Source organism: Leifsonia virtsii, assembly GCF_030433675.1.
Lineage (GTDB): Bacteria > Actinomycetota > Actinomycetes > Actinomycetales > Microbacteriaceae > Leifsonia > Leifsonia virtsii.
The window spans coordinates 1126417-1237267 of sequence record NZ_JAROCB010000001.1; the positions used below are offsets into that span (position 1 = coordinate 1126417).

Sequence of the window (110851 nt, forward strand, 5' to 3'; positions counted from 1 at the left end):
CCGGCGGAGGCCGCCCCTGCACCCGCCGCGCACACGTTCGCCCACGCGGCGAAGGCCGAGATTCCGCCCGGGTTCTTCCGCGGCTGGGTGCGGACCGTCATCCGCTTCCCCATCGTCACCGTGGTCGCCGTGATCGTGGCGCTCGGCATCGCCGCCCTTCCCACGCTGCAGCTGCGCCTCGCGCTGCCCGACGCGGGCTCCCAGCCGCAAGGCGCGCCCGCCAGGGTCGCCTACGACCTCGTCTCCGAGCACTTCGGCCCCGGCTACAACGGCCCGCTCATCGTCACCGGATCGATCATCTCCAGCACGGACCCGGTCGGCCTGATGACCAAGATCGGCGACGAGATCGCGCAGCTGCCCGGCGTCGCCTCCGTTCCGCTGGCGACACCCAACCAGACGGCGGACACCGGGATCGTCCAGGTCGTCCCGACCACCGGTCCCGACGACCAGAAGACGGCCAACCTCGTCTCCGAGATCCGCTCGAAGCACCAGTACTTCCTCGACGAGTACGGCGTCGATCTCAAGGTCACCGGCAACACCGCGGCTCAGATCGACGTCTCCTCGAGGCTCGCCGGCGCGCTGCTGCCGTTCGGGATCCTCGTCGTCGGGCTGTCGCTGATCCTGCTCACCATGGTCTTCCGCTCCATCGCGGTGCCGATCAAGGCCGCCCTCGGCTATCTGCTGTCGGTCGGCGCGGCGTTCGGCGCCGTCACCGTCGTGTTCGAGTGGGGCTGGCTCGCCGACGCCCTGCACGTCGACAAGACGGGGCCGATCATCTCGTTCATGCCGATCATCCTGATGGGAGTGCTGTTCGGCCTCGCGATGGACTACGAGGTGTTCCTCGTCAGCCGCATCCGCGAGGACTACGTGCACGGCGGCGACGCCCGCCGCGCCATCCAGAGCGGGTTCGTCGGGTCGGCCAAGGTGGTCACCGCAGCCGCCATCATCATGATCTCGGTGTTCGCGGCCTTCGTTCCGGAGGGCGACACCTCGATCAAACCGATCGCCCTGGGGCTCGCGGTCGGCGTGTTCGTCGATGCCTTCCTCGTCCGGATGACGCTCGTGCCCGCCGTGCTGCAGCTGCTGGGCGACAAGGCCTGGTGGATGCCGCGCTGGCTCGACCGTATCCTGCCGTCGTTCGATGTGGAGGGCGACGGCCTGCAGAAGGAACTGGAGCTCGCCGACTGGCCCGAGGACGGCCAGGGCATCGTCGCCGCGGCCGATGGCCTGGGCGTCAGCACCCGTCGGCAGCGCCTCGTCGGCGACGTGTCGTTCCGCCTCCGCGACGGCGAGGTGCTGGTCGTGCACGGCGACGACCACACCGCCGCGCTCGCGCTGCTCATGGCAGTCACCGGGCACACGAAGGTCGACGCCGGCACGGTGAAGGTCGCCGGCTTCGTCCTGCCCACCCGCGGCGCGGCCGTGCGGTCGCGCACCGCCATCGTGCGGCTCGGCTCGGCCGAGACGCCCGTCGACGACGTGCGGCACGCCCTCGCCGGCCGGCCGCAGCTGTTGGCGCTCGACGCGGCGGACGCCGTGACCGACCCGGTCGAGCGGCGCCGCATCCACGCAGAGCTCACGGCGGCGCTCAGCCGCGCCCGCGTCGAGCAGCGGCCGTTCGCGCTCGTCGTCAGCTGCGTCGACCCGGCCGGACTCGACGATCTGCTCCCGGATGCGGCCGAGCCCACCGAGGTCGACCTCGCCGCCGCTCCCCCGGCGACGACCACGCTCCCCGAACTCCCCGAACCCGACCGCGCCGAGCACGGCGCCCACCTCGAGAAGGCCGACGCCCGATGACCACCCCCACCTCCCCGCTCCGCCGCCCCGGCTCGCTCTTCTCGCTGGAGCGGATGCGTTCGGACAAGCGCGTCACCTGGCTGACCATCGTCGGCATCCTGCTGGTGCCGATCGTCGTCGGCGGCCTGCTGGTGTGGGCGCTCTGGAACCCGACCGAGCGTCTCGGCGAGGTCAAGGCCGCCGTCGTGAACCTCGACCAGCCGGTGAAGGTGAACGGCCAGACCGTGCCCCTCGGCCGCCAGCTCAGCGCAGGCCTCCTCGACAGCAAGCACGACAACTTCACCTGGGTGCTCACCGACCAGAAGGACGCGTCGAAGGGGCTGGCGAGCGGCGAGTACGTCTCGGTCGTGACCATCCCGGAGAACTTCTCGAAGGCGGCGACCTCGACCGCTGGGGCACCATCGGACGCGACGCAGGCGACGATCGACGTGCGCACGAGCAACGAGTCGAAGCTCGTCGACCCCGCGATCAGTCAAGCCGTCACGACCACGGCGACCTCGGTGCTCAACAAGCAGCTCACCTCGACGTACATCGAGAACGTCTACGTCGGCTTCAACACGCTCGGCGAGCAGCTCGGGAAGGCCGCGACCGGCGCCGACCAGCTGGCGAGCGGGCTCACCCAGCTCGCGAGCGGCACGCACCAACTCGCCGACGGGGCCGCGCCCCTCGCGAGCGGTGCGTCGTCGCTGGCGACCGGGGTGTCGCAGCTGTCGACCGGGGCGTCGCAGCTCTCGGACGCGCTGCAGCAGCTCTCCGGCGGGGCTTCCTCACTCTCGGGAGGGCTGCAGCAGCTCCAGCAGCAGACGGCCGACCTGCCGGCGCAGACCCAGGGCCTCGCCGCGGGCTCCGCCGGGGTGTCGAAGGGAGTGCAGCAGACCGCCGACGCGCTCGGCGGCCTCTACACCGAGTGCGTCGCCGCCCACACGGCGCAGGACCCGATCTGTGCGCAGATCAAGGGCATCCAGGCGGGCATGACCACTCCCCAGGGCGGCAACCCCAGCCTGACCGGGCTCGCGGCCACCGTCGCCGACGGGAACGCGAAGCTCGCCGCGGGCATGCCCGCACTCACCCAGGGCATCGCGCAGGCGGCCGGCGGCGCAGCCCAGGTCTCCAGCGGCGCCGCGCAGTCGGCGTCCGGGGCGTCCGCTTTGGCCTCCGGCGCGTCGCAGTCCGCGGACGGCGCGCAGCAGCTGGCGACGGGCGTGCAGCAGCTGAGCGACGGCATCCCGACACTCGCCTCCGGCGCCGACCAGTCGGCCGCCGGCGCCGCGTCGCTCGCCACCGGGCTCCACACGGCGGTCAAGCAGCTGCCGGCGTACGACAAGGGCGAGCGCACCAGCCTGGCCTCCGTCGCCGCCGAGCCCGTCACGCAGAAGACCTCGGGCGATCAGGCGTTCGGCACCTCCAGCATCCCGCTGTTCGCCTCCGTCGCCCTGTGGCTGGGAGCACTGGCCACCTTCCTGGTCCTGCAGGCGCTCTCGCGCCGGGCCCTGCTGACTTCGCGTGCCGCCGGACGGATCGCGCTCGACGGCTTCGTGCCGGCCGCGGCGCTCGGCGTGGTGCAGGGCGTGCTGGTCGCGGCCGTGATGACCCCGGCGCTCGGGCTCGACGTCGGCCACTGGTTCGGGTTCGCCGGGCTGGCGGCCGCGGCCGGGGTGGCGTTCGCCGCGGTCAATCACGGTCTCGTCGCCCTGCTCGGCGGGATCGGGCGGTTCGTCTCGATGCTCGTCGTGGTGGTGACCCTCGCCTCCGGCATCGTGTCCACCGCGCCGACGTTCTTCGACGCGGCGCTGCCGTGGCTGCCCACCTCCCCCGCGATCACCGCCATGCAGGGCGCCGTCGACGGGACGACGGACGCCTGGCGCGGACTCGGCGGGCTGCTGCTGTGGGCGGCGTTCGGCTTCGCCCTGGCGCTGATCGCGGTGGCGCGTCGACGCGTGATCAACGCGGCGCAGCTGCTCCCCGCCGAATAGCCGGATCGAGCCGAATAGCCGGTCAGCCCAGGTAGGCGAGGGCGAGCGTCGCCAGCACCACGGTGACCGGAGCGACGATCAGTCCGAGGAGCATGTAGCGGCTCCAGCGGATCTCGACGTCGAAGCTGGTCAGCCGCTGGTGCCAGAGCAGCGTCGCCAGCGACGCCCACGGCGTGATCAGCGGCCCGGCGTTGACGCCGATCAGTAGCGCCGCGAGCCGCACCGGGCTCTGGGCGACCGGCTCCAACGCGAGGTAGGCGGGCAGGTTGTCGATGGCGTTCGCGCCGACGAGTCCGGTGAGCGACAGCCGCAGCAGCGCGAGCGGCGACTCCCCGGTCCCGGAGACGCTGGCCAGCAGCGTCCCGAGGCCGGCCGCGTGCAGCGCCTCGATGAACAGGAACAGGCCGGAGGCGAGCAGCACCAGCTGCCACGGCAGCAGACCGAAGCGCACGACGCTGCGGCGACGGACCAGGAACAGCACGGCGAGCACGACCGCCGCGACGGTCGTCGGCAGCCACACCGGCAGGCCGGAGACGAGGAGCGGCACGAGCACGACGACGACCGCCCCCGACACCCAGAACAGCACGGGATCCTCGATCCCGTCCTCCTCCCCGGTCTCGTAGCGGACCAGCAGCGAACGCCGGGAGATGACGAAGACGACGACCATCGGCACCACCATCGCCACGATCGCCGGCGCCAGCATGAGCGCGGCGAAGGCGGCGGGCGACGGGTCGCCCATCGAGTGCTGGGCCAGCAGATTCGTCAGGTTGGACACCGGGAGCAGCAGGGAGCCGGCGTTCGCCATCCACACGGTGGTCAGGGCGAACGGCAGCGGGTTCAGCCCGGCGTGCCGCGCCAGCACGATGACGACGGGCGTGAGCAGCACCGCCGTGGTGTCGAGCGAGAGGAAGATCGTGCTGAGCGCCGCGACCAGCACCACCAGCAGCCAGAGCACCCACGCGCGGCCGCGGCCCCAGCGCGCGGTCTGCTGGGCCAGCACCGTGAAGACGCCGGCCTCGGCGGCGAGCTCGGTCACGACGGTGATCGCGATGACGAAGAGCAGGATCGGCCAGACGCGGTCCCACAGCTCGACCACCTCGGGGACGGGCAGCAGCCCGGTCGCGACGGCGACTCCTCCTAAGACGAGCAGCACGGCGCCCACGATCGCGGTGCGCATCCCACTCCTCCCGGTCCCGACTTAGGAAGCGTACGCTACGGGACGACACCGAAAGGAACGGGATGCGCAAGTACCTCTTCAACGGCGCCATCATCAGCGCGGTCATCGGCCTGTGGACGACGGTCCAGTCGTCGAAGAACGGCCCGCGGGACTGGCGGATCCCGCTCATGTGGATCAACGCCGGGATCTCCCTCGTCCTGGCCGTCGGAGCCGTCCTCGAGGAGTCGAAGGAGGCGTCCGACCGCGACGAGCACGCGCTCGGCGCGCGAAAGGGCCGCTGACCCGCGGATTTCCGCAACTTTCCCGGCGTGTCCAGCAGGAACACGCGGCGAACGTCCAGGACACTGGTATTCAGGTGAACCTGGAAGGGGTGCGCGATGTTTGGTCGTAGGCGGCACGTTGCCGTGGTTCCGGCGGCGCCGGTGCCCCAGCTGACGGATGCCCAGATCCTCGAGCTCGTGCACGGCAAGGTCGCCGAGCTGATCGGAGAGGACGGCGAGTGGACGGTCGTCCGCCGCGCCCAGGACGACACTGACACGATCTTCCACTCGATCCTCGCGCAGTCCGTCTCGGTGGGCATCGCCGCCGCCATCGCGGAGGCACGTCGCCGCCTCGAGTCCGGCGAGTCGCTCTCCGAGCCGCAGCACCTCGCGGCCGCGGTCGAGGACGCGCCGATCTCCCCTGCGCAGGAGCAGCCTGCCGCGCACGTCGCCGTCGAGACACCGGCGGTCGCCACGGTCGCAGCCGCCGAGGCCCCCGCGGCCGCCGTCGAGACCGCACCCGCGGCGGAGGCCGAGCCCGCCGCCTTCGGCTGGGAGCCCGCGCCGATCACCCAGTGGACCGACCTCCGCAAGCCGGTGACCGGCGAGTTCCCGCTGGTCTCGCACCGCTCGGCGGCCTAGAGCCTCCCCGAACGGGCGCCGGCAGCGAGCCTCAGCCGAGCTGCTTCCAGTCCTTCGGACCTTCCGACCCCGCCGGGTACTCCTCCAACGGCACGCGTCCTTCGCGCCATGCCGTCAGCACCGGCTCCACGATCCGCCAGCACTCCACCGCCGTGTCGGCGCGCACCGACAGCGACGGGTCGCCGTCGAGGATGCCCTCCAGCACCTCGCCGTAGGCCAGCAGGGCGCCGGGGCCGAAGTCGGCCGTGAGCGACGCGCGCTCCAGCTCGAACGGGTCGTCGCTGCCGTTGATGTTGATCTCGAGCGACATCGAGTCCGGCGCGAACAGCAGCCGCAGCTTGGCCGGTTCCATCGTGCCCTTCAGCCCGGTCGGGATGTGCTCCGCCGGCGTGAAGGTGATCACCATCTCCCGTCGCCTGCCGCCGAGGGCCTTGCCCGATCGCAGCGTGAACGGCACGCCCTTCCAGCGCCAGGTGTCGATCTGCAGTGTGACCTCGGCGAGCGTCTCCGTCTCGCGCGAGGGATCGACGCCCTTCTCGTCGGCGTAGGCGGGAAGCTTCTTGCCGTCGATCTCCCCCGCGGCGTAGCGCGCGCGACGGCTCGCGGTCACCGGGTCGTCGCCCCACACACGGGTCGCCCGCAGCACGATCTCCTTCGCATCGCGGAGGTCGGCCTCCCCAAGGGTCGACGGCGGCTCCATCGCGAGCACCGCCATCACCTGCAGCAGGTGGCTCTGGATCATGTCCATCAGCGCTCCGGCGCCGTCGTAGTAGCGGGCGCGGCCCTCCAGCGCCAGCGTCTCGTCGTAGATCACGTCGACGCGTTCGATGTGGAGGCCGTCCCACAGCGGTTCCAGGATGCTGTTGGCGAACCGCACGCCGAGGATGTTGAACACGCTGGACCGGCCGAGGAAGTGATCCACCCGGTGGATCTGATCCTCCGGCACGAGCTTGGCCAGCGTCGCGTTCAGGCGGATGGCGCTCTCGCGGTCGGTGCCGAAGGGCTTCTCCAGCGCGAGCGTCAGCCCCTCGGGCAGGTCGAACGTCCCGAGCGCCTCGCACGCCTTCGCGGCGACGGCCGGCGGCAGCGCGAAGTAGAGCGCGGGCACACCCTTGGCGTCGCCGAGCAGACCCTTCAGGTCGTCCGCGCTCGTGGCGTCCGCCTTCACGTAGCGGGTCTCCTTCAGAAGCTTGTCGACCGTCGGCCCCTTCGCGTCCACCGTCGAGAACGACGTCGCGACGATCTTCCGCCAGGCGTCGTCGTCGAGGTCGTCGCTGCTCGACCCGATCAGCGTGAAGGTGCGCTTGGGCTGATCGGTGAGCAGCTGTCCGATGGCAGGGAGGAGGAGCCTCGACGTGAGATCGCCGGATGCTCCGAGAATCACCAGAGTGTCCACGGACTGCGTCATGTCGATCACAGTACGTCCATACTGGGAATATGTCGCTCCCCATCGAGGATTACGCCCTGATCAGTGACTGCTTCACCGGGGCACTCGTCGGCAGGGACGGCAGCATCGACTGGCTCTGCCTCCCGCGCTACGATTCGCGCTCGATGTTCGGCTCCCTGCTCGGCACCGAGGACCACGGCCGCTGGCTGGTCGCGCCCGCCGACCCGTCCGCCACGAGCACCCGCCGGTACGAGAAGGACACGATGATCCTCGTGACCCGCTGGCGCACGGCCGACGGTGAGGTGGAGGTCACCGACCTGATGCCGATGGGCGACCACCGGGCCGATGTCATCCGGCGCGTGCGCGGAGTGCGCGGCACCGTGCGGATGCATCAGGACCTGCGCATCCGGTTCGGGTACGCCACCGCCATCCCGTGGGTGCGGCAGGAGAAGTCGGAGCGGCCGCACGCGCTGGTCGCCGTCGCAGGCCCTGACGCGATCGTGGTGCGCGGCGCCGAGCTGCACCCGGCCGACCACACGCACGAGGGCGACTTCACCGTCCGTGCCGGGCAGACCGTCGACCTGACGCTCACCTGGTACCCGTCGCACCGCGAACCGCCGGAGCACCTGGATGTGGAGGCCGCCCTGCAGCACACCCGCGAGTGGTGGACCGACTGGGCCAGCCGCGCGAGCCACCAGGGGCCCTACCGCGACGAGGTGGTGCGCTCGCTGCTCCTGCTGCGCGCGCTGTCGCACCTGGAGACCGGCGGCATCGTCGCCGCGGCCACGACCTCCCTGCCGGAGTCGTTCGGCGGGGAGCGCAACTGGGACTACCGCTACGTCTGGCTGCGGGACGCCTCCCTCACCATCAGCGTGCTGCTCGCCCACGGCTACGACGACTACGTCGACCACTGGCGCGACTGGCTGCTCCGCGCGATCGCGGGCGACCCGGGCGAGGTGCAGATCATGTACGGGCTGGCGGGCGAGCGCGACCTGTCCGAGCGGATCATCGACAGCCTGCCCGGCTACCAGGGCGCGAGTCCGGTGCGGCTCGGCAACGACGCATCCAACCAGTTCCAGGCCGACGTGATCGGCGAGGTCATGCTCGGGCTCGACCGGGGCCGCCGCGCGGGTGTCGCCGAGACGCGCTTCTCGTGGGCGCTGCAGCGCGCCCTGATGGGCTACCTGGAGCAGCACTGGCGCGACCCGGACCACGGCATCTGGGAGATCCGCGACAAGCCGCAGCAGTTCACGCACTCCCGCGCCCTGGTGTGGGCGGCCTTCGACTGCGCCGTGCGCGCGGTCGAGGAGTACGGGCTCGACGGTCCCGCCGAGCGGTGGAAGCGGGAGCGCGACGCCATCCGCGCCGACATCGAGACGAACGGCTGGGACGAGCACCGCGGCACCTACGTGCAGCACTACGGCACGACGGAGGTGGACGCCTCCCTGCTGCAGCTGGCGCAGTGCGGCTACGTCTCGGCCGACGACCCGCGGATGCTGGGCACCGTGCGGGCGCTGGAGGAGGACCTGCTCCGCGACGGTCTGCTGCTGCGCTACCGGACGGAGAGCGGGGTGGACGGCCTGCCGCCCGGTGAGCATCCCTTCCTCGCCTGCTCGTTCTGGCTGGCCGAGCAGTACGCCGCCTCCGGACGGATGGAGGACGCCAGGCGGCTGATGGACCGGCTGGTCGGGCTGGCCAACGACGTCGGCATGCTCTCCGAGGAATACGACGTCGACGGCCGGTCGCACGCCGGCAACACCCCGCAGGCGCTGACCCACCTGGCGCTGGTGCGCGCCGCGGACGCGATCGGCGGCGTGCCGCTGTGACCGGCACCTCGACGGCCACCGGCACGCTCGAGGAGACCGGCACGGACGAGCTGCTGCAGCTCGGGTCGCCGTGGGTCACGATCGTGTGGAACGACCCGGTCAACCTGATGAGCTACGTCACGTACGTCTTCCAGACATACTTCGGGTTCCCGCGCAAGGAGGCCGAACGGCTGATGATGCTCGTGCACACCGAGGGCCGTGCGGTCGTCGCGACGGGCACGCGCGAGGAGATGGAGCGGCACGTGGAGGCGATGCACGACTACGGCCTGTGGGCGACGCTGACGAAGGCGGACGCGTGATCCCCTTCCGCCGCCGCAGGGACGGCCGGGTCTCGGCGCGCTTCGAGCCGGGCGAGGCACAGCTGCTGCTGTCGCTCGCCGAGGAGGCCGTCGAGCTGGCCCGCGCGGCCGCGTCTCCGGAGAACGCGATCGCCGACCCCGCGCTCGGGCGGCTGCTGCCGGACGCCTACCCGGACGACCCGGAGGCGTCGGCGGAGTTCCGCCGGTTCACCGCGCCGGGGCTGGCCGACCGCAAGGAGGCCGCAGCGCTGACGGTGGTGGACACGCTGGCGGGCGTCGGCGGCGACTCCCGCGTCGAGGTGGTGCTGGACGAGGTGCAGGCGACCGCGTGGCTGCGGACCATCACCGACGTTCGCCTGGTGCTGGCGGCGCGGCTCGGGATCCGGCAGGACGGCGACGAGGGCGACATCCACGACGAGGAGTCGGCGATGCAGCGGGCCGTGTACGACTGGCTGGCCGCCGTCCAGGAGTTCCTGGTGCTGGCGCTGCGGCCCCGCCGCTGACCTCCGTCCGACCCGACCGCCCTCAGACGGGGAAGCGCACGGCGGCCGCGGCCGCCCCGCCGCCCGGCACATCGTCGGCGCGCAGCGCGTAGACCTTCGCCTTGGAACCCAGCGCGCGGCGCAGGATCTCGTCGACCACGCCGTAGTCGCCCGGCTCGTCCTCCGGCGCGAGCGTGATCGCTCCCGTCGTCTCGTCCACCGACCCCGGCACCCGGCGGTCGATGTCGATGATGAGCGACTCCACGGCGCCGAACGTCGCCGCGCGGGCGATGTCGCTCAGATCGACGAGCGCTGTTCCGGACGCGATGCGGCTCTCGTACGTCTCGCGCAGCTCGGCGACCTTGCCCGCGTAGAGCCGGTCGAGCACGCCGCGCGCGGCCGTCGCGAGCTCTTCGTCGGTCTTGTCCTCCGGATTGCCGGCGATGACCTCCGGCACGAGCCGCGGGTGCTCCCCCGCCCCGCGGAAGATGCCCACGAGCGGCTCGGCGGCGGCCAGGATGAGCGGTTCCGTGGAGTTCGCCAGCAGCGGGTGCAGCGCGCGCTCGATCGCCTGCACGTACTCCAGCATCCGCACCTTCTGGCCCTCCGAGCCCTGGATGCGCCCGTCCGGCGACCGTCCGCTCACCGAGGTCAGCCCCACCGCCGCGGCGACGTCCTTCGGCATGCCCGGCACGTCGACCCGCTCCGGCGGCCGGTCGGGCGTCAGGTGCAGCAGCCGCACCGAGTTGCCGGCCAACGCCAGGATCAGCGCGGTCTGCGGGAACGTCAGCGCCCGCAGCAGCGGCTTCACGTAGAACCGGTCGGCGACCTCGCAGGAGGTCCCGAGGCGGTTCGGCAGGCGGAACGTCTCCGCCAGCTCGCCGTCGAGGAAGACCGCGAGCGAGCGGGACTGATAGCGCCAGAAGTCCCGGTCGTCGAGGATGCGCTCGGCCTCCGCATGCACGGCCTGGATGCGGGCCCGCGGAACCTCCAGGGCCTCCAGCGCCCGGACGGCCGACGCGAGATGGTTCTTGAGCTCGATCCTGGCCCGATCGGCCTCCGGAGGCGTCGTGCCGGTCGGCAGGTAGATGCTCACGCATCCGGGCTGACGGAAGGCGGCGATGCGCTCCACGTCGGCTTTGGTGGGAACGTCTTTGTACTCCACGGGAGCTCCTCTCACCCGGCGATGACGGGGTCGCGTGCGGCCAGTCTGGTCTGACGGCGAAGTCTCCACAAGACCGACGTTGACATTCGGCCCGACCGCGTCTACGGTCTCTTAAACCGGTTTAGATGACAGGGGACGCGACGATGCGCAACCGACGACTCACGACGAAGAAGGCCGCCCTCGGCCTCGCCCTCGGCGCCGCACTGGCGATCACGGCGGCAGGCGCTCCGGCTCTGGCAGCACCGCAGCAGGCGGCCTCCGCGGCCGACTCCGGCACCTCCGCTCCCGCGAAGCTAACCAATCTCGCGCACCTCGACTTCCTGCTCGACGACGTCCCGCTCCTCTCAGGGATAGCCGGGCACACCACCTACCGCGCAGCCGAGGAGCCGGTCGCTCGCGCACCCTGGGTCTACGCCGACCGGCAGGCCGACGGCAGCTTCCGCCGGGTCGGCGGCGGGCCCGTCACCGACGCCACCCGCGGCTGGTACGCCCAGGGCGCCTACGACGCCGACGACATCTCCCGCGCCGCCGTCGTCTACCTGCGCGACTGGAAGCAGAACGGCACTGCCACCAGCCGCACGAGCGCCTACGAGCTGCTCCGCTCGCTCACCTACCTGCAGACCGCCGACGGGCCGAACGCCGGCAACGTGGTGCTCTGGCAGCAGCACGACGGCACGCTCAACCCGTCCGCCATCCCGAAGGAGCTGCCCGACCCGTCCGACTCCGCCGAGTCGTTCTGGCTCGCGCGCACGGTGTGGGCGCTCGGCGAGGGCTATGCCGGATTCCGCAGCTCCGACCCGGCCTTCGCGTCCTTCCTCGCCGCCCGGATGCAGCTCGCCGTCGGCGCGCTGCAGCGGCAGTCCCTCGCCCGCTATCCGCAGACCGATGTCGCGAACGGCGTGACCGTTCCCGGCTGGCTCATCGTCGGAAGCGCCGGAGCCACAGCTGAGGCCGTGCTCGGCCTCAGCGCCTACGTGGCCGCGCAGCCTTCCGACTCCGCGGCGCGCACGGCGCTCGCCCGCTACGCCGAGGGCATCGCGAAGCTGCAGAGCGGCGGGTCCGGGCAGTGGCCGTTCGGCGCACTGCTGCCGGAGGCGAACTCCCCCACCTTCTGGCACGCCTGGGCCGGGATGCAGCCCGCCGCCCTCACGGCCGCGGCGACGGTGCTGCACGACGGCGGCCTCCAGCAGTCCGCGACGAAGGACCTGGCCTCGTTCACCGCCCAGCTGCTCGCCTCCGGCGGACCGGACAACGGCTGGACCCCCACCCCCGCCGACCGCACGCAGATCGCCTACGGCGTCGACTCGCGGCTCGAAGGGCTCGTCGCCGCGTCCGACGCGACCGGCGCCTCCGGACTCGCGGCCCTCGCCGGCGCACAGGCCGCCTGGTACTTCGGCGCGAACCGCGCGGGCGTCGCCGCCTACGACCCGGCGACCGGCGTGTGCGTCGACGGCATCGCGGGTGACGGCACGGTGAACCGCAACTGCGGCGCCGAGTCCGTCATCCACACCGAGCTCAGCATGCTGGCACTGGATGCGCACCCGTCGATCGCACGCGCCGCCACGGCCCTCACCCGCACCACCGCGACGGACGGGCTGACCGTGGTCGAGGCCGAGAGCGGCACGGCCACCGGCCCCGTCAGCACGGTGACGCCGCCGTCCGCCTGGACCGGTTCCGCGAACTGGTCGGGCGGGTCGTACCTCCAGGCCGGTTCCGGCTCGACCGTGACCCTCGCCCTTCCGGCCAGCCACCCGACGGCGCGCATCCTCCCGATCGCCGACCTCGGTCCGGGCGGATCAGGCACGACCGCCTGGACCACCGCGGCCGGCCGCCTCACCCTCCCGCTCGGCCGCACCGACAATGTGCGCGCCGGGGAGCAGGGGATCGCGCCCAGCCCGGTCTTCCTGCTCCCGCAGACGCTGCCCGTCCCGGTCCCCGCGGCCGCCACCTCGGTCACCGCCCGCGTAACCGGGACCGCCCGGCTGGATGCGCTGCTCGTGCAGCCGGTCGTCTCCCACCTCGCCCTCGCCGGCAGCGCAACGCTCGACGTCTATGCGAACGCGACGGCCCTCCCTGTGCCGCAGAAGCTCGACGCCGGCGCACCCGTGACGGTGACCAGCTACGACGCCTCCGGCCGTCAGGTCGGCCGCGCGAAGACGGCAGGGGCCCACGCCACGGTGCTCGTGCTGCCCGGCGGGTTCACCACGGTGACCGCCCGATGAGCCCGGCCAGCGTCACGATCAACGACGTCGCGCGCGCGGCGGGCGTCAGCAAGTCCCTGGTCTCGCTGACCCTCAACGAGCGGCCCGGGGTCAAGGAGGAGACCAGGGAGCGCATCCTCCAGGTCGCACGCGAGCTCGGCTGGACGCCGCATCCCGGTGCCCGAGGCCTCAGCCTGCGCCGCGCCTACGCGCTCGGGCTGGTGCTGCGCCGCTCGCCGCGCACGATCGAGGTCGACCCGTTCTTCGCGTCCTTCATCGCCGGTGTCGAGACGGTGCTCGCCGAGCGCGGCAACGTCCTCGTGCTCACCGTCGTGCCCGACCGGGCGGCCGAGGAGCGCGCCTACGAGCGGCTCGCAGCCGACAAGCGCGTCGACGGCTTCCTGCTGACCGACCTCCTGGCCGACGACGAGCGCATCCCGCTCCTCGAACGGCTCGGCTCGTTCGCCGTCTCGCTCGGGGAGCCGCTCGGCGGCAGTCCCTTCCCCGCGGTCACCCGCGACTACGACGCGGGCATCGACGAGCTCGTCCAGCACCTCGTCGGGCTCGGCCACCGGCGCATCGCCCACGTCTCCGGCGACGAGCGGATGCTGCACGGCCGCCGTCGGCGCGAGCGTTTCGAGACCGCGGCGCGAGCGGCGGGCATCGATCCGCTCGTCGTCCCCACCGACTTCTCCCCCGAGCAGGGCGCGGAGGCCACGAAGGCCCTGCTCGACCGGGAGGACCGCCCGACCGCGATCGTCTACGGGAACGACCCGATGGCGATCGCCGGGATGGGCGTCGCGCACGAGAGAGGGCTCGACCTCCCCGCTGACCTCTCCATCACCGGGCTGGACGGCTCCCAGATCGGGTCGTTCGTCTATCCCTCCCTCACCACCCTCGACAACGACCCGGCCGGGTTCGGCCTCGCCGCCGCCACCGCACTGCTGCGGCTGGTGGAGGACGGCGAGGCCGGCGACGTCGCCCTGCCGCCCGCACGACTGGTCGTGCGGGCGTCCACCGCGGCGCCGTCCGGCCGCTGACCCACACCCCACCCCCAGAAAGGCAACACCATGCGACACGACAGACTGCGACGGGGCAGACTCGCCGCTTCCCTCCTCACCGCCGGCCTCGTGGCCGGCACCCTCGCCGCCTGCGGCTCCAGCGGCGGCGGCTCCGGCGACGCCATGAAGGCGCACGGACCGATCACCATCTGGTACTCGAACAACGAGCAGGAGGTGCAGTGGGGCAAGGCCATGGTCTCGGCCTGGAACTCCGCGCACCCCAAGGAGCAGATCAAGGCCCAGGAGGTGCCGGCCGGCAAGAGCACCGAGGAGGTCATCGGCGCCGCCATCACCGCCGGGACGACGCCGTGCCTGGTGTTCAACAACCTCCCGGCCGCCACCGGCCAGTGGCAGAAGCAGGGCGGCCTCGTCGACCTGTCCAAGTTCTCCGACGGCGCGAAGTACATCGAGGCCCGCAGCGGCGACGCCGCGAAGCAGTACAAGTCGGCCGACGGCGACTACTACCAGATGCCGTGGAAGCAGAACCCCGTGATGATCTTCTACAACAAGGCCATCTTCCAGAAGGCCGGCCTCGACCCCGCGAACCCGAAGCTGTCGACCTACGCCGACTTCCTCGCCGCCGCGCAGAAGATCAAGAGCTCGGGAGCCGCGCCGTACGCGATCTACCCGGCGCCGACCAGCGAGTTCTTCCAGGTGAACTTCGACTACCTGCCGCTGCTCGCGGCCCAGTCCGGCGGCAAGACGTTCATCGAGGACGGCAAGGCGACCGTCACCGGTCAGGACTCGCTCGACGTCGCGAACTTCTGGAAGCAGATCTACAGCGACAGCCTCGCCGGCAAGGAGCAGTACCAGGGCGACGCGTTCGCCGACGGCAAGTCGGCCATGGCGATCGTCGGCCCCTGGGCCATCGCCTACTACGGCGGCGACAAGGTGCAGTGGGGCTCCGTCCCGGTCCCGACCAAGGACGGCAAGTCTGCGGACGAGACCTACACCTTCCCCGACGCGAAGAACATCGGCATGTACACCTCGTGCAAGAACCAGGGCACGGCGTGGGATGTGATCAAGTTCGCGACCAGCAAGGAGCAGGACGGCAAGCTGCTCGACACGACCGGCCAGATGCCGATCCGCACCGACGTCGCCACGACCTACAAGGACTACTTCGACGCGCACCCCGCGTACAAGGAGTTCGGAGCCCAGAGCGCCCACACCGTCGACGACCCCACCGGCACCAACACGATCGCGCAGATGCAGGCACTCCGTGACGCCTACACCAAGGCGGTCGTGAACGGCAGCGGGTCCGTCGAGGACGCCTTCAAGGCCGCCGCCGACAAGATCGACAAGCTCCAGGCGCAGAAGTAGCCATGACCACCACCTCCGCTCCCCCGGCGGCGGGCACCGCGCCCGCCGCCGGGAACGGCCGGCGCCACCGCGCGCCGCTCGTGCAGCGCATCCTGGGGAAGAACCCGCTCGGCTGGCTCTTCGGCGCGCCGTACATCGTGTACGTGCTCGTGATCTTCGCGTTCCCGCTGTGCTTCGCCGTGTACATGTCGTTCTTCGACTACTTCTTCGCGGCGCCCGGTGCGAACGTCGACCGGCCGTTCGTCGGCCTGGACAACTACATCCAGGCCCTCACCGATCCGGCCGTGCTGCAGTCGTTCGGCAACGTCGGCATCTTCCTCATCATCAACGTGCCGCTGACCGTCGTGCTGTCGCTGCTGCTCGCCTCCGGGCTGAACAGCATCACCCGGTTCCGCACCTTCCTGCGCACCAGCTACTACGTCCCGTACGTCACCGCGAGCGTCGCGATCATCGGGGTGTGGCTGTTCCTGTTCGGGCAGAACGGCCTGGTGAACCACATCCTCGGTCCGCTCGCGCCCAGCCCGAGCTGGCTGTCGAGCCCGACGCTCGCCATGCCGACCATCGCGATCTACGTCACGTGGAAGGGCCTCGGGTTCTACATCCTGCTCTACCTGGCTGCGCTGCAGAACGTGCCGACGGAGCTCTACGAGTCGGCGGCGACCGACGGTGCCGGCAAGGTGCGGCAGTTCTTCTCGGTCACGGTCCCGGGCGTCCGTCCCGCGACCGTGCTCGTGCTGCTGCTGTCCACGATCACCGGGGCCAACCTGTTCACGGAGCCGTACCTGCTGACCGGGGGCGGCGGCCCGGACGGGCACTCCACCAGCCCGGTGCTGCTCATCTACCAGCAGGGCATCCAGCAGGGCCACCCCGGCTACGCGGCTGCGATCGGCGTCATCCTCGTCATCGGGGTGCTGATCCTCGGCTGGCTCCAGAACCGGTTCGTCGGAGGAAGAGACTGATGACGCAAACCACACCGGGGACCGGCGTGCGGCCGGCCTCTCGCCCCTCCCGTCGCCGGCGACGCGACCTGTCGGCGCCGCGGCGCCTCACGCGCGGCCAGGCCATCGTGCAGGGCATCGTGCTCACGCTGGGCGCGATCGCGTTCCTGTTCCCCTTCTACTACATGCTGGTGGGCTCGCTGCAGGCCGAACCCGACACGTCGGTCGCGGGAGCCTTCCCGAACCCGGCCAACCTGACGCTGCAGAACTACGGCGAGATCAACTCCCGGATCAACCTGTTCCAGGGGCTGGTCAACTCCGGGATCTTCACCGGAGGTGTGCTGCTCGGGACGGTCGTGTTCGGCGTGCTCGCCGGCTACGCGCTTGCCATCCTGCAGTGGCGTGGACGCGGCGTGACCTTCGCGCTCGCCCTGCTGGTGCAGACCATCCCGTTCCAGCTGCTGATGATCCCGCTCTACGTGCTCATCGCGCGCAACTACGGGCTCGCCGACAACTACCTCGGGATGATCCTGCCGTTCGTGATCAACTCGGCCGCGGTTCTCATCTTCCGGCAGTACTTCCTGCAGCTGCCGCGCGAGCTGTTCGACGCGGCGCGGGTCGACGGTGCGGGCGAGTTCCGGCTGCTGTGGCGCATCGCCCTGCCGCTGGTGCGCCCGGCGCTGGTCACCGCGCTGCTGCTGACCTTCATCGGCCCGTGGAACGAGTTCCTCTGGCCGTTCCTGATCACCAAGGAGGCGAGTCTGCAGCCGCTGGCGGTCTCGCTGGCCAACTACATCTCGACCGTCGCGGGCTCCACCTCCAACCCGTACGGCGCCATCCTCGCCGGCGCCGTCGTGCTGGCGGCGCCTGTCGTCGTGCTGTTCATCGTGTTCCAGCGCTACTTCACCTCCTCCGACCTGGGCTCGTCCGTCAAGGGCTGAGTCCGAGATAAGGAACCATGGACGACCTCCTCACCCCAGGTCTCGCTGACCACGGCGCCCTGCTCGCGTCGTACCGCGAGGCCCTCGCCCACACGAACGCCCTGACCGACCGCATCTCCACGGACCAGTTCTCGGCCTTCTACCCCGAGCGCCCCGAGTGGGCGATCGGCCCGTTCGCCAGGAACGACGCGCTCACCTTCCGCCTCGACGGCCAGTGGAACGACCCGACCGGGATCGGCTGGACCAGCGACTCCATCTTCAACCCCACGCTGATCGAGCGCGGCGACGAGCTGCACCTGTTCTACCGCGCCTCCCCGCGCAAGGAGTCGACGGCGAGCCGGATCGGGCACGCCGTCCGCCGCGACGGCGCGTGGCACGACTCCCCCGCCAACCCGATCGTGTACCCGACGTTCGAGAACGAGACGCTCGGCTGCGAGGACCCGAAGGTCTACGCGCTCGACGACGGCTACGTGCTGTTCTACAACGGCATCTGGCGGCGGGAGGACGGCTCGGTGGCCGTCGACATCCTGCACGCCGTCTCCGACGACCTGGAGCACTGGGACAAGCGCGGCCTGGTCGTGCCGTACGAGGTCTCGGAGTACTGGGCGAAGGGCGCCGTCCTCCCGCGCGACGAGCGCGGCCGAGCTGCGCGGGTGGGCGACGACTACCTCATGTTCCTCTCGGAGGGCTGCGGCGGCCGGCCGACCGTCGGGCGCTCCCGGAACGGACTCGACTGGAGCTTCGAGGTGCAGCCGTACCTCGACCTCGGCCCGCTGGGCGGCTCGCTGTTCGAGGTCGCCTGCGCCGCGGTCACGGGCGACCACCTCGTGCTCGACTTCTTCTACGCGGACGCCGACGGCGACTTCGCGGCCGCCCAGGCCCTGTACCGGCTCGACGAGCCGTTCACCCAGCTGGCGCTGAACCGCGGCGGGTCGCTCTCCTGGGGCGGCCTCCAGAAGCTCGGGGGCCGCTGGTCGTTCGCCCAGGGCTGGGACGCCCCGGCCGGTACCCGTGAACTGTACTTCTACCAGGAGGTGGACGCATGACCCCGTTCCCGTATCGGCTGACGCGCGCCGGTGTCGTGATGACCCCGGTCGCCGGCGACCCGCTGGAGGCGGAGGGCGTGCTGAACCCGGCGTCCGGCCGTGGCCCCGACGGCGAGCTCTACCTGCTGCCGCGGCTGGTCGCCGAGGGCAACGTCTCCCGGGTCGGCCTCGCGCGGGTCGTGGTGGAGGACGGCGTGCCGGTCGCCGTGGAGCGGCAGGGGGTCGTGCTCGAGCCCGACCGGCCGTTCGAGCGCGGCCGTGACAACGCGGGCGTCGAGGATCCGCGCATCACCTTCATCCCGGCGCTCGGCCTGCACGTGATGACCTACGTCGCCTACGGGCCACTGGGCCCGCACACTGCCGTCGCCGTCTCCGACGACCTGCGCGCCTGGCGCCGCCTCGGTCCGGTCTCGTTCGAGTACGACGACGAGCTCGGCATCGACCTGGCCCTGTTCCACAACAAGGACACGGTGTTCTTCCCCGAGCCGGTGACCGCGCCCGACGGCACGCCGAGCTTCGCGGTGCTGCACCGCCCGGTGTGGGACCTCGGCGGCATCCGTCCGGGCGAGGGAGAGCACCCGCCCGCGGGCGAGACGCGCCCGAGCATCTGGATCGCGTTCATCCCGGTGGAGGCGGTCGAGCGCGACCTCGCGGAGCTCGCCCGCTGGCGCCAGAACCGGTTCCTCGCCGGTCCCGAGTTCCCGTTCGAGGAGCTGAAGATCGGCGCGGGACCGGCTCCTCGCCGCGTCCCCGAGGGCTGGCTGCTGCTCCACCACGGCGTCACCGGACGGCTCGAGCCCGGCGTCGACCAGCAGAAGAACGTCAACTACGCGGCCGGCGCGATGATCCTCGACGCGGACGAACCGTGGCGCGTGATCGACCGGACCACCGAGCCGCTGCTGTCGGCGGAGACGGCGGACGAACGCAGCGGGATCGTGCCGAACGTGGTCTTCCCGACCGCGATCGAGACGGTCGACGGGCGCGACTGGGTCTTCTACGGGATGGCCGACTCCAAGATCGGTGTGGCGTCGCTGGAGCGTGACGTGTCGAAATAGGGGCGGCCCGTTCGTATAGACGGTGAGAGCGCCCCTTCCCATCGACCCGGGCGCTCGGGAAGGATCACCATCATGACCCAGTACCTCCTCAGCGTCATCGAGCCCGACGGACCCGTCCCCGAGCCGGAGGTGATGGCGCGGATCGACCGTGACGTCACCGCCGTGGACTCCGACATGCGCACCTCCGGCGTGTGGGTGTTCTCGAACGGGCTGCTGCCGCCGTCGTCCGCGACCGTCCTGCGCCCGGGCGACGGCGAGGTGCTCGTCACCGACGGCCCGTTCGCCGAAGGCAAGGAGCACCTCGGCGGGTTCTCGATCGTCGACGTGCCCGACCTAGATGCGGCGCTCGAGTGGGGCCGCCGCCTCGCCCTGGCGACCACCCTCCCCATCGAAGTGCGGCCCTTCCGCGGCTGAACCCCGATGGACGACGATGCCCGCATCGCGCGGATCTTCCGCGCGGACTACGGTCGCGCCGTCTCCGTGCTGTACCGCGTCCTCGGCGATCTCGACCGCGCCGAGGACGCGGTGCAGGAGGCGTTCGCGGTCGCGGTCGAGCGCTGGCCGCGCGACGGCGTCCCGCCCGCGCCCGCCGGCTGGATCATCACCACCGCCCGGCGGCGCGCGATCGACCGGCTGCGCCGGGAGGGGGTCGGGCGGTCACGGGAGGCCGAGGCCGTACAGCTCGCCGCACTGAGCGAACCGACCGTAGCGTCGGACGACATCCCCGACGACCGGCTGCAGCTGATCTTCACCTGCTGCCACCCGGCCCTGTCGCCCGAGGCGCGCGTCGCCCTCACCCTCCGGCTGCTCGGAGGACTCACCACGGCGGAGATCGCGCGTGCGTTCCTCGTGCCGGAGCCGACCATGGCACAGCGCCTGTCGCGGGCGAAGGCGAAGATCCGGGATGCCCGCATCCCGTACCGCGTCCCATCGTCCGCCGACCTGGCGCGGCGGCTGCGGTCGGTGCTGTCGGTGCTGTACCTCATCTTCAGCGAGGGCTACGCGGCGAGCGCCGGCGACCGGCTGGTGCGCGAGGAGCTGTGCGACGAGGCGGTCCGGCTCGCGCGCGTTCTGCGGTCGCTGCTGCCGCACGAGGAGGAGGTGCGGGGCTTGCTCGCCCTGCTGCTGCTCGTGGATGCGCGGCGCGCGGCCCGGGTCGACGCAGCCGGCCTGATGGTCCCGCTGCCGGAGCAGGACCACTCGCTCTGGGACGCCGCGCTGATCGCGGAGGGGCACGACATCGTGCGGGAGTGCCTGCGGCGCGGCCGCCCGGGGCCGTACCAGTTGCAGGCGGCCATCCAGGCGGTGCACGACGACGCGCCCTCGGCCGACGCGACCGACTGGCGGCAGATCGTGCTGCTGTACGACCAGCTGCTGCGCGTCGCCCCCACGCCGGTCGTCGCCCTGAATCGCGCGGTGGCGGTCGCCGAGGTGGAGGGTCCGGTCGTCGCCCTGGACGCGGTCGAGCCGCTGCGCGAACAGCTCGCGAGCTTCTACCTGCTGCACGGCATCCGCGCCGGACTGCTCGCCCGCGCCGGTCGCCTCGAGGAGGCGGCCGACGAGTACGAGACCGCTGCCGCTCTCTGCACCGGCGAGGCGGAGCGCACCTTTTTGCTGGGTCGCCGCGCGGCGCTCACCGGCTGAGCCTGCGCCCCTTCCCCCGGTGTCCGGACAGGCGCAGAGTGGGGTCATGGACATCGCCTTCCTCGGACTCGGCCGCATGGGCCGCGAACTCGTGCCGCATCTGATCGACGCCGGCCATCGCGTGACCGCCTGGAACCGCTCCCCGGGTCCCACGGAGACCATCGGCCGGCGCGGTGCCCGCATCGCCTCGTCCGCGGCCGAGGCCGTGGAGGGGGCCGAGGTCGTCGTCACCGTCCTGTTCGGCCCGGACGCCGTCCGCGAGACCGTGCTCGAACCGTCGCTGCCGATCCCCTCCGGCGCACTGTGGATCGATGTGACCACCGTCGCCCCGGCCGACGCCACCGACTTCGCGGGGTGGGCCGAGCGGGCGGGGGTGCGCTACGTCCACTCGCCCGTCGTCGGGTCGCTCGCGCCCGCTCGGGCCGGCGGCCTGGCCGTGCTCATCGGCGGCGAGCACGACGCCGCCCGCGAGGCCCGCTCGGTGGTCAGCCTGTGGGCCGACCCGGATAAGATCCGCACCTTCGACGCACCGGAGAAGGCCGCGTCGGCGAAGCTCGTCGCGAACCTCGCGCTCGCCATCTCGATGGAGGCGCTGAGCGAGACGCTGCGGCTGGGTGCCGCGGGCGGCCTGTCCACCGACGAGGTGCTGTCGCTGCTGCCGCTCACCACCATCGCCCCGATCGCCTCGATGAAGGGCCCGGTGGTGGCCTCGGGCGACTTCGTGGACACGCAGTTCTCGGCCGCCCTTCTCGCCAAGGACCTGCGCCTCATGCTGGCGACGGCCGAAACCCCGCTACCCGCCGCCGCCCTCGTGGCCGCAGAACTGCAGCGCGCCGTCGACGCCGGCCACGGCGAGGAGGACTTCTCGGTGATCGCGCGGGACCGCTGACGGCTCGTTCAGGGGGCAACGCTTCATCGATGGGCCGCAACACGCCGTGAACGACAGACGGTTCGCGGCGTGTTGCGCCCCATGGATACGCGAAGAGCCGAGCCAGGCACACGCGAGCGAGAACTGACCACGGACAAGCGAAAGACGCCCGCACCTGTCGGCTGAGCGCCGTCCTCCGCTCACGGCAGAATCCTCTGTATGAACGGTGAACTCGCTGCCCTGATCGCACAGTGCCTGCACGGAAACGAATGGCTCGCGTCCGGGACAGGTCCCGCGCCGACACTCGACACGTCCAACTCCACCTTTCAGTACGTCAGCCGGCTGCATTCCACGTGCCCGCAACGGCGCTTCCTCGGGCGGAAAACGTGGGAGGCCGACGGCGTCGCGCCGTGGCTCGAGTTCCTGCGCGACTCGGGCACCCGTCGGCTGTCGCTCGTCGTCGCCGGCTCCTCCGATTCCGGGCTTCCGGATCACCTCGCGGTGTCGTTCGCGGGCGGCGGCCGGTGGGCGCTCGCGAGCGATGGCCCGCTCCCGCGTCTGTGGCGGTCGAGGTGGGCGGTTCAGGACCGGGACAGGCCGGACCGGCGAATCTGGACGGTTGAGCAGGCGGGCACCCCGGTGGCGGATCCGTGGCCCGCACGGGATGTGGAGGGCTCGGCGCGCGAAGACCTGAGACGGGCTCTGGAGGGGATCCGCGAGTACGCCGACCGCGCGGGCCTGGACGAGTGGGCCCGGTGGTTCGCCGAGGCCCTCCGCCTCCTCGACTCCCCGGATCCGGTCATCCCCTACAACCCGGACCTCGCGCCGGCCTCGCTGCCCCCTGGCGGCGCGACAGCTGCTGGCCGGGACGGTCAAGGCCTGGGTGTTCTGCGGGATGGGATCGTGGAACGACATCGCGCTCGCCGACGACGCCCTGGCGCAGGAGTACGAACGGCGGACTGCCGATCTCTACTCCGCCGTCCTCGCTGCCGTGGTCGCGGTGACCGACGGCGTGGCCTGAGAGGATCGTCAGGGCGCTTCTGGCGACTGCTGGTCCGGTTCCGGCCGCAGCTCCGAGGCCGGCACCCGCGTCGCCTGCCGGACCCACCACGCGCCAGGCCCGGCGGCGACCGCGCCGAAGACCAGGACGCCCAGGCCACCGAAGACGTTGCCCGCGATCAGACCGAGCACGCCGAGTGCCGCCGCAGCTGAGCCCCCCACCAGGAGGACGATCCAGTTGTGCTGGTTCGTCTGGGTGGCTCGAACGATCAACGGCGCTCGTTCGGTCGGACTGGCAGGACTCTCCCCCGGCACCATGGGGAGATCATCGCACGCGGAGTGGTTCGAGCGCATGCCGCCCGGGCATCCAAGCCGCGCGGAGAAGACCCCGGATAAGCGAAAGACCCCCGCCGCTGTCTCCAGCTGCAGGGGCCTTTCCGGTGGTGCGCCCCCAGGGACTTGAACCCTGAACCCATTGATTAAGAGTCAATTGCTCTGCCGATTGAGCTAGAGGCGCATCCGGTTCGGTGACCCGAACCGAGGCTCAACACTAGCATCCGTTTCGGGCATCCCGCCAATCGAGGATCGCTCGCGTCAGCGGAGCTCCTTTCTCGGCATCACGATCTCCTTGATGATCAGGATGATGCCCGCCGAGATCGGGATGGCGACGAGGGCGCCCGGCAGACCGAACAGGGTCGATCCGGCCAGCGCCGAGATGAGCACGACCGATCCGGGCACCTGCACGGCCTTCCCCATCACGCGCGGCGTCAGGATGTACGCCTCCACCTGCATGTAGACGAGCATCAGCACCAGCACGACCACGCCGCTCACCGGCGAGTGGATGAACGCCAGCACCGTCATGACGGCGGTCGTCAGCACGGTTCCGATGAGCGGGATGAGGGTGATGAAGAAGGCGGCGAGCGCGATCAGGAAGGCGCCGGGGACGCCGGTGGCGAGCAGCAGGATGAGGCTGTAGACGGCGTTGCAGAAGGCGAGGATCACCATCCCGCTCAGGTACTTGCCGAAGTTCTGCAGGATGCGCTCGGCGTAGCTCTCGAAGCGGGCGCGATTGGAGCGGCGCACGAGCCGATAGGCGGCCTGCTTGGTGCTGTCGTAGGACGCGATGAAGTAGATGGTCAGGATGGCGATGAAGAAGCCGGTCGTGACGGCGTTGAGCACCGAAAGGCCGAAACCCACCAGACCGTTGCCGATCGTCGCCCACGTGTTCGGGTCCTTCACCTGGTCCGAGATCCAGGTGAAGACCTGGCCGAGGACACCGTTGGTCGCCTCATTGGCGGAATCGAACCAGCCCTCCGCGCGGAGGGTGTTGATCTCCTTCGGCACCTGCGTGGCCAGGTTCGAGATCTGCTGAACGATCAGCGGCACCACCACCCAGACGATGGCGATCAGCAGGGCGACGATGAGCAGGATGACGGTCACGATCGCCCAGACGCGCTTCATCCCCCGGCGCTGGAACCAGCGGATCAGCGGGTCGAGGCCGACCGTGGCGAACATGGCCAGGAACACCGAGAAGATGATCGAGCGCAGACCGTAGAGCATGAAGCCGGTGGCGACGGCCCCGATCGCGCCGAGCGAGACGAGGTAGCCGAAGAGCAGCGGGCTGCGGCGGATGAGTGGCTCACCTGCGGCCCGGCGCGAGGGCACGCCGCCGCCGTAGCTGCTTCGGCTGACGGGCCGACGGATGAAACGCATGCTGCCTCCGCTCGACGCCCAGACGGGCTATCTGGACCCTATTGGCAATCCGCCCGGCGGGGCTATCTTTCCGCGAGGGTCGGGCGAAGACTGGAGAGCCCCACGCCGAAACCGAGGAGGTCGAGCATGGGCTCCATGACCTACGACGGCATCGTCATCCACTTCGAGGACCGGCACCTCGCCCACCTGCAGATCGTCATCGTCAACAAGCTGCGGCGGCAGGAGTCGTTCGCGATGTCGTGGCGCGACTCCACCGACGTGGGCGACGGGCGCAGCGCCATCTGGCTGGACCCGAGCATCCCCCTCTACTTCAAGTTCGAGGGGTCGCGCGTCCCGTCCATCAACAAGGACTGGGTGGACCGGCTCGCCGAGTCGGCGAGCGGACCGCAGGGCCTCGTCGTCACCGGGGAGGACGGCGAGCTCGACGAGCGGCCCGGCCGGCTGGGTCCGGTGACGGGCTCGCTGCCCGCGATAGTGCCGCCGAACGGCTGAGGCACCGGTCGGACGACGCCGGACCGGTCAGCCGAGGTCGTCGAACGTCTGCGGCGCCTCCGTCCCGGTTCCCGTCGGCTCCGCCGCCGGCTTGCGCGGCGCGAGCTCCGCGGTCTTCGCCCCGAGACTGCCCACCAGCCCGGCGTCCTCGATCTCGGCACTGTCGAGGTCGACCGGCTCGCTGACGATCTGGCTTGCCGGCCCGAGCAGGAGCTCGATGCGGTCGCGGTCGCCCTGCAGGGTCCGGCCGGGGACGAACACCGTGTCGGCGATGCCGTGCCTGGCGAGCGCCCGGGCGTACTCCATGACCGCCTCCGCCAACGCGTCGCCGGTGTAGAACGCCGTCCCCGCATACACGATCCGTCGCATACCTCCACAGTTACGCTCGGCGACCCCGGCTGCCAACCCCGCACCCCGCTAGGCTCGTCGCTGTGACGAACACCGCCGACCCCCGCCCGCTCGACGGCGACCTCGCGCTGGCCCTGCGGCTGGCCGACACCGCCGATGCGATCTCGCTCCGCCGGTTCCGCGACCTCGACCTGCACGTCGAGACCAAGCCCGACCGCTCCCCCGTCACCGAGGCCGATCTCGCGGTCGAGCGCGCGATCCGCGAAGCCATCAAGGCCGAGCGCCCGGGCGACGGCATCCTGGGCGAGGAGTACGGCACCGAGGGCGACAGCACCCGGCAGTGGATCGTCGACCCGATCGACGGCACCGCGAATTACCTGCGCGGCGTCCCGGTGTGGGGCACGCTCATCGCGCTCGCCATCGACGTCACGCCCCGCGTCGGCGTCGTCAGCTCCCCCGCGCTCGGCCGCCGCTGGTGGGCGACGACGGGTGGCGGGGCGTGGACGACGGATGCGCCCGGCGCCCAGCCGCGACCCCTCCACGTCTCCGGCGTCACCGACCTGGAGCACGCGTCGCTCAGCTTCCAGAGCATCGCCCAGTGGGACCAGGCCGGCTACCTCGACCGGCTCATCGACCTCACCCGGCGCGTCTGGCGCGACCGGGCGTACGGCGACATGTGGTCGTACATGCTGCTGGCGGAGGGCGTGCTGGACGCGGTGGCCGAGTTCGACGTGAAGACCTACGACCTTGCCGCACTCATCCCGATCGTGGAGGAGGCGGGCGGCACCTTCACGTCGGTCGACGGGACGCCGGGGCCGGGCAACGGCTCCTCCCTCGCGTCCAACGGGCTGCTTCACCCCGCCCTGCTGGACGCGCTTTCCTGACCGGACCGACGGGTCCGTCGCCGGCGGTCGGTGCGCTGCGCCGCCGGTTGGCCGCTGCTCGACCACTTTCGGACCGGGCTGGGGCACCGGTTCCCCATGCTCCCTCTTCTTGTACGCACATTTGGTATTTTCTGCTGCGCGCGACATCGCGCGCACGACGATGTGTTCTCCGTCTGAGAACGCAAGCCAAGAAAGAGAAGAAATGAAGACGAAGCTGATGCGTTCGAGAATCGCGGGTATCGCGGCGACCGCTGCCGTCGCCGCCGGAATCGGACTGTTCTCCGCCGTCCCCGCGCAGGCAACGCCGATCGAGTACGGCATCACCAACTACTGTCCGATTCCGAGCGGCAACTTCACGTTCAAGAATGCCTGGACGGGGTTCTACATGTCGGCTCGCCTCGACAACGCAGGAACCCCCGTGATCGCCGGCAACAATCAGACGTTCGCCAGCACGTGGGAGGAGTTCACCCTCTCGCTGGTCGGCAGCAATACCTACAAGACCAGCAGCACGGAATGCACCTATGCGCTGAAGGCGTCCAACGGCAAGTACGTGTCAGCGGCGCCCGACGGCAGCCGCCTCGTCGCCGACCGCACGGCGGCCAGCACGTGGGAGCTCTTCTCCCTCGTCAACAACGGCGGCCAGTCCCGGAGCCTCCTGGCGAAGTCCAACGGGAAACTCGTCCAGGTCCAGCCCGACGGCAACACCCTCGCAGCCACCGGAACCAACACGGGGTCGCCCAGCGCGCAGTTCAGCCTCGGGGGGAAGGCCGCCTGGTACACGCCCTATTGAGGTGAACGGGGATCAGCCCGCATGACCCCTGTCCTGCCTGCCGACTCGTCGGCGGGCAGGACGGGCATCGCTCCCACTTCGCGCGGCGTCGGCCGTGCCCCTAGGCTGGCCGGGTGAGCGCACCGACACCCACGACGACGACGGAGCCGCTGGTCCACATCGCCAACTTCCGGATGGACTTCGGCCGCACCACCGTGATCCGCGACCTCTCCTTCGACATCCGGCGGGGCGAGACGTTCGGGTTCCTGGGCAGCAACGGCTCGGGCAAGACGACGACGATCCGCGCCCTGCTCGGCATCTACCAGCCGACCGCAGGGGTGCTCCACATCGACGGTCGCCCGTTCAGCCCGGAGGCAGGGGAACGGCTCGGCTACCTCCCGGAGGAGCGCGGGCTGTACAAGAAGGAGTCCGTGATCGACGTCATGGTCTACTTCGGCCGGCTGAAGGGGCTCGGCGCCGAGCAGGCGCGGCGCTGGTCTCGCGCCTACCTGGAGCGCGTCGGCATCGGCGACAAGGAGAAGGTGCGGCTCGACAAGCTCTCCGGCGGCCAGCAGCAGAAGGTGCAGCTGGGCGTGACCATCATGAACGACCCCGAGCTCCTCATCCTCGACGAGCCGACCAAGGGCTTCGACCCGGTCAACCGGCGCCTGCTCATGGACATCATCGACGACCAGAAGCGCGCCGGCTCCACAGTCATGATGGTGACCCACCAGATGGAGGAGGTGGAGCGCCTCTGCGACCGCGTCATCCTGCTGAAGGACGGCACGGCGCGCGCCTACGGCACCGTCGAGGAGGTGCAGGACCAGTTCGGCGGCACGATCGTGCACGTCGACCACGCCGGCGCCATCCCCGACTCCCCTGCGTACCGGCTGCTCTCGGACGTGGACGGTCACGCCCAGCTGGAGGTGGTCGACGGCGCCGACGCCGCCGCTATCCTGCAGGGACTCGTGGATGCGGGCGTCCGCGTCTCGCGCTTCGCCCCCACCCGGAAGTCGCTCGACGACATCTTCGTCGAGGTCTACGGCGCAGAGAGCCAGGAGGACTGACACATGGCCCGCCACAACCTGGGCACCGTCATCGCGTTCGAGTTCCGCCGCACCGTCACCAAGCGGCGGTTCTGGGCGATCACGCTCATCCTCCCGATCCTCGTGTTCGGGCTGGGCGGCCTCATCATCGCCTCCAACGTGTCCACGGCGAACACGGCCGACCAGCAGAAGAACGCGCGCTTCGAGTTCTTGTACACCGACGCCTCCGGCCTCGTCGACGCCGGCATCGCCAAGCAGTACGGCGGCACGGAGATCGCCTCGGAGGCGGAGGGCGTCGAGGAGGTGCAGATCGGCGGGACGCCGGCGTACTTCTCCTACCCGGCCGACCCGGCGAAGCAGACCGTCAAGGTGTGGGGCGAGGACGCGGGGGTGTTCCAGAACAGCAGGTACTCCGCCGTCGCGCAGTCGCTGCTGGCGGCGAGCGTGGAGAAGAAGGTCGGCGATCCGACCGATGTGGCGGTGCTGCGCGGAGACGTCAGCACCTCGACCACCACGTTCAAGGACGGGAAGGTCGCACCCGGTTTCGAGGCCATCCTGCCCGCCCTGGTCTTCCTCGCCGCGTTCTTCATCGTGATCGTGTTCCTCGGCAACCAGATGCTGAACTCCACGCTGGAGGAGAAGGAGAACCGCGTCACGGAGATGATCCTGACGACGATCAACCCGACGAACCTGCTGATCGGCAAGGTGATCTCGCTGTTCGCCATCGGGATCATCCAATTGGCCGTCTTCGCGCTGCCGATGCTGATCGGGTACCTGTTCTTCCGCGACCAGCTGCAGCTGCCGAACTTCGACCTCAGCGGACTGGTGTTCGACCCGCAGAAGATGATCGTCGGCGCGCTCATCCTCATCGGCGGGTTCGCGCTGTTCACCGGCACGCTGGTGGCCGTCGGCGCCGTCATGCCCACGGCGAAGGATGCGGCGCCGGTGTTCTCCGTCGTGATCTTCGCCGTCGTCATCCCGCTGTACGCGTCGGGCTTCGCGATCAGCTCCCCGCAGGCGCCGATCGTGCAGCTGCTCGCCTACTTCCCCTACACCGCGCCGATCACGGCCCTGATCCTGAACGCCTTCGGCTCACTGCCGCTGTGGCAGGCGATCGTCATCATCGTCGAGCTGTTCGCGTTGTCGGTGGTGGTGCTGCGCATCGCGGTGCGGCTGTTCCGCTACGGGTCGATCGAGTACACCAGCAAGGTGCGCATCCGGGATGTGCTCGGCCGCCGGCCCGAGCGGGCGCAGCCGACGCAGCGGACGGGCGCCTGATGCGCGCCGTCGTCGTGACGCAGCCGGGCGGGCCGGAGGTGCTTGCGCTCGAGGAGCGGCCCGATCCGGTTCCCGGCGAGCACGAGCTCCGTATCCGCGTCGCCGCGGCCGGGCTCAACGGGGCCGACCTCAGCCAGCGCCGCGGCTTCTATCCGGCGCCGCCTGGCGCCCCCGAGTGGCCGGGGCTCGAGGTCTCCGGCACGGTCGACGCGGTGGGTCCCGGGGTCGACGGCTGGAGCGTCGGCGACCGGGTGTGTGCGCTGCTGCCGGGCGGCGGCTACGCCGAGCTCGTCACGGTCGATGCCGGGCTCGCCCTCCCGGTGCCGGAGTCGGTGGACCTGGTCGAGGCGGCCGGTCTCCCCGAAGTGGCGGCCACGGTCTGGTCGAACGTCTTCCGCATCGGGCGGCTGGTAGCCGGCGAGACGCTGCTGGTGCACGGCGGGTCGAGCGGCATCGGCAGCATGGCCATCCAGCTGGGCGTCGCGTTCGGCGCCGAGGTCATCGCGACCGCGGGCAGCGCCGACAAGGCGGCGTTCTGCCGCGAACTCGGCGCTCAGGCAGCGGTGGACTACCGCACGCAGGACTTCGTGGAGGCGGCGCGCGCGTTCACCGACGGCCGCGGCTTGGACGTCGTCCTCGACATCGTCGGCGGGTCGTACATCGCCCGGGACCTGGAGGCCCTCGCAGTGGGCGGTCGCATCCTGTCGATCGCTGTGCGCGACCGGGAGCCTGCTGCGGTCGACATGGGGTTGCTCATGCGCAAGCGCGCGAGCATCCACGGCACCACGCTGCGCGCCCGGCCCCTCGCCGAGCGCACGGCCGTCATCGCCGGGGTGCGCGCGGCGGTGTGGCCGCTGCTCGCCGAGGGCCGTGTCCGGCCGGTCATCGACTCGGTGTTCCCTCTGGAGGATGCGGCGGCCGCGCACCGGAGGATGGAGAGCTCGGCGCACCGCGGGAAGATCCTGCTGCGCGTCGGCTGACCCCGTCCACCAGGGCCGCAGCGACCGCGCCGAGCAGGTAGGCGAGCAGGTCCGACCATTGGAACGTGGTGCCCAGCACCAGCGCGGCAACCGGCACGGTCTGCGCGAGCGCGGCCGGGACGCCGGTGAGCTGGAAGACCTCGACCGCCGCGCAGATCGCGGTCGCGACGGTGGCGACCACGGCGGGCCGAGCCCGCACGGCGACGGCCGCGAAGATCGTGTAGATGAGAACGGCGTACAGCGCGTCGCCCACAAAGGTCCAGGCGGCACTGTCGGTCCACCGGGCGACGGCGAGGCCCGCGGCGACGGTCAGCAGCGCGGCCGCGGCGAGGACAACGCGACGGGAGCGGGCGGGAGGCATGGCTCAACGCTACGGTCGCTCCGGCAGCCGCGCGTCCATCGGGCGGCGCAGACGGGTCCGTCGGTGGGAGGATCGTAGACATGACCGACGCCCTCACCGACGACGCCCTGTCCGCCCTCCCGAAGGCCGAGCTGCATCTCCACATCGAGGGGACCCTGGAGCCGGAGCTGGCGTTCGAGCTCGCGACACGCAACGGGGTGGAACTGCCGTACGCGGATGTCGCTGAGCTGGCCGCGCAGTACGACTTCGACGACCTGCAGTCGTTCCTCGACCTCTATTACGCGACGATGGCGGTGCTGCGCACCCGAGAGGATTTCGCCGAGCTGACCCGCCGCTACCTGCGCCGCGCTCATGTGCAGGGCGTGCGGCACGCGGAGCTGTTCTTCGACCCTCAAGCACATACGGCCCGCGGCGTCGCGTTCGACGACGTGGTCGACGGGATCGGCGACGCGCTCGACGAGGCGGAGCGCGAGCTCGGGATGTCGGGCGGCCTCATCCTGTGCTTCCTCCGCGACCAGCCGGTCGAGTCGGCCGAGGAGGCGCTCACCGCGGGCCTCGCCCGCACCGACCGCATCATCGGCGTCGGACTCGACTCCGCCGAGGTCGGCTACCCGCCGTCGCTGTTCGAAGGCGTCTACGCCCGGGCGCGCGCGGCCGGCCTACACGTCGTGGCCCACGCCGGCGAGGAGGGACCGCCCGCGTATGTGTGGGAGGCGCTCGACCTGCTGAAGGTGGAGCGCATCGATCACGGCATCCGCTCGATCGAGGACGACGAGCTGGTCGCGCGTCTGGCGTCCGAGCGCATCCCGCTCACGGTGTGCCCGCTGTCGAACGTGCGGCTGCAGGCCACGCCCGACCTGCGCGACCATCCGCTGCTCCGGCTGGATGCGGCGGGCGTCCGGGTGACCGTCAACTCGGACGACCCGGCGTACTTCGGCGGCTACGTGGGCCGCAACTTCGAGGCGGTCCGGGATGCGCTGGGCGTCACGGCGGACCAGGCGCGACAGTTCGCCCGCACCTCGATCGAGGCGTCGTTCGCATCGGACCAGCGCAAGGCGCAGCTGCTCGACGAGCTGGAGGCATGGCGGCCATGAGCGACCCCCGATCCTTCGTCACCGCCGACGGCCGCGCCGTCCGGTACTTCGACACCGGCGGCGACCCCGCCGCGCCTGTGCTCATCTGGCACCACGGGACGCCGCAGACCGGCGCGGTGATCGCACCCGTCGCCGCCGAGGCCGCCGCGCGCGGCTTCCGGGTCGTCTCGGCGGCGCGGCCCGGCTATCCGGGGTCGGACGCCCTGCCCGGCCGCTCCATCGCCGACGCTGCGGCGGACGTGCTGGCGATCGCGGACGCGCTCGGCGTCGAGCGCTTCGTCACCGTGGGTGCGTCCGGAGGCGGACCGCACGCCCTCGCACTCGCCGCCCTCGCGGGCGAGCGGGTGACGGCGACGGTCACGCTCGCCGGGCTCGCCCCCTTCGACCACTCCCCCGACTGGTTCTCCGGGATGGCGTCGCCCGACGCGCTGCGCGCCGCGCTGGCCGGGCGCGACGCCCGGCTCGCCTTCGCGGAGACGGCGGAGTTCGACCCGGAGTCGTTCACCTCGCGCGACTACGAGACGCTGAACGGGGCCTGGGGTGCGCTCGGGGCGGACGCCGGCGCCGGCGCGGCGGAGGGTCCGGTGGGCGAGGCCGACGACGACCTGGCCTACGTCGCGCCGTGGGGCGTCGAGCTGCGTGCGGTGCGCACGCCCGTGCTCCTGATCCAGGGCGGCGCCGACCGCGTCGTCCCCGCACCGCACGCCGCGGCGATGCTGGAGCGGCTCCCGGACGCCGAGCTCTGGATCCGTCCTCGCGAGGGGCACGTCTCCGTGCTCACGGCGCTCGGCGTCGCGCTCGACTGGACCCTCGCGATTCGTGCCGAATGAGCGCAATTCGTGACGAATAGCGCTCATTCGGCACGAATCGTGGGCTCTCAGGAGGCGGCCGGGCCGAGCACCAGGTCGACGAGGCGCTCGGCGTAACCCGGGTCCGAGGGCGTACGGGCGAGCGCACGGAAGACGAGGGCGCCGATGATGGTCTCGCTCACGTCCTCGATCGGGAGGTCGGCGCGGAGGTCGCCGGATTCGCGGGCCTCGCGCAGCCGGGACGCGAAGAGCCGCGGATCGGCGAGGCTCTCGCGCAGCCGGCGGCCGACGTCCTCGTTCTCCGTCGCCGCGGCGATCAGCGAGCGGAACAGGCCCACGCCGGTCGGACTCTCGATGATGCCCTCGGCCGTCTTCAGCCAGGAAGTCATGTCGGCGCGCAGGTCGCCGGTGTCCGGGAAGTCGAGGGTGCCGGGCAGCAGCATCCCCTCGAGCAGGCAGTCGGCGATCAGGGCGCTCTTGCCCGACCACCAGCGGTAGACGGTCTGCTTGCCGACGCCGGCGCGCGCCGCGATGCCCTCGATGCTCAGGTGGTCGTAGCCGCGCTCGGCGAACAGGGCCGCGGTGGCGTCGAGGATCGCCACGCGCGCGGCCTCGCTGCGCGGAGCACCCCGTCGTCCGGCCATGGCTCCCAGCCTATCGTCACTTTACGAGACGGACCGTTGCGTATTATGAACCGACCCACGCCACACGAAGGGACGTCATGGCCGAGCTGCTGTACCGGATCGGGAAGTTCTCCGCGCGCCGCGGCGGGAAGGTGATCGTCGCGTGGCTGCTCGTACTCGGCATCGCGGTCGGCGGGTTCCTGATCGGTTTCAAGGGGCTCGCGACCAGCTTCGACGTGCCGAACACCGCCTCGGGCAAGGTCGTCGACGAGCTCACCGAGAAGCTCCCGGACTATGCGGGCGCGTCGGGCACCGTCGTCTTCCAGACCAAGGACGGTTCTGTGCTCGACGCCGACCAGCGGGCCGCGATCAGCGCGCTCGTCAAGGATGCGGACAGCCTCCCCGACGTCTCCAAGGTCGTCGACCCCTTCGCCACCGAGGCGCAGCGCGCGCAGGCCAGGCAGCAGGTCGCCGATGGCCGGACCCAGCTGGATGCCGCGGCGGCGCAGCTCGACGCCGGCCAGGCGCAGCTGGATGCCGCGAAGGCCCAGCTGCAGGCTGCGGGAGCCCCCACCACGGCACTCGACGTGCAGCAGCAGACCATCGACCAGGGCCGCGCCCAGCTCACCGAGAAGCGCACGGAGCTCGAGCAGGGCTCCGAGCTGCTGTCGCTCTCGGACGGCATCCGCGTCGTCTCGAAGGACGGCTCGACCGCGCTCGTCAACATCGCCTTCACCAAGCCCCGGCTGGAGCTGTCGGAGGACGCGAAGCAGGCCGCCATCCACCACTTCGAGTCGAAGCCCGTCGACGGCGTGCGGGTCTCGTTCTCGACCGACATCGCGCAGGGCGTTCCGCAGATCGTCGGCGTCGGCGAGGCGGTCGGCGTCGTGTTCGCCGCGATCGTGCTCGTCGTCGTGCTCGGCTCGATCGTCGCCGCGGCGCTGCCGCTCGTGACCGCTCTGTTCGGCGTCGCCGTCGCCGCGCTCGGGTCCCTCGCCTTCTCCGGCGTGGTCGACATGGCCTCGGTCACCCCGGTTCTGGCGATCATGCTCGGGCTCGCGGTCGGCATTGACTACTCCCTCTTCATCGTGAACCGGCATCGCCGTCAGCTGCTCGAAGGCGCCGAGGTGCGCGAATCCATCGGCCTCGCCAACGGCACCTCCGGCAACGCGGTCGTCTTCGCCGGCACGACCGTCGTCGTGGCCCTGCTCGCGCTCAACGTGACCGGGGTGCCGTTCCTCGGGCTGATGGGAACGGTCGGCGCGGTGGCCGTCATCCTCGCGGTGCTCATCGCAGTGACCCTCACGCCGGCCCTGCTCGGACTGCTCGGGACGCGGTTGCTGAGCCGGCGGGCCCGCGCCAGGATCGGCACGGAGCAGCACTCCGACCCGAACGTCCGCCCGATGCGCACGTGGCGCGCCGTGCTCACGGTGGTCGTCACCGCCGTGGTGCTGCTGATCGTCGCCATCCCCGCGCTGTCGATGCGGGTCGGTCTGCCCGACGGATCGTCCGAGCCGGTCGGCTCGACCACGTACGACGCGTTCACCGAGACCGCCGACGCGTTCGGCGCCGGGTCCACCGGTCCCCTGCTCGTGACCGCGACCGTCGCGGGCGGCGTCGCCGAGGCGGACGTGACCGCCATGCAGCTGCGGGTGGCGAAGACCCTCGCCGACCAGCACGACGTCTCCGCGGTCGCACCGATCGCGGTCTCGAAGGACCGCGAGCTGCTCGCCTTCCAGGTCGTGCCCGAGGAGGGGCCGAACGCGGTCTCCACCGAGAAGCTCGTGAACGCGTTGCGCGACCTCGGCCCGCTCGACGGCGGCATCCGGCTCGGCGTCTCCGGGCAGACGGCGATCAACCAGGACATCTCCGCAAACCTCGCCGCCGTGCTGCCGCTCTACCTGCTCGTCGTGGTGGGACTGTCGCTGATCATCATGATCCTGGTCTTCCGCTCGCTCCTGGTGCCGCTGATCGCGACGGGAGGCTTCATCCTGTCGCTGTTCGCCACCTACGGCGCCGTCACGGCCCTGTTCCAGTGGGGCTGGGGCGCCGACGCGCTCGGGATCCACACCGGTCCGGTGCTCAGCTTCCTGCCGGTGATCCTCGTCGGGATCCTGTTCGGCCTCGCCATGGACTACCAGCTCTTCCTGGCCTCCGGGATGCGCGAGGCCTACGTCCACGGGGCGCCCGCACGGCTGGCGGTCGCCCGCGGGTTCCGCGCCGGCCGGACCGTGGTCGTGGCCGCCGCGCTCATCATGGTCTCCGTCTTCGGCGGGTTCGTCTTCAGCGACTCCACCATGATCCGCTCGTTCGGGTTCGGCCTGGCGTTCGGCGTGCTCGTTGACGCGTTCGCGGTGCGGATGCTGCTCATGCCCGCGCTCATGCACCTGCTGGGTCGTTCGGCCTGGTGGATCCCGCGCTGGCTCGACCGCATCCTGCCGAACGTGGATGTCGAGGGCGCGGCTCTGGAACGCCGTCACCACGCCTGACGGAGCCGCCCAGCCGATTCATCAGTGCAAGTTCTGCGCTTTCCGTATACATCATGCGCAAAAGGGAGGAAGGGGAGGAACGCAACCCGGGTGACGGGAGGTGACCGTGGGTTCGTTGACGTACGCGGGAGTGGCGGTGGAGTTCGACGACCGCCTGCTGTCGCATCTCGAGATCGTGATCGTGAACAAGCTGCGGCGGCGCCAGGGGTTCGTGCTGTCGTGGCGTGACAGCCCCGACATGGGAGACGGCCGGAGTGCGATCTGGCTCGACCCCCCCATCCCCCTCTACTTCAAATTCGAGGGTTCCCGTCTGCCGGCGATCGACCGCGACTGGCTTCAGCGCCTCGCGGACTCCGCCGACAGTTCGACCGGCCTCGTCGTCATGAATGAATCGGGACATCCCATGACGGCGGGGCACCGGTTCACGGTGCGGCGGACCAGGCCCGCCGAGCACGTCCTTCAGCACGTGTAGCCCCGGGCCCCCGACGCAGCCTCAGCGCCGCAGCGTCCGGCTCGGGTTCTCGCCGAAGGCCTCACGGTACGCCTGTGCGAACCGTGCCGCGTGGACGAACCCCCAGCGTGCGGCGATCTCCGCCACCGAGGCGCTCTCCGCGTCGGAGCGTTCCAGCTCCGCCCGCGCGCCATCGAGCCGTACGGCCCGCAGGTACCGTGTCGGGGTCGTGCCGAGGGAGCGGCGGAACAGGTCTTGCAGTCCGCGCGGGCTCAACCGCGCCGCGCCCGCGATCTCCTCCACCCCGATCGGCCGGGACGCGTTGTCGTCGATGAACCGCAGCGCCCGGCGCAGGGTGGCCGGCCGGTCGGCCGTGCCGCTCGGCGTTCCCTCCGGCACCTCGACGGCGAAGCAGGCGAGCGCGTGGGCTATGAGCACGTCCCCGACCGTGCGCCGCACGAGATCCTCGCCGAGCAGCGCGGGGTTCTCGAAGGTCTCGGCCGCGAACCGGCGGGCCGCATCCCACTGCCGCTGCATCGCCGCGTCGATGGGGTGGAGTGCGACCACGCGCAGTCGCACGACGTCGAACTCCGGACCGGCGACCGCGGCGGCCAGCGCCCGCAGGTCGAGGTACACCGTGGCGAGGTCGAGCCCGCGCGACCACGAGCGGGCCTGACCGGGAGGGAGGAGGAAGGCGCCCGACGGGTCGACGCCCTCCCCGTTCGCCTCGGCCCGGTAGGCGCCTGAGAGGAGAGAACCGACGGCGAGCACCCCGTCCACATCCACCGCGAATTCGGCAGGCGACGGGATGCGGTACCGCGCGAGCTGGACACGGTCGTCGCCGCGCACCGATTGCTCGAAGCGGAACGGCTCGCGGGTCTCGAGGACGTTCGCGCGGCGGTACGTCCCGGCGAGCACGCGTTCCGCCTCCTCGATGTCCGAGGTCCGGACGTCCTCCGTGATCAGCATCGCCGCCCCCGTTCGTGTGTGACGGTCATGCCTCACCCTAGGCCCGCGCGCCGAGGCTACGGAACCCGGTGCCCGATCGTGGTCAGCTCTGCCCGGCGAGCGCCTTCGCCTTCAGCGTGTCGAACTCGGCCGGGGTGATGGCCCCGCTGTCGAGCAGCCGCTTCGCGGACTCGATCTCATCCGCCGCCGAACCGGACCCCGCGACCGACCGGATGTACTGGTCGTTGGCCTGCTGCGCCTCCACGGCGCCCGCCATGCTCCGCTGCGCCATCTTCCTACCGCGGGCGATCAGGTAGATGAGCGCCGCGAGGAATGGCACCACGACGATGAACAGTACCCACAGCGCCTTCGCCCACCCGTTCAGCTCGGGGTCGCGGAAGATGTCGATGAGGATGCGGATGAAGATCGTGATGCACACGATCACGATGTAGAACCAGAACGCCCAGACGAGGAAATCCCAGAAAGTCATGACGGCTCCCTTCCTTCCGCCAAGCGCCCATCGCTTCGCGTGGCCAGAAGGTACGTCTGGCGGTGCCGTCGTGGCTAGACGGCAACTGCTCACCAGGTGGCGGGATACACGAAGTCGGCCGCGGGCCGGCCCAGCCACTGCGTCAGCCGCATGGTAAGCTCCATGTCCGCAAGACGTGCGGTGCGCAGGTTGGTGAGGCGGCTCGCGGTGCAATCCAGCTGTTCGGCGAGGGCCGCCCACGTCAGACCGCGTCGGCGTCTCTCCTGGTTCACGGCGTCATGGAGTTCGGGAAGGTCGAGGCGGAGTCGGGCATCCTTCCCGACGGCGGGCAGACGCGTGTCCCCGACCTCGCGTCCCTCGCCGAACAGGAAGTCTTCGGGAGAACGGTCCAGCCATTGCAGCAGCATCAGCGCGTACTGGCAGGACATCGAACCGCGTCGCACCGTGCGGACGAGCGCCCCCGAGCACACAGCATGGTCGCCCAGCGCGGCTCTCAGCTCGCCCGACTGCTGCGTCAGCTCCTCAGCCAGAGCCGGCCAGCCCAGCCCAGACCGGAGCCGGCAGGCGTCCAGCTCGGCGACCAAGGCGCCCCCGTTGAAGACCGGAGCTATCGGCATGCGAGCAGTCAATCACGCGGGGCGGATCGCCGGAAGAGCCCTGGATTCGAACAACGCGTGACAGCGACCGTAAGTGGAGATGGGGGGAATCGAACCCCCGTCCACTGCTGTGGTCATGTGCCTTCTACGGGCGTAGCCAGTGAAATCGCTTTCTCGGCCCCGGAGCTTGTCGCTGGCACCTGCTCCGACGGGCCCAGTATCAGTGGAAGTCCCTCTGCACCCTGATGCTCAATGCAGAAGCAAGTCCCCTAGCTGACGCCAGGATCCGGGTAGGGAACAGTTCCCGGTCTGACGGTCTCTCAAATGGCGGAGGTGAACTTACGCCGCGAGGGCGAAGTCGGCCTTGGCCGAGACAGTGCTCTTGTTATTGGCACTTATTTTTTCGCATGGATCGTTAACGAGATAACCATGCATCCTCGACCCGCTTCTCACAGTCACGCAGACAATGTCGAAACCGATCATCCCCGTGAACGGCCGTGAGGCCGGGTCGCTGTCACGCGCTGTTGAGTTGTCCAGATGCAGTGCCCGCCGTCATCCGGCGAGCTTCTCATCATACAACACCGACGGCCGCCGCATTATGCCAGCATCGATGGATGGCCGACACGATCATCACCGTCCAAGGCGAGTACGAACTGCGGCACCCGGCGGAGCGGGGAGCGCTCCGGCTCCGGGTGTCGTACGAGGGTCCCTCGCGGGAGGAGGTGCTGTCGCTCACGACGCAGCGCCAGATGTCCCTCACGTCCGAGCTGCGGGAGCTGCACAGCCCGCAGGCGGGCCCGGTGACGCAGTGGTCGTCCGATCAGCTCCGCGTCTGGGGCGAGCGGCCCTGGGGTCCGGACGGGCAGCGTCTCGAGGTCGTGCACCACGCGGAGGTCGGCATCGACGCCCTGTTCAGCGACCTGGCCGCGCTCTCCGACTGGGTGGGCGTCGTCTCCCTGCTCGACGGCGTCACGGTCGACGGGGTCACCTGGTCGCTGACCGAGGCGCGCCGCCAGTCGCTCACCCGGGAGGCGCGCCGGCGTGCGGTGGAGAACGCCGTGGCCAAGGCCACCGTTTACGCGACGAGCCTCGGGCTGACGACGGTGAAGCCGCTCGCGCTCAGCGACCCGGGGATGCTCGGCGACGGGTCGGCTCCCGGTCAGCCAACGCAGCCGCTGTTCGCGCGCTCCGTCTCGGCCGACAGCGGTGGGGCGACGCTCGCGCTCAAGCCGGAGCAGCTGACGATCGCGGTCCAGGTGCACGCCCGGTTCGCGGCCAGCTGACCGGCCGCAGGCGCCCTACGTTCAGGAGCCCGGCGTGGCGGGACCCGGCGTCGACGGCGGCCGGGTCGGGAAGCCGGTGAGCTTGAGCACACGGGTCGCGGTCACCGTCCCGCCGGAGCGGGTCCCGATCACGACGACCTCGTCGCCGCTCGCGAAGTCCGACTTCGAGGCCGACTGGCCCGGGACGCCGAACACGGTCGACGAGTCCACTTTCACCTTCACCGAGGCGCCTCCGTCGCGATCGATGGTCCAGGTGTCGCCGGAGATGGAGGCGATCGTCCCGCGGACCATAACGTGGCCCATCTGGCCGTTCCCGTCGCCCTTGCCGCCGTTGCCGTTCTCATCGCCGTCGCCCGGCCGGCCGGGCATGCCCGGCATCCCGGGCACCCCCGGCTGCTGACCCTGCGGAAGCACCCGCGAGATCGCCCGCTCCCCCACGTGCGTGACCACGTTCGCGACCGCGAAGGCCCCGGCGGTGAACAGCCCGAGCAGGATGACGACCGAGAGCACCAGGGTCGAGATCGCGAAGGCGAGACCGTGCCGCTTGTAGAACGGCTCCGGCGGAGCGCCTGCCGGCGCGGTGCCTGCGGGCGCCGGCCCCGCAGCAGGCGGAGGCGTCGCGTTCTCCGGCCGTGGCGGAAGCGGCTCAGTGGGCTGGGTGTCGCTCATGCTCACATGAAAGCAGCGTTCCCCCCGAATCGCGCTGGGAACCGGTTATGGGTCCGATGAGAATGTCGGCCGCTCAGGCCGGCTCGACGAGCACGGAACGGAGTTTCGCGAGCTCCAGCTCGTCCAGCCCCGCGTCGAGCAGGTAGGCACGCACGCTGCCGGCGCGCTCCTCGATGCGGTCGATCGTCGTCTCCAGCGCCTCGCGGGGGCTGCCGCCGAGGATCACCCGCAGGTCGGGCGTCACCTCGACGCCGTAGCCGCGGACGAGCTCCAGCATGCCCTCCAGCCATGGTCCCTCGAGGTTGGCCTCGGTGAGCGCGTAGTCGGCGACGACCGTCTCCCGGTCGACCCCGACGGCGAGCAGCGCGAGCGCGACGACGATGCCGGTGCGGTCCTTGCCTGCCGTGCAGTGCACGACCACGGGCTCGTCGCGGGTGTCGGCGATCTCGCGCAGCGCGGACACGATCACGTCGGTGTGCTGGAAGACGATCTTGTCGTAGAGGTGCACGATCGTCGCGCCGATGCTCGACGCGGATGCACCCGAGCCTTCGAAGACCGGCAGCCGGAGCACCTCGATGTCGAGGCCGTCCAGGTCGTCGGGCAGCGCCTCCACCTCGAAGTCGTCGCGCAGGTCGATCACGACCCGGACGCCCAGCTCACGCAACGCCTCGCGGCCCGACTCCCCCAGCCGGCCGAGCGCGTCGGCGCGGTACAGCTTGCCCACCCGCGTGGTGCCGCCCGCCGCCGGATAGCCCCCGACGTCGCGGAAGTTGTAGGTGCCGTCGATCGGGAGGCGCTGAGCGGTGGAGTCCATGAGGCTAGTCTCGCACCGCCGGTCACTCGCCCAGGTGGTTGCGGTTCGACATCGCCCGCTCCGCCTCGCGCTTGTCCTGGCGCTCGCGCAGCGCCTGGCGCTTGTCGTACTCGCGCTTGCCCTTCGCGACCGCGATCTCGACCTTCGCCCGGCCGTCGTTGAAGTAGATCGAGAGCGGCACGATGGTGTAACCGCCCTGCTTCACCTTGCTCTCGATCTTGAGGATCTGCGCCTTGTGCAGCAGCAGCTTGCGCTTGCGCCGAGGCGCGTGGTTGTTCCAGGTGCCGTCGGCGTACTCCGGGATGTGCACGGCGTCGAGCCACGCCTCACCGCCGTCGACGAAGCCGTAGCCGTCGACCAGCGACGCCCGGCCCAGCCGCAGCGACTTGACCTCGGTGCCGGTCAGCACGAGTCCGGCCTCGAAGGTGTCCTCGATCAGGTAGTCGTGGCGCGCACGGCGATTGGTGGCCACGACCTTCTGGCCACGTTCCTTCGGCACGGCTCACTCCTCACGTCGACACCGGATCCGCCCGCGGGTTCGCGGGGGCAGCGGACCAGTCTAGCGCAAGGCGCCCCCTAGACCTTCAGATAGCGCTTGATCGCGAAGTTCGCGGACGCGGCGGCGAGCACGACGCCGATCACCACCAGGATGGGGATGACGAGCCACGCCTGCTCCATCCCGACGAAGTTGATCGACTGGATGCGCTCGCTCAGGTACCCGCGGACGAAGAACTGAACGCCGAGGCCGATCACCACCGACGCCAGGATCGAGCCGACGAGCGCCGCGATCACGCCCTCGATGATGAACGGGGTCTGGATGAAGCGGTTCGACGCCCCGACCAGCCGCATGATCCCGATCTCCCTCCGGCGCGAGAAGGCGGAGAGCCGGATCGTGGTCGCGATCAGCAGCACGGCCGCGACCAGCATCAGCGCGGCGACGCCGATGGCGGTGTAGCTGGCGGCGTTCAGGATGCTGAAGATCTGATCCAGGTAGCTGCGCTGGTCGACGACGCTCTGCACGCCGGCCGACCCGGAGAGGGTCTCGGTGAGGACCGCGGACTGGTTCGGGTCCTTGAGGTTCACCCAGAACGTCTGCGGGATCATGTCCGGCGTGACGAAGTCGGCGATCTGGTTGCCCTTGAACTGCTCCTTGAACTGCTCGTAGCCCTGCTTCTGATCCTGGAAGTAGAACTTCTGGATGTAGGGCGAGAGCTCGGGCGACTCCAGCTGCTTCTTGACCGCCTCGACGGTCTGGTCGCTCGCCGGGCCGCTGGCGCAGTTGTCGGTCGGGGTGCAGAGATACACGGCGACCTGGGCGCGGTCGTACCAGTACGTCTTCATCTGGCCGATCTGGAGCTGCAGCAGCACGGCCGTGCCCACGAAGGTCAGCGAGATGAACGTCACCAGCACGACGGAGACGACCATGGAGAGGTTGCGGCGGAGGCCGTTGCCGACCTCCGACCAGATGAGTCCGAATCTCATTTCGTCGGCCCCACATTCTGGTCGCCGTCACGGTCGGAGCCCTCGCGGAGACCGCTGAGGTCGAGGTTGGCCGTGAAGTTGAGGTGGTCGGGCAGCTCCTCCGAGGAGGGCGCCGGGGGGACGGGCGCTGTCGCGAACTGCTGCGGCGGCGGGTAGGCCGACGACTGCTGCGGCTGGGCCGGCTGCTGCTGCACGGGCTGCTGCTGCACCGGCTCCGCGTACGGCTGTTCGTACGGCTGCTGCGGCTGCACCGGCTGCGCGTACGGCTGCTGCTGCACCGGCTGCACGGGCGCCGTCTGCTGCGGCACCGCCACGGGCGCCGTCGGCGTCGACGTCGGTGCGTTCGGACGGGTCATCGGCCCCTCGGCGTGGGCCGCGGCGCCTGCCACGTGCGATCCAGCCGCAGCCCCGGCGAACACGGGGGTCGCCGCCGAGACGGGCTCGTCGCGCTCCAGCGGCTGGGCGACCGGGATCGCGGCGGTGAAGCCGTACCCGCCGTGCCGCTCGTCGCGCACGATCTGGCCGCCGACGAGCTCGATCACGCGGCGCTTCATCTGGTCGACGATCGCGGCCTCGTGGGTCGCCATGAGCACCGTGGTGCCTCCGGCGTTGATGCGCTCGAGCACGGCCATGATGCCGGCGCTCGTCGCGGGGTCCAGGTTTCCGGTCGGCTCGTCGGCGAGCAGCACCTGCGGCTTGTTGACCACCGCGCGGGCGATCGCGACACGCTGCTGCTCACCGCCGGAGAGCTCGTGCGGCAGACGCTGGGCCTTGCCGTCGAGTCCGACCATCTTCAGCACGTCCGGTACGGCCTCCTGGATGAAGCCGCGCGACTTGCCGATCACCTGCAGCGTGAACGCGACGTTCTGGAAGACCGTCTTGTTCGGAAGCAGGCGGAAGTCCTGGAAGACGACGCCGATGTTGCGGCGGAAGTAGGGGACCTTGCGGGAGGAGATCGTGCCGAGGTCCTGCCCCAGCACGTGGATCCTGCCCTTGGTCGGCTTCTCCTCTTTCAGGATGAGGCGGAGGCAGCTGGACTTGCCCGACCCCGATGCGCCGACGAGGAAGACGAACTCTCCGCGCAGCACTTCGAGGTTGATGCCGTTCAGCGCCGGGCGCGCTGTGCCCGGGTACTGCTTGGATACGTGTTCGAACCGGATCATGACTGTTCGAGACTATGCAGTCGCGCCGCGATCCGCAGTAACGACATGCCCGGCGGCGGCAAGCCTGACAGCGAGCCGGACGGCCGCCGCACGTCGCCTTTGCGCGGATCAGGAGTCGGCGTCGGCCTTGTTGCCCGCGCGCCAGCGGATGCCCGCCGCGATGAACCCGTCGAGGTCGCCGTCGAAGACGGAGCTCGGGTTGCCCGACTCGTAGCCGGTGCGGAGGTCCTTCACCAGCTGCTGGCCGTAGAGGAAGTAGGAGCGCATCTGGTCGCCCCAGCTCGCCGTGATGGTGCCGGCGAGCTCCTTCTTCTTCGCGGCCTCCTCCTCGCGCTGCAGCAGGAGCAGGCGGGTCTGCAGGACGCGCATTGCGGCAGCGCGGTTCTGGATCTGCGACTTCTCGTTCTGCATCGAGACGACGAGTCCGGTCGGGAGGTGGGTGATGCGCACGGCGGAGTCGGTCGTGTTGACCGACTGGCCGCCGGGACCGGAGGACCGGAACACGTCCACGCGGATGTCGCCCTCGGGGATCTCGACCTCGGTCGCCTCCTCCATGAGCGGGATGACCTCGACCGCGGCGAACGAGGTCTGCCGCTTGTCGGCCGAGCCGAACGGGCTGATGCGCGCGAGCCGGTGCGTGCCGGCCTCCACCGACAGCGTGCCGAAGGCGTAGGGCGCGTCCACCTCGAAGGTCGCCGACTTGATGCCCGCACCCTCGGCGTAGGAGGTGTCCATCACCTTGACCGGGTACTTGTGCTGCTCCGCCCAGCGCAGGTACATGCGCATGAGCATCTCGGCGAAGTCGGTGGCGTCGTCGCCGCCCGCGCCGGAGCGGATGGTCACGATCGCCGCGCGCTCGTCGTACTCCCCGCTCAGCAGGGTCTGCACCTCGAGGTCGCCGAGCGCGGTCTGCAGCGACTGCAGCTCCGCGCGGGCCTCGGCGGCGGACTCCTCGTCCTCCGCCTCGTTCGCCAGCTCGACCAGCACCTCCAGGTCGTCGAGCCGCTGCTCGATGGCGGTGATGCGCGACAGCTCGGCCTGGCGGTGGCTGAGCGCGCTGGTCACCTTCTGTGCGTTGGCGGTGTCGTCCCAGAGGTCGGGCGCCCCGGCCTGCTCGCTGAGCTCGGCGATCTCGGCGCGCAGCTTGGGCACGTCGACGACCGCGGTGATGTCGGAGAAGGTGGAGCGCAGGTCCGCGATCTGGGAGGAGAGGTCGAGTTCGATCATGTCGGCATCCAGCCTACCGGCCCGGACCTCGTCGCCGGGCGGGAGACCCCTGCCGAAAGTTGTACGGTGTTAACGACATGACTTCCGACGAGCGCCCGTTCAGCTTCCGCTCCGTCGCCCTCGCCGCCTTCCTCCCGACGCTGCTGTTCTCGATCGGGGAGGGCGCGATCATCCCGATCATCCCCGTCGCCGCCGGCAACCTCGGTGCGAGCCTGGCGATGGCCGGCTTCATCGCGTCCATGGTGATGCTCGGCGAGCTGGCCGGCGACATCCCGAGCGGCTGGGTGGTCTCCCGCGTCGGCGAGCGCACCTCGATGATCGGCGCGGCCGTCGTCGCCATCGCCGGCGTCGCGGTCTGCCTGGTCGCGCCGAACTACTGGGTGCTGATGGGCGGCATTTTCCTGGTCGGGATCGCCACCGCCGTGTTCGCGCTCGCCCGGCACGCCTTCATGACCTCGTACGTTCCCGTGCAGTACCGGGCGCGGGCGCTGTCGACGCTGGGCGGCATCTTCCGCGCGGGATGGTTCGTCGGGCCGCTGATCGCCTCCCTCGTCATCAGCGCGACGGGGTCGACGCAGTCGGTGTTCTGGATCTTCATCGTCAGCTGCCTCGGCTCGGTGGTCGTGCTGATCGCGCTGCCCGACCCGGAGAAGATGTTCGGGCCGTCCGCCCACGTCACCGACGACCGCGGTGAGCGCGTGACCGAGGGCGAGGAGGACGCCGAGGAGCGCGCGCACGGCCTGTTCCGCACGATCTGGTCGTTCCGAGAGGTGCTGCTGCGGATGGGCGCCGGCGTCTCCCTGGTGGCGGCGATCCGCTCGGCCCGCACGGTGCTGCTGCCGCTCTGGGCCGTGTCCATCGGGCTGAGCGAGTCGAACACGGCGCTCATCATCGGCATCGCCGGCGCGGTCGACTTCGCCCTGTTCTACGCCAGCGGGCAGATCATGGACCGGTTCGGCCGGATGTGGAGCGCCATCCCGTCGATGCTCGGGCTCGGGACGGGGTTCATCGTCCTCGCGTTCTCGCACGACCTGCCGTCGAACGTCGCGTGGTACATCGGCGTCTCGCTGTTCCTGTCGGTCGCGAACGGCATCGGCTCCGGGATCGTGATGACCCTGGGCGCCGACCTCGCGCCGAAGGACCACCCGGCGCCGTTCCTCGGCGCGTGGCGGTTCTCGGCCGATGCCGGTCAGGCCGCGGCTCCCCTGTTCGTGTCGCTGCTGACCGCGCTCGTCTCGATCTCGTTCGCCAGCGGGGTGATGGGCGTGCTCGGGCTGGTGGGCGCCGGGATGCTGGCGCGCTACATCCCGCGCTACGTCCCGCGGAGGGCGCGGCCGGCCTGAACGGGAATAGCCTCGGGACGCGTGGCGCTAGCATCCATGCAGACGCATGAATCGAGGGGACGACATGGCCGGGACACTGGAACTCGGGATCGACACGTTCGGCGACGTGACGCTGGACTCCGAGGGGGCCCCGCTGCCCCAGGCGCAGGTGCTGCGCAACGTGGTCGCGGAGGGGGTGCTGGCCGACCGCGTCGGCCTCGACTTCTTCGGCATCGGGGAGCACCACCGCTCCGACTTCGCCGTGTCCGCGCCCGAGGTCGTGCTGGCGGCGATCGCCGGGCAGACCGAGCGCATCCACCTCGGCTCGGCCGTCACCGTGCTGAGCTCCGACGACCCGGTGCGCGTCTTCCAGCGGTTCGCCACGCTCGACGGGGTCTCGGGAGGCCGCGCAGAGGTGATCCTCGGCCGCGGCTCGTTCATCGAGTCGTTCCCGCTGTTCGGCCTCGACCTGGCGAAGTACGAGGAGCTGTTCGAGGAGAAGCTCGCTCTGTTCGCCGAGGTGCGCAAGCAGCAGCCGGTGACCTGGACCGGCGAGCTGCGCGCCCCGCTCACCGAGCAGTCCGTCTACCCGCACGTCGAACACGGCCTGCTGAAGACCTGGGTCGGCGTCGGCGGCAGCCCGGAGTCGGTCGTCCGCGCTGCCCACTACGGCTTCCCGCTCGTGCTCGCGATCATCGGCGGAGGCCCGATGCGCTTCCAGCCGCTGGCGGAGCTGTACCGCAAGGCGCTGGAGCAGTTCGGCCAGGACACGACGCTGCCGATCGGCGTCCACTCCCCCGGCTTCATCGCCGAGACCGACCAGGAGGCGAAGGACATCCTCTGGCCGCACTACGAGGTGATGACGAACCGCATCGGCCGCGAGCGCGGCTGGCCGCCCGCGTCCCGCGCCCGGTTCGAGCACGAGGCCGGGCCGGACGGCGCGCTCGTCGTCGGCTCGCCGGAGACCGTCGCCCAGAAGATCGCGTACGCGGCGAAGGGGCTCGGCGCCTCCCGGTTCGACATCAAGATGAGCAACGGGACGCTGCCGCACGAGGACCTCATGCGCTCCATCGAGCTGTACGGCACAGAGGTGGCCCCGCGCGTGCATGAGCTAATGTCGTAGCCGCGCGCTGACGCGTCGCGGGAGTGGTGAAACTGGCAGACACGCAGGATTTAGGTTCCTGTGCTTCACGGCGTGAGGGTTCGAGTCCCTTCTCCCGCACCGGTGGGTCACGCCCGTACTCCCGCGTGATTCTGCGGACGCTGTGGCGCGTCGCGGCCCGCCGACCGTCGATCCGGGCGACTCTCGCGATTCCTCGCCCCGTCGCGTCATGAAGCAATCGGCGTTGTCGTCTTAGCAGGTGACGGGATGACATTCCGTCACGGTCGGGGACGGTCAATCCTTCCGCTTGCGGGTGAGGAACATGTCCACGCGTTCGATGAGGAACACGAGAGGTCCACCATGATCCATCGCATTACACGCGCCTCTGTCCGGTCCGCGATCAGCCTCGCCATCGTTACGTTCGTGTCCTCGACCGGCGTCGCGGTCGCGAACGCGGCCGACGCACCCGCCGACAACGAGGCGACCTTCCAGGAGTTCGTGGAGGGCATGGGCGTCGATTCGGCGAGCGCGACGGTGTTGACCGCGAAGTTCGACGAGCTGCCCGCGGCAGAGCAGGAGCGCCTCGCTGACGTGATCGAGACCGACCCGTTGTCGGTGCTCGACTTCCAGGACGACGGCGCCGCCCCGACGATCGCCCCGGCGGGCGGCGGCCTCAGCGTCCAGGCATACGCGACCGCGAGTAAGTACACGGCCACGTACCCGGTCAACGCCACGCTGTTCGGTATCACCACCGGCACGTTCAATCTGAGGTACACCTTCGAGGCGACCTCCAACGCCGTGACGCGAAATCTGGAGTGCACCGGATGGTTCACGGGTACGGCAGGCGTCTGGACGGTCGACTCCCGGTCGAGCCAATACATCTCCAGCGGCGTCGGAACATGCACGGTGACGCACAAGATGTCGCTGCTGTACAAGGGCTCGTCGTTCACCGCCAACAAGCAGCAGCAGCTCAACTACCGCGGGACCACCCTGGTCAGCGGTGGCCTGAAGAACATCTGATCGTGGACTTCACCGACCCGGTTCCCCGCCGGGCGAGCCCCGATGGGTGGCTGCTGGCCGCAGCGATAGTGGTCGCGGGCGCTGCGGTCCTGCTGCCCGTGGCGCTGATCGGAGTCGTCGCGCTTCTAGTCTGGGCGTCGGTGCGCCTCGCCCGCCGCCGACCAGGTGCGGTTGCTCTTCTGACGGCCACGGTCATTGTGCTCGCCTCCTCCCTCCTCGCGGCGATCGCGGTCGGTATCGTTACGGCGACCGCAGCGTCCACGAGTCCGGAGGGAGTGACCCTCATCCGAGGATGACCCCGTCTCGAAACGCCCTCAGCTCCGAGTCCCTTCTCCCGCACCGGTGGGTCAGACCACGGGATGATCTTTTCTCCTGGGCCCGGAATTCGCACGCTTCGTGCAGCTTCCGGACATGGGCCGACGCTAAACTCGGGCTCAGCTTTCCCACCGATCCCTCATGGAGAACAGTGATCCATCACGCCGGCCTCATCCCGTGGCTCGACCCGCACACCATCATCTCGGCGGCGGGTCCGTGGGCGCTGCTCGTGGTCGCGGCGATCGTCTTCTCGGAGACCGGCCTGCTGGTCGGCTTCCTGCTGCCGGGCGATACGCTGCTCATCATCTCGGGTCTGCTGACCCACACCTCGCTGGTCTTCGGCGTCGACATCTGGTGGGTCTGCCTGGCGATCGCGTTCGCCGCGTTCCTCGGCGGAGAAGTCGGCTACCTGATCGGCCATAAGGCCGGTCCCCGGATCTTCGAGCGAAAGGAGTCCGGCCTGTTCTCGATGGAGAACGTGCGCCGGACGAACCACTTCTTCGAGCGCTTCGGCGCCCTCGCGATCATCGTGGCGCGCTTCGTGCCGATCGTGCGCACCTTCGCGCCGGTCGCGGCGGGCGTCGGCCACATGAGCTACAAGAAGTACTCGCTGTACAACGCGATCGGCGCACTGCTGTGGGGCGCGGGCCTGACATTCTTCGGGTACCTGATCGGGTACATCCCGCCCGTCGCGAACTTCGTCTCGAGCTACATCGACGTCATCCTGATCGGCGCGGTGCTCATCACCCTCATCCCGACGCTGTTCCACTACTTCCAGTCGGTGCGCAAGGCGAAGCGCAAGGCCGCCGACGACGTGACCGCGCCGCCCGTCGTCGACGAGCCCGCACCCTCCCGCCCCGAGGCCTGACCGCCGCAGCTCGTGACGAATCGGCGCGGTTCGTCACGAATCGGCGCGATTCGTGACGAGTGACGGCCGGGTCAGCGGTGGAACTCGTCCTCGTGGGCTGCGTGCTCGGCGGGCTCCAGCTGGAAGGTGGAGTGCTCCACGTCGAAGTGCTTCGACAGGCACCCCGAGAGCTCGTCCAGCAGGACGCCGGTGCGTCCCGAGCGGAACACCTCCGGCTCGCACACCACGTGCGCCGTGAACACGGGCGCGCCCGACGTGATCGCCCAGACGTGGACGTCGTGCACGGCCACCACCCCGGCCGTGCCGAGGATGTGGTCGCGAATCTGCGCGACGTCCGTGTCGGCCGGAGCCGCCTCGCTGAGCACGCGCACCACGTCCCGCAGCAGCGTGAACGCCCGCGGCACGATCAGCACCGCGATCAGCAGCGATGCGATCGCGTCGGCGGGCATGAACCCGGTGGTCAGGATGATGACGGCCGCGATGATCACGGTCGCCGACCCGATCAGGTCGCCGAGCACCTCCAGGTACGCACCGCGCATGTTGATCGAGTGCCCGGCCGCCGGGCGCAGCAGCAGCAGCGCGCCGAAGTTGGCCACCAGGCCGATCGAGGCGACGATCAGCATCGGGACGCTGTGCACCTCGGTCTCACCGCCCACCAGCCGCCCGATCGCCCCGACGGTGACGCTCACCGCGACGACGACCAGGATGAGGCCGTTGATGAGCGCCCCGAACACCTCGGCCCGGCGGAACCCGAACGTCTGCCGGTCCGTCGCAGGCCGGGCGGCGACGATCGTCGCGAGGAGCGCGACGATCAGGCCGGCGAGGTCGCTCAGCATGTGCCCGGCGTCGGCGAGCAGCGACAGCGACCCGCTCAGCCAGGCGCCGACGACCTCCACCACGAGCACCGTCGCCACGATGGCGATGGCGATCGACAGGCGGTTGCGGTTGGCCGTGTGGCCGTGGTCGTGACTCATCGCTTCTACGGTAGGGAGAACTCGCCGCGCCCGCCAGGGCCGCGGCCTAGTTGGGAATGAGTGCCGTTCTCAGCCGAGGTCGCGCAGTGCCGGGGCGATGGCCGCGAGGGCGCGGGCGCGGTGGCTGTCGGCGTTCTTCTGCTCCGCCGACAGCTCGGCCGCGGTCGCCTCGCCGCCGTCGGGAACGAAGATCGGGTCGTAGCCGTGGCCGTTCCCACCGCGCGCCTCGCGTGCGATCCGGCCCGGCCAGATGCCCTGCACCACGGTCGGCTCCCCGCCGGGGGCGACCAGCGCCAGCGTCGCGGTGAAGTGCGCGCCGCGGTCGGTGTCCGGGATGTCGGCGAGCTGGTCGAGCAGCAGCCGCAGGTTCGCCTGGGCGTCGCCGTGCGCACCGGCCCATCGGGCGGAGAAGATGCCGGGGGCGCCACCCATCACGTCCACGCAGATGCCGGAGTCGTCGGCGAGCGCCGGGAGGCCGGTGTGCTCCGCCGCGGCGCGCGCCTTGATCAGCGCGTTCTCCTCGAAGCTGGTGCCGTCCTCCACCGGCTCGGGGCCGTCGTAGGTGACGATCTCGAGCCCGGGAACGGCGGCGCCTAGCAGCTGCTGGAACTCCCGTGCCTTGTGCGGGTTGTGCGTGGCGAGGACGACGCGGACCACGCTCAGCCCTCCGCGGGGGCCGCCGCCGCAGGGGCGAGCGCGGCGGCCTGGATGCCGGCGAGCTCGGTCGTGCCGCCGAGCGCCAGGTCGAGCAGCGCGTTCAGCTCGTTCCGGTCGAACGGCGCGCCCTCGGCGGTGCCCTGCACCTCGACGAACAGGCCGCGGCCGGTGACGACGACGTTCATGTCGGTCTCGGCGCGCACGTCCTCCACGTAGGCGAGGTCGAGCATGGGCGTTCCGTCGATGATGCCGACCGAGACGGCGGAGACCGAGTCGATCAGCGGCGTCGCCTTCTGGCCGATGAAGCGGTGCTCCCGGCCCCACTCCAGCGCCTCGGCGAGCGCGAGATAGGCGCCGGTGATCGCCGCGGTGCGGGTGCCGCCGTCGGCCTGGAGCACGTCGCAGTCGAGAACGATCGTGTTCTCGCCGAGGGCCTTCATGTCGACGACCGCGCGCAGGCTGCGGCCGACGAGACGGCTGATCTCGTGGGTGCGGCCGCCGACGCGTCCCTTGACCGACTCGCGGTCCATGCGCTCGTTGGTGGAGCGCGGGAGCATGGCGTACTCGGCGGTGACCCAGCCGCGGCCCTTGCCCGACATCCAGCGCGGGACGCCGTTGGTGAACGACGCGGTGCACAGCACCTTGGTGTTGCCGAAGGAGATGAGGGCCGACCCCTCCGCCTGCGTGCTCCAGCCGCGCTCGATGGTCACCGGTCGGAGCTGGTCGGGGGTGCGCCCGTCGGCGCGGGTGATGTCGGTCACTTCGGACTCCTCGATGGGGATGGACGGGGTGGCGGGATGGACGATGCGGCTCAGAAGGGCAGCTCGATGACGCCGGTCTGCACCAGGTCGACGCGCGAGACCTCCGGGCCGATGAACCGGTGCGCCAGACGCAGGAAGTAGTCGGCGTCGGTACCGGTGGCCTCGTAGCGGATGGTCGGCGGCAGCGGGGAACGGCGCTCCAGCCCCTGGCCGACGAGGGTGCGGTAGACGTCTTTGGCGGTTTCGGTGTCGCTCGAGACGAGCGAGACCCCCTCGCCCATCACATAGGAGATCGCACCCTTGAGGAACGGGTAGTGCGTGCAGCCGAGCACGAGCGTGTCGATGTCGGCGTCGCGCAGCGGGCGCAGGTACTCGGCGGTCACCCGCAGCACCTCGTCGCCGCTGGTGATCCCGGCCTCGACGAATTCGACGAAGCGCGGGCACGCCTGGGTGAACAGGTCGAGCGTCGGGGCGGCGGCGAAGGCGTCCTCGTAGGCGCGCGAGGCGATGGTGCCGACCGTGCCGATGACGCCGACACGGCCGGTGCGCGTCGCCGCGACGGCCCGGCGAACGGCCGGCTGGATGACCTCGATGACGGGCACGTCGTACCGCTCGCGCGCATCCCGCAGCACGGCGGAGGACGCGGTGTTGCAGGCGATCACGAGCAGCTTCACGCCCTGCTCGACCAGGAAGTCGAGCACCTCGAGCGAGTACTGGCGCACCTCGGCGATTGGCTTGGGGCCGTATGGCGAGTGCGCCGTGTCGCCGACGTAGAGCAGGGACTCGTTCGGCAGCTGATCGCGGATCGCGCGGGCGACGGTGAGCCCGCCGACTCCCGAGTCGAAGATCCCAATCGGCGCATCCGTCACAGCAGACCAGCCTACCCGCCCGGGCCGGGACGGCGCTGTGCACGCGTGAGTAGGCTGAACGGCGTGACCGAGACCAGCGCGTCCTCCGCCCTCCTGACCGATCGCTACGAGCTCACGATGCTCGACGCGGCACTGCTCGCCGGCACGCACGAGCGCGAATGCGTGTTCGAGGCGTTCACCCGCCGGCTTCCGGCCGGCCGGCGCTACGGCGTGCTCGCCGGAACGGGACGCCTACTGGAGCTGATCGAGCAGTTCCGCTTCGGCGACGCCGAGCTGCAGTTCCTGCGCGACAACGACGTCGTGCGCGACGAGACGCTCGACTGGCTCGCCGACTACCGCTTCTCCGGCACGATCCGCGGCTACCGGGAGGGCGAGCTGTTCTTCCCCGGGTCGCCGTTCCTGGTCGTGGATGCTCCCTTCGCCGAGGGCGTCATCCTGGAGACCCTACTGCTCAGCGTCTTCAACTACGACTCGGCGGTCGCATCGGCGGCCGCGCGCATGGTGTCGGCGGCGGTGGGCCGCCCGCTGGCCGAGATGGGGTCGCGACGCGCCAGCGAACGGTCGGCGGTCGCGGCGGCGCGCGCGGCGTTCATCGCGGGTTTCTCCGCCACGTCGAACCTGGAGGCGGGGCGCACCTGGGGCGTCCCGACCATGGGCACCGCGGCGCACGCGTTCACCCTGCTGCACGACACCGAGGAGGCCGCCTTCCGCGCGCAGGTGGACGCGCTCGGCCCCGGCACGACGCTCCTGGTGGACACGTTCGACGTCGAGAAGGCGATCGAGACGGCCGTGAAGGTGGCGGGCCCAGAGCTCGGCGCCGTCAGGCTCGACTCGGGCGACCTCCCGAAGCTCGTCAAGCAGGTGCGCGAGCAGCTCGACTCGCTCGGCGCGACGAAGACCCGCATCACCGTCACGAACGACCTCGACGAGTTCACGATCGCGGCCCTGGCCGCCTCCCCCGTCGACTCCTACGGCGTCGGCACGTCGGTCGTCACCGGCTCCGGCTACCCGGCCTCCGGGATGGTGTACAAGCTGGTGGCGCACCGCCGCGCCGACGGCGAGGGCGAGTGGATCCCGGTGGCCAAGAAGTCGGAGCACAAGGCGAGCGTCGGCGGCCGCAAGCACCCGATCCGCCGCCTCGACGCGTCCGGCACCGCGGTCGCCGAGGTCGTGCACATCGTCGAGAAGGGCGACACCCCCGACGACACCGGGCGCGACCTGCTCGTGCCGCTCATCACCGACGGCGAGGTGCATCGCGAGCACCTGGGCGCGGAGGGGACGCGGCGGGCGCGCGAGCACCGCGAGCTCGCGATGCGGGAGCTTCCGGACGAGGCGTTCCGGCTCGGCCGGGGAGACCCCGTGCTGCCGACGATCTTCGAGTGAGGGCTACTCGTCCTTCAGCTTCTCGTAGATCTCGCGGCAGGTGGGGCAGACCGGGAACCGCTCCGGATCGCGGTTCGGCGTCCACATCTTGCCGCACAGCGCCTTGACCGGCTTGCCGGTGACCGCAGACTCGAGGATCTGCTCCTTCTTCACGTAGTGCGAGAAGCGCTCGTGGTCGCCCGGCTCCTGGTTCTGCAGCAGCTCTTCGAGCTCACGGTCGAGCGTCGTCGTCCCACCGCCGGAGGGAAGCCCGTCGGGCCCGCCCGGCTCGGTGATGCTCGCGTCGTTCATGCCTCCAGTGTAGACGCGCGGGACGTCAGTCGTTCCGGTTGGCGAACGCCATCAGCTCCGGCCCGCGGCGGTCGAACACGCGACCGCCGAGCCACAGGCCGAGGAACAGCGTCCCGAACCCGATCAGCACCGCGACGACCGGCGCGATCGCCAGCCAGAAGGCGTTGACCGTGAGCCCGAGCACCAGGAACACGAGCACCGGCGAGGCGAGGATCACGATGGCGAAGAAGCTGAGCGCCTGCACCGTCGCAGCCGACGCGCCGGAGGTCTGCGGCTGCGTGAACGCGCTGTCGCCGGGCTTCGTGGCCGGGTACGGGAGGAGCACCGAGGTGATGCTGGAGAGCCCGAGGCCGATCACGAGGATCGCCCCGCTCAGGGCCGCGACGGAGGGCAGGACCGCCCAGTCGCCGAACGCGATCGTGGTCGCGATCGAGCCGACGACGAGCACCGGGATGCCGACGACGACCGGCGGGAACATGCGCCCCGCGCGGTCGGCGATGCCCCGGGTGCCGGAGACCAGGTGCAGCCAGATCGCGGTGCTGTCGAACGCCAGGTCGTTGTGGATGCTCCAGCCGAGGAACAGGCACACCAGCGGAAGCGGCACGAGCGCGACGTAGTGCGCCGGCAGGCCGGCGAGGATCAGCACGACGATCACGCAGATCGGGATGACGGGGATGAGCACGATCGACACCCAGTACCGGGCGTCACGGCCCCAGTAGGTCATCGAGCGCGCGGCGATGGCGGCGGTCGGACCGCCGGGCAGCCGGTCGAACCAGCCGAGGCCGCGGTACGCCTTCGAGTGCCCCTCGCGCTCCGGTGTCGCGACGACCCGGCCCACGAGGCCGACCCAGGCGAGCCACAGCAGGCCGACGGTGGCGAGGGCGATCAGCAGCTGCAGCAGCGCGGCGCCCCACTCCCCCTGCGCCGCCGCGCCGGGGGCGGACCAGGCCGCGCCGAGCGGCGTCCACGACAGCCAGCCGGCGGCGCCGGTCAGCGCGCCGAACCCGTCCCGCGCCCAGTCGACGGTCAGCAGGAGCAGCACCACCGAGCCGATGATCAGGAGCACCAGGATGCCGACGACACCTCCCGCCTCGCGCGAGCGGCGCGTGGCGAACAGCACGTGCGCGATCGCTGTCGTCACCCGCGAGGCCACCACGCAGGTGAGCACCCCGGCGGCGGCGGCGATCAGAGCGACCAGCACGGTCGCCGGGTTCTGCGACCAGGTGACGACCGTCGCGGCGGCGCACACGATGAGCACGAGCGACGGGATGCCGATCAGCCCGGCGAGCAGCAGCCCGGTGGCGAGCGTCCGGTTCGGGATGCCGAACAGTGCGAACTCGCGCGGGTCGAGCGTGTCGTCGACTCCGAACAGCAGCGGGAGCAGCGCGAACCCGAGCACCGCGACGGCGCCGATCACGACGACGACGCTGTGGGTCGCCGACACGTCGGTGACCAGGCGCGCGGTCACGAGCGACCCGACGACGAGCACGGTGATGAACGCCCCGTAGAGCAGCCCGATCACGAGGCCGAAGACCTGCCACGGGCTTCGCCGGAAGGCGTTGCCCATGATCCGCAGCTTCACTCCGAGAAACTGTGCAACCACTCCATGCCTTCCGCTGCCTTCCGACCGCCGGCGAGGTCGACGAAGCGCTCCTCGAGCGTCTGCTCGCCGCGCACCTCGTCGATCGTGCCGGCGGCGAGCACCTGACCGCGGACGATGATGGCGACGCTGTCGCAGACGCGCTGGATCATGTCCATTCCGTGACTGGAGACGACCACCGTGCCGCCCGCGGCCGTGTAACGCTGCAGGATGTCGATGATGTTGGCGGCGGAGACCGGGTCGACCGACTCGAACGGCTCGTCGAGCACCAGCAGGCGCGGCGAGTGGATCATGGCCGCGGCCAGCGCGATCTTCTTGGTCATGCCGGCGGAGTAGTCGGCGACGAGCCGGTCGAGCGCGTCGTCGATGCCGAAGGCGGCCGCGAGGTCGTCGGTCCTGGCCCGCACGGTCTTGGCGCTCAGTCCGCGCAGCGTGCCCGCGTAGCGCAGGAACTGCGCGCCGCTCAGCCGGTCGAACAGGCGCAGCTTGTCCGGGAGCACGCCGACGATGTGCTTGGCGCGCACGGGCTCGGCCCAGACATCGACGCCGTGCACGACGACGCGGCCGGCGTCCGGGCGGAGCAGTCCCGTGACGATGGACAGCGTGGTCGTCTTTCCCGCGCCGTTCGGCCCCACGATCCCGTAGAACGAGCCCTCTTTGATGTCGAGGGTCACGCCGTCGACGGCGACGGTGTCGCCGTAGCGCTTGCGCAGGCCGTCGATCGTCAGCACCGTCGGGCGCGTGTCGACCGGAGGTGCCGGAGCGGCCGGCGCGGTCGTCTCCGCGGTGCGCGCCTGCGCCGTCTTGCGCGTGCGCGGCTTCGCCGTCGTGGTCCGCGCGCGAGGCGCGCGGGTGCTCGGAGCGGCGGCCGCGGCCGCCGTCTTCGCCGGTGCTCTCTTCTTCGCCGGGCGCGCGGTCGTGCCCGCGTCGGTCTCCGTCGCCTCGGCTTCTCCCGCCCGGGTCTGCGCCGCCGTCGTGGCCTCGGCGTCCCCCGAGACCGCCGTCTCGGCCGTCTCCGCCATGGTCTCCCCCCTCTGCGGCCCCGCCGCCGCGTCCAGCGCCCCGTCCTCGACGGTCTGGGGCTCGGTACGCGCACGCTCGGAACTCACCCCGCTAACGTACCAATTCACACCAGGCTGCGTAGCCCCCGCGCGTAAGGAAGAGGCCGCTTTCCGCACCTCTTAAAACCCTGTGAGGAACATAACGACCCCCTAACGACATCCGTCAACCCCTGCCCCCGCACGGGGGCCGTCGGTATTCTGGCGGAGGCATGAAGGGGTGTCGAAACGCGTAAGCGCGGATGAATCCTGGGTGAACCTCTCCCGGGCGCAGGCCGACGGCGACCGAAGAGGCGCCGCCACCGGTCTGGTTCGCGTCGACTCAAGGAGATTGATTGTGACGACCCAGGTAGTGATTCTCGCCGCCGGCATGGGCAGCCGGCTCGGACGGAGCCTCCCGAAGCCGCTGACCGAGCTGAGCGACGGCCGCACGATCATGCAGCAGCAGTTCGACAACATCCACGCGGCCTTCGGCAAGGACGTCCAGGTCACGATCGTCGTCGGCTACAAGCTCGAGCACATCATCGAGGCGTTCCCCGACGCCGAGTTCGTCTACAACGAGCAGTACGACCAGACCAACACCTCCAAGAGCCTCATGCGCGCCCTGCAGGCCTCGGGCCCCGGCGGCGTGCTGTGGATGAACGGCGACGTCGTCTTCGACCCGGCCGTGCTCGTCCGCGGCGCCGCGAACGTGGCTCGCGACCAGACCTTCGTCACCGTCAACACCTCGTCGGTCGCCGACGAGGAGGTCAAGTACACCACCGGCACCGAGGGCTTCATCCAGGAGCTCTCCAAGACCGTGAAGAACGGTCTCGGCGAGGCCGTCGGCATCAACTACGTCTCCTCGAAGGACAAGGCCACCCTGCTGCGCCAGCTGCAGCGCGTCGGCGACCAGGATTACTTCGAGCGCGGCATCGAGCTCGCCATCGAGCAGGACCGCATGCTGGTCGAGCCGGTCGACATCTCCGACCTGTACGCGGTCGAGGTCGACTTCCAGGAGGACCTGGAGCGCGCGAATCTTTTCGTATAGTCGAAGCCGCGTGAGCACTCACGCAGTTTCGATCAATACGATGGGTTGCCGTGACCAGTATCCCGACTGAGGTGCGCCCTGCGCAGCGTTCCCGCTTCACGCGGTACCGGCACTCCCTGTGGCTGCTGACCAAGCGCGACCTGAGCGTCCGCTACTCCACCAGCGCCCTCGGCTACCTGTGGTCGATCCTCGACCCGCTGGTGATGAGCCTGATCTACTGGTTCGTCTTCACGGTCATCTTCCACCGGTCGGTCGGCGAGAACCCCTACATCGTCTTCCTGCTTGCGGCCCTGCTGCCGTGGATGTGGTTCAACGGGGCGGTGTCGGACAGCACCCGCGCGTACATCCGCGAGGCGAAGCTGATCCGCTCGACGATGATCCCGCGCACCATCTGGGTGAACCGGATCGTCGCGTCGAAGGGCATCGAGTTCCTGCTCTCGCTCCCGGTGCTCGCCGTGTTCGCGATCTTCACCGGGGCGCGGGTGAACGTCGACATCCTGCTGTTCCCGCTGGCGATCCTGATCCAGACGGTGCTGACCGTCGGCGTCGGGCTCATCGTGGCACCGCTCGTCGTGTTCTTCCGCGACCTGGAGCGCGCGGTGAAGCTGGCGCTGCGGTTCCTCTTCTACGCCTCCCCGATCATCTACAGCGCCCGCGACCTGCCGGGCGGCTGTGGCGGAGGCGTCGCGGCGAAGCACTGCGCGGCCTATGTGGCGACGCACCCCGGCGCGCAGACGGACGTGCTGTTCTCGCTGCATTTCTGGTCGGCGTTCAACCCCCTGACGGGCATCTTCAGCCTGTACCGGGCGGCGTTCTTCCCGGAGGAGCTGGACTGGTTCCTGGTCGGCGTGAGCGCGGCGATGTCGCTCGTCCTGCTCGGGATCGGCTGGGCCGTGTTCAAGCGCTTCGAGCGCGACGTGCTGAAGGAGATCTGAGTGGCACCGGTCATCGCGGTCGACGGCCTCGGCGTGCGCTTCCGCCGCAACCGCGGCGCTCGGCGCTCGTTCAAGGACCTGTTCTCGTCCCGGCAGCGCCGGTCGCGCCCGGACGACTTCTGGGCGCTCCGCGACGTCAGCTTCGATGTGCAGCCCGGTGAGGCGATCGGCGTGGTCGGCCGCAACGGCCAGGGCAAGTCGACGCTGCTGAAGCTCGTGGCGGGCGTGATGCTCCCCGACGAGGGCTCCGTGAAGGTCACCGAGGGCGTCGCTCCCCTGATCGAGATCACCGGCGGGTTCGTCGACGACCTCACCGTGCGCGACAACGTCTACCTGACGGCGGGCCTGCACGGGATGTCGCGGTCGGAGATCGACGGGCGCTTCGACGACATCATCGACTTCGCCGAGATCGGCGACTTCGTCGACACCCCGTACAAGCACCTCTCCAGCGGCATGAAGGTGCGCATCGCGTTCTCCGTGATCGCGCAGCTGGAGGAGCCGGTGCTGCTGGTGGACGAGGTGCTCGCGGTCGGCGACCGCGGCTTCCGGGAGAAGTGCTATCGCCGGATCGAGGAGCTGCTGGCGGGCGGGCGGACCCTGTTCTTCGTCTCGCACAACGAGAAGGACCTGCGCCGGTTCTGCCAGCGCGGGCTCTACCTCGACAAGGGGTCGCTGGTGCTCGACGGGCCGATCGACGACGTGCTGTCGCTTTACAACGCCGACTACGGCAGCTGAGTCGCCCCCGCGGGCCGTGCCTTCTCCACAGCGCCGAAAGGTGTCCACAGAAGAGATTTCGGCGAGTTATCCCCGGAAGTGGCATATGTGCCCGATTCCGGGCCGAGAGCGTCGGAGGGGCTGGTTAGCGTCATCGCATGAATCGACTCCGCTTTCTCCGCAGCCCTTCGCCCGCACCCCGTCCGCGCCGTTTCGCGTACCCCGTCCCCTGGCGCGTCGACCGTTCGACGGCGCCCCATCTCCGGCTCGTGAACGCCGGCCGTGAGCCGCTCAGCGGCGTCACCGTGAGCGTCTCCGGCGGCTCCCGGCTGCGTGTGAGCGGCCCGAGCTCCGTCCGGCCCGGCGAGGCGGTGCGCGCCAGCATCTCCGGCCCTGACCCCGAGCGCGACACCGTCCTGGTCGTGCGGTGGTTCCCGCCGGACGGCCGCGAGTACCTCTGGCAGATCAGCCTCTGACGGCGTTCCTCGGGCCGCCGGTCCCGGCCGCCCGAGGACGCCCCAATTGCCTGCAACGCTGGCATTTCCGGTCGGTGATGCGCGAGGTCCGCGACGCGTGGCCCAGCCGCTCTGGAGTCCCGTCCAGGCCGGCCCTTGACTGGGAGCATGAACAACACGGCCGAACCGGCGGCCAAGCTGCTCGGCGAGCGCATCAGACACGTTCGCATCCAGCTGGGCCTCAGCCAGGAGGCGATCGCCAGCCTCGCCGCCATTCACGTCACCAACTACGGGAAGATCGAGCGCGGCAACGCCAACCCGAGCCTGCTCACGATCGTGCGGATCGCCGCGGTGCTCGGCACCGACGTCGCGACGCTGACCAAGGACATCACGCGGGAGCACCTGCCCGAGGGCGTCCGTGTGCTCGCGGCGCAGGAGTTCCTCGCCGAGCGCCGGCGTCGGTCCCGCCGCTCCAAGACCTGACAGAGGCTGGGTGCTCCCCGCGAGCCCGCCGGGCGGCCGTCGACACCGCGGCAGAGCGGCCTACACTCTGTGGGGATGGCCAAGAAACAGCAACCGATCATCTCCGTCACCGGAGGCCCGGCGAAGGGCGGGGACACCCCGCGCGCCCTGGATGCGACGCTCGACCGCGTCCTCGCCATCCAGCGGCCCGTGGTGCTCGCGCACCTGCGCAGCATCCGCCGCCGGAACCCCGACGCCACCGCGGAGGAGCTCGCACGCATCCTGGAGCGGCGCTACATCGCCGCGGTGACCAGCGGCGGCGCGGCGGTCGGTGCGACGGCCGTCATCCCGGCCATCGGGACCGGCGTGACGCTCGCGCTCTCCGGGGTCGAGACCGCCGGCTTCCTGGAGGCGACCGCGCTGTACGCCCAGTCCATGAGCGAGCTGCACGGCATCGCGGTCGACGACCCGGAGCGCGCGCGGGCGCTCGTGCTCACCATGATGCTCGGCCGAGAGGGCTCCGACCTGGTGCGCCAGCTCGCCGGGCAGTTCGGCGGCGGCGGCGTGACGCGCACGGCGTACTGGGGCGAGCTGGTGACCTCCAGCCTCCCCGCCATGGTGGTCGGGCCGCTGGTCGACAAGCTGAAGAGCACCTTCATCCGCCACTCCGCGGTGCGCGGCGGTGCGAGCATGCTGGCCCGCGCGATCCCGTTCGGGGTGGGCGCGGTCATCGGCGGCGCCGGGAACAACATCCTGGGCCGCCGCGTCGTGCAGAACGCCCGGCTCGGCTTCGGACCGGCGCCGCTGGTCATCCCGGAGTCGCTGACTCCCGTCGAGGGCCCCGGAGCGGTCCGTCGTCTCGGCTCGGCGACGGGCGGCGGCGTGGTGCGCCTCGGCCGTGCGACCGGCGAGCGCGCCGCGCGCGTGGGAAAGGCGCTGGGCTCGGCCGTGCCCCGGCGGACCAAGCGCGGCGCGGAGACGGAGGAAGCGCCGCGCGGGCCGCTCGCGCTCCCGCCGGCCTCGAGCGCCCCGGAGGACCCGGACACCGCGCTCCGCGCCGCCAGCGGCGAGTGAGCGCGTGTCGGGTCAGATGACCGGCGGCCGCCCGGCTGCGGTCATCCGGGCGACGGTGCGCCAGCGCAGCGGGCGACGCTCGCCCGGATCGGCGCGCCAGCCCTCGGCCCAGCCGCCGAACCAGGCTCGCAGCACCGCGGGCTTGCGGAACCACCGCAGCAGCTGGATGCCGGTCCACGACCCGACGTAGAGCGGGACGAGCACGGCAGGCAGGTTGCGGCGGGCGAGCCAGACCCGGTTCCGCGCGTTGAGCCGGTAATAGTACGAGTGCCGCGTCGGCGACACGGACGGGTGCTCCGCCACCAGGTCGCCCGCGTACCAGACGCGCTTGCCCTGGTCCCACACCTTCCAGGCCAGGTCGATGCCCTCGTGCGCGTAGAAGAACGGGTCCGCCCAGCCGCCCGCGCGTTCGAACACCTCCCGCGGGAGCACCACGGCCGCCTCCAGCACGGCGAACACGTTGCTGGAGCGCTCCGGGTCGCCCTTGCGGATGCGCGGGATCCAGCGCCGCGGCGACGGCGAGCCGTCGGGCACGCGCAGGCGGGGCTGCAGCATCCCGATGCCCGGATCCGCCTGCAGCTTGGCGACGGCGTCGGCCAGGAACGTGGGCGACGGGATGTCGGCGTCGTCGTCGAGGAAGAACAGCCACTCCCCCGTGACGAGCGGGACGCCCGCGTTGCGTCCGGCCGGGATGCCGACGTTCTCCGGCAGCGCCAGGGTGCGCACGCCCTCCGGGAGTGCCGGGTCGGCCGTCGCCGGATCCCAGCCGTTGCCCACCACGACGATGTCGGTGGTGACGCCGTGCTGGGCGAGCACCGAGTCCACGCCGCGGCGCAGCTCGGCCGGCCGGGCGCCCTGTGTGAGCACCACGACCGCGACGGCCGGCTGGTCAGCCACGGACCCGCCGCGACGCCATGATGGTCACGAAGTGGCCGATCAGCGCGAGGATCGACAGCGGCACGAGAGCGGACAGCAGGATGCGGTCGGCCAGCGTGGACCCGATGAACAGCCCGACGATCGAGAACACGAAGATCAGGATCGTCAGCTCGACCGAGTGGTACAGCCGGTGGAACGGCAGGAAGCGCGCAGCGCGGCGCAGCGTGGCGACGACGCCGTGGGTCGGCGCGTACTCCGACTGCGTGTCGGCGAGCTTCGGCAGGCCCGCGTTCGCCCGGGCGACCCGCACCATGTCGTTGAGCGCCTTATTGAGCACGATCACGAGCGCCAGCAGGGTGCCGAGGTTCGTCCAGAGGAAGTCCTCCGGCGCCTGGAACGGGTAGCCGGCTGCGCGGATGCCGAGCACGATCGCGATCAGCGTCTCGGTCGAGTAGTGGCCGACGTTGTCGAGGAAGATGCCGGCGGGAGACGAGGTGCCGCGCCAGCGGGCCACCTCGCCGTCGCAGCAGTCGACCAGCATCTGCAGCTGGCCGAGCACCAGCGCGAGGGCGGCGCCCGCGATGCCGGGGATCAGCAGGGAGGCGGCGGTCGCCCATCCCGTCAGGATCATCAGGCCGGTGACGCCGTTCGCCGAGATCGAGGTCTTCAGCAGGAACCAGGTCAGGTACGGCGAGAGGTTGCGCAGGTACAGCGACGCGGTCCAGTGCTCGGCGTTGCGGCGTCCGCGCACCTCCGGCGGCTGGGCGACGGCCCGGAGCTCGGCGATGGAGGTGGGGCGGGCGCCGTGTGCGGCTGCTCCGGGTGCGGACATGCCTACCTTCCCGTGTGGGCTGTGATGTTGCGGGTGAGCGACAGGTATCCGAGGACGAAGCCGATCCCCCAGCTGAAGTGGATGCACGGCAAGACTACGAGAAACCAGAGGAACGGGCGAAAGCCGTCGCGCCGGCCCCAGACCAGGGCGGAGACGACCACGATGACGAGGTACAGCAGCGGCGCGGCGAAACCCCAGAGCAGCCACGGGGTCGCCCCGAGAGCCGCCTGCACGATCCCGGCGATGCCGAGCAGCGTGCCGACGGTGACGCCGATCACCATGACCGGAGGCGCGAAGTAGCGGAGGCCGTTCGAGGCGGGGAAGCGGCGGGCGAGCTCGCCGCGCCAGATGCCGGTGGAGAAGAACTGGCGCGCCAGGCGGTACAGGTTCGGCCGGGGACGGTAGGTCACCTTCAGCCGCGGCGTGAACCAGACGGTGCCGCCGGCAGTGCGGATGCGGCGGTTCAGCTCCCAGTCCTGCCCGCGTTTGATCTCCTCGTCGAACAGGCCGACCTCGAGTAGCCGGTCACGGCGGAAGACGCCGAGGTACACGGTCTCGGCAGGCCCCGCCTCGCCGCCGACGTGCAGCTTGGTGCCGCCGAGGCCGACCCTGCTGCCGTAGGCGCGCGCGACGGCGCGCTCGAAGTCGGTGGTGCCCTGCGCGTCCATCAGTCCGCCGACGTTGTCGGCGCCGGTCTCGAGCATGGTCTCGACCGCGATGCGGGCGTACTCGGGCGGGAGGACGCTGTGGGCGTCGACGCGGATCACGATCGGGTACTGCGACTCCCGGATGGCCAGGTTGAGCCCCGCGGGCGTGGAGCCGACGACGTTGTCCACGACGCGGATGCGGTCGTCGACGGCCGCCAGCTCCTCGACCAGTTCGGTGGTGCCGTCCATGCTCGGGCCGAGGGCGATGGTCACCTCGAAAGGCCCCGCGTAGTCCTGCGCCAGGAGGCTGTCGACGGCGGCGCGCACGTGGGTGACCTCGTTGAGCACGGGCATCACGTATGAGACACCGGGGAGGGTGTTCATGGCGGGGTCCGGCATCTGGTCCTTCGGTCGTACGGGTCGGCGTCGAGCCTATCAGCCGCCCCTGCGACGAGCCCGGGAGGAACGGCGGAGGGCCGCCCCGCGTGTGCGGGACGGCCCTCCGGGCGCTTCCGGGCCGCCCCGCGTGTGCGGGACGGCCCTCCGGGCGCTTCCGGGTCACTCCGCCGGGAGCGATCCCAGCGTCACCGAGGCGGTCTTGGTCTGGCCGTCGCGGATGTAGGTGACATCCACCTTGGCGCCCGCGGCCTGTGCCCGCACCTGGGCGGTCAGGTCGGTCGCGTCGGTGATCGGCGTGTTGCCGAAGTTGACCACGACGTCGCCGGCCTTCAGGCCCGCGCTCGCGGCGGCGCCGCCCGACGTGACGTTCTTGATCAGGGCGCCGACCGTCGTCGCGTTGCTGTCGCTGCTCGCGTCGGCGACCGACGCGCCGAGCAGACCGTGGCTGGCCGACCCGTTCTTGATGATCTCGTCGGAGATGCGCTTGGCGAGGTTGGACGGGATCGCGAAGCCGACGCCGATGCTGCCCGACTGGGAGCCGTCGGAGCTGGAGCCGCCCGCGCTGGCGATGGCGACGTTGACGCCGATCAGCTGGCCCTTGTCGTTCAGCAGCGCGCCGCCGGAGTTGCCGGGGTTGATGGACGCGTCGGTCTGGATGACCGGCAGCGAGATCGTGCCCTGCGACTGCTGCTGCTGTTGCTGCTGCTGGCCGCCCTGTCCGGGGAAGTCGAAGTTGAACGGGTTCTGGCTGCCGCCGTTGCCGTTGCCGTCGCTGTTGGAGTCGCCCTTCGGGGCGGCCGACGAGGCGATGCTGATGCTCCGGTTGAGGGCGGAGACGATGCCGTCGGTGACGGTGCCGGAGAGGCCGAGCGGGGCGCCGATGGCGACCGTCGTGCTCCCGACGTTCAGCTTGCTGGAGTCGCCCCAGGTCATCGGGGTCATGCCGGACGCCTTGTCGAGCTTGATCACCGCGAGGTCGGTCGTCGGGTCGGTGCCGACGAGCTTGGCGGTGTAGATCTTGCCGTCGTTGTCGGTCACCGTGATGCTGACGTTCGACGCCTGGCCGTCGAGCGTGACGACGTGCGTGTTGGTGAGCACGTAGCCGTCGCTGGTCAGGACGATGCCGGAGCCGGTGCCGCCGGAGCTCGACGCGCTCACCGAGATGGTCACGACGCTGGGCGACGCCTTGGCGGCGACGGCCGTGACGGTCGTGGCGTTGTTCGCGTCGTTCACCGTGATGTTCTGCGGGCCGGACACGGTCTTGATCGTGGCGTTGCCGCCGTCGGTGGCAGCGTAGAGGCCGACCCCGGCGCCGGCGCCGGCGATGCCGCCGACGAGTGCGCCGATCGCGAGCGTCGCGATGATGAGGCCGGTGTTGCCGCGCTTGGCCGGCTTCTGGGCCGGCGCGGCGCCCGGGGTGCCGGGAGCGCCCGGGGTGCCGGGAGCGGTGGCGTAGGGCTGCTGGTGGCCGTTCGGGGCGTAGGGCTGCTGGCCGTAACCGGCGGGCTGGCCGAAGGAGCCGTTGCCGTAGTTCGGCTGCTGCTGACCGTACGGCTGGCCGTAGGGCTGCGGGTGCACGGGCTGCGTCGGCTGAGTGTGCTGCGCGGCCGGCTGCACCGGCGCGGGCTGCGGGACGGTCGGCTGCTGCGCCGTCGGCTGGTAGTCGGCGGGCTGCTGCGCGGCCGGCTGGTGCTCGATCGGCTGCTGCGGGACCGTCGGCTGCACCGCGGTCGGCTGCGACGCGGTGTCCTGGGCGGCGGGCGCGGCGGGCGCGGGGGTCTCGAGGTTCTCGACCGGGGCGGCGGCCTCGGTGTGCTGAGGGGCCGTCGTCTCGGCGGCGGGGGCCTGCTCGGTGCCTGCAGCATCCACGACCGCGTCGGTGTCGGCGTCGTGCTGGGGCTTCGCGGGCTCCGGGGTGTTCGGGGTGTCGGTCATGGTGTTGCTCCTTCCAAGCACGAACAGCTTGGGATGCCAACCTGAGCGTTCTCTTTCCCGATGCTGTGGACGACCTTCTGCAAGTCGATGACTCTCCACAACGTAACCGATGGGTGCGATGGGAGTAAGGCCGTACGGTGGATCCATGACGATTCCCGGAGCCTGGCGCCGCGCCGCCGAGGGCGCGGGGCTGCTCGGCGCCGACGGCTCCGTGCGGCCCACCATCTTCGCCGAGATGAGCGCGCTGGCCGTGCGCACGGGCGCGATCAACCTCGGCCAGGGCTTCCCCGACGAGGACGGCCCCGCCGAGGTGCTGGACGCCGCGGTCGCGGCCATCCGCGGCGGCGAGAACCAGTACCCGCCCGGGATGGGCATCCGCGATCTGCGCCTGGCCGTCGCCGAGCACCAGCGGCGGTTCTACGGCCACGAGGTCGACCCCGACCGGGAGGTGCTCATCACCGCCGGCGCCACGGAAGCCATCGCGGCGACCCTGCTCGCTCTCCTGGAGCCCGGCGACGAGGTCGTCACGTTCGAGCCGTACTACGACGAGTACGGCGCCGTCATCGCCCTCGCCGGCGGGGAGCATCGCACCGTCCCGCTCGAGCCGCCCACGTTCCGGCCCGACCTCGACCGGCTGCGCGACACCGTGACCGACCGGACGCGGGTCATCCTGGTGAACACCCCGCACAATCCCACCGGCGCGGTGCTCGACCGCGAGACCCTCTCCGTGATCGTGGAGCTGGCCGAGCGGCACGACGCCGTCATCGTCACCGACTCGGTGTACGAGCACCTGACCTTCGGGCCGGAGCACATCCCGCTCGAGTCGCTGCCCGGAGCACGGGAGCGCACGGTCGCCATCTCGTCCGGCGGCAAGACCTTCAACACGACGGGCTGGAAGGTCGGCTGGCTCACCGCGCCGCCTGCGCTCGTGACAGCCGTGCTCGCCGTGAAGCAGTTCCTGACCTACGTGAACGGCGCGCCCTTCCAGCCGGCGATCGCCGCAGGGCTCCGGCTGCCCGACGCCTACTTCCGCGGCATCGCCGAGACGCTCGCGCACAAGCGCGACATCCTCTCCGACGGCCTGCGGGCGGCAGGCTTCGGCGTGTTCCCGAGCGACGGGACCTACTTCGTGGTCGCCGACGCCGCGCCGCTAGGGTTCCCGGACGCCGTGGAGCTGTGCCGGACGCTGCCCGAGCTCACCGGGGTGGTCGCCGTGCCGCTCGGCGCGTTCAGCCGCGGCGAGTACGCCGCGCGCACCGCATCCCTGGTCCGGTTCGCGTTCTGCAAGCGCGCCGAGGTGCTGGAGGAGGCCGCCCGCCGCCTGTCGGCGCTGCCGCGCTGAGCATCGAGGGGACGCGACACGCCGTGAACGCGCCGGCATAGCGGCGTGTCGCGTCCCACGGCTGCGGCGTCAGCGCGCGACGACGCGGTAACGGCGCAGCGCCAGCGCGGGGTTCCGCTCGCGCACCTCGCGGATGCGGGCGGTCGAAACCTCCGCCACGGCGACTCCGGTCGTCTCGCCGAGGCCGGCGACCGTGACGCCCATCGGGTCCACGATCGCGCTCGAGCCGACGCCGATCGACGGCGGGTGGTCCGCCGCGGCGACGTACAGCGTGTTCTCGATCGCGCGCGCGGCGAGCAGGGTCGTCCAGTGGAACTCCTTGAGCGGCCCGCGCACCCATTCCGCCGGCACCGCGACGAGGTCGGCTCCCGCGTCCGCGAGGCGGCGCGTGACCTCCGGGAAGCGCAGGTCGAAGCAGGTCTGCAGGCCCACGGTCACGCCGTCGACCGCGAACATCTGCGGCTCCTCGACCGGGCCGGGCACGACCCACTCCGACTCCCGAGCGCCGAACGCGTCGTAGAGGTGCTGCTTCCGGTAGGTCGCCAGCACATCGCCCGAGTCCCCCACCGCGACGAGCGTGTTGGAGAACTTGCGCGCCTCATCCGTGCGCTCCACGAGCCCTGCCACCACCGTGACGCCGTGCTCGCGGGCCGCTGCGGCGAGCCCGCCGACGAACTCGCCGTCGAGCGGCTCCGCGTTGCGGGCGAACGACGGCCCGAGCGGGTCGGTGAAGTACGACGCGTACTCCGGCAGCACGGCCAGCCGGGCGCCGCGGGAGGCGGCCACCGCGATCAGGCCGGCCACCACATCCCGGTTGTGAACGCGGTCCTCCCCCGGCGCGAACTGCACGACCGCGACGCCGATGCTCCGCCCCTCGACGGTCAGCTCGGCCGGCCGGTCGCTCACGGCGCCACGCTCGCTCACGGCGCCACCTCGGCGCGCGGGATGGCCGCCGTGACCGGCTCCGGCGTCTCCACCGGCAGGACGATGCTGATCGACGTGCCGACGCCCTCCTCGCTCGCGATGTCGAGCCGGCCGCCGTGCGCCGTGACGATCGCCTTGGTGATGGTGAGGCCGAGACCCACCCCGGGCACCGCGTTGCGCGTGGCGGTGGACGCGCGGAAGAAGCGCTGCGAGAGCCGGCTGAGCTCCACCGCAGGGATGCCGATGCCGGTGTCGGAGACGGCGATCACCGCCGTCTCGCCCTCAGCCCGGAGCGCGACCGTGACGGTGCCGCCCGACGGCGTGAACTTGATCGCGTTGGAGACGAGGTTGTCGACCGCCTGCCCGAGCCGCACCGCATCGCCACGGACCGTGAGCGGCCCGTCCGGCAGGTCGCCGACGATCGTCACGCCCGCGTTGGCCGCGACCGGACGTGCGGACTCGATGGACGCCGACACCACGCTCCCGAGCTCCACATCCTTGATGTCGAGCGGGAACCGGCCCGACTCCACCTGAGCGGTGAACAGCAGGTCGCCGACCAGGCGCAGCAGCCGATGCGCGTTGCGCTCCGCGACGCCGAGGTACTGCAGCTGCTCCTCCGAGAGCGGCGCCTCCTCATCGTCGCGCATGAGCTCCAGGTAGCCGAGGATCGACGACAGCGGCGTGCGCAGCTCGTGCGAGATCAGGCCGACGAACTCGTCCTTGAGGCGCGCGAACTCCCTCGCCTGCGTCATGTCGGTCGCCACGAAGATGAAGCCGACGCGGTGCCCGTTCTCGTCGAGCCGCGGCGTCGCGGCCACCTGCACCGCCACGCGCTTGCCGTCGGGACGCACGTAGGTCCAGTCGCGCACGTCGGCGGAGCCGGCCCGCACGGTGTCGACCAGGGCGGAGAACTCGTCCACGCTCGACACCGTGGTGACGCGGGCGTCCATGTCCTCCAGGCGCTGCTCGATCTCCTGGGTGTCGTGAAAGTCGATGATGTGGTGCTTGCCGTCGAGCACCTGCTTCTCGGTCAGGCCGAGCATCTTCGCCGCGCCCGGGTTCCAGACGTCGATGAGCCCGTCGAGGTCGGTGCCGATGACAGACTGCTCGGTGACCGCGTTCCAGATGCTCTGGATGAGACGGTTCGCGGTCTTCAGCCGCGCCTCGTTGAGCACCAGCTCGTCCTGCGCGGTGACCGCCTGAGCCAGCAACTGCTGCTGCTGCTCGACCGCCTCGCGCGCGACCTTGAGCTGCACGCGCATCCGGTGGGCGATCTCGTTGATGACGACGGCCACGATCAGGTAGAGCACCGGCGAGAAGAACGCGCGGACGACGTCGGCCGGCGATCCTCCTCCGCCATCGATCACGAGCGGGGCCAGCAGCACGATGAAGGTGCCGGCCGCCGCGATCAGGATGTTGATCCGCCCCTCCTCGGAGGCGATCCACACGAACGGCAGCAGGGTCAGCACCACGAACGGCGACGCAGAAGACCCGGTGCCGAGACGCATCAGCCCGACGGCGAAGAGGGACAGCACCGGGACGATGACCGCCCACTCCGCGGCCAACCGTCGCCAGGGCACGACGAGGGACAGCACCGTGGCGACCAGGACGAGCACGATGCTGGCGACGAACTCCGGCCAGTCCGTGACCGGCACGCCGTTGGGCATCAGCGCGATGAGAGCGACGATGCCGAAGCCGATGAGCGTCGGCACCTGCTTCATGAAGGCGGACGGCGAGTCGATGGGGATGCGGCTGAGCCAGCGGTCGAGGGTCATGCCTTCTCCTCCAGCGCGAGCATCTCGCGGATGCGGGTCGACAGCAGCCGCGGGCTGAACGGCTTCACGATGAAGCTGTCGGAGCGGTCGGCGACCACGCCGTGGTCGGTGAGCAGCTGCACGGAGGCGGACACCATGAGGATGAGCGTGTCCTTCGTGAGCGCATCGGAGCGGATGGCCTCGGCGACTTCGACGCCGTTGAGTCCCGGCATCGAGATGTCGAGCACGGCCAGGTCGACCCCGCCGGAGCGGACGGCGTCGAGTGCGTCCCGGCCGTTGTCCACGGCGGCCACGATGTCCACACCCGCACGGGAGGCGGCGATCGTCATGAGGCCCCGGATGTCGGCGTCGTCGTCCGCGATGACGACCCGCTTGCGGTCGCCCGCCACGAGTCTTTCGGCGGCCTCAGACATGCAGGAACACCACCCGGACGATCACGATGACCGCGGAGACCAGCAGCGCCACACCGGCGTACACCGGCAGCCGGTACTCCCAGCGGCGGTTGCGCTCGAGCTCCTCCTCGATCTGCTTCCGCACCTCGACCGGCGGTTCGACGGGACTCATCGGGCCTCCTCGGTCTCGGCTGCGTTCTCGGCTGCGACGCGGGCGGACGCCGCGTCGAGGAGCGCGGGGACGCGTTCGTAGCGTCCGACGTCGGCGGCGACGTGGCTGTCGGTGGAGGCAACGATACGCGCTCCGGCACGCAGCAGCGCGGCGATCGCGTCGGGCCCCGGGCACGCCCACTTCTCGTTGACCTCGACGATCGTGCCGGTCGCGGCCGCCGCGTCCGCCCAGGCGAGCAGGCGCTGCGGACCGAGCTGCGACTCGTCCAGGCCCACCTTCGGCAGGATCGAGAACCAGTGCGCCAGCTGGGCGTGCGGCGTGCGCTCCATCGCCCGGATGCTGGCCTCGACGAGCAGGTCGAGCGCGTCGTCGGCGGAGAGCCCGGCGTCGAGCCGTTCCCGGGTCGCGGTCGGCGACCACGGGCCGTCGGTGCCGGGGAACTGGTGGTCGCCGATGACGACCGCGTCCACGCCGCCGGGGCCGACGACCAGGCCGGCCGGCGTGTCGACCCTGCCTGCCGCATCCAGCAGCTTCGCCTCCACCCCGGTCAGCACCGTGAGCCCCTCCGGGATGCGCTCCGCAGCGACCGCCGACAGGAACTCCGGCACCCAGGTCGTCGACGCGCGCACGTGATCGGTCAGGCGGAGGGTCGCGAGGCCCGCGGCCGACGCTGCGGCGATGTTTTCCGCAAGGGTGCTCCTGGCGTCGTCGGAGAACGTGGAGTGGACGTGGAAGTCGCCGTGCAGCACGGCGGGCAGCCGAGCGGCCTCCGTGGCGCTCACTCCTCCGGTCCCTCCGTGTGCGCCGCGTTCTCGGAGACCAGCACGTCGGCGGGACGCAGGAACACGTCCTCCAGGAAGCGGACGTTCGCCAGCTCCTCGAAGTCGACGGCGGAGGGGACGGGGCGGCCGAGCACGAGGTCGAGCAGCAGCGACGGCATGTCGACGCCCGCGGCGATCGTCAGCGGCATCGCGCCCGGGAAGCGCGGATTCACCTCCAGCAGCGCCGGGACGCCGTCGGAGCTGTAGCGCAGCTGCACGTTCGCGACGCCGGTCAGGCCGATCGCGCGCGCGACGTCGGCGGCGGTGTCGGAGAGCTCCGCCCGCCGCACGGTGCGCCCGGCGATCGAGACGCCGGAGTCGACCCGCTCGCGCGATCGCGGGACCGCGGCGATGACCGCTCCGTCGAGACCCGCCAGCACGTCGACGGAGAACTCCTCGCCCGGCAGGTTCTCCTGGATGATGATGCTCTCGTCGGTGCCGAGCGCCTCGAGCGTCCCGCGGTCCGGGATGAGGCGCACGCCGCGCGAGCCGGCCCCGCTGCGGGGTTTCACGATCACCGGGAAGGTCCAGTCGGCTCCGACGCCCTCGCGGTTCAGCAGGCGGGTCACCGGGATGCGCGCGCGTCCGTCGACGCGCTGCACCAGCGCGTACTTGTCGAGGCACGTGACCAGGGTCTCGTGGGTGGGCGCGGCCAGCGCCGTGCCGACCGCGGCGAGCTCGTCTCGCCGGGCCGCGAGTCCCGGGAGCTCGACGTCGACGGTCGAGAACAGCACGTCGATGCCGTCCTCGCGGCTCATGGCGATGAGCGCGTCGACGAAGCCGTCGGAGCGGCCCGGCGGAACGATGCGCCGGCGCTCTGCGGGCACGAGGTACAGGCCGCTCGCCCAGCCGTCCATGTCGGCGGCGAACACGTCGACGTCGTCGCGGGCGAGCAGCGACCGGATCACGGCGACGCCGGCCGGGCCGCCCGCGCCGGTGACCAGGACGCGGGTTCGGGTGGTGTCGGTCATCTACGCGGTCCTCCGGATGCGGGCGTCGGTCTGGATGCTGGAGGCCGGCACCGAGATGTCGGCGGTGTCGCGCATGACCTCCAGGGGTTCGCAGCTCTTCCCGCCGCCGAAGCGCGACCAGTAGCGGGCGGTGGCGAGCACGAAGTCGGGCTCGAGGTAGGCGCGCAGCTCGGTCTGCGAGCGGAAGCAGTCGAGCAGCCGCAGCTTGGTCTCCGTGAACCCGTCGATCGGCACGAAACGGGTGGGCCGGAAGTCGATGGTCGCCGACGGGCTCTGATAGCAGCACACGGTCCGCACCGAGCGCGTCGCCACGTTGGTGGCGGCGTGGACGGCCCGGTGGTCCTGGTGCCGGTCGTGCGACGAGTGGGTGTAGACGATGTCGGGCTGCACCTCGGCTACCACTCGCTCGATGATGCTCACCGTCGGGTCCGCGGCGGAGATGTGGGTGTCCTCCAGGTCCTCCAGGAACAGCCGGGCGCCGAGCAGCTCCGCCGAGGCGAGCGACTCGTGCTGCCGGTCGTCGGCGTCGCCTCCGCGGGCGCCGCGCGAGAGGGTGAGGATGACGACGTCGTTGCCCGCGTCGCGGTGGGCGGCGAGGATGCCGCCGACGCCGATCTCGACGTCGTCCGGGTGGGCTCCGATCGCCAGCACGACCTGCCGGCGCTGTGCAGCGCGCTTGACGCGGCTCTCGGCCGCGAGACGGTTCACGATCTCCACCAGCTCCGCCGAGGCGACCGGCTTGGTGAGGAACTCATCCGCCTGCGCGCGCAGAGCGGAGACGGCGTAGTCGACCGAGACGTGCGCGGTCATCACGACGACGGGCATGCCAGGGTACCGGTTGCGCAGCTCCTTGAGCAGGTCGAGGCCGGAGATACCGGGCATCTCGATGTCGGTGATGACCAGGTCGGGATCGACCTCCGCGATCGTCTCCAGAGCGACCGCCGGATCCGTCACGGCGAACGCCACAGCATCCGCTCGCTTCTCCAGCACGGTCTTCATGAAGAAGGCCACATCCGGGTCGTCCTCGACCACCACCACCCGGAACTTCGTCACGGCACTCGCCATCGCATCCCCTATCTGGAACAGACTCTAGTAGGACGACCGGTCCACACGGATCGACGCGCCCGGGCGGGTGTTCGCGATTTCACCCCCCTGAAGAACCGTGCTAGAGTCATTTCTTGTGCCGCGGGGTGGAGCAGCTCGGTAGCTCGCTGGGCTCATAACCCAGAGGTCGTAGGTTCAAATCCTGCCCCCGCAACCAATAAGGCCCCTGACCGGGAAGTTCTCCGGTCAGGGGCCTTTGCTTTGCCCAGACCCGCCCGCGAGTGCGCCCCTGCGTCACGTCTGCGGGTGCGCGCGCACCCGCAGACGTGACGGGCGGCGGCAGTCGCGCGAAGTGCGGAGACGGCGAAGCGGCCCGCACCCGGAGGCGCGAGCCGCTTCTGCGACGATCGTGACGCTACTTGGCCGCGGGCTGCCCCTCGGCCGCGACGGCGTCGGCGATGGCCTGCTGCAGGCGCTGCTGCGCCGCACCGTACGCCGTCCAGTCCCCCGCCTTCAGCGCGGCCTGGCTGTCCGACAGGGCCTGCCTGGCGCGCTGCAGCGCATCCTGCAGTGCGGGGTTGTTCGCCGACGAGCTTCCGCCGCTGCCGCCCGAGGTCTCACCGCCGGACTGGCCGGTGCCTCCCGTGCCGGTTCCGGTGGTCGGGACGTTGTTGTCGCCCGCACTCGCACCCGAGTCGCCGCCGAACAGGGCGTCGAGCGCCTGGTCGAGCGTGTCCTCGAACTCGATCTTGTCGCCGAACGCGACCAGCACCTTCTGCAGCAGCGGGTAGCTGGTCTCTCCCGACGACCGGACGTAGACCGGCTGCACGTACAGCAGTCCGCCACCCACCGGCAGCGTCAGGAGGTTGCCGTTGATGACCTCCGATTTACCCTGGCGCAGCAGGTTCAGCTGCTGCGACACGGTCGGATCGGAGTCGAACTGATTCTGCATCTGCCCGGGCCCTGGGATGCTGTCGCCCGACGGCAGCTGCAGGAGTCTGAGCTTGCCGTATCCGGAGGCGACCTTGCCCTTCTGGTCGCCGGCGTCCGCATCCACCGACAGGTAGCCCTTGAGCACCGACCTGCTCGACTCGCTCGTGCCCTGCGGGATGAACGTCGAGTAGAGCGAGAACGTCGGATCCTTCTGGCCCGGCATCTTCAGCGTCAGGTAGTACGGCGGCTGCAGCGCCGGGTTGCTCGACGGCGAGGTCGGGTCGTTCGGCGTCGTCCAGGCGTCCTCACGCGAGTAGAAGGAGCCCGCGTCGGTCACGTGGTACTGCCCGAGCACCGACCGCTGCACCTTGAACAGGTCAGACGGGTAGCGCACGTGGCTCATCAGCTGCGCGCTCATGTCGCTGACCGGCTTCACCGTCGACGGGAAGATCTTCTGCCACGTCTTGAGCACCGGGTCGGTGGTGTCCCACGCGTAGAGGGTCACCGAGCCGTCGTAGGCGTCGACCGTGGCCTTCACCGAGTTGCGGATGTAGTTGATGTCGTCGAAGGCGTACGCGGGCTTCGGGGTGTCCTTGTCGGCCGTCGCGTCGCTCAGGCTGCCGACGTGCGAGTACGGGAACTGGTCGCTCGTCGTGTAGCCGTCGATGATCCATTTGACCCGGCCGTCGACCACGGCGGGGTACGCCTGCGAGTCGAGCGTCAGGTAGGGCGCGACCTTCTGCACGCGCTTGATCGGGTCGCGGTCGTAGAGGATCTGCGAGTCGTTGTTCACCGCGTCGGAGAGCACGATCTGCTCGTCCTGGAACTTCAGCGCGTAGACCAGTCGCTTGAAGATGTTGTCGAGCTTCGGGCCTCCGTTGCCGTTGAACGTGGTGTACGTCTGCTGCGCCCCCTCGGCTCCGCCCGGGTAGTCGAGCTCGACGGCCTTGCTGCCCTTCGGCGCGCCGACGATCGAGTAGGTGGGCGACTGCTCGCCGAAGTAGATGCGCGGCTGGTACGACCCGAGCGTGCCGGAGGTGGGGATGCCCGACTCCAGGAACACGGGCTGCCCGTCGGTCGAGCGCTTGTTGCCGTAAGCGGCCACCAGACCGTAGCCGTGCGTGTACACGATGGTGTCGTTGAACCAGTTGCGGGCGCCGCCGAGGCCGGACTGCTGCAGCTCGCGCACGGCGACCACGGCGTCCTGCTGGGTGCCGTCGAGGTTGTAGCGGTCGACGTTCAGCTTCTCCGGGAACGCGTAGTACTGCCGGAACTGCTGCAGCTGACGGAACGATGGGCTCACGACGGCGGGGTCGAGGATGCGGATCTGCGCGGTGGTCTGCGCGTCCTGCCGCAGGGCGCCCTGCTCGGCCGTGGTCTTGGCGTTGTACGGGATCGTCTCGATGTCGCTCAGGCCGTATGCCTCGCGGGTGTAATCGATCCCCCGCTGCACGTAGGGCGTCTCGAGCGTCTTCTGGCTCGGGTCGACCTGGAAGCGCTGCACGACCCAGGGCACGATCGCGCCGACCACCAGCGCGGCGACGACGAGCAGCGCCGTGCCGACGATCGGGAACCGCCAGCGTCCGATGAACGCCGTCAGGAAGAACAGGATGGCGACGAAGATCGCCGCGCCCGCCAGGATCGCGCGGCCCGGGATGGTCGCGTTCACGTCGGTGTACGAGGCGCCGTTGATCATGTCGTTGACGTTGGAGTCGGTGACCGTCGCGTAGCGGTCGAGCCAGATGCTCACTCCCTGCAGCAGCAGGTAGAGCCCGGCGACGACCGAGATCTGGACGCGTGCGGCGCGCGAGATGCGCACCTCGCGCCCGCTCACCCGGATGGACCCGTAGAGGTAGCAGGTGGCGAGCGTCGCCAGCAGCGAGATGAGCACGACGGCCGAGGCGAAGCCGACCAGGCTGCGCAGGAACGGCAGGTCGAAGAGGTAGAAGCCGATGTCGAGGTGGAACAGCGGGTCGGACTTGCCGTACGAGGTGCCGTTCAGCCAGAGAGCGGCGGTCTGCCAGCGGCTGGCCGCCGAGACGCCAGCGAAGATGCCGAAGACGATCGGGATGCCGTACATCGCCAGCCGGCGCAGCGGCTCGATGACCTGCTGGTAACGGTCGAGCTGCGAGTTCAGCTTCGCGTAGACCGGCCGGAGCCGGTAGGCGAGCTGGATGCACAGCCACAGCGGGACCGCCATGCCGAGGAAGCCGATGAAGAACATGGCGAGCCCGGCCAGCCACTGCGTGGTCAGCACGTTGAGGTAGCCCAGCTGGTCGTACCAGAGGATGTCCGCGTACAGCCCGGCGAACACGAAGAAGAGGATCACCACCGCGACGATCACGCCGAGAGTGATCCAGATGGCCGCGCGCCGGCGGCCTGCGGGTCGAGCTGCTGCTGTTGAACTCACGTATGGCCTTCTTGGTCTCGCGTGACGGGTGTGACCTCCATCCTAGGCAGCCGACGCTGGGAGAATGTTGCGGCTCCGCCGACCTCAGCCTGCGGGGCAGGTGGGAAGATCCGCCGTGCTCGACCCGTCCCGCACGGCCTCGAGGACCTTGAGCGAGTCGGACAGCGTCTTCACCGCGAACACGTGCAGGCCCGCCGGGATGTGGCCGGTGACCTCGTCGCAGTTGGAGGCCGGTGCGAGGAAGTAGCTCGCCTTCCCCTGGTCGCGTGCGGCGTACATCTTCTGCCGGATGCCGCCGATCGCGCCGATCTGGCCGGTGTTGTCGATCGTGCCGGTTCCGGCGACGCGCTTGCCGCCGTTGAGGGAGCCCGGGGTCAGCTTGTCCATGATCCCGAGGGCGAACATCTGGCCCGCGCTCGGGCCGCCGACGTCGTTGAGCTGGATCTTCACGTCGAACGGGAAGGTGTAGTCCATGCCGGCGCCGATCCCGAGCACGACCTGGCCCTCCGACTCGGTCGGCGTGAGCGAGACCGTGGTCGCAGCGCCGTCGCGCACGATCCCGAGCTCCGCCGCCTTCGACGCGCCGTTCGCCTTCACGGCGCTGCGCAGCTCGTCGACGCTGCTGACGACCGTGCCGTTGACCGTGGTGATCTCGTCGCCGACCTTGAGCACGTCGGCGGCCGGGGTCTTCGGGATGAGCTGCTTGACGGCCACGTGCTCGGGAAAGGTGTAGCCCAGCTCGTTGAGCGCCGCGGCGATCGCGTCCTGCTGCGAGTCGACCATGAGGGCCGCGTTCTGGGCGTTGGACTGCTCGGTCGTAGTCCCGGGCGGGAAGACGCTGTCGATCGGCAGCACCGCCTTGCTCGGCTGGAACCACGCGCCGACGATCTCGATCCAGCTTGGCCGCTGATCGGGGTTGCCGACCAGCGAGACGGTCAGCAGGTCGAGCGAGCCCGAGGTCGGGTAGGTCTTCTGCCCGGGGATGCTGATCAGCGGTTTCGTGTCGCCGCTGGGCTTCGCGCCCACCTGCTGATCGGTGCCGAGCGTGTTGTACACCGGTCCCGGTTGCTCGATCACGAACGGCGCGGGGACGAAGGCGAGCACCAGCGCCAGCAGCACGGCGACGGCGATCGCCACCCAGCCGACGATGACCCGCTTCGGCGGCGCCACGCGCTCCGGCTCCTGCCTGTACAGCGCCGGATCGTCGTCGCTGAACAGGGTCACGGGCCCATCCTCTCGGTCGTGTTCGCCACGGGCGCACGGCCCGAAGGCGAGCATAGGGCAATTCCCATCCGCCTCCCCGGCACCAGCGGCTAGCGTAGACGACAAGCCTGAAGCCGAGCCGACGACGACGGCACGCCTCGGGCCGGAACACTTCGAGAAGAGGACGCTGACGATGGCCGACGATCGGAACGACGACCGGGACCCGGACCGCGACGACGACGAGCTCCGGGACATGCTGAACCAGTTCCTGTCGGGGAACGGCGCATCGATCGACCCGAGCCGGCTGGCCGGCGCCGCGGGCCTGCCGAACGATCCGGCCAGCATCCAGGCCCTGCTCGGGCAGCTGCAGAACGCCCTGATGAACCCGGGCGGCGGCATCAACTGGGACATCGCCGAGCAGCAGGCGAGGCAGCTCGCCGCCGACGGCGCCCACACCGTCACGCCGGCCGAGCGCGCGTCGCTCGACCAGGCCTTCCACGTCGCCTCCCTCTGGCTCGACGAGGCGACCGGCGTCGCCGGGCTGAGCGCGTCGCCCGAGCTGATCGGGCGCGCCGAGTGGGCCAGGCAGACCATGCCGCTGTGGACCCAGCTCGCCGAGCCCGTCGCCCTCAGCATCTCCGATGCGCTCACGCAGGTGCTCGCCGAGCAGGCGCCGGAGGAGATGCAGGCGATGCTGCAGAACGCCGGCCAGGTGATGCGCTCGATCGGCGGCGCGCTCTTCGCGATGCAGCTCGGCCAGGTGGTCGGGCAGCTGTCGAAGGAGGTCGTCTCGGGCGGCGACATCGGCATCCCGCTGCTGCCGGACGGCGCCGCGGCGCTCATCCCGCAGAACGTCGCGGAGTTCGGCGAGGGCCTCGACATCCCGGACGACCAGATCCAGCTCTACCTCGCGGTGCGCGAACTCGCCCACGCCCGGCTGTTCCGGCACGCCAAGTGGCTGCGCCTGCAGCTGATCACGCAGATCACCGCGTTCGCGAAGGGCATCCGGATCGACACCGACGCCCTGGAGTCGCTCGCCGAGAACTTCGACCCGTCGAACCCGGAGGAGCTCCGCGAGGCGATGGTCAGCGGGAGGCTCATCCCGCCGCGCACCGAGGAGCAGCAGGAGGCGCTCGCGCGCCTGGAGACCGTGCTCGCGCTGGTCGAGGGCTGGGTCGACGTGGTCACCGCGAACGCGACCCGGCTGCTGCCGCGCGCCGACGCCATCGCCGAGACCGTTCGGCGGCGCCGTGCCTCCGGCGGTCCGGCTGAGTCGGCCTTCGCGACCCTCGTCGGGCTGGAGCTGCGCCCCCGCCGGCTGCGCGACGCGGCCGCCATGTGGCGCGCGGTGACGGACGCGGTCGGCATGGACGCGCGGGACGACCTGTGGTCGCACCCGGACCTCCTCCCTCAGTCGTCCGACCTGGACGACCCGTCGGCCCTGGTCGCCCGCCTCACCGCCGCCGCCACCGGCCAGCCGCCGGAGCAGGACGAGTTCGACCAGGCCATCGAGGACCTCCTGCGGGAGGACCGCGACCGCCCGACGGAGTAGTCCCCGCCGAGGCCTGTGGATAAGGCCGGAACGCGGCATCGGATGCGGCAGGATGCCGGGATGGTGCTGCTGCTCGACCCCCGCCTCCCCCGCGTCTGGCGGACGCCCGCGTCCGTGCAGTTCGGGGTCGACCGGCCGGTGCTGGTGCTCGACGGCGTCACCGCGGCGGAGGAGCGCATGCTCGCAGCTCTGGGCGACGGCGTGACCCGGCGCGGGCTGGAGGTGATCGCCCTGCGGTCGCGCGCCTCCCGGTCGGATGTCGCGGCGCTGCTGCAGAAGGTGGCGCCGATCCTCGTCGAGCCGTCCCCTCGCGCGACCGACCCCGTGCTCGTCGTGCTCGACGGCGCAGGTCCCACTGCCGCGACCGTGCAGCGGCTGCTGACGGACGCGGGCGTCGAGGTCCGCAGCGGCCTGCGCTGGACCGACCCGGCGGTCGAGCGGGCCGACGCCGCCGCGCTCGTCGCCTCGTACGCGGTCGAGCCGCAGCGGCACGCGCGCTGGCTGCGCCGCGACATCCCGCACCTGGCGGTCGTCTACTCCGACGGCGGGGTGACGGTCGGGCCGCTGGTGCGCCCGGGCAGCGGGCCGTGCCTGCGCTGCGTCGACCTGCACCGCACCGACGCCGACCCGGCGTGGCCGGCGATGGCGACCCAGCTGCACCGGCGGCCGCCGCCCGGCGAGACGGCCGTGTCCGCTGCGGCGGCTGCGGCGCGCGCGGTCGCGGAACTGCTCGCGGTGACGGTCCCGCGTCCACGGGCGATGGTCGGCCGCAGCGCACACCTGCCGGCCGGGGGCACCGACTGGATCAGCCGCGACTGGGAGCCGCACCCCGGGTGCGGCTGTCTCGGCCCTCCGCCGTGACGGCCGGGCGCAGCTCGCCGAGGAAGCGCGACGGCTGCCGCAGCGACGGCCGCCCCGGCTGGTTGCCGCGCGCCGACCAGCTGAGCCGGAGGCGACGCCGGGCGCGCGTGATGCCGACGTAGAGCAGGCGACGCTCCTCGTCCACCTGCTCGAAGGTGGTCGCGTAGCTGATCGGCACGAGCCCCTCGCTCAGCCCGACGAGGTACACCGAGGGCCACTCCAGGCCCTTCGCCGCGTGCAGGGTCGCCAGCGTCACCGCCGACATGGTCGGCTCGTGCTGACCGGCCTGGCGCGCGAGCAGCTCGTCGGTGAAACCGCGCAGCGTCTGCCCGGCGGGCTGCTCGTCCACCAGGCCCATGATCGCGTTGAGCGACTCCCAGCGCTCGCGCACGGCACCGCGGCCCTCCGGAGGCTGGACGGACCAGCCGAGCGAGCGCAGCACGTCGCTGACCGACTTGAACAGCGGGTCGTCGGTGGCCGCGAGGCTCGCCGCGCGCAGCGACATGATCGCCTGGCGCACCTCCGGCAGGTCGAAGAAGCGCTTCGCCCCGCGGATCTGGTAGCTGATACCCCGGTCGCCGAGGGCCTGCTCCAGAGCGGCCGCCTGCACGTTCACCCGGTACAGCACCGCGATGTGCTCGGGACGCGCACCCGCGGCGAGCTCCGCCGCGATCTGCTCGGCGACGGCGCGGGCCTCGGCCCGGTCGTCCTCGTAGGCGGCCGGCTCGGGCACCGGCTCCGCGGCCTCCGGCGTGTGCGCTGCCTCGGCCGGACGCAGGGTGAGCGCGCCGGAGCGGCCGCGCATCAGCCGGTTGGCGGTGTCGATGACGGGCGCGGTCGAGCGGTAGTTCTGCTCGAGTCGCAGCACGGTGGCCCCCGGATGCTCGCGCTCGAAGCCGAGCAGGTAGTCCGACCGCGCTCCCGCGAACGAGTAGATGGTCTGGCTGGCGTCGCCGACGACGCACAGGTCGGTGCGCGTCCCGAGCCACAGGTCGAGCAGCTGGTGCTGCAGCGGCGAGACGTCCTGGTACTCGTCGACCACGAAGAAGCGGTACTGCTCGCGCACCTGCATCGCCACGGCGGGTTCGGTCTCGATCATCCCGGCGCAGGCGAGCAGCACGTCCTCGAAGTCGATCTGCTTGCGGTCGTCCTTGAGGTCTTCGTACCGCTGCAGCAGGTCGGCGACCTGCTCGGCGGACAGCGAGCCGGGGGTGGGCCTGCCGGCCGCGGTGTACTGCTCGACGCTCAGGCCGGAGACCTTGCGCCACTCGATCTCCGCGGCGACGTCGCGCAGGGTCGCGGTGTCCACCTTCAGCTTGAGCGTCTCCGCCGCCTGCCCGAGGATGCGGCCCTTGCCGTCGAGCACCGACGGGAGTTGGCCGCCGACGACCTGCGGCCAGAAGTAGTTGAGCTGGGCGAGCGCGGCCGAGTGGAAGGTGCGGGCGGACACTCCGCCGGCGCCCAGCTGGCGGAGTCGCCCGCGCAGCTCGGCCGCGGCGCGACTGGTGAAGGTGAGCGCCATGACGCGGTTCGGGGCATACGCCCCCGATGCGACGCCGTACGCGATCCGGTGCGTGATGGCGCGGGTCTTGCCCGTGCCCGCGCCGGCGAGGATGCAGACCGGGCCGAACAGCGCCTCCGCCGCGACCCGCTGCTGCGCATCGAGGCCGGCGAGGAGCGCCTCCGGGGTCGCCGGAGCGCCCGGCGCACCGCTCACGGCGCCGGCGGCTCGTCGAGCGGGCCGCCGTACCAGTCCTCGATCAGGGCGCGCGCGATCGACGAGCGCCCGGGCAGGATGATCTGCTCGCGCGCCTCCCAGAGCTGCTCGCGGCTGAACCAGCGCAGGTCGAGGATCTCCTCGCCATCGGGGTCGAGCGCCGAGGCCTCCTGGTCGTCGGCGAGACGCGCGGTCATCCCGACCATGACCGACGCGGGGAACGGCCACGGCTGCGACCCCTTGTAGCGGGCGTCGACCACGCGGATGCCGGCCTCCTCGAGCATCTCGCGCGCCACCGCCGCCTCGAACGACTCCCCCGGTTCGACGAACCCGGCCAGCAGCGAGTAGCGGGAGTTCTCCCACATGGCGTTCGAGCCGAGCAGCAGCCGGTCGTCGGCGTCGAGCACGGTCACGATCACCGCCGGGTCGGTGCGCGGGAACACCTCGGAGCCGTCCTCCAGGCAGCGGCGCACCCATCCCGCCTGCTCGACGACCGTCGGCGTGCCGCAGCGCGGGCAGTGGGTGTGCGTGGCGTGCCAGTTCGCCATCGCCAGAGCTTCGGTGAACAGGCCCGCGTCCCGGTCGCTCAGCGCGGTGGCGACGGTGCGGAGGTTGCCCCAGCGCGCCTCGTCGGGCTCCAGCTCCTGCGCGGCGGCGTCGGTCAGCACCTCGAGCACCACGGCGGTGCCGGCCGGTTCCGTCTCGGTCGCGACCAGCGTCCGGCCCAGGTAGACGCGGATCAGGGCGGAGGTCACCCGCTCCACCGGCAGCAGGTCGAGGGCGGCGGGACCGGCGTCGGGCGCCGACCAGCCGTCGGCGGCGGGCGTCGCGGCGGCGACGCTCGCCGGCGTCAGCAGCGCGCGGCCCTTCCAGAGCGCGAGCACGCGCGTGGAGGGTTCGCCCCAGAGCTCGTCGAACAGCGCGGGGCGCGAGCGCGCCGCGTGGTCGCGGTCGGTCGCGTGCCGGGACAGCGGCAGCGCGGCGAGCGGCAGAGCGGAGGCGGGAGCGGACGACATCGAGGTCCTTTCGGGGCGTGGCGGACGGCCGTCGCAGGGCGGTTTGATTAGCCTAGGTGCATGGCCAGATCCCATCTCACTCTAGCCGCGCTGGCCACCTCGGCCGTCCCGGACCTCGATGTCTCCGGCGCCCGCGCGCACAGCCACGGCGGTGCGGGCGAGTTCGACTCCGCGCTGCTGAACACGAGGGACGGCTCCACCGTGATCGTGCGCGTCCCCACCTCGCAGGTCGCCGAGACCGAGCAGAGCGCCGACCTGGTCGCGCTGCGCGCGCTGACCACCGGGATCCGCAGCAGGCTGCCCTTCGACGTTCCGCGCTTCCTCGGCCAGGCTCCGGTCGGCGGGACGCGCGCGGTCGTCTACGACTACCTCCCCGGCTCGCACATCGCGGTCGAGGAGGTGCCGCCGGGCGACGGGCTGGCCGGTTCGATCGGGCACGCGATCGCGGCCATCCACGCGCTCCCCACCGCGTTCGTCGGCGAGGCCGGTCTCCCGGTCATGTCGGCGGCGGAGTGCCTCACCGCGGCCACCTCGGTCATCGAGTCGGCCGCCTCCACGGGTCTTCTGCCGGTGGCGCTGCGCGACCGCTGGCGCGACGCCGCGGCCGACCACTCGATCTGGCAGTTCCAGCCCACCGTCATCAACGGCTCGCTCACCGCCGACTCGTTCCTCGTCGAGGACGAGACCGTCACCGCCGTGCTCGGCTGGTCGGCGCTGCGCGTCGGCGACCCCGCGCGCGACCTGCACTGGCTGCTGGCCATGAACCCCGGCGCCACCGACGGCGCGCTCGGCGCCTACGCTTCCCGCCGGCAGGTCGCCACCGACCGGCAGTTCACGCAGCGGGCCATGCTCTACGCGGAGCTCGAGGTCGCGCGCTGGCTGCTGCACGGCCGCGAGGTGCGCGACCAGCACATCGTGGACGACGCCGTCGAGATGCTCGACGGGCTGGTCGACCGGGTGCACAGCAACGCCATGAACCCGCTCTCGACCGCGACCGGCCCGATCATGGCCGTGAACGACGTCGAGGCCATGCTCGACCGCACCCCCGGCGACCGTCCGGACGGCTACCGCCGCTCCGGCGGCATGAAGCCGGTGGACGACGACCAGAGCGACGTCAGCTCCTCCTCCGCGTAGAGGCGCTCCGGTCGCACCACGCGGTCGTCGGCGACGAAGTAGAAGACGGCGTCGATCCGCTCCGGTTCGATGCCCGCATAGCGCGCGAAGGCGAGCCGGTAGAGCGCCAGCTGCAGCTGCTTGCGCTCCAGGTCCTCCGCGTCCCGCGGCGCCTTGCCCGTCTTCCAGTCGACGATCTGGAAGTCGTGCGCGCCGTCGTCGACCCGGTAGACCGCGTCCAGCTTGCAGACCACCACCTGTCCGGCGAGCGTGATGTGGATCTCCAGCTCGACCTCTTCGGGCCGGCGGCCCGACCACTCGCTGCGCTCGAACGTCGCCTTCAGCTCCTCGAAGCGCTCCGCCTCCAGCCCGTCGGCCATCGGGTCGTCGAGCTCCGGGCCGTAGGCGTCGAGCACGTCGGCACTGCCGACGAGCGTGCCGAACCGCTCCTCCACCCAGTGGTGGAACAGGGTGCCGAGCCGCGTCTGCCGGTACGGCCGCTCGGGCATCGGGCGACGCAGCGAGGCGGCGACCGCGGCGGGATCACTGACGTAGTCCTTGAACCGCGAGGCCGGGATGCGCGCGGGCAGCTCGACGAGACCGGCCTCCTCGGAACGCCGGGCGCGCTCGGCGAGCAGCAGGTCGAGGTCGCGCGCGTACACGCCTCCGTCCCCGGCGCCGCGCTCACGTGCGCGCCGGACGGCCTCCGCCGCCGCCTCCACCCTCGTGCGCCGAGCGCCGAGCGGATCGAGCGGCCAGGTCACCGTCGACGCGCTCAGCGCGAGCGGGTTATCGTCCGGGTCGTCGCAGTCCGGGAAGGCGTCCTCCGGCAGGAGCCCGGCCGCCTGCAGTTCGAGCAGGTAGGCGCCGGGGCCGCGCGGGCGGGTCTGCGTCGACCAGTACGAACCGGTCAGCAGCAGGCGGCGGCGGGCACGCGTGACCGCCACGTAGATGAGTCGGCGCTGCTCGTCCAGGTGACGGGCCAGGTTGTCCTCCTCGAACGCGGCGATGGAGTCGTTCACGTCCTTCTGCGTCTCCGCCGTCCGCCAGGCGATCACCGGGAGCTCGGCCGAGTCGCCGCGGAACTCGTTCGGCAGCTGCCCGAAGGCCAGCCAGCCCTTCCTGCTCTGCGGCGGGCCCGGGAGCTCGCCGTCGACCAGGCGCGGGATGGCGACGACGTCCCACTCCAGACCCTTCGAACCGTGGATGGTCAGCACCTGCACCGTGCCCGGCTCCGGATCCTCGCTGCGCGGAGCGAGGTTGTCGCGCTGCTCCGCCTCGGCGAGCCAGGAGAGGAAGGAGCCGAGGGTCGCCTGGTCGTCGGCCGCGAGGTACGACGCGACCTGCTCCGCGAACGCGTCGAGGCTGGCCTGGCCGAGCTGTGCGGTCTCGTTGGCGGCGACCTCGATGTCGAGCAGCAGCTCCTGCTGAACGAGCGTGACGAGGTCGAGCAGGTCGAGCCCAGCCCGGGAGCGCAGGTGGTCGAGTCGCCGGCCGGCGTCGCGCATCCGCTCGAGGCCCTCCGCGCTGAACGCCTCCAGCCGTCCGTGGCCCTCCGGCGCCTCCACCACGAAGTCGAGCGCGTCGACGAGGGAGGCGGACTCCTCCCCCGCGACCGACCGCCGCAACCGGTCGCGCAGCTCCGGATCGAGCTTCTGGTGCCGGTGGTCGCGCTCGGCGAGCCAGGAGGCGACGTCGCGCAGGGCGGCGATGTCCTTCGGCCCGACGCGCCACTTCGCACCGGTGAGCAGGCGGATCAGCTCCGACCCCGCGGTCGGGTCGTGCATGACCCGCAGCGCGCTGACCAGGTCGGCGATGACGGGCTGCTCCAGCAGGCCGCCCAGCCCGAGCACGTGGTACGGGATGCCGTGCCCCGCGAGTGCGCTGGTGAAGACGTCCACTTTCTTCAGCGACCGGCAGAGCAGCGCAGCGCTCGGGGGCGCGCCGGAGTCGTCGCGTTCGCGCAGGCGCCCGCCCAGCCAGCGGGCGACCGACTCGGCCTCGTCGGCCACGGTCTGTTCGAACACCGCGGTCAGCTCGCCCGCGACCGCGCCCGGCCGCGGCTGCAGCCGCTCGACGTGGACCGGCGAGGCCGCCGTCAGCGGGGCGACCAGCGCGTTGGCCGCGTCGAGGACCCGGGTCGGGTTGCGCCAGCTCGTGCTCAACGCGTACTCGTCGGCACCGTCGCGCTCCCCGGTGAAGTCGAGCGAGAAGCGCCCCAGGTTGGCCGCGCTCGCGCCGCGCCAGCCGTAGATCGACTGATGCGGGTCGCCCACCGCCATCACGGGGCGGCCCGCGAAGAGGCGCGAGAGCATCCTGGTCTGCACGACCGAGGTGTCCTGGTACTCGTCGAGCAGCACCACGCGGTAGCGCCGGCGGTAATCGGCCACCACCTCGGGCAGCCGCTCGCACACCGCGAGGGCGAGCGCGACCTGGTCGGAGTACTCCACGAAGCCGCGGCGGCGCTTCTCCTCGTCGAAGGCGCGGGCGAGGTCGAGCAGCGGAGGGAGCGAGCCGACGGCGTCGACGGCGGACCGGACGGACGCGTAGACGTCCTTGACCCGGCCGTTGCCCGTCGGCAGCTCGGCGATGCGGGCGAACTGCTCCACCATCCGCTCGACGTCTCCGGCCTCGGCCACGTTCTCGCTCAGCGCCCGGCTGAGCGACACGACGGCGCTCGTCACCGCCTCCACGCCGCGGTCGAGCTCGACGAGGCGCTCATCCGCGGAGTTCACCACGAGCCGCCGGGCGAGCTGCCACGCCGACGCCTCGCTCAGCACCGCCGACTCCGGCTCGCGGCCGATCAGCAGCGCGTTCTCGCGGAAGATCGCGTTCGCGAAGGCGTTGTAGGTCGCCACCTCGGGCGCCTCGAACGGGTCGAACTCCACGTCGGTCACGCCGGAGGCGACGAGCTGCTCGATGCGCGTGCGGATGCGGCCCGCGAGCTCGCCCGCCGCTTTGCGCGTGAAGGTGAGACCGAGGATCTCGGGCACCCGGACGTGCCCGTTGGCGAGCAGCCAGACGACGCGGTTCGCCATCGTCTCGGTCTTGCCGCTTCCCGCCCCCGCGACGACGATCGCGGGGCGCAGCGGCGCCTCGATGACGGCCTGCTGCTGCGGCGTCGGGATGGGGAGGCCGAGTGCCTCGGCGATCTCGGCGGCGCTCAGGGCGCGCGCCGGGCGCCGATCCTCCTGCTCGGTCTCCTCCTGCAGCGAGAAGGCCTGCTCGACCAGGTCGAGTTCGGCCTGCTCGGTGGCCCACACCAGCAGACCCTCATCGTCGACGTGGGTGGCCTCGTCCGTCATGCTCCTCCTCCCGCGCTGACCGCCGGCACCAGGTGGATGCGGTACTCGTACGACCCGTGCGGGTCGCGCTCGCCCAGGTCGACGACGCCCGCGAAGGTCGAGGCCGCCATCCCCTCAGCCGCCGCGGCCACGCGCTCGCGCAGCCGCTCCAGCCGCTCCTCGTCGACGCGGTCCTGCGCGACCTCGCGGTAGCCCTTGCCGCGCACGCCCTTCGCGACGAACAGCAGCTTCGCTCCGCCGGAGGTCAGACCCTCCGCCTGCTCGATCGCACCGTGCTCCATCGCGAGCTGGTAGGCGCCCAGCTGCGCGTGCTGCTCCGCCTCCGCCGCCGTCGGCGTGCGGTTGCCGGTCTTCAGGTCGACGATGACCACCGTGCCGTCGGGCGTGCGCTCGACCCGGTCGATCGTGCCGCGCACCAGCGCGCGGCCGATCCGGAGCTCGAAGGAGCCCTCCGAGCCGAGCAGGGTGCCGCCGGCGCGCTCGAAGTCGCGCAGGTACTCGGAGACGCCCGCGGTGAGCGTGCGGGTGCGCCGGCGCTCCTTCTCCTCCAGCCACGGCGACTCGAACGCCAGCTCGCCCCAGCGGCGCTCGATCCCCCGCCAGAGACGTTCGACGCTGAGGTCGCGGTCCTCGCTCGTGCTCGCCTCCTCCATGACCGCGTGCACGACGGTGCCGATGCCCGCGGCGAGCCCGCTCGGCGAGGCGGCCATGGTGTCGACGAACCAGGCGAGCGGCGACTTCTCGAAGGTCTCCAGCCGCGACGGCGAGACGCGCACGACCGCCTCCGGGTCGTCCAGATCGACGAGCGGGTCGGTGGTCGACGGTTCGAGCAGTCCGTACCAGGAGGACGGGTCGGCGCCCTCCACCTCGGCGTCCGCGAGCCGCGCGAGGGCCTCGGCGGCGTCCGGGGCTCCCGTGGTGACCAGCCGGCGGCGCAGCCGGCCGACCATGCCGCGCAGGGAGAGCGGATGGGCGCCGTCGTCGGCGTCGTCGACCGCGAGGTCGCCGGCGAGCCGGAGGAAGGGCGAGGGCTGCTCGTCGTCGTTCGCCGTCGCGGTGAGCAGCACCTGGCCGCGGGCGCGGGAGACGGCGAGGGCGAACATCCGGAGCTCGTCGCCCAGCACCTCGGCCCGGGCGTCCTCCGTCTCGGTGGTGCGGCCCTCGATCGCGTCGGCGAGCTCCTGCGGGTGGAGCAGGGAGCCGCGCAGCCGCAGGTTCGGCCAGACGCTCTCCTGGAGCCCTGCGACAGCGACGACCTCGAACTCGCGCCCGATCGCGGCGCTCGGCGTGCAGACGAGCACGGCGTCGCCTGCGGTGCCGGGGGCGAGCGTGTCCTCCGGGACTTCGGCGCCGAGCAGCTCGACGACGAAGTCGGCGGCCGGCCGTTCGGGGTAGCGCTCGACGAAACGGCGGGCCGCCGTGAACAGCGCGACCACGCCGTCGAGATGGCGGTTGGCCTCGTCGGCGACGATTCCGGTGCGCTCCGAGTGCTCCAGCCAGCGCGAGGCCAGGCCGCTGCGCTCCCAGACGTGCCAGAGCAGCTCCTCGATGGAGGCGCCCTGAGCCGCCTTCTCGCGGCCGGAGCGCAGCGTCTCGGCCAGCCGGCCGGCGCGGCGCGCGGGGGCGGCGTCGATGGTGGCCAGGTGCGCAGGATGCTGCAGAGCCTCCACCAGCAGCTCGTCGCCCGGGCGGTTGCCGTCGCCCGAGAGCTCCTCCTGGCGCAGTGCGAGGCGCAGCCGGCGCAGGCTGACGCTGTCGAGCCCGCCGAACGGCCCGAGCAGCAGCTCGGTGGCGACGAGCGGCGTGAGCTCGACGGTGCCGAGCTGGACGCCCGCGACGGTGATCAGCTGCCGCGCCGCGAAGTCGTCGCGCAGCGGGCGGCCGGCGATGCTCGTCGTCGTCGGCACCTCCGCGACCGCGAGCGCCCGGGCGAGCGCGGGGACGTGGGCGCCGGAGCGGACGATCACGGCCATGTCGCTCCACGGGACGCCGTCGAGCAGGTGCCGCTCGCGCAGCTTGCGCGCCAGCCTCGATGCCTCGGCGGGGGCGGAGACGGCGACCAGGCGCACGACCTCGGGCGGGCGCCCGGCCGCAGCGTCGGAACCCGTCTCGGCGATGGGCTCCGGGCGCCCCGCGGCCGCCATCCGCTGCACGCCGGCCGCTGCGGCGCCGATGCGCTCCGTGGCCCGCGCGGTCAGCTCGCGCAGGGCGGGCGTCTGGCGGTGCGCGGTCGTGAGCACGAAGCGCGACACCGGCACGCCGAGCCGCGACTCCAGCTGGCCGAGCGCGGTCGCCTGCGCGCCGCGGAAGGTGGTGGACGCGACGTCCGGGTCGCCGAACGCGATCACCGCGACGCCGCGCTCGGCGAGGGCGCGCAGCAGCGCGAGGGTGGCGACCGTCGCCTCCTGCAGGTCGTCGACGAAGACCGCGCGCAGCCGGTCGAGCGAGCTGCCCTCCTGCACGACCGTCACCGCCGACGCGATGAGCTCGGCCGAATCGACGAAGCCGCCGCGGTAGCTGTCGACGACGAGCTGGTACTCGGCGATGAAGCGCGCAGCGGCGCGCCACTCGTCGTGGCCGGTGATCGCGCCGAGCTCCGAGAGCCGGGAGGGAGTGATCCCGCGCTCGGCGCAGCGCGCCATCAGCTCGCGCAGCTCGGTGCGGAAACCGCGGAGGGCGCGCACCTCGTCCACCAGCGGTTCCGGCCAGTGCGGACCCGTTCCGTCCTCCATGTGGCCGCTGAGGAGCTCCGCGACTATCTGGTCCTGCTCGCCGCCGGTGAGCAGGCGCGGCGGCTCCGCGCCGAGGCGGCGCGCGCGCTCCCCCACCAGCTGGAACGCCAGGGAGGTCGCGGTGCGGGCGAGCGGGCCGTTCGTCGGCACTCCGAGGCGCAGCGCGATGCGGTCGCGCAGCGCCGTCGCGGCCGTGCGCGAGGCACTCAGGGCGAGCACCTCGTCCGTCGCGTAGCCGCGCTGCGCGACCCGCTCGGCGACGGCCTCGACGAGCACGGTCGTCTTGCCGGTGCCGGGCGCGCCGAGCACCGCGGCGGACGCGCCGTCGGCCAGCAGGAGCACCTCCGCCTGCGCCCCGTCGAGCTGCGGGACGCCGGCGGACGCGGCTCGTGCCGGTCGCATCCGGAAGCCTCGCGTCGTCATGGTTTTCACGCTATCGGCGTCCGCCGACAGAGAACGCGAGCGAGGGCCGCGAGCCGTGTGCCGTAGTCTGAACTCACACCCGCCGGTCAGACTCGAAAGGCACCACAAGTGGAGATCCGCATCGGAATCGTCAACGCCCCTCGCGAGCTCAGCTTCGAGTCGTCGCAGTCCGCGGAGGAGCTCGCCGCCCAGGTCGAGGCCGGCCTCACCAGCGGCACCGGCGTCCTGAAGCTGACCGACGACAAGGGCCGTCTGTACGTCGTGCCCACCGCGGGCATCGCGTACATCGAGATCGGCACCGAGGAATCGCGCCGCATCGGCTTCGTCGGCTAGCCTCCCTCTCGTGGAACTGCTCTTCGTCGTCCTCGGCGGGGCCATCATCGGCCTGGCCGGGCGCTACCTGCTGCCCAACCGCCACACGCACGGTTCTGTGCTGATCCCGGCCATCGGCGTCGCCGCGGCCTCCATCCTGTGGGTCGCCCTCACCTGGGCCGGCCTGAAGTGGGACGGCGGCTGGATCTGGTGGATCACGCTCCTCGGCACCGCCCTCGTGGTCGCCGTGGCCGACATCGTGATCGGCCGTGTCCGCTCCACGGCCGACGACCGCATGCTGCACACGCTGGCCCGCGGAGCCGTCGTGCGCTGACCCCGTCCGCGACTGCGCCCGCTCGGTACGAATGCGGGTGCGCGCGCAGGCGCAGACGTTCCGAACCGGCGCACTCGCGCGAGCCGGTGGTCAGGCCGTCAGGCCCAGGGCGTCCATCCGGCGCGTGTGCGCGGCGATCAGCTCCGTGAAGATCGGCTCGATCCGCTCCTCGTCGGTGGCGCGGTTGCCCGACAGGTGCAGCGCGGAGCGCGCGACCAGCAGGGTGTCGCCGACCAGACGGCGGCCCCACATCGCCAGGCGCGACGCGAGCTGCGGGTCGGCGGCGATCTCGCCGCGCAGCACCTCGAGCACGCCCTCCTGACCCGACTCAGAGCCGAGCAGGTGGGCGATCCGGGGCCCGACGTCGCCGGGGAGCCCGGCGGCCAGCCGGATGAAGAAGTCGTCGAGCAGCCCGCCGGTCACAAGGGCCGACAGCAGCGTCTCGCGCCAGTCGGAGCCGACGATCAGCACGCTGAAGCCCTCGATCTCGTCGGCGAACGGCTTCATGGCCTCCGCCGGGTCGTCCCCTCGGCGGCGCAGCTCCGCCACGATGCCCTGGTGCTTCGATAGCGCGTGGCCGGCCGCGGCCGAGATGAGGCTCTTCGCCCGCAGGTCCGCCGCCTCCGCGGCGACGCGCGACAGGGTCTCGAACTGCTCGAGCTGCAGATAGGCCGCCTGACCGAGGTACGGGACGGGCTCGGGCATCACCTCGTGCAGATCCACCCGCACTGTCGCGACCGGACGCCGCGGGGTCAGTCGCGGCAGCTCGACAGCGGGCCGTCTCCGGGTGAACCAAGTTGACACGCTCAGCAGTGTATCGGGACCGTCCAGTAGGCTTGGAATGCCGTCGGCACAGGATCGACGGCCTCACGCCTGCGGAACGGACAGGGCGTGAACATTCCGACCGAATCGACAGGCAATCACCCAGTGACTTTCTCAGAACTGAACATCGACCAGGACATGGTGGACGCGCTCGCGGCCAAGGGCATCATCGAGCCGTTCCCCATCCAGGCGCAGACCATCCCGCTGGCCCTCACCGGCCAGGACATCATCGGCCAGGCCAAGACCGGAACCGGCAAGACCTTCGGCTTCGGCCTCCCGCTCATCCAGCGGCTCGGCCCGGACCCGGAGCCCGGCGTGAAGGCACTCGTCGTCGTCCCGACCCGCGAGCTCGCCATCCAGGTCTACGAAGACCTCGAGCTCGCCGCGGCCGGCCGACCGACCTCCATCGCCAGCATCTACGGCGGCAAGGCCTACGAGGGCCAGATCGCGCAGCTGAAGGCCGGCGCGCAGATCGTCGTCGGCACCCCGGGCCGTCTGCTCGACCTCGCCGGTCAGCGCCTGCTGAACCTCGGCAACGTGCAGGAGATGGTGCTCGACGAGGCCGACAAGATGCTCGACCTCGGCTTCCTCGCCGACATCGAGAAGCTGTTCGCGCAGACGCCGGCCACCCGCCACACGATGCTGTTCTCGGCGACCATGCCCGGCCCGATCGTCGCGCTCGCCCGCCGCTTCATGACGCGCCCGGTGCACATCCGCGCGTCCGACCCGGACGAGGGCCAGATCCAGGCGAACATCAAGCACCTGATCTACCGCGCGCACTCGCTCGACAAGGACGAGGTCATCTCCCGCATCCTGCAGGCCGAGGGCCGCGGCAAGACCGTGATCTTCACCCGCACCAAGCGTGCCGCCGCGAAGCTCGTGGAGGAGCTGAACGACCGGGGCTTCAACGCCGCGGCCGTGCACGGCGACCTCAACCAGGAGCAGCGCGAGCGCGCCATGGCCGCGTTCAAGGCGGGCAAGAAGGACATCCTGATCGCCACCGACGTCGCCGCCCGCGGCATCGACGTCGACGACGTGACGCACGTCATCAACCACACCATCCCGGACGACGAGAAGACGTACCTGCACCGCGCGGGCCGCACCGGCCGCGCCGGCAAGACCGGCATCGCCGTGACCTTCGTCGACTGGGAGGACCTGCACAAGTGGGCCCTCATCAACCGGGCGCTGGAGTTCGGGCAGCCGGAGCCGACCGAGACCTACTCGTCGTCGCCGCACCTCTACACCGACCTCGACATCCCGCAGGGCGTGAAGGGCCGCCTGAAGCCCACGCCCGCCGTGAAGCCGGCCGGCACCACGGGCAGCCAGTCCGCCCGCGGCGGCCGCAGCGACTCCACCGGTCCCGAGGGCGGCGAGCGCTCGGGCAGCCGCCGTCGCCGCCGCACCCGCGGCGGGTCCGGTGAGGGCGGCGCGCAGCACGCCACGACCGACGGCGTTGCGACGTCCACGACCGCCGAGGGCTCCGAGGGCGGCGAGCCGAAGGCTCCCGCCGCCGGCACGCACGACGGCGGCGGGTCGCAGCACCGCGACGGCAACAGCGCCCCGCGCCGCCGGCGTCGTCGCTCGCGCGGCGGCTCCCCCGCCACGCCGGCCAGCTGACCCGGCCCCCCGCCACAAGCTGACAGAGCCACACTCCGACAGAGCCACACCCCGACAGCTCCTGAGTCGTTCGACCGTTCCCCCCGGATCCGGTCGAAGAACTCAGGAGCTGTCGGCGTTGCGGCGGGGTCGCGTGCGGTTCAGTACCAGTGCGGGTCGCGCGCGAGCCACTTGCCGAGCGCGGTGCACGGCGAGCCGTACGCGCGGTTGATGTAGTCCAAGCCCCAGTTGATCTGGGTGTTGGCGTTCGTCATCCAGTCGGGCCCGGCGGTCGACATCTTGCTCGCCGGAAGGGACTGCGGGATCCCGTAGGCGCCGCTGGAGGTGTTGTACGCGTTCGCGCGCCATCCCGACTCGCCGTTCCACAGCCGGATGAGGCAGTCCATCTGGTCGCCGCCCCAGCCGTAAGCTCCGATCCGGCCGGCCGCGTACGCCTGGGCCGCCGCCGGGTCGACGTTCATGCCGGGCGGCGGCGCGAAGCTGTCGGCGCCTCCACCGCTGTTCGCCGCGGCCTCCGCGGCCTGCTGCGCGGCGACGCCCTCCGCATACTTCTGCTCGACCGATGCCTCGGTGTTCTTGAGGGTCGCCAGCTGCGCGTAGAGGGTGGTGGCGTGCTGCTTCTGGTCGGCGAGCTGCGCGTCGGCCGACTGCTTCGCCGCGACCGCGACGTCGTAGGCCTTCTTCGCGTCGGTGGCGAGCTGGTCGCGCACCTTCTGGGCCGTCGTGGCCTGTGCGCTGAGAGACGCTGCGAGGTTCTTCTGGGCACTCGCCTGCGCGTACAGGGAGCTCGCCCGCTCCCCCAGCCGCGACAGCGCGCCCAACTGGTACAGGAGCGAGTCCGACTTCTGCGCCGTCGGGCTGAGGAACAGCCGCACCGAGACGGTGGAGCTGCCGGAGCGGGTGAGCTGCTCGGCGAGCGCGCCGCTCTGCGACTTGAGCTCGTCGGCCTTCGCCGAGGCCTCGGTGGCGCGCGTGGCGAGGTCGTCGGCTTTCTGCGTGGCCGCCTGCAGCGCCGTCTCCGCCTGCCCGTACTCGGCGAACCGCTTCACGGCCAGGTCGCCCGCAGCGTTCGCAGCGGTCTGCAGCGCCGTCAGGATGCCGTTGATCCGGTCCACCTCGGCCTGCGCCGCCGCCGCGTTGCTCTTGGCGGCCTGCACGTCGTCCCAGGACGGATACGACGGATCGGCCTGCGCGGGGGCCAGCCCCGCCGAGAGGACCAGGGTCGCCGCCAGGGCGGCCGCGACCGCCGAGCCTCGCCAGAACCGTCTCACTCACGCACCTCGCTTCCCGATCCCCGGGCACCAGGCTACGTGCTGGTCGGCGCGGAGCCCGAAAGCGGCCAGCGCCTGTCGCGATCTCGTCCCGGGACCCGGATGCGGTGGTCCGGGAGGCGCTCAGGCGTAGAAGGGGGCCGCGCCCGTCGCCTCCGCGAGCATGGCGTCCACGACGGCCGGGTCTGTCGTGTTCTCGCCCAGCCGGTTCGGCTTGCCCGCGCCGTGGTAGTCGCTGGAGCCGGTGATGCGCAGTCCGTACCGGGTAGCGAGCTCGCGGAGCCGCGCGACGCCGTCCGGCGTGTTCTCGCGGTGGTCGAGCTCGAGCCCGAAGAGGCCGGCGTCGACCAGCCGGCGCAGCCGGTCCTCCGGGATGACGCGCGAGCGTCCGCCCGTCGCCGGGTGCGCCAGCACGGGCAGGCCGCCCGCACCGCGGATGAGCCGGACCCCGGTCAGCGGCTCGGGGGCGTAGTGTGGCTGGAAGTAGCCGCTCCGCCAGTGCAGGATGCCGGCGAATGCGGCGCTCCGGTCGGTGGCGAGCCCACGCGCGACGAGCGCGTCGGCGATGTGCGGGCGGCCCACCGTCGCCCCCTCCGTCGCCTGGGCGAGCACGTCGTCCCAGGTGATGTCGTAGTCCTCGGAGATGCGGCGCACCATGTCCTCCGCGCGCCGCATCCGGCCCTCCCGGATGCGCTTGGTCTCGGCGACCAGGGCGGCGTCCGTCGGGTCGAACAGATAGCCGAGCATGTGGACGCTGGCGAACTCGATGCGCGTCGACAGCTCCATGCCGGGGATCACGGTCACGCCGGAGCGCACCGCCTCGGCCGCGGCGTCCGCCCAGCCGGCGGTGGAGTCGTGGTCGGTCAGCGCCACCGTGCCGAGTCCCGCCGCGGCGGCCGACCGGACCAGCTCCGCCGGCGTCTCGGTGCCGTCGGAGACGCTCGAATGGGTGTGCAGGTCGACGGGACCACGGAACCGTCGCGCATCAGCCATGCAGACCATCCTAGGAGGGGCCCGGCGCGTGCGTCCGCCGGGTGGAAGAATGGACGCCATGTCCTCCCAGTCGAGCACCCCCACCACCGCGCCTGCGACGGACGCCGCCGTCGCGACGACGACCGAGACCCCGGCGCCCGCCGAGACCGACCAGGCGCCCCGCGCGACGCAGAACCGGTCCACCACTCCGGGCTCCGACGCGTTCCGGGAGTACATCGGCAGCGGGTGGGCCGAGCATCCCGAGGTCATCCCGGAGCCGCGGAGCCAGGCGCAGTACGCGGCGGCGCGGCGGGCGCGCGTGTCCGAGCTGTTCCCCGGCAAGCGCCTGATCATCCCGGCCGGGCGGCTCAAGCAGCGCTCGAACGACACCGACTTCCCGTTCCGCGCGCACTCGGCCTTCGCCCACCTGACCGGCTGGGGTTCCGACTCCGAGCCGGGCAGCGTGCTCGTGCTGGAGCCGGCCGCGAACGGCCACGAGGCCACCCTGTACTTCCGCGAGCGTGCCGGGCGCGACTCCGACGAGTTCTACGCGAACCCCGAGATCGGCGAGTTCTGGATCGGCCCCCGCCCGTCGCTGGCGCAGGTCGCCGGCGACCTCGCGCTCGCCACCCGCGGCATCGCCGACGTGCGCCAGGTGCTCGACACCGTCGACGGCGACACGGTCGTGCTGCGCGAGGCCGACCCGGCCATCACCGACGAGGTGGACGCCGCCCGGATGCTGCTGTGGGACGACACCGACGGCGACCGCGACCCGGAGGACCACTCCGAAGATGACAAGCTCGCCCGCGACCTCTCCGAGCTCCGGCTGGTGAAGGACGACTTCGAGGTGGGCGAGCTGCGCGCCGCGGTCGCCGCGACCGCCCGCGGCTTCGACGACGTGATCGCCGACCTGCCGCGCATCACGACGCACCCGCGGGGCGAGCGGCTCGTGGAGGGGGTCTTCTACGGCCGCGCCCGCGCCGACGGCAACGCGGTCGGCTACGACACGATCGCGGCGAGCGGGCCGCACGCGTGCATCCTGCACTGGACGCGCAACGACGGTCCCGTGGTGCCCGGCGACCTCATCCTGCTGGACGCCGGCGTGGAGCTCGACACGTACTACACCGCCGACATCACGCGCACCTTCCCCATCGACGGCACCTTCGGCGAGACGCAGCGCCAGGTGTACGAGGCGGTGCTGGAGGCGGCCGACGCCGCGTTCGCGATCGTGCGTCCCGGCATCCGGTTCCGCGAGATCCACGCCGCCGCCATGGCCGTGATCGCCCGCCGGACCGCCGAGTGGGGGCTGCTGCCCGTCACGGCCGAGGAGGCGCTGGAGGTCGAGAACCAGCAGCACCGCCGGTACATGGTGCACGGGACCAGCCACCACCTGGGCCTCGACGTGCACGACTGCGCCCAGGCCCGTCGCGAGCTGTACCTCGACGGAGTGCTCCAGCCGGGCATGGTGTTCACCATCGAGCCGGGCCTGTACTTCCAGCCGGACGACCTGACCGTGCCGGAGCGCTTCCGCGGCATCGGCGTGCGGATCGAGGACAACATCCTGGTGACCGAGGACGGCGCCGAGAACCTCTCCGCCGCCATCCCGCGCACCCCCGACGACGTCGAATCCTGGGTGCGCCGCCTCTCCCAGCGCTGACCGGCGAGTCGCACGTCGTGGCGGCTATTCGGGTCGAATAGCCACCATGACGTGCAACTCGGTCAGGCGGTCGGGCGGTCGTCGGCCGGCGGAGCCGGCTGGACGGGCGGCTGCGGCGCGTCCGCGGGCGGAGCCGGCGGCGGGTCGGACGGGTGCTGCGGCTGCGCGGGCGGCGTCCAGCCGGGCGCGGGCGCGGCGGCCGCGGGCTCCTGCGCGCCTCCACCGGCGAGCAGGTTGCGCGCGCGGTTGCCGAGGTCGGAGTCGACCAGCACCGAGTAGCTGGTCGCGATCACCTGCTGCACCGACGTGAAGTCGCGGCGGCGGCGGTTCACCGCGTAGGTGACGATGCCCCACAGCATGCCGAAGCCGGCGCCGATGAGCAGCGCGGCGAGCACGAAGGCGAGGCTCACGGTCGGCGAGAAGATGATGAGCAGCAGTCCGAAGAAGATGCCGAGCCAGGCTCCGGAGGCCGCACCGGCCAGGGCGACGCGGCCCCAGGTCAGCTTGCCCGTCACACGCTCGACGCTCTTCAGGTCGCTCCCGACGATCGAGACCTTGTCGACGGGGAAGTCAGCGCGTGCGAGCACGTCGACCGCCTCCTGCGCCTGCGGGTAGCTCTCGAAGGTGGCGACCACCTCGCCCCGCGGCAGGGTCGGATAGAGGAGACGGTTGCGTCCATTCAGCTGCCCAGGAGTGCTCATCCACCCATTGTTCCATTCCAGGCTCGCGCGTGGCATGGGAATCAGCTGCCGTTCACCGGCGAGGGCTTAGGTTTGTCTCGTGACTTCGACCAGAGTTTTCGTCGCCCGCCTCGCCGGGACGACCGTGTTCGACCCCGTGGGTGACCGGGTCGGCAAGGTCAGAGACGTGCTCGTGGTGTACCGCAAGAGCGATCCGCCGCGGGTCGTCGGACTGATCGTCGAGATCCCGGGCAAGCGCAGGGTGTTCCTCTCGATCGGCCGGGTGACCAGCATCTCCAGCGGCCAGATCATCACCAGCGGGATCATCAACATGCGCCGCTTCGAGCAGCGCGGCGGCGAGGTGCGTGTGATCGCCGAGCTGCTCGGCCGCAAGGTCGTCTTCGCCGACGGCAGCGGAGAGGCCACGATCGAGGACGTCGCGATCGAGGAGACCGGCACAGGCGACTGGGCGGTCAGCCAGCTGTTCGTCCGCAAGCCCAAGACCGGCGCCTCCCCGTTCGCCAAGGGGGCGACGACGTTCGTCGCCTGGAACGAGGTGCGCGAGAAGCAGAAGCGCGGCGAGGCGCAGTCCGCCGAGCAGCTGATCGCCACGTACTCGGAGCTGAAGCCGGCCGACCTCGCCAACACCCTGCTCGATCTGCCGCAGGAGCGCATGCTGGAGGTCGCGGAGGAGCTCCCCGACGACCGCCTCGCCGACGTGCTGGAGGAGATGCCGGAGAGCGAGCAGGTGCAGATCCTCGCGAAGCTCGACGACGACCGCGCCGCCGACGTGCTCGATCAGATGCAGCCGGACGACGCCGCCGACCTCATCGCCCAGCTCTCCGACGAGCGCGGCGAGCACCTGCTGGAGCTGATGGAGCCGGAGGAGGCGGAGGACGTCCGCATGCTCCTCAGCTACAACCCGGACACCGCGGGCGGTCTGATGACGACCGAGCCGATCATCGTCTCGGCCGACGCGACGGTCGCGGAGGGCCTCGCCCTGATCCGCCGGCACGAGCTCGCGCCCGCGCTCGGCGCCGCCGTCTGCGTGACGCTCCCGCCGTACGAGCCGCCGACCGGCCGCTTCCTCGGCATGGTGCACTTCCAGCGGATGCTGCGCTACCCGCCGCACGTGCGCCTCGGCACCCTGCTCGACCCGGGGCTCGAGCCGGTGACGGCCGACACCTCCGCTGCCGAGGTGTCCCGCATCCTGGCCTCGTACAACCTCGTCTCCGTCCCCGTGGTGGACGACAAGCACCGTCTCGTCGGGGTGGTGACCATCGACGACATCCTCGACTACCTGCTCCCCGACGACTGGCGAAGTCAAGACGAGGACGACCCCGTGAAACACACGGCGCCGTCCGACGAGACCGGCAGCATCCGCGTTGTGAACGGAAGGAGGGGCGGAAGTGGCACGAGGTAGGCAGGACACGGGGCTCGACGCCCCGAAGGGACTCCGCACGCCGGTTCTCCGGCGCGACAACGTGGAGTCCAGCGACCGGTTCGGGCGGTTCACCGAGTGGATCGCGCGCGCCATGGGCACCCCGTGGTTCGTGCTCGGGCTGACGATCTTCGTGGTCGCCTGGATGGGCTGGAACACTCTGGCGCCCGACTCGTGGCGCTTCGACTCGGCCGCGCTCGGCTTCATCGCGCTGACGCTGGTGCTGTCGCTGCAGGCGTCGTACGCGGCCCCGCTCATCCTGCTCGCGCAGAACCGGCAGGACGACCGCGACCGCGTGCAGATCGAGCAGGACCGGCAGCGCGCCGAGCGCAACCTGGCCGACACCGAGTACCTGGCGCGCGAGGTCGTGGCCCTGCGGCTGGCGGTCAAGGACATGGCGACGAAGGATTTCATCCGCGCCGAGCTGAGGTCGCTGCTCGAGGACCTCGAGAGGAGCGACGCGGGCGAGGGCGAGCAGGCCCGTGCCTGAGACCGCTCTGGCCGGAGCGGTGCGGAGCGCGCTGGCGTCCGTCCTCGACCCCGAGATCCGCAAGCCGATCACCGAGCTCGACATGGTCGGCGACGTGGCGGTGGATGAGGACGGCCGCGCGAGCGTCGCGATCAAGCTGACCATCGTCGGCTGCCCCGCGGCGGACGCGATCGAGCGGGATGTGCGCACGGCGACCGCCGCGGTGCCGGGGGTGTCCGGGGTCGCGGTCGACGTCACGGTGATGACGCCGGCCGAGCGCCGCGCCCTCACCGAGACGCTGCGGGCCGGGCGGCCGGCGCGGGGGCAGCAGTTCGGGCCCGACTCGCTCACCCGCGTCTACGCGGTGACGAGCGGCAAGGGCGGTGTCGGCAAGTCGACGCTCACGGCGAACCTCGCGGTGGCGCTGGCGGAGCGCGGGCTGCGAGTCGGGATCGTGGACGCCGACGTGCACGGGTTCTCGATCCCCGGCATCCTCGGCCTAACCGACGCCGACGGGGTCGCGCCCCGGCCGACGCGGGTGGACGACATGATCCTGCCGCCCGTCGCCTACGGCGTGAAGGTGGTCTCGATCGGGATGTTCGTCGACTCGGCTTCCGCCGCCGTCGCGTGGCGCGGGCCGATGCTGCACCGCACCATCCAGCAGTTCCTGTCGGACGTGTTCTTCGGCGACCTGGACGTGCTCCTGCTGGATCTGCCGCCCGGCACCGGGGACGTGGCGATCTCCGTCGGGCAGCTGCTGCCGGGGGCCGAGGTGCTCGTCGTGACGACACCGCAGCCTGCCGCCGCCGACGTGGCGGAGCGAAGCGGCGTGGTGGCGCGGCAGACCGGGCAGAAGGTCATCGGCGTGATCGAGAACATGGCGGGGCTGGTGCAGCCCGACGGCAGCGTGCTCGATTTGTTCGGCTCGGGCGGCGGCGCCGAGGTGGCGCGGCGGCTGTCGGCAGGCCAGGACGAAGAGGTACCGCTGCTCGCCAGCGTGCCGCTCAGCATCCCGCTGCGGGCCGGCGGCGACGCGGGGGCCCCGATCGTGGTGACCGACCCGGCCGACCCTGCCGCCGCCGCGATCCGGGCCGTCGCCGAGCGTCTCTCCATCCGCCCGCGCGGCCTCACGGGCCGCAAGCTGGGCCTCTCCCTCCGTTGAGTTGCACGTCGTGGGGGGGAGTACGGCGGGATAGCCCCCCCCCCCGGGCAAACCATAAAGCGGGGGGGGGGAACGCGCGGGGGCGGGGGTGGGGGTAGCGTGGGGGCGCTTTTGGCGGGGCACTCCCCCCCACGACGTGCAACTCGATCAGGCGGGGGGCTCTACGGCTCGGGCGAGGAGTTCGGTGAGGAGGCGGGTGGCGAGGGGGCGAGGGAGGGCTTCCACGAGGGCGAGCAGCGGGGCCTGGTCGTCGGGGAGGCCGGGCGTCGCGCCGCCGACGAGGCCGATCGAGCCCAGGAGGTGCGCCGCCGTCGCGGAGTCGAGCTCGCCGAGGTCGGCGAGGCCCGCAGGCAGCGCAGCGAGCACCGCGGCCGCGTCCACGGGAGGAACGCCGCGCGCCTCGTCCGCCGCGCCGCGCAGAGCCGCCTCCAGCTCGTCGATCCGCCGCTCGGTCACCGGGGTGATCGTGAGGTGCGTCGTGTGCGGGAGGTGCGTCCCATCGGCCTGCGTCAGGCCGGGCTGCAACTGGAGCACCCAGCCTCGGCGCCGCGCGCGGTCCGCCCAATGGTGCGGGTCCACGCGCCGCGACGCCGGCACGGCGTCGTCGGTCACGACGGCCAGCAGCGGACCGGTCGGGTCGCCCAGCACGCGCAGGCCCTCGATGTCGGCCACGATGTCCTGCAGCCCGCGGGTGGCGCGACGGCACGACTCGGCGAGCTCCGCGAAGCCGCGGGCGCCCAGGGCCTGGATGATCGCCCACGAGGCCGCGAGGGCTCCCGCCGGCTTCGACCCGAGCAGTGTGGGGTTGACGACCGGGTAGCCCGGCCATCCGGTCGTCGCGAAGTACTGCCGGCGCTGCCGGTCGCGTCCCCGCTGGAGCAGCACGCTGGCGCCCTTCGGCGCGTAGCCGTACTTGTGCAGGTCCGCCGAGACGCTGGTCACGCCCGGGACGCGGAAGTCCCACAGCGGGAGCGCCGAGCCGTCGGCGGCCCGCCAGAACGGCAGGATCCACCCGCCGATGCAGGCGTCGACGTGACAGGCCGTCCCTGCCGCCTCGCACGCCGCCGCGACCGCCTCCACCGGGTCGAGGGTCGCAAACGGGTACGACGGGGCCGAGACGACGACGAGCGCGACGTCCGGGCCGATGCGCCCCGTGAGCGCGGCGGCGTCCAGCGCACCGGTCTCCGGGTCGACCGGGACGAGGTCCAGGGTCAGCCCGAACAGCGCGGCCGCCTTGTGAAACGCCGCGTGCACAGTCACCGGCGCGAGCAGACGCGGCACGCCGGAGCCTCCGGCCGCCCGCCACACGTCACGCGCGGTCTTGACCGCGAGCAGGCACGACTCCGTCCCGCCGGAGGTGACCGAGCCGACCACGTCGTCGTCGCCGTGCAGCAGCTCCCGGGCGAAGCCGACCACCTCTCGCTCCATCACCGCGACGGAGGTGAACGTCGTCGGGTCGAGCCCGTTCACCGGCTGCACCAGGCGCATCGCCTCGGCAGCCAGCTCATCGAGCTCGGGCATGCCGGAGTCGTACACGTAGCTGAGCACGCGGCCGCCGTGCGTCGGCGCGTCCGCCGCACGCAGCGCCGACAGCCGGGCGAGGATCGCCCGCTGGTCAAACGATGCCATCGATGTCCCCCTTCCGCAGCCGGTACCGCGCCAGTGGCACCAGGCTGAGAGCGATGACCGCGGCCGGGATGAGGCTGAAGCTGAGCACGATGCCCGCGACCGCGCTCCCCGGCTGGGCGGCGCCCGCCGACTCGGCCGCTGTCCGCGACACGTAGCCGCTGACCGCCAGCACCAGGCTGAGCACGGTCGCGCCGAGCGCCATGCCGGTGGTCTCCCCCGCCGTCCACATCCCGCCGAACGTCCCGGCCCTGCCCTTGCCGTTGCGCCGGGCGTCGTGCGAGATGACGTCGGGCAGCATGGCCATCGGGAGCGACTGCATCCCGGCGTACGCGGCGCCCGCCACGGCCACCGGTGCGTACACCCACGCGCCCGGCGCCCACAGCAGCCCGATCATCGACAGCGCGGCGACGGCGAACAGGATGCTGGCGGCGACGAACCCGCGCTCCTTGCCGACCCGGCGCGCCACGACGCCCCACACCGGTGTGACGACGAGCGCGGGGGCGATCAGAGCCACGAACAAGAACGTCACCGCGTCCTCCGAGTGCAGCACCCAGGTGGCCACGTAGTTGGCGCCGGCGAGCATCATCCCGGTGGCGAGCCCCTGCAGCAGGAAGGTCAGCAGCAGCGCCCGGAACGGCTGGCTGTCGCGCAGCACCCGCACCCCGGCGGCGTAGTTCGACCGCAGTGTCGCGGCGACGCTCTCCTTCGGCGGCGGCACGGCGGCGGGAAGGCCGCGCGGCGCGACGAAGGCGGAGGCCAGCATCCCGGCGCCGATCACGACGCCCGCGACGAGCGCCATCAGCAGGTAGCCGGCGAACGAGTTGCCGCCGCCCAGCGACCGGAGCGCCGGGCCGCCCGCGCCGAACAGCAGGATCGCGAACGTCAGCACCACCACCCGCCAGGTCAGCAGCCGCGTGCGCTGGTCGTACCCGGAGGCGAGCTCGGCGGGCAGCGCGATGTACGGCACCTGGAAAAGGCTGAACGCGGTCGCCGTCAGCACGAACGCCAGCAGCACCCACAGCGCGGCCGCGACCGCGGGAGTGCCCGGCGGGACGGCGAAGGTGAGGAGGAAGAACACCGGAAGCGCGGCGCCGCCCAGCAGCATCATCGGCCGGCGCGACCCGCGCACGGCGAGCATCCGGTCGCTCCGGGCGCCGATCACCGGGTCGATGATGACGTCCCACACCTTGGCGACCGTCACGACGACGCCCGCCACGAGGGCTGCGACGCCGAGCGAGTCGGTCAGGTAGTAGACGAGCACGAGGCCGGGCAGGGTCGCGAACCCGCCCGTGCCGAGCGACCCGACGGCGTAGCGGGCGACGGTCGCCCTGCTGAGCGACTGCTCCGTTGCGATCATGTCCGCAGCGTAGTGGATGCGTGCCCGCCCGGGCCGCCGCGCCGCGTCAGGTGGACTCGGTGTCGTACGGCGGCAGTGCGCCGGCGGCCAACGGCATCCTGCGCTGCGCGTACGCGGACTGCGTCACCGGCTTGATCGCGCCCGGCGCCTCCGGCTGGTCCTCCAGCAGCGCCTCGCGGATGATCCGGCGCGGGTCGTACTGCCGCGGGTCGAGCTTCTTCCAGTCGACCTCGTCGAACTCGGGGCCCATCTCGTCGCGCATGCGGTCTTTCGCGCCGTTCGCGAAGTTGCGCAGCGAGCGCACGAACGTGCCCAGTTTCGCCGCGTAGGCGGGGAGGCGCTCCGGGCCGATGACGAACGCCGCGATCACCGCCACGATCAGCAGCTTGTCGAAGGTCAGCCCGAACACGTTTCCAGGGTATCGCGGCGGTGCCTGCACGGATGCCGAGCGAGCCGACCGTATCCTCGGAGTTGGCCGGGGAAACGGCCGGACGACGGGAGCGCTGTGTCAGACAAGGACTCGAACTGGAGGTTCGCCGACGACGTCGTGGTCGAGAGCGAGGTCATCGTCCGCGCGCGGCAGCAGTCGCTGGAGCTGGGCATCGAGCCCATCTCGCCGGCGACGGGCGCCCAGGCGGCGGTCGTCGTCGCGGCGACCCGGGCGGAGAACGTGGTCGAGATCGGCACGGGCGTCGGCGTCTCCGGCCTGTGGCTCCTGACCGGCGGCACCGAGGCGCAGCTGACCTCCATCGACGTGGAGGTGGAGAACCAGCAGCACGCGCGCGCCTTCTTCACCGAGGCCGGCATCCCGGCGAACCGTGTGCGGCTCATCCCGGGCCGGGCCCTCGAGGTGCTCCCCCGGATGAACGAGAACTCCTACGACATCGTCTTCGTCGACGCCGACCCGCAGTCGGTCATCGAGTACGTCGAGCACGGGCTGCGCCTGGTCCGCCCGGGCGGCACCGTGCTCGTGGCCCGCGCCCTCTGGCGCGGTCGCGTCGCCGACCCCGCCGCGCGCGACGAGGTCGCGACCGGCTTCCGCACGCTCATCACCGAGACCTCCGCGTCGGGCGCCGTGATCAGCGCCCTGTCGCCGGTCGGCGAGGGGCTGCTGCAGATCACGAAGCTGGCGCCCTGAGGCGTGTCGCCGCAGACATGAGAAGGGCCCCGATCCGCGGATCGGGGCCCTTCTCGCTACGGCTTGGTCAGGCGGAGGCGACGACGCTCGCGAGGGCGTCGTGGAGTTCTTTGGCCTCCGCGTCGTTGACGGACACCACGAGACGTCCCCCACCCTCGAGCGGCACACGCACGATGATGAGCCGTCCCTCCTTCACAGCCTCCATCGGCCCGTCCCCGGTCCTCGGCTTCATGGCCGCCATGCAGCTCCCCTTTCGTGGATGTCCTCCTATTATCCGACATCCTTGCGGACCTGCGGAAATCGTAGGGGTCACGGAGGTGACCAGTCGTATCCGTCGATCGACCAGCAGATCGCCACCCATCCCGCCTGCAGCGCGACGAACAGCACGACCATCGCCACCCGGTAGACGCGGCTCCGCGGCAGCGCCAGCGCACCGAGCAGCGGGAACAGCGGCATGAGCAGGCGGAACGTGCTCGACTGCGGGAAGAACACGGCGAACAGGTAGAGCGAGTACGCCGCGATCCAGAACCGCAGGTCGACGCCCAGCCGTCGCACGGCGGGCGAGAACAGCAGCACGGCGTAGAGGGCGACGATGACGACGAGCGCGATCACGCCGATCCAGCCGGGGACGCCGAGCATGACGCTGCTCCACCAGTCGGCGCCCTGGAACCACGGCGCGAACGGCACCAGGTGCGTGTAGCCGATGTACGGCGCGCGCCAGGCGAGCTCGGTGTCGGTGTATGCCGTCCAGGAGCCGGTCGCGACCGCTGCGATGGCCGGCCAGGCCAGGCCCGCCAGACCGCTGAAGACCGTCAGCGCGACGCTGAGCACCCGCTCGCGCACCGGGAACGGGTCGGACCGCCGCCGCACCCAGCGGTAGACGACGTGCAGGCCCAGCGCCAGCGCGAAGGCCAGCCCGCTCGGCCGGGTGAAGGCCATGGCGAGCACGACGGGGAACAGCCAGCCGTACCGCCGCTCCACCAGGAGCAGCAGGGCGGTCACCAGCAGCAGCAGGTACAGCGACTCCGCATACGCGACCTGGAAGAGCGGCGACACCGGAGCGACGCAGAATAGCACGACCGCGAACAGGCTCGTGGACGCGTCCAGCCCGACCCGGCGCAGCAGCCGGTGGAAGACGAGGGCCGCCCCCGCTCCGGCCAGCACGGACACCAGCACGGCGGCGTACGGCCAGGACAGCCGGGTGACGAACATGACCGCGTCGACCACGCCGGGGTAGCCCGGCATGAACGCCCAGGCGTTCTCGCTGACGTGCACGCCGTCGTTCATCGGCAGGGTCGCCGGATAGCCGAAGCCCGCGACGATCTCGTACCAGCGGCCGTCCCAGATGTTGGCGAACGTGAAGTAGTCGGGCGACGCCGACGTCCACGCGTTCTTCCCCTCGCCCGCCGCGAAGGCGAGCATGATCACCGTGGTGACCGCGCGGGCGGCGACGTAGACGGCGAGCACGCGCACCCACCACAGCGTCCACCAGGGGCCGCGGCCGGTGTCCGCCGGGACCGCGGTGTCGTTCAGCGCCGTCGGCTCGGCGGGCGTCGGCTCAGCGGGCGCCGGCGCCGGTGAGCCACGCACGCAGTCCCTCCTCCACCGCCACGATCTGCTCCACGTCGACGCGCTCGTCGTCGGCGTGCGCCTTGAGCGGATCGCCCGGACCGTAGTTGACGGCGGGGATGCCCATCGCACTGAAGCGGGCCACGTCCGTCCAGCCGTACTTGGGCTTCGCCACGCCTCCGACGGCCGCGACGAACTCCTGCGCGAGGGGCGCGTCGAGGCCCGGCCGGGCCCCGTCGGCGCGGTCGACGACCGTGATCTCGTAGTCGCCGAACAGCTCGTGCATGTGCTCGATGGCCTCCTGCGAGCTGCGCGAGGGCGCGAACCGGTAGTTGATGTGCACCATGCACTCGTCCGGGATGATGTTGCCCGCCACTCCCCCGGAGATTCCGACCGCGTTCAGGCCCTCCTTGTAGACGAGTCCGTCGACCTCGACCTCGCGCGCCTGGTACGACGCCAGGATGTCGAGGATCGGCGCGGCCTTGTGGATGGCGTTGTCTCCCACCCAGCCGCGGGCGGAGTGCGCCCGCAGGCCGTAGGTGCGCACCTCGACGCGCAGGTTGCCGTTGCAGCCGCCCTCGACGACGCCGTTGCTCGGCTCGCCGAGGATGCCGAAGTCGCCGACGAACAGCTCGGGACGGTTGCGCGCCAGCCGGCCGAGGCCGTTGAGCTCGGCGTTGACCTCCTCGTGGTCGTACCACATCCACGTCACGTCGACGGAGGGGTCGGTCAGCTCGGCGGCGAGCTTCAGCTGCACCGCGACGCCGGCCTTCATATCCACCGTTCCGCGGCCCCAGAGGTAGCGGATGCCGTCGTGCTCCTCGAAGCGGGTCGGCAGGTTGTCGTTGAGCGGGACGGTGTCGATGTGACCGGCGATCAGCGCGCGGCGCTCCCGTCCGAGGTTCGTGCGGGCGACCAGCGTGTCCCCGTCGCGGATCAGCTCGAGGTGCGGAAGGCCGGAGAGCGCGGCCTCCATCGCGTCCGCGAGGCCCCCCTCGTTGCCGGAGACGGACTCGATGTCGCACAACTGACGCGTGAGGTCGATGGAGGAGGCGGTGAGGTCGAGGTTCTGCACCCTACTAACCTAGGGGCATGCCTTCCGACGCGCCTGAAAGTTCTCCCGCGCCCCGCGCAGCCTGGGGCTACGGCCTCGCGACGGTGGCCTCCGACGGCACCGTGCTCGACACCTGGTTCCCGGAGCCGCGGCTCGGCACGCTCCCCGTGGGCCGCGACCGCTGGATCGCCCCCGCCGAGCTGGAGGAGCTGGCCGGCGAGGACGCCCGCCGCGCCGTCCGCATCGACATCGTCACGGTGGAGATCGACCTGGACGCGCCGCCCTCCTCCACCCCCGACGCCTACCTGCGGCTGCACCTGCTCTCGCACCTGCTGGTGCGCCCCAACGGCCAGAATCTGGACGGCATCTTCGCCCACCTGCCGAACGTCGCCTGGACCAACGCCGGACCGGTGCACCCGGCCGACCTCGCGCGCCTGCGGCCACGGCTGCAGCGGGCGGGCATCCAGGTCTCAGGCGTGGACAAGTTCCCGCGCCTGCTCGACTACGTCACGCCCGAGCGCGTGCGCATCGCCGACGCGTCGCGCGTGCGGCTGGGCGCCCACCTCGCGCCGGGCACGACGGTCATGCACGAGGGCTTCGTGAACTACAACGCCGGGACGCTCGGCTCGTCCATGGTCGAAGGCCGCATCTCGCAGGGCGTCGTGGTGGGCGACGGGTCCGACATCGGCGGCGGCGCCTCCATCATGGGCACGCTCTCGGGCGGCGGCACGCACCGCGTGTCGATCGGCGAGCGGGCGCTGCTCGGCGCGAACTCCGGCATCGGCATCTCGATCGGCGACGACTCCGTGGTCGAGGCCGGACTCTACGTGACCGCGGGGACGAAGGTCGTGCTGGTCGGCGAGGCGCCGACCGCCGACGGGCGCCCGCGGACCGTCAAGGCCGCCGACCTCTCCGGCATGCCCGGCCTGCTCTTCCGCCGCAACTCGCTCACCGGCGCCGTCGAGGTCCTCCGCCGCGCCGGCGCGGGCGTGGAGCTCAACGCGGCCCTGCACGCCTAGCGCGCATCCGTGGGGCGCAACACGCCGTTTTCGCGCGGGCGTGACGGCGTGTTGCGTCCCATGGATCGTCAGACCATGGCGAGGACGGACCCGGGGTCGCGCAGGATGCGGCCGATGTCGGCGAGGAAACGGCTGGCCTGCTCGCCGTCGACGATCCGGTGGTCGAACGACAGCGCGAGGGTGAGCACGTCGCGCAGCGCGATGCCGCCCTCGTGCTCCCACGGCTGGCGGCGCACAGCCCCCACGGCGAGGATGGCGGCCTCGCCGGGCGTCAGGATCGGCGTCCCGGCGTCCACGCCGAACACGCCGACGTTCGTGATCGTGATCGTGCCGCCGGAGAGGTCGGCCGGCGCCGTGCGTGCGGCCCGGGCGGTCTCGGCGAGGCCGCGGATCGCGGCCGCGAGCTCCCCCAGCGACCGGGCGTCGGCGTCCCGAATCACGGGCACCAGCAGTCCGCGCGGCGTCGCCGCAGCGATCCCGAGGTGCACGTACTCGGCCTGCACGATCTCCTGTGCGGCGTCGTCCCACCGGGAGTTGACCTCGGGCGTTCGACGGACGGCCAGCAGCAGCGCCTTCGCGACGATCGCGAGCAGCCCGGGCTTCGCGTCGGCGAACTCGGGGCTCGCCTTGAGCCGGGCGGCGAGCTCCATCGTGGCGGTCACGTCCACCGTGAGGAAGACGGTCGCCTGCGGCGCGCCGAACGCGCTGCGGACCATCGCCTCGGCCGTCGCCTTCCGGACGCCGCGGACCGGGATGCGCGTCTCGCGCGTCCCTGCGGCCCGCTGCGGCGTGGGCTCCGGCTCGGTGCGGCCGCCGCCGGCGTACGACTGCACGTCGCCGCGCGTGATCAGCCCGCGCTCGCCGGTGCCGACGACGGACGCCAGGTCGACGCCGAGCTCCCGGGCGAACTTGCGCACGGGCGGCGTCGCGCGCGGGCGCTCGGCCAGCGCGGTCGCGGCGGCGGCCTCCTTGC

Annotated in this window: 106 protein-coding genes, 3 tRNA genes and 1 other RNA gene (1 of these 110 cut by a window edge); 56 read left to right on the forward strand and 54 right to left on the reverse strand. The window is 71.4% G+C overall.

Annotated features, from left to right (window positions below; all coding sequences use genetic code 11):
- Together P5G59_RS05445 and P5G59_RS05450 are read left to right on the forward strand one after the other, a co-directional pair.
- On the forward strand, positions 1 to 1797 hold the 3' portion of the coding sequence (locus P5G59_RS05445) for an MMPL family transporter (RefSeq protein ID WP_301216752.1). 1098 nt of this gene lie to the left of the window's left edge; the window shows 1797 of its 2895 coding nt (coding positions 1099-2895); its start codon lies off the left edge, out of view; it ends in the stop codon at positions 1795 to 1797.
- Complete coding sequence (locus P5G59_RS05450; RefSeq protein ID WP_301216754.1) at positions 1794 to 3770, forward strand: YhgE/Pip domain-containing protein; 1977 nt, start codon at positions 1794 to 1796, stop codon at positions 3768 to 3770. Before P5G59_RS05445 ends, P5G59_RS05450 begins: the two co-directional genes overlap by 4 nt.
- 22 nt (positions 3771 to 3792) lie before the next feature.
- Here P5G59_RS05450 and P5G59_RS05455 read toward each other — a convergent pair whose 3' ends face one another.
- Positions 3793 to 4947, reverse strand: a complete 1155-nt coding sequence (locus P5G59_RS05455; RefSeq protein ID WP_301216756.1) for an SLC13 family permease — start codon at positions 4945 to 4947, stop codon at positions 3793 to 3795.
- Between the two features lie 62 nt (positions 4948 to 5009).
- On the opposite strand from P5G59_RS05455, the gene P5G59_RS05460 reads away from it, so the two are divergent.
- Both P5G59_RS05460 and P5G59_RS05465 read left to right on the forward strand, forming a co-directional pair.
- Positions 5010 to 5228 (forward strand): hypothetical protein, encoded by a 219-nt coding sequence (locus tag P5G59_RS05460; protein ID WP_301216758.1) that lies wholly within the window; start codon positions 5010 to 5012, stop codon positions 5226 to 5228.
- Positions 5229 to 5324: 96 nt separating this feature from the next.
- Positions 5325 to 5849, forward strand: coding sequence for a hypothetical protein (locus P5G59_RS05465; protein WP_301216760.1), 525 nt, complete (start codon positions 5325 to 5327; stop codon positions 5847 to 5849).
- Positions 5850 to 5880: 31 nt separating this feature from the next.
- On the opposite strand, the gene P5G59_RS05470 is transcribed toward P5G59_RS05465, so the two are convergent.
- Entirely contained in the window at positions 5881 to 7257 is a 1377-nt protein-coding gene (locus P5G59_RS05470; RefSeq protein WP_301216762.1) for a glucose-6-phosphate dehydrogenase, read from the reverse strand.
- A 29-nt stretch (positions 7258 to 7286) separates the two neighbouring features.
- Here P5G59_RS05470 and P5G59_RS05475 point away from each other — a divergent pair, with 29 nt between their 5' ends.
- The 3 genes from P5G59_RS05475 to P5G59_RS05485 are packed head-to-tail and all read left to right on the forward strand — an operon-like array spanning position 7287 to position 9864.
- Positions 7287 to 9062 (forward strand): glycoside hydrolase family 15 protein, encoded by a 1776-nt coding sequence (locus P5G59_RS05475; RefSeq protein WP_301216764.1) that lies wholly within the window; start codon positions 7287 to 7289, stop codon positions 9060 to 9062.
- Positions 9059 to 9361: an ATP-dependent Clp protease adapter ClpS gene (gene clpS / locus P5G59_RS05480; RefSeq protein ID WP_435871237.1), complete on the forward strand. Its 303-nt coding sequence runs from the start codon at positions 9059 to 9061 to the stop codon at positions 9359 to 9361. The genes P5G59_RS05475 and clpS overlap by 4 nt, the downstream gene beginning before the upstream one ends.
- Positions 9358 to 9864: a DUF2017 domain-containing protein gene (locus tag P5G59_RS05485; protein WP_301216766.1), complete on the forward strand. Its 507-nt coding sequence runs from the start codon at positions 9358 to 9360 to the stop codon at positions 9862 to 9864. The genes clpS and P5G59_RS05485 overlap by 4 nt, the downstream gene beginning before the upstream one ends.
- Positions 9865 to 9886: 22 nt before the next feature.
- Here P5G59_RS05485 and P5G59_RS05490 read toward each other — a convergent pair whose 3' ends face one another.
- Positions 9887 to 11008 (reverse strand): baeRF11 domain-containing protein, encoded by a 1122-nt coding sequence (locus tag P5G59_RS05490; protein ID WP_301216768.1) that lies wholly within the window; start codon positions 11006 to 11008, stop codon positions 9887 to 9889.
- Positions 11009 to 11133: 125 nt separating this feature from the next.
- On the opposite strand from P5G59_RS05490, the gene P5G59_RS05495 reads away from it, so the two are divergent.
- The 11 genes from P5G59_RS05495 to P5G59_RS05545 all read left to right on the forward strand — a co-directional run bounded on the left by P5G59_RS05495 (position 11134) and on the right by P5G59_RS05545 (position 23103).
- On the forward strand, positions 11134 to 13230 hold the full coding sequence (locus P5G59_RS05495) for a hypothetical protein (protein WP_301216770.1): 2097 nt from the start codon (positions 11134 to 11136) through the stop codon (positions 13228 to 13230).
- Positions 13227 to 14249 carry a LacI family DNA-binding transcriptional regulator gene (locus P5G59_RS05500; RefSeq protein ID WP_301216772.1) on the forward strand — a complete coding sequence of 341 codons (1023 nt, stop codon included), beginning with the start codon at positions 13227 to 13229 and terminating at the stop codon, positions 14247 to 14249. Before P5G59_RS05495 ends, P5G59_RS05500 begins: the two co-directional genes overlap by 4 nt.
- Before the next feature lie 30 nt (positions 14250 to 14279).
- Positions 14280 to 15590, forward strand: coding sequence for an ABC transporter substrate-binding protein (locus P5G59_RS05505; protein WP_301216774.1), 1311 nt, complete (start codon positions 14280 to 14282; stop codon positions 15588 to 15590).
- A gap of 2 nt (positions 15591 to 15592) precedes the next feature.
- Positions 15593 to 16549, forward strand: coding sequence for a carbohydrate ABC transporter permease (locus P5G59_RS05510; RefSeq protein ID WP_301216777.1), 957 nt, complete (start codon positions 15593 to 15595; stop codon positions 16547 to 16549).
- Positions 16546 to 17469 (forward strand): carbohydrate ABC transporter permease, encoded by a 924-nt coding sequence (locus tag P5G59_RS05515; protein WP_301217009.1) that lies wholly within the window; start codon positions 16546 to 16548, stop codon positions 17467 to 17469. Before P5G59_RS05510 ends, P5G59_RS05515 begins: the two co-directional genes overlap by 4 nt.
- A 17-nt stretch (positions 17470 to 17486) precedes the next feature.
- Positions 17487 to 18515: a glycoside hydrolase family 130 protein gene (locus P5G59_RS05520; RefSeq protein ID WP_301216779.1), complete on the forward strand. Its 1029-nt coding sequence runs from the start codon at positions 17487 to 17489 to the stop codon at positions 18513 to 18515.
- Positions 18512 to 19570: a glycoside hydrolase family 130 protein gene (locus P5G59_RS05525; protein ID WP_301216781.1), complete on the forward strand. Its 1059-nt coding sequence runs from the start codon at positions 18512 to 18514 to the stop codon at positions 19568 to 19570. The genes P5G59_RS05520 and P5G59_RS05525 overlap by 4 nt, the downstream gene beginning before the upstream one ends.
- Positions 19571 to 19642: 72 nt before the next feature.
- The gene (locus P5G59_RS05530) at positions 19643 to 19984 is read left to right on the forward strand and encodes a YciI family protein (RefSeq protein WP_301216783.1); all 342 of its coding nucleotides are present in this window, start codon (positions 19643 to 19645) and stop codon (positions 19982 to 19984) included.
- A gap of 6 nt (positions 19985 to 19990) precedes the next feature.
- Complete coding sequence (locus P5G59_RS05535) at positions 19991 to 21214, forward strand: RNA polymerase sigma factor (protein ID WP_301216785.1); 1224 nt, start codon at positions 19991 to 19993, stop codon at positions 21212 to 21214.
- Positions 21215 to 21260: 46 nt separating this feature from the next.
- Positions 21261 to 22103, forward strand: coding sequence for an NAD(P)-dependent oxidoreductase (locus P5G59_RS05540; protein ID WP_301216787.1), 843 nt, complete (start codon positions 21261 to 21263; stop codon positions 22101 to 22103).
- A gap of 874 nt (positions 22104 to 22977) precedes the next feature.
- The gene (locus P5G59_RS05545; protein WP_301216789.1) at positions 22978 to 23103 is read left to right on the forward strand and encodes a hypothetical protein; all 126 of its coding nucleotides are present in this window, start codon (positions 22978 to 22980) and stop codon (positions 23101 to 23103) included.
- 8 nt (positions 23104 to 23111) lie between these two features.
- Here P5G59_RS05545 and P5G59_RS05550 read toward each other — a convergent pair whose 3' ends face one another.
- From P5G59_RS05550 to P5G59_RS05560, 3 genes are all read right to left on the reverse strand, one after another.
- The gene (locus P5G59_RS05550; protein ID WP_301216791.1) at positions 23112 to 23354 is read right to left on the reverse strand and encodes a hypothetical protein; all 243 of its coding nucleotides are present in this window, start codon (positions 23352 to 23354) and stop codon (positions 23112 to 23114) included.
- A 168-nt stretch (positions 23355 to 23522) separates the two neighbouring features.
- Positions 23523 to 23598, reverse strand: a tRNA-Lys gene (locus tag P5G59_RS05555).
- 77 nt (positions 23599 to 23675) lie between these two features.
- Positions 23676 to 24794 (reverse strand): AI-2E family transporter, encoded by a 1119-nt coding sequence (locus P5G59_RS05560; protein ID WP_301216793.1) that lies wholly within the window; start codon positions 24792 to 24794, stop codon positions 23676 to 23678.
- A gap of 126 nt (positions 24795 to 24920) precedes the next feature.
- Between P5G59_RS05560 and P5G59_RS05565 the strand changes: the two genes are divergently transcribed.
- On the forward strand, positions 24921 to 25286 hold the full coding sequence (locus tag P5G59_RS05565) for a DUF7882 family protein (protein ID WP_301216795.1): 366 nt from the start codon (positions 24921 to 24923) through the stop codon (positions 25284 to 25286).
- A gap of 27 nt (positions 25287 to 25313) precedes the next feature.
- On the opposite strand, the gene P5G59_RS05570 is transcribed toward P5G59_RS05565, so the two are convergent.
- A complete protein-coding gene (locus tag P5G59_RS05570) occupies positions 25314 to 25655 on the reverse strand; it encodes a hypothetical protein (protein WP_301216797.1) in 342 nt (113 codons plus the stop codon).
- A 62-nt stretch (positions 25656 to 25717) separates the two neighbouring features.
- Here P5G59_RS05570 and P5G59_RS05575 point away from each other — a divergent pair, with 62 nt between their 5' ends.
- The 5 genes from P5G59_RS05575 to P5G59_RS05595 all read left to right on the forward strand — a co-directional run bounded on the left by P5G59_RS05575 (position 25718) and on the right by P5G59_RS05595 (position 30591).
- Complete coding sequence (locus P5G59_RS05575) at positions 25718 to 26518, forward strand: inositol monophosphatase family protein (RefSeq protein ID WP_301216799.1); 801 nt, start codon at positions 25718 to 25720, stop codon at positions 26516 to 26518.
- A 217-nt stretch (positions 26519 to 26735) separates the two neighbouring features.
- Positions 26736 to 27308 (forward strand): fascin domain-containing protein, encoded by a 573-nt coding sequence (locus tag P5G59_RS05580; RefSeq protein WP_301216800.1) that lies wholly within the window; start codon positions 26736 to 26738, stop codon positions 27306 to 27308.
- A gap of 173 nt (positions 27309 to 27481) precedes the next feature.
- A complete protein-coding gene (locus tag P5G59_RS05585) occupies positions 27482 to 28354 on the forward strand; it encodes an ABC transporter ATP-binding protein (RefSeq protein ID WP_435871246.1) in 873 nt (290 codons plus the stop codon).
- 3 nt (positions 28355 to 28357) lie between these two features.
- Complete coding sequence (locus tag P5G59_RS05590) at positions 28358 to 29611, forward strand: ABC transporter permease (RefSeq protein WP_301216804.1); 1254 nt, start codon at positions 28358 to 28360, stop codon at positions 29609 to 29611.
- Positions 29611 to 30591, forward strand: coding sequence for an NAD(P)H-quinone oxidoreductase (locus tag P5G59_RS05595; protein WP_301216806.1), 981 nt, complete (start codon positions 29611 to 29613; stop codon positions 30589 to 30591). Before P5G59_RS05590 ends, P5G59_RS05595 begins: the two co-directional genes overlap by 1 nt.
- Here the strand turns inward: P5G59_RS05595 and P5G59_RS05600 are convergent.
- A complete protein-coding gene (locus tag P5G59_RS05600) occupies positions 30494 to 30952 on the reverse strand; it encodes a ribosomal maturation YjgA family protein (RefSeq protein ID WP_301216808.1) in 459 nt (152 codons plus the stop codon). The two genes, P5G59_RS05595 and P5G59_RS05600, sit on opposite strands and share 98 nt — an antisense overlap.
- A gap of 80 nt (positions 30953 to 31032) precedes the next feature.
- Between P5G59_RS05600 and P5G59_RS05605 the strand changes: the two genes are divergently transcribed.
- Entirely contained in the window at positions 31033 to 32046 is a 1014-nt protein-coding gene (locus tag P5G59_RS05605) for an adenosine deaminase (protein WP_301216809.1), read from the forward strand.
- Positions 32043 to 32876 (forward strand): alpha/beta fold hydrolase, encoded by an 834-nt coding sequence (locus P5G59_RS05610; protein ID WP_301216810.1) that lies wholly within the window; start codon positions 32043 to 32045, stop codon positions 32874 to 32876. Before P5G59_RS05605 ends, P5G59_RS05610 begins: the two co-directional genes overlap by 4 nt.
- Before the next feature lie 47 nt (positions 32877 to 32923).
- On the opposite strand, the gene P5G59_RS05615 is transcribed toward P5G59_RS05610, so the two are convergent.
- A complete protein-coding gene (locus P5G59_RS05615) occupies positions 32924 to 33499 on the reverse strand; it encodes a TetR/AcrR family transcriptional regulator (RefSeq protein WP_301216812.1) in 576 nt (191 codons plus the stop codon).
- 77 nt (positions 33500 to 33576) lie between these two features.
- Between P5G59_RS05615 and P5G59_RS05620 the strand changes: the two genes are divergently transcribed.
- Together P5G59_RS05620 and P5G59_RS05625 are read left to right on the forward strand one after the other, a co-directional pair.
- Complete coding sequence (locus tag P5G59_RS05620) at positions 33577 to 35967, forward strand: MMPL family transporter (protein WP_301216814.1); 2391 nt, start codon at positions 33577 to 33579, stop codon at positions 35965 to 35967.
- A gap of 106 nt (positions 35968 to 36073) precedes the next feature.
- Positions 36074 to 36439: a DUF7882 family protein gene (locus tag P5G59_RS05625; RefSeq protein WP_487247319.1), complete on the forward strand. Its 366-nt coding sequence runs from the start codon at positions 36074 to 36076 to the stop codon at positions 36437 to 36439.
- A 21-nt stretch (positions 36440 to 36460) separates the two neighbouring features.
- On the opposite strand, the gene P5G59_RS05630 is transcribed toward P5G59_RS05625, so the two are convergent.
- The 4 genes from P5G59_RS05630 to ssrA all read right to left on the reverse strand — a co-directional run bounded on the left by P5G59_RS05630 (position 36461) and on the right by ssrA (position 38939).
- Positions 36461 to 37387, reverse strand: coding sequence for a helix-turn-helix transcriptional regulator (locus P5G59_RS05630; RefSeq protein ID WP_301216818.1), 927 nt, complete (start codon positions 37385 to 37387; stop codon positions 36461 to 36463).
- Between the two features lie 82 nt (positions 37388 to 37469).
- Positions 37470 to 37856 carry an SHOCT domain-containing protein gene (locus tag P5G59_RS05635; RefSeq protein ID WP_301216820.1) on the reverse strand — a complete coding sequence of 129 codons (387 nt, stop codon included), beginning with the start codon at positions 37854 to 37856 and terminating at the stop codon, positions 37470 to 37472.
- Between the two features lie 89 nt (positions 37857 to 37945).
- Positions 37946 to 38473: a hypothetical protein gene (locus P5G59_RS05640; protein WP_301216822.1), complete on the reverse strand. Its 528-nt coding sequence runs from the start codon at positions 38471 to 38473 to the stop codon at positions 37946 to 37948.
- A gap of 71 nt (positions 38474 to 38544) precedes the next feature.
- Positions 38545 to 38939: a transfer-messenger RNA gene (gene ssrA / locus P5G59_RS05645) on the reverse strand.
- Between the two features lie 127 nt (positions 38940 to 39066).
- On the opposite strand from ssrA, the gene P5G59_RS05650 reads away from it, so the two are divergent.
- Entirely contained in the window at positions 39067 to 39735 is a 669-nt protein-coding gene (locus P5G59_RS05650; RefSeq protein ID WP_301216824.1) for an SIMPL domain-containing protein, read from the forward strand.
- 21 nt (positions 39736 to 39756) lie between these two features.
- Here the strand turns inward: P5G59_RS05650 and P5G59_RS05655 are convergent, their stop codons facing one another.
- The 6 genes from P5G59_RS05655 to prfB form a co-directional block, all read right to left on the reverse strand.
- Positions 39757 to 40404 (reverse strand): DUF5666 domain-containing protein, encoded by a 648-nt coding sequence (locus P5G59_RS05655; protein WP_301216826.1) that lies wholly within the window; start codon positions 40402 to 40404, stop codon positions 39757 to 39759.
- A gap of 73 nt (positions 40405 to 40477) precedes the next feature.
- Positions 40478 to 41218, reverse strand: coding sequence for a tyrosine-protein phosphatase (locus tag P5G59_RS05660; RefSeq protein WP_301216828.1), 741 nt, complete (start codon positions 41216 to 41218; stop codon positions 40478 to 40480).
- A 22-nt stretch (positions 41219 to 41240) separates the two neighbouring features.
- Complete coding sequence (gene smpB, locus P5G59_RS05665; RefSeq protein WP_301216830.1) at positions 41241 to 41717, reverse strand: SsrA-binding protein SmpB; 477 nt, start codon at positions 41715 to 41717, stop codon at positions 41241 to 41243.
- 77 nt (positions 41718 to 41794) lie between these two features.
- Positions 41795 to 42700 carry a permease-like cell division protein FtsX gene (ftsX, locus tag P5G59_RS05670; protein WP_301216832.1) on the reverse strand — a complete coding sequence of 302 codons (906 nt, stop codon included), beginning with the start codon at positions 42698 to 42700 and terminating at the stop codon, positions 41795 to 41797.
- Entirely contained in the window at positions 42697 to 43863 is a 1167-nt protein-coding gene (gene ftsE, locus P5G59_RS05675; RefSeq protein WP_301216834.1) for a cell division ATP-binding protein FtsE, read from the reverse strand. Before ftsE ends, ftsX begins: the two co-directional genes overlap by 4 nt.
- Positions 43864 to 43971: 108 nt before the next feature.
- Positions 43972 to 45090: a peptide chain release factor 2 gene (prfB, locus tag P5G59_RS05680; protein ID WP_301216835.1), complete on the reverse strand. Its 1119-nt coding sequence runs from the start codon at positions 45088 to 45090 to the stop codon at positions 43972 to 43974.
- A gap of 77 nt (positions 45091 to 45167) precedes the next feature.
- On the opposite strand from prfB, the gene P5G59_RS05685 reads away from it, so the two are divergent.
- The 6 genes from P5G59_RS05685 (at position 45168) to P5G59_RS05710 (ending at position 49717) form a co-directional block, all read left to right on the forward strand.
- Entirely contained in the window at positions 45168 to 46433 is a 1266-nt protein-coding gene (locus P5G59_RS05685) for an MFS transporter (RefSeq protein WP_301216836.1), read from the forward strand.
- 64 nt (positions 46434 to 46497) lie between these two features.
- Positions 46498 to 47535 carry an LLM class flavin-dependent oxidoreductase gene (locus P5G59_RS05690; RefSeq protein ID WP_301216838.1) on the forward strand — a complete coding sequence of 346 codons (1038 nt, stop codon included), beginning with the start codon at positions 46498 to 46500 and terminating at the stop codon, positions 47533 to 47535.
- A gap of 17 nt (positions 47536 to 47552) precedes the next feature.
- Positions 47553 to 47634, forward strand: a tRNA-Leu gene (locus tag P5G59_RS05695).
- 240 nt (positions 47635 to 47874) lie between these two features.
- Complete coding sequence (locus tag P5G59_RS05700; RefSeq protein ID WP_301216840.1) at positions 47875 to 48534, forward strand: hypothetical protein; 660 nt, start codon at positions 47875 to 47877, stop codon at positions 48532 to 48534.
- Positions 48535 to 48536: 2 nt separating this feature from the next.
- Positions 48537 to 48830 (forward strand): hypothetical protein, encoded by a 294-nt coding sequence (locus tag P5G59_RS05705; protein ID WP_301216842.1) that lies wholly within the window; start codon positions 48537 to 48539, stop codon positions 48828 to 48830.
- Positions 48831 to 49000: 170 nt separating this feature from the next.
- On the forward strand, positions 49001 to 49717 hold the full coding sequence (locus tag P5G59_RS05710) for a DedA family protein (RefSeq protein ID WP_301216844.1): 717 nt from the start codon (positions 49001 to 49003) through the stop codon (positions 49715 to 49717).
- A 71-nt stretch (positions 49718 to 49788) separates the two neighbouring features.
- Here the strand turns inward: P5G59_RS05710 and P5G59_RS05715 are convergent, their stop codons facing one another.
- The 4 genes from P5G59_RS05715 to murI form a co-directional block, all read right to left on the reverse strand.
- Positions 49789 to 50691: a cation diffusion facilitator family transporter gene (locus tag P5G59_RS05715; RefSeq protein ID WP_301216847.1), complete on the reverse strand. Its 903-nt coding sequence runs from the start codon at positions 50689 to 50691 to the stop codon at positions 49789 to 49791.
- A gap of 69 nt (positions 50692 to 50760) precedes the next feature.
- The gene (gene rdgB, locus P5G59_RS05720; protein WP_301216848.1) at positions 50761 to 51348 is read right to left on the reverse strand and encodes an RdgB/HAM1 family non-canonical purine NTP pyrophosphatase; all 588 of its coding nucleotides are present in this window, start codon (positions 51346 to 51348) and stop codon (positions 50761 to 50763) included.
- Between the two features lie 2 nt (positions 51349 to 51350).
- Positions 51351 to 52109: a ribonuclease PH gene (gene rph, locus P5G59_RS05725; RefSeq protein ID WP_301216850.1), complete on the reverse strand. Its 759-nt coding sequence runs from the start codon at positions 52107 to 52109 to the stop codon at positions 51351 to 51353.
- 50 nt (positions 52110 to 52159) lie between these two features.
- On the reverse strand, positions 52160 to 52978 hold the full coding sequence (gene murI / locus P5G59_RS05730) for a glutamate racemase (protein ID WP_301216852.1): 819 nt from the start codon (positions 52976 to 52978) through the stop codon (positions 52160 to 52162).
- A gap of 63 nt (positions 52979 to 53041) precedes the next feature.
- Here murI and P5G59_RS05735 point away from each other — a divergent pair, with 63 nt between their 5' ends.
- Positions 53042 to 54361: a nicotinate phosphoribosyltransferase gene (locus tag P5G59_RS05735; protein ID WP_301216854.1), complete on the forward strand. Its 1320-nt coding sequence runs from the start codon at positions 53042 to 53044 to the stop codon at positions 54359 to 54361.
- A 3-nt stretch (positions 54362 to 54364) separates the two neighbouring features.
- On the opposite strand, the gene P5G59_RS05740 is transcribed toward P5G59_RS05735, so the two are convergent.
- Genes P5G59_RS05740 through P5G59_RS05750 form a run of 3 tightly spaced genes read right to left on the reverse strand, consistent with a single transcriptional unit; the run spans position 54365 to position 57361 of the window.
- Positions 54365 to 54652 carry a DUF3039 domain-containing protein gene (locus tag P5G59_RS05740; RefSeq protein ID WP_301216856.1) on the reverse strand — a complete coding sequence of 96 codons (288 nt, stop codon included), beginning with the start codon at positions 54650 to 54652 and terminating at the stop codon, positions 54365 to 54367.
- Positions 54653 to 54677: 25 nt separating this feature from the next.
- Entirely contained in the window at positions 54678 to 56255 is a 1578-nt protein-coding gene (locus tag P5G59_RS05745; protein ID WP_301216858.1) for a hypothetical protein, read from the reverse strand.
- Positions 56231 to 57361, reverse strand: coding sequence for an ABC transporter ATP-binding protein (locus P5G59_RS05750; RefSeq protein WP_435871238.1), 1131 nt, complete (start codon positions 57359 to 57361; stop codon positions 56231 to 56233). The genes P5G59_RS05745 and P5G59_RS05750 overlap by 25 nt, the downstream gene beginning before the upstream one ends.
- Positions 57362 to 57647: 286 nt before the next feature.
- On the opposite strand from P5G59_RS05750, the gene P5G59_RS05755 reads away from it, so the two are divergent.
- The 6 genes from P5G59_RS05755 to P5G59_RS05780 all read left to right on the forward strand — a co-directional run bounded on the left by P5G59_RS05755 (position 57648) and on the right by P5G59_RS05780 (position 61980).
- Positions 57648 to 58340 carry a phosphocholine cytidylyltransferase family protein gene (locus P5G59_RS05755; RefSeq protein WP_301216861.1) on the forward strand — a complete coding sequence of 231 codons (693 nt, stop codon included), beginning with the start codon at positions 57648 to 57650 and terminating at the stop codon, positions 58338 to 58340.
- A gap of 71 nt (positions 58341 to 58411) precedes the next feature.
- Positions 58412 to 59275 carry an ABC transporter permease gene (locus tag P5G59_RS05760; RefSeq protein ID WP_301217011.1) on the forward strand — a complete coding sequence of 288 codons (864 nt, stop codon included), beginning with the start codon at positions 58412 to 58414 and terminating at the stop codon, positions 59273 to 59275.
- A complete protein-coding gene (locus P5G59_RS05765) occupies positions 59276 to 60010 on the forward strand; it encodes an ABC transporter ATP-binding protein (protein WP_301216863.1) in 735 nt (244 codons plus the stop codon). It abuts the gene before it with no gap.
- 137 nt (positions 60011 to 60147) lie between these two features.
- A complete protein-coding gene (locus P5G59_RS05770) occupies positions 60148 to 60465 on the forward strand; it encodes a hypothetical protein (RefSeq protein ID WP_301216865.1) in 318 nt (105 codons plus the stop codon).
- A 147-nt stretch (positions 60466 to 60612) separates the two neighbouring features.
- Complete coding sequence (locus tag P5G59_RS05775) at positions 60613 to 60927, forward strand: helix-turn-helix domain-containing protein (protein ID WP_301216867.1); 315 nt, start codon at positions 60613 to 60615, stop codon at positions 60925 to 60927.
- 75 nt (positions 60928 to 61002) lie between these two features.
- Positions 61003 to 61980, forward strand: coding sequence for a hypothetical protein (locus tag P5G59_RS05780; RefSeq protein WP_301216869.1), 978 nt, complete (start codon positions 61003 to 61005; stop codon positions 61978 to 61980).
- 12 nt (positions 61981 to 61992) lie between these two features.
- On the opposite strand, the gene P5G59_RS05785 is transcribed toward P5G59_RS05780, so the two are convergent.
- The 4 genes from P5G59_RS05785 to P5G59_RS05800 form a co-directional block, all read right to left on the reverse strand.
- Complete coding sequence (locus P5G59_RS05785; RefSeq protein WP_301216871.1) at positions 61993 to 62877, reverse strand: glycosyltransferase family 2 protein; 885 nt, start codon at positions 62875 to 62877, stop codon at positions 61993 to 61995.
- Positions 62870 to 63688, reverse strand: coding sequence for a CDP-alcohol phosphatidyltransferase family protein (locus P5G59_RS05790; protein ID WP_301216872.1), 819 nt, complete (start codon positions 63686 to 63688; stop codon positions 62870 to 62872). Before P5G59_RS05790 ends, P5G59_RS05785 begins: the two co-directional genes overlap by 8 nt.
- 2 nt (positions 63689 to 63690) lie before the next feature.
- Positions 63691 to 64734 (reverse strand): glycosyltransferase family 2 protein, encoded by a 1044-nt coding sequence (locus P5G59_RS05795; RefSeq protein ID WP_301216873.1) that lies wholly within the window; start codon positions 64732 to 64734, stop codon positions 63691 to 63693.
- A 159-nt stretch (positions 64735 to 64893) separates the two neighbouring features.
- The gene (locus tag P5G59_RS05800) at positions 64894 to 66669 is read right to left on the reverse strand and encodes a S1C family serine protease (RefSeq protein ID WP_301216874.1); all 1776 of its coding nucleotides are present in this window, start codon (positions 66667 to 66669) and stop codon (positions 64894 to 64896) included.
- A gap of 145 nt (positions 66670 to 66814) precedes the next feature.
- Between P5G59_RS05800 and P5G59_RS05805 the strand changes: the two genes are divergently transcribed.
- On the forward strand, positions 66815 to 68011 hold the full coding sequence (locus tag P5G59_RS05805) for a pyridoxal phosphate-dependent aminotransferase (RefSeq protein ID WP_301216876.1): 1197 nt from the start codon (positions 66815 to 66817) through the stop codon (positions 68009 to 68011).
- Between the two features lie 69 nt (positions 68012 to 68080).
- Here the strand turns inward: P5G59_RS05805 and P5G59_RS05810 are convergent, their stop codons facing one another.
- From P5G59_RS05810 to P5G59_RS05840, 7 genes are read right to left on the reverse strand one after another with little or no spacing between them, the layout of a single operon-like run.
- Positions 68081 to 68917, reverse strand: a complete 837-nt coding sequence (locus tag P5G59_RS05810) for a carbon-nitrogen hydrolase family protein (RefSeq protein WP_301217012.1) — start codon at positions 68915 to 68917, stop codon at positions 68081 to 68083.
- A gap of 14 nt (positions 68918 to 68931) precedes the next feature.
- A complete protein-coding gene (locus P5G59_RS05815) occupies positions 68932 to 70710 on the reverse strand; it encodes a sensor histidine kinase (protein WP_301216878.1) in 1779 nt (592 codons plus the stop codon).
- Positions 70707 to 71123 (reverse strand): response regulator, encoded by a 417-nt coding sequence (locus tag P5G59_RS05820; RefSeq protein WP_301216880.1) that lies wholly within the window; start codon positions 71121 to 71123, stop codon positions 70707 to 70709. Before P5G59_RS05820 ends, P5G59_RS05815 begins: the two co-directional genes overlap by 4 nt.
- The gene (locus P5G59_RS05825; RefSeq protein ID WP_301216882.1) at positions 71116 to 71274 is read right to left on the reverse strand and encodes a hypothetical protein; all 159 of its coding nucleotides are present in this window, start codon (positions 71272 to 71274) and stop codon (positions 71116 to 71118) included. The genes P5G59_RS05820 and P5G59_RS05825 overlap by 8 nt, the downstream gene beginning before the upstream one ends.
- Entirely contained in the window at positions 71271 to 72056 is a 786-nt protein-coding gene (locus P5G59_RS05830; RefSeq protein ID WP_301216884.1) for a PHP domain-containing protein, read from the reverse strand. The genes P5G59_RS05825 and P5G59_RS05830 overlap by 4 nt, the downstream gene beginning before the upstream one ends.
- The gene (locus P5G59_RS05835) at positions 72053 to 73066 is read right to left on the reverse strand and encodes an ATP-grasp domain-containing protein (protein WP_301216886.1); all 1014 of its coding nucleotides are present in this window, start codon (positions 73064 to 73066) and stop codon (positions 72053 to 72055) included. Before P5G59_RS05835 ends, P5G59_RS05830 begins: the two co-directional genes overlap by 4 nt.
- Entirely contained in the window at positions 73067 to 74131 is a 1065-nt protein-coding gene (locus P5G59_RS05840; protein ID WP_301216888.1) for a response regulator, read from the reverse strand.
- A 119-nt stretch (positions 74132 to 74250) separates the two neighbouring features.
- On the opposite strand from P5G59_RS05840, the gene P5G59_RS05845 reads away from it, so the two are divergent.
- A tRNA-Met gene (locus tag P5G59_RS05845) sits at positions 74251 to 74327 on the forward strand.
- Between the two features lie 198 nt (positions 74328 to 74525).
- On the opposite strand, the gene P5G59_RS05850 is transcribed toward P5G59_RS05845, so the two are convergent.
- Both P5G59_RS05850 and P5G59_RS05855 read right to left on the reverse strand, forming a co-directional pair.
- Positions 74526 to 77453 carry a UPF0182 family membrane protein gene (locus P5G59_RS05850; RefSeq protein ID WP_301216890.1) on the reverse strand — a complete coding sequence of 976 codons (2928 nt, stop codon included), beginning with the start codon at positions 77451 to 77453 and terminating at the stop codon, positions 74526 to 74528.
- A gap of 84 nt (positions 77454 to 77537) precedes the next feature.
- A complete protein-coding gene (locus P5G59_RS05855; protein ID WP_301216892.1) occupies positions 77538 to 78677 on the reverse strand; it encodes a YlbL family protein in 1140 nt (379 codons plus the stop codon).
- A 172-nt stretch (positions 78678 to 78849) separates the two neighbouring features.
- Between P5G59_RS05855 and P5G59_RS05860 the strand changes: the two genes are divergently transcribed.
- Positions 78850 to 80208 (forward strand): zinc-dependent metalloprotease, encoded by a 1359-nt coding sequence (locus tag P5G59_RS05860; RefSeq protein ID WP_301216894.1) that lies wholly within the window; start codon positions 78850 to 78852, stop codon positions 80206 to 80208.
- Positions 80209 to 80250: 42 nt separating this feature from the next.
- Positions 80251 to 81069 carry a hypothetical protein gene (locus P5G59_RS05865; RefSeq protein WP_301216896.1) on the forward strand — a complete coding sequence of 273 codons (819 nt, stop codon included), beginning with the start codon at positions 80251 to 80253 and terminating at the stop codon, positions 81067 to 81069.
- Here P5G59_RS05865 and P5G59_RS05870 read toward each other — a convergent pair.
- Both P5G59_RS05870 and nudC read right to left on the reverse strand, forming a co-directional pair.
- A complete protein-coding gene (locus P5G59_RS05870) occupies positions 81014 to 82786 on the reverse strand; it encodes an ATP-dependent helicase (protein WP_301216898.1) in 1773 nt (590 codons plus the stop codon). The genes P5G59_RS05865 and P5G59_RS05870 overlap by 56 nt on opposite strands.
- The gene (nudC, locus tag P5G59_RS05875) at positions 82783 to 83802 is read right to left on the reverse strand and encodes an NAD(+) diphosphatase (protein WP_301216900.1); all 1020 of its coding nucleotides are present in this window, start codon (positions 83800 to 83802) and stop codon (positions 82783 to 82785) included. The genes P5G59_RS05870 and nudC overlap by 4 nt, the downstream gene beginning before the upstream one ends.
- A gap of 60 nt (positions 83803 to 83862) precedes the next feature.
- Between nudC and P5G59_RS05880 the strand changes: the two genes are divergently transcribed.
- Positions 83863 to 84936, forward strand: coding sequence for a phosphotransferase (locus P5G59_RS05880; protein WP_301216902.1), 1074 nt, complete (start codon positions 83863 to 83865; stop codon positions 84934 to 84936).
- On the opposite strand, the gene P5G59_RS05885 is transcribed toward P5G59_RS05880, so the two are convergent.
- Positions 84867 to 88220: an ATP-dependent helicase gene (locus P5G59_RS05885; RefSeq protein WP_301216905.1), complete on the reverse strand. Its 3354-nt coding sequence runs from the start codon at positions 88218 to 88220 to the stop codon at positions 84867 to 84869. The two genes, P5G59_RS05880 and P5G59_RS05885, sit on opposite strands and share 70 nt — an antisense overlap.
- A complete protein-coding gene (locus tag P5G59_RS05890) occupies positions 88217 to 91375 on the reverse strand; it encodes an ATP-dependent helicase (RefSeq protein WP_301216907.1) in 3159 nt (1052 codons plus the stop codon). The genes P5G59_RS05885 and P5G59_RS05890 overlap by 4 nt, the downstream gene beginning before the upstream one ends.
- Before the next feature lie 108 nt (positions 91376 to 91483).
- Between P5G59_RS05890 and P5G59_RS05895 the strand changes: the two genes are divergently transcribed.
- A complete protein-coding gene (locus P5G59_RS05895) occupies positions 91484 to 91708 on the forward strand; it encodes a DUF3107 domain-containing protein (RefSeq protein ID WP_301216909.1) in 225 nt (74 codons plus the stop codon).
- Positions 91709 to 91718: 10 nt separating this feature from the next.
- Positions 91719 to 92021 (forward strand): hypothetical protein, encoded by a 303-nt coding sequence (locus P5G59_RS05900; RefSeq protein WP_301216910.1) that lies wholly within the window; start codon positions 91719 to 91721, stop codon positions 92019 to 92021.
- Between the two features lie 90 nt (positions 92022 to 92111).
- On the opposite strand, the gene P5G59_RS05905 is transcribed toward P5G59_RS05900, so the two are convergent.
- A complete protein-coding gene (locus P5G59_RS05905; RefSeq protein ID WP_301216911.1) occupies positions 92112 to 92825 on the reverse strand; it encodes a ferritin-like fold-containing protein in 714 nt (237 codons plus the stop codon).
- A gap of 123 nt (positions 92826 to 92948) precedes the next feature.
- On the opposite strand from P5G59_RS05905, the gene P5G59_RS05910 reads away from it, so the two are divergent.
- On the forward strand, positions 92949 to 94460 hold the full coding sequence (locus P5G59_RS05910; protein ID WP_301216912.1) for a DEAD/DEAH box helicase: 1512 nt from the start codon (positions 92949 to 92951) through the stop codon (positions 94458 to 94460).
- 140 nt (positions 94461 to 94600) lie between these two features.
- Here the strand turns inward: P5G59_RS05910 and P5G59_RS05915 are convergent, their stop codons facing one another.
- Both P5G59_RS05915 and P5G59_RS05920 read right to left on the reverse strand, forming a co-directional pair.
- Positions 94601 to 95731 carry a coiled-coil domain-containing protein gene (locus P5G59_RS05915; RefSeq protein ID WP_301216913.1) on the reverse strand — a complete coding sequence of 377 codons (1131 nt, stop codon included), beginning with the start codon at positions 95729 to 95731 and terminating at the stop codon, positions 94601 to 94603.
- Positions 95732 to 95854: 123 nt separating this feature from the next.
- Entirely contained in the window at positions 95855 to 96724 is an 870-nt protein-coding gene (locus P5G59_RS05920) for a PHP domain-containing protein (RefSeq protein ID WP_301216916.1), read from the reverse strand.
- Between the two features lie 49 nt (positions 96725 to 96773).
- Between P5G59_RS05920 and P5G59_RS05925 the strand changes: the two genes are divergently transcribed.
- A complete protein-coding gene (locus P5G59_RS05925) occupies positions 96774 to 98360 on the forward strand; it encodes an aminopeptidase P family protein (RefSeq protein ID WP_301216918.1) in 1587 nt (528 codons plus the stop codon).
- Between the two features lie 62 nt (positions 98361 to 98422).
- On the opposite strand, the gene P5G59_RS05930 is transcribed toward P5G59_RS05925, so the two are convergent.
- The gene (locus P5G59_RS05930; RefSeq protein WP_301216920.1) at positions 98423 to 99061 is read right to left on the reverse strand and encodes a YflT domain-containing protein; all 639 of its coding nucleotides are present in this window, start codon (positions 99059 to 99061) and stop codon (positions 98423 to 98425) included.
- Between the two features lie 79 nt (positions 99062 to 99140).
- Here P5G59_RS05930 and P5G59_RS05935 point away from each other — a divergent pair, with 79 nt between their 5' ends.
- The 3 genes from P5G59_RS05935 to P5G59_RS05945 are packed head-to-tail and all read left to right on the forward strand — an operon-like array spanning position 99141 to position 102112.
- A complete protein-coding gene (locus tag P5G59_RS05935) occupies positions 99141 to 100463 on the forward strand; it encodes a magnesium transporter MgtE N-terminal domain-containing protein (protein WP_301216922.1) in 1323 nt (440 codons plus the stop codon).
- Positions 100450 to 100971 (forward strand): DUF1003 domain-containing protein, encoded by a 522-nt coding sequence (locus tag P5G59_RS05940; protein ID WP_301216924.1) that lies wholly within the window; start codon positions 100450 to 100452, stop codon positions 100969 to 100971. The genes P5G59_RS05935 and P5G59_RS05940 overlap by 14 nt, the downstream gene beginning before the upstream one ends.
- Complete coding sequence (locus P5G59_RS05945) at positions 100964 to 102112, forward strand: Mrp/NBP35 family ATP-binding protein (protein WP_301216926.1); 1149 nt, start codon at positions 100964 to 100966, stop codon at positions 102110 to 102112. The genes P5G59_RS05940 and P5G59_RS05945 overlap by 8 nt, the downstream gene beginning before the upstream one ends.
- Before the next feature lie 147 nt (positions 102113 to 102259).
- Here the strand turns inward: P5G59_RS05945 and P5G59_RS05950 are convergent, their stop codons facing one another.
- Genes P5G59_RS05950 through P5G59_RS05960 form a run of 3 tightly spaced genes read right to left on the reverse strand, consistent with a single transcriptional unit; the run spans position 102260 to position 105507 of the window.
- Positions 102260 to 103741 (reverse strand): pyridoxal phosphate-dependent decarboxylase family protein, encoded by a 1482-nt coding sequence (locus tag P5G59_RS05950; RefSeq protein WP_301216928.1) that lies wholly within the window; start codon positions 103739 to 103741, stop codon positions 102260 to 102262.
- A complete protein-coding gene (locus tag P5G59_RS05955; protein ID WP_301216930.1) occupies positions 103728 to 105098 on the reverse strand; it encodes an MFS transporter in 1371 nt (456 codons plus the stop codon). Before P5G59_RS05955 ends, P5G59_RS05950 begins: the two co-directional genes overlap by 14 nt.
- 46 nt (positions 105099 to 105144) lie before the next feature.
- Positions 105145 to 105507 carry a twin-arginine translocase TatA/TatE family subunit gene (locus tag P5G59_RS05960; RefSeq protein ID WP_301216932.1) on the reverse strand — a complete coding sequence of 121 codons (363 nt, stop codon included), beginning with the start codon at positions 105505 to 105507 and terminating at the stop codon, positions 105145 to 105147.
- A 96-nt stretch (positions 105508 to 105603) separates the two neighbouring features.
- Between P5G59_RS05960 and P5G59_RS05965 the strand changes: the two genes are divergently transcribed.
- Complete coding sequence (locus P5G59_RS05965; RefSeq protein WP_301216934.1) at positions 105604 to 106236, forward strand: O-methyltransferase; 633 nt, start codon at positions 105604 to 105606, stop codon at positions 106234 to 106236.
- A gap of 67 nt (positions 106237 to 106303) precedes the next feature.
- Here the strand turns inward: P5G59_RS05965 and P5G59_RS05970 are convergent, their stop codons facing one another.
- The 3 genes from P5G59_RS05970 to dapE form a co-directional block, all read right to left on the reverse strand.
- Positions 106304 to 106477: a DUF3117 domain-containing protein gene (locus P5G59_RS05970; RefSeq protein WP_115695182.1), complete on the reverse strand. Its 174-nt coding sequence runs from the start codon at positions 106475 to 106477 to the stop codon at positions 106304 to 106306.
- Between the two features lie 68 nt (positions 106478 to 106545).
- The gene (locus P5G59_RS05975; RefSeq protein ID WP_301216937.1) at positions 106546 to 107826 is read right to left on the reverse strand and encodes a hypothetical protein; all 1281 of its coding nucleotides are present in this window, start codon (positions 107824 to 107826) and stop codon (positions 106546 to 106548) included.
- Positions 107795 to 108880 carry a succinyl-diaminopimelate desuccinylase gene (gene dapE / locus P5G59_RS05980; RefSeq protein WP_301216939.1) on the reverse strand — a complete coding sequence of 362 codons (1086 nt, stop codon included), beginning with the start codon at positions 108878 to 108880 and terminating at the stop codon, positions 107795 to 107797. Before dapE ends, P5G59_RS05975 begins: the two co-directional genes overlap by 32 nt.
- A gap of 17 nt (positions 108881 to 108897) precedes the next feature.
- On the opposite strand from dapE, the gene dapD reads away from it, so the two are divergent.
- Complete coding sequence (gene dapD, locus P5G59_RS05985) at positions 108898 to 109878, forward strand: 2,3,4,5-tetrahydropyridine-2,6-dicarboxylate N-succinyltransferase (RefSeq protein WP_301216941.1); 981 nt, start codon at positions 108898 to 108900, stop codon at positions 109876 to 109878.
- A gap of 68 nt (positions 109879 to 109946) precedes the next feature.
- Here dapD and P5G59_RS05990 read toward each other — a convergent pair.
- Positions 109947 to 110851: dihydrolipoamide acetyltransferase family protein (locus P5G59_RS05990; protein WP_301216943.1), on the reverse strand; the 905-nt coding region annotated here is incomplete at its 5' end.

Excerpts from the sequence above, each read along its gene's own strand:
- P5G59_RS05450 (WP_301216754.1), top strand. The coding sequence starts at position 1,794 with ATGACCACCCCCACCTCCCCGCTCCGCCGCCCCGGCTCGCTCTTCTCG.
- P5G59_RS05455 (WP_301216756.1), bottom strand. The coding sequence starts at position 4,947 with ATGCGCACCGCGATCGTGGGCGCCGTGCTGCTCGTCTTAGGAGGAGTC.
- P5G59_RS05460 (WP_301216758.1), top strand. The coding sequence starts at position 5,010 with ATGCGCAAGTACCTCTTCAACGGCGCCATCATCAGCGCGGTCATCGGC.
- P5G59_RS05465 (WP_301216760.1), top strand. The coding sequence starts at position 5,325 with ATGTTTGGTCGTAGGCGGCACGTTGCCGTGGTTCCGGCGGCGCCGGTG.
- P5G59_RS05470 (WP_301216762.1), bottom strand. The coding sequence starts at position 7,257 with ATGACGCAGTCCGTGGACACTCTGGTGATTCTCGGAGCATCCGGCGAT.
- P5G59_RS05475 (WP_301216764.1), top strand. The coding sequence starts at position 7,287 with ATGTCGCTCCCCATCGAGGATTACGCCCTGATCAGTGACTGCTTCACC.
- P5G59_RS05495 (WP_301216770.1), top strand. The coding sequence starts at position 11,134 with ATGACAGGGGACGCGACGATGCGCAACCGACGACTCACGACGAAGAAG.
- P5G59_RS05500 (WP_301216772.1), top strand. The coding sequence starts at position 13,227 with ATGAGCCCGGCCAGCGTCACGATCAACGACGTCGCGCGCGCGGCGGGC.
- P5G59_RS05505 (WP_301216774.1), top strand. The coding sequence starts at position 14,280 with ATGCGACACGACAGACTGCGACGGGGCAGACTCGCCGCTTCCCTCCTC.
- P5G59_RS05510 (WP_301216777.1), top strand. The coding sequence starts at position 15,593 with ATGACCACCACCTCCGCTCCCCCGGCGGCGGGCACCGCGCCCGCCGCC.
- P5G59_RS05520 (WP_301216779.1), top strand. The coding sequence starts at position 17,487 with ATGGACGACCTCCTCACCCCAGGTCTCGCTGACCACGGCGCCCTGCTC.
- P5G59_RS05525 (WP_301216781.1), top strand. The coding sequence starts at position 18,512 with ATGACCCCGTTCCCGTATCGGCTGACGCGCGCCGGTGTCGTGATGACC.
- P5G59_RS05530 (WP_301216783.1), top strand. The coding sequence starts at position 19,643 with ATGACCCAGTACCTCCTCAGCGTCATCGAGCCCGACGGACCCGTCCCC.
- P5G59_RS05535 (WP_301216785.1), top strand. The coding sequence starts at position 19,991 with ATGGACGACGATGCCCGCATCGCGCGGATCTTCCGCGCGGACTACGGT.
- P5G59_RS05540 (WP_301216787.1), top strand. The coding sequence starts at position 21,261 with ATGGACATCGCCTTCCTCGGACTCGGCCGCATGGGCCGCGAACTCGTG.
- P5G59_RS05545 (WP_301216789.1), top strand. The coding sequence starts at position 22,978 with ATGGGATCGTGGAACGACATCGCGCTCGCCGACGACGCCCTGGCGCAG.
- P5G59_RS05560 (WP_301216793.1), bottom strand. The coding sequence starts at position 24,794 with ATGCGTTTCATCCGTCGGCCCGTCAGCCGAAGCAGCTACGGCGGCGGC.
- P5G59_RS05565 (WP_301216795.1), top strand. The coding sequence starts at position 24,921 with ATGGGCTCCATGACCTACGACGGCATCGTCATCCACTTCGAGGACCGG.
- P5G59_RS05570 (WP_301216797.1), bottom strand. The coding sequence starts at position 25,655 with ATGCGACGGATCGTGTATGCGGGGACGGCGTTCTACACCGGCGACGCG.
- P5G59_RS05580 (WP_301216800.1), top strand. The coding sequence starts at position 26,736 with ATGCGTTCGAGAATCGCGGGTATCGCGGCGACCGCTGCCGTCGCCGCC.
- P5G59_RS05585 (WP_435871246.1), top strand. The coding sequence starts at position 27,482 with ATGGACTTCGGCCGCACCACCGTGATCCGCGACCTCTCCTTCGACATC.
- P5G59_RS05590 (WP_301216804.1), top strand. The coding sequence starts at position 28,358 with ATGGCCCGCCACAACCTGGGCACCGTCATCGCGTTCGAGTTCCGCCGC.
- P5G59_RS05595 (WP_301216806.1), top strand. The coding sequence starts at position 29,611 with ATGCGCGCCGTCGTCGTGACGCAGCCGGGCGGGCCGGAGGTGCTTGCG.
- P5G59_RS05600 (WP_301216808.1), bottom strand. The coding sequence starts at position 30,952 with ATGCCTCCCGCCCGCTCCCGTCGCGTTGTCCTCGCCGCGGCCGCGCTG.
- P5G59_RS05605 (WP_301216809.1), top strand. The coding sequence starts at position 31,033 with ATGACCGACGCCCTCACCGACGACGCCCTGTCCGCCCTCCCGAAGGCC.
- P5G59_RS05610 (WP_301216810.1), top strand. The coding sequence starts at position 32,043 with ATGAGCGACCCCCGATCCTTCGTCACCGCCGACGGCCGCGCCGTCCGG.
- P5G59_RS05615 (WP_301216812.1), bottom strand. The coding sequence starts at position 33,499 with ATGGCCGGACGACGGGGTGCTCCGCGCAGCGAGGCCGCGCGCGTGGCG.
- P5G59_RS05620 (WP_301216814.1), top strand. The coding sequence starts at position 33,577 with ATGGCCGAGCTGCTGTACCGGATCGGGAAGTTCTCCGCGCGCCGCGGC.
- P5G59_RS05630 (WP_301216818.1), bottom strand. The coding sequence starts at position 37,387 with ATGCTGATCACGGAGGACGTCCGGACCTCGGACATCGAGGAGGCGGAA.
- P5G59_RS05635 (WP_301216820.1), bottom strand. The coding sequence starts at position 37,856 with ATGACTTTCTGGGATTTCCTCGTCTGGGCGTTCTGGTTCTACATCGTG.
- P5G59_RS05640 (WP_301216822.1), bottom strand. The coding sequence starts at position 38,473 with ATGCCGATAGCTCCGGTCTTCAACGGGGGCGCCTTGGTCGCCGAGCTG.
- P5G59_RS05650 (WP_301216824.1), top strand. The coding sequence starts at position 39,067 with ATGGCCGACACGATCATCACCGTCCAAGGCGAGTACGAACTGCGGCAC.
- P5G59_RS05655 (WP_301216826.1), bottom strand. The coding sequence starts at position 40,404 with ATGAGCGACACCCAGCCCACTGAGCCGCTTCCGCCACGGCCGGAGAAC.
- P5G59_RS05660 (WP_301216828.1), bottom strand. The coding sequence starts at position 41,218 with ATGGACTCCACCGCTCAGCGCCTCCCGATCGACGGCACCTACAACTTC.
- ftsX (WP_301216832.1), bottom strand. The coding sequence starts at position 42,700 with ATGAGATTCGGACTCATCTGGTCGGAGGTCGGCAACGGCCTCCGCCGC.
- ftsE (WP_301216834.1), bottom strand. The coding sequence starts at position 43,863 with ATGATCCGGTTCGAACACGTATCCAAGCAGTACCCGGGCACAGCGCGC.
- prfB (WP_301216835.1), bottom strand. The coding sequence starts at position 45,090 with ATGATCGAACTCGACCTCTCCTCCCAGATCGCGGACCTGCGCTCCACC.
- P5G59_RS05685 (WP_301216836.1), top strand. The coding sequence starts at position 45,168 with ATGACTTCCGACGAGCGCCCGTTCAGCTTCCGCTCCGTCGCCCTCGCC.
- P5G59_RS05690 (WP_301216838.1), top strand. The coding sequence starts at position 46,498 with ATGGCCGGGACACTGGAACTCGGGATCGACACGTTCGGCGACGTGACG.
- P5G59_RS05700 (WP_301216840.1), top strand. The coding sequence starts at position 47,875 with ATGATCCATCGCATTACACGCGCCTCTGTCCGGTCCGCGATCAGCCTC.
- P5G59_RS05715 (WP_301216847.1), bottom strand. The coding sequence starts at position 50,691 with ATGAGTCACGACCACGGCCACACGGCCAACCGCAACCGCCTGTCGATC.
- P5G59_RS05740 (WP_301216856.1), bottom strand. The coding sequence starts at position 54,652 with ATGAACGACGCGAGCATCACCGAGCCGGGCGGGCCCGACGGGCTTCCC.
- P5G59_RS05770 (WP_301216865.1), top strand. The coding sequence starts at position 60,148 with ATGAATCGACTCCGCTTTCTCCGCAGCCCTTCGCCCGCACCCCGTCCG.
- P5G59_RS05775 (WP_301216867.1), top strand. The coding sequence starts at position 60,613 with ATGAACAACACGGCCGAACCGGCGGCCAAGCTGCTCGGCGAGCGCATC.
- P5G59_RS05780 (WP_301216869.1), top strand. The coding sequence starts at position 61,003 with ATGGCCAAGAAACAGCAACCGATCATCTCCGTCACCGGAGGCCCGGCG.
- P5G59_RS05790 (WP_301216872.1), bottom strand. The coding sequence starts at position 63,688 with ATGTCCGCACCCGGAGCAGCCGCACACGGCGCCCGCCCCACCTCCATC.
- P5G59_RS05795 (WP_301216873.1), bottom strand. The coding sequence starts at position 64,734 with ATGCCGGACCCCGCCATGAACACCCTCCCCGGTGTCTCATACGTGATG.
- P5G59_RS05800 (WP_301216874.1), bottom strand. The coding sequence starts at position 66,669 with ATGACCGACACCCCGAACACCCCGGAGCCCGCGAAGCCCCAGCACGAC.
- P5G59_RS05805 (WP_301216876.1), top strand. The coding sequence starts at position 66,815 with ATGACGATTCCCGGAGCCTGGCGCCGCGCCGCCGAGGGCGCGGGGCTG.
- P5G59_RS05815 (WP_301216878.1), bottom strand. The coding sequence starts at position 70,710 with ATGACCCTCGACCGCTGGCTCAGCCGCATCCCCATCGACTCGCCGTCC.
- P5G59_RS05820 (WP_301216880.1), bottom strand. The coding sequence starts at position 71,123 with ATGTCTGAGGCCGCCGAAAGACTCGTGGCGGGCGACCGCAAGCGGGTC.
- P5G59_RS05825 (WP_301216882.1), bottom strand. The coding sequence starts at position 71,274 with ATGAGTCCCGTCGAACCGCCGGTCGAGGTGCGGAAGCAGATCGAGGAG.
- P5G59_RS05835 (WP_301216886.1), bottom strand. The coding sequence starts at position 73,066 with ATGACCGACACCACCCGAACCCGCGTCCTGGTCACCGGCGCGGGCGGC.
- P5G59_RS05840 (WP_301216888.1), bottom strand. The coding sequence starts at position 74,131 with ATGGCGAGTGCCGTGACGAAGTTCCGGGTGGTGGTGGTCGAGGACGAC.
- P5G59_RS05860 (WP_301216894.1), top strand. The coding sequence starts at position 78,850 with ATGGCCGACGATCGGAACGACGACCGGGACCCGGACCGCGACGACGAC.
- P5G59_RS05865 (WP_301216896.1), top strand. The coding sequence starts at position 80,251 with ATGCGGCAGGATGCCGGGATGGTGCTGCTGCTCGACCCCCGCCTCCCC.
- nudC (WP_301216900.1), bottom strand. The coding sequence starts at position 83,802 with ATGTCGTCCGCTCCCGCCTCCGCTCTGCCGCTCGCCGCGCTGCCGCTG.
- P5G59_RS05880 (WP_301216902.1), top strand. The coding sequence starts at position 83,863 with ATGGCCAGATCCCATCTCACTCTAGCCGCGCTGGCCACCTCGGCCGTC.
- P5G59_RS05885 (WP_301216905.1), bottom strand. The coding sequence starts at position 88,220 with ATGACGGACGAGGCCACCCACGTCGACGATGAGGGTCTGCTGGTGTGG.
- P5G59_RS05890 (WP_301216907.1), bottom strand. The coding sequence starts at position 91,375 with ATGACGACGCGAGGCTTCCGGATGCGACCGGCACGAGCCGCGTCCGCC.
- P5G59_RS05920 (WP_301216916.1), bottom strand. The coding sequence starts at position 96,724 with ATGGCTGATGCGCGACGGTTCCGTGGTCCCGTCGACCTGCACACCCAT.
- P5G59_RS05925 (WP_301216918.1), top strand. The coding sequence starts at position 96,774 with ATGGACGCCATGTCCTCCCAGTCGAGCACCCCCACCACCGCGCCTGCG.
- P5G59_RS05930 (WP_301216920.1), bottom strand. The coding sequence starts at position 99,061 with ATGAGCACTCCTGGGCAGCTGAATGGACGCAACCGTCTCCTCTATCCG.
- P5G59_RS05950 (WP_301216928.1), bottom strand. The coding sequence starts at position 103,741 with ATGGCATCGTTTGACCAGCGGGCGATCCTCGCCCGGCTGTCGGCGCTG.
- P5G59_RS05955 (WP_301216930.1), bottom strand. The coding sequence starts at position 105,098 with ATGATCGCAACGGAGCAGTCGCTCAGCAGGGCGACCGTCGCCCGCTAC.
- P5G59_RS05970 (WP_115695182.1), bottom strand. The coding sequence starts at position 106,477 with ATGGCGGCCATGAAGCCGAGGACCGGGGACGGGCCGATGGAGGCTGTG.
- dapD (WP_301216941.1), top strand. The coding sequence starts at position 108,898 with ATGCCTTCCGACGCGCCTGAAAGTTCTCCCGCGCCCCGCGCAGCCTGG.